At 74.3% G+C, this 111829-nt stretch carries 100 protein-coding genes, 4 pseudogenes and 1 riboswitch (1 of these 105 cut by a window edge); of the genes and pseudogenes, 56 read left to right on the forward strand and 48 right to left on the reverse strand.

The window, feature by feature from the left end; all coding sequences use genetic code 11:
* Positions 1-24 precede the first annotated feature (24 nt).
* Positions 25-1344, reverse strand: coding sequence for an ABC transporter substrate-binding protein (locus ACFWMZ_RS01385; protein WP_383199053.1), 1320 nt, complete (start codon positions 1342-1344; stop codon positions 25-27).
* 165 nt (positions 1345-1509) lie between these two features.
* On the opposite strand from ACFWMZ_RS01385, the gene ACFWMZ_RS01390 reads away from it, so the two are divergent.
* A complete protein-coding gene (locus tag ACFWMZ_RS01390; RefSeq protein ID WP_383183927.1) occupies positions 1510-2778 on the forward strand; it encodes an ROK family protein in 1269 nt (422 codons plus the stop codon).
* 98 nt (positions 2779-2876) lie between these two features.
* Positions 2877-3353 (forward strand): VOC family protein, encoded by a 477-nt coding sequence (locus ACFWMZ_RS01395; protein WP_383199055.1) that lies wholly within the window; start codon positions 2877-2879, stop codon positions 3351-3353.
* Positions 3354-3402: 49 nt separating this feature from the next.
* On the opposite strand, the gene ACFWMZ_RS01400 is transcribed toward ACFWMZ_RS01395, so the two are convergent.
* The 3 genes from ACFWMZ_RS01400 to ACFWMZ_RS01410 form a co-directional block, all read right to left on the reverse strand.
* Entirely contained in the window at positions 3403-5394 is a 1992-nt protein-coding gene (locus tag ACFWMZ_RS01400; protein ID WP_383183931.1) for an NAD-binding protein, read from the reverse strand.
* 199 nt (positions 5395-5593) lie between these two features.
* Positions 5594-6223 (reverse strand): MBL fold metallo-hydrolase, encoded by a 630-nt coding sequence (locus tag ACFWMZ_RS01405; RefSeq protein ID WP_383199057.1) that lies wholly within the window; start codon positions 6221-6223, stop codon positions 5594-5596.
* Entirely contained in the window at positions 6223-7308 is a 1086-nt protein-coding gene (locus ACFWMZ_RS01410; RefSeq protein WP_383199059.1) for an S-(hydroxymethyl)mycothiol dehydrogenase, read from the reverse strand. Before ACFWMZ_RS01410 ends, ACFWMZ_RS01405 begins: the two co-directional genes overlap by 1 nt.
* Before the next feature lie 303 nt (positions 7309-7611).
* Between ACFWMZ_RS01410 and ACFWMZ_RS01415 the strand changes: the two genes are divergently transcribed.
* The gene (locus tag ACFWMZ_RS01415) at positions 7612-9609 is read left to right on the forward strand and encodes a hypothetical protein (RefSeq protein WP_383183937.1); all 1998 of its coding nucleotides are present in this window, start codon (positions 7612-7614) and stop codon (positions 9607-9609) included.
* 38 nt (positions 9610-9647) lie between these two features.
* Here ACFWMZ_RS01415 and ACFWMZ_RS01420 read toward each other — a convergent pair whose 3' ends face one another.
* Positions 9648-9887, reverse strand: a complete 240-nt coding sequence (locus ACFWMZ_RS01420; protein ID WP_383199061.1) for a hypothetical protein — start codon at positions 9885-9887, stop codon at positions 9648-9650.
* Positions 9888-10447: 560 nt separating this feature from the next.
* The gene (locus ACFWMZ_RS01425; protein WP_383199063.1) at positions 10448-11674 is read right to left on the reverse strand and encodes an acyl-CoA dehydrogenase family protein; all 1227 of its coding nucleotides are present in this window, start codon (positions 11672-11674) and stop codon (positions 10448-10450) included.
* A 170-nt stretch (positions 11675-11844) separates the two neighbouring features.
* Here ACFWMZ_RS01425 and ACFWMZ_RS01430 point away from each other — a divergent pair, with 170 nt between their 5' ends.
* A complete protein-coding gene (locus ACFWMZ_RS01430; protein ID WP_383183943.1) occupies positions 11845-12498 on the forward strand; it encodes a TetR family transcriptional regulator in 654 nt (217 codons plus the stop codon).
* A gap of 47 nt (positions 12499-12545) precedes the next feature.
* Here the strand turns inward: ACFWMZ_RS01430 and def are convergent, their stop codons facing one another.
* Positions 12546-13097 carry a peptide deformylase gene (def, locus tag ACFWMZ_RS01435; RefSeq protein ID WP_383199064.1) on the reverse strand — a complete coding sequence of 184 codons (552 nt, stop codon included), beginning with the start codon at positions 13095-13097 and terminating at the stop codon, positions 12546-12548.
* Positions 13098-13299: 202 nt separating this feature from the next.
* Between def and ACFWMZ_RS01440 the strand changes: the two genes are divergently transcribed.
* From ACFWMZ_RS01440 to ACFWMZ_RS01460, 5 genes are all read left to right on the forward strand, one after another.
* Positions 13300-14538 (forward strand): MurT ligase domain-containing protein, encoded by a 1239-nt coding sequence (locus ACFWMZ_RS01440; protein ID WP_383183947.1) that lies wholly within the window; start codon positions 13300-13302, stop codon positions 14536-14538.
* A 28-nt stretch (positions 14539-14566) separates the two neighbouring features.
* Positions 14567-15298 carry a type 1 glutamine amidotransferase gene (locus tag ACFWMZ_RS01445; protein ID WP_383183949.1) on the forward strand — a complete coding sequence of 244 codons (732 nt, stop codon included), beginning with the start codon at positions 14567-14569 and terminating at the stop codon, positions 15296-15298.
* Positions 15299-15594: 296 nt separating this feature from the next.
* Positions 15595-16620, forward strand: a complete 1026-nt coding sequence (locus ACFWMZ_RS01450) for a 6-phosphofructokinase (protein ID WP_383183951.1) — start codon at positions 15595-15597, stop codon at positions 16618-16620.
* 138 nt (positions 16621-16758) lie between these two features.
* Entirely contained in the window at positions 16759-17709 is a 951-nt protein-coding gene (locus ACFWMZ_RS01455; protein ID WP_383171098.1) for a cytochrome c oxidase assembly protein, read from the forward strand.
* 122 nt (positions 17710-17831) lie between these two features.
* The gene (locus ACFWMZ_RS01460; RefSeq protein WP_383171095.1) at positions 17832-17993 is read left to right on the forward strand and encodes a hypothetical protein; all 162 of its coding nucleotides are present in this window, start codon (positions 17832-17834) and stop codon (positions 17991-17993) included.
* A gap of 83 nt (positions 17994-18076) precedes the next feature.
* Here the strand turns inward: ACFWMZ_RS01460 and ACFWMZ_RS01465 are convergent, their stop codons facing one another.
* Both ACFWMZ_RS01465 and ACFWMZ_RS01470 read right to left on the reverse strand, forming a co-directional pair.
* Positions 18077-18478 (reverse strand): SSI family serine proteinase inhibitor, encoded by a 402-nt coding sequence (locus tag ACFWMZ_RS01465; protein WP_383199066.1) that lies wholly within the window; start codon positions 18476-18478, stop codon positions 18077-18079.
* A 154-nt stretch (positions 18479-18632) separates the two neighbouring features.
* Complete coding sequence (locus tag ACFWMZ_RS01470; RefSeq protein WP_383199068.1) at positions 18633-19748, reverse strand: PP2C family protein-serine/threonine phosphatase; 1116 nt, start codon at positions 19746-19748, stop codon at positions 18633-18635.
* Between the two features lie 896 nt (positions 19749-20644).
* Between ACFWMZ_RS01470 and ACFWMZ_RS01475 the strand changes: the two genes are divergently transcribed.
* The 4 genes from ACFWMZ_RS01475 (at position 20645) to ACFWMZ_RS01490 (ending at position 25327) form a co-directional block, all read left to right on the forward strand.
* Positions 20645-20863, forward strand: coding sequence for a hypothetical protein (locus tag ACFWMZ_RS01475; RefSeq protein WP_383199070.1), 219 nt, complete (start codon positions 20645-20647; stop codon positions 20861-20863).
* Between the two features lie 451 nt (positions 20864-21314).
* Complete coding sequence (locus ACFWMZ_RS01480) at positions 21315-22226, forward strand: LysR family transcriptional regulator (RefSeq protein ID WP_383171081.1); 912 nt, start codon at positions 21315-21317, stop codon at positions 22224-22226.
* A gap of 144 nt (positions 22227-22370) precedes the next feature.
* A complete protein-coding gene (hisD, locus tag ACFWMZ_RS01485) occupies positions 22371-23732 on the forward strand; it encodes a histidinol dehydrogenase (protein ID WP_383199072.1) in 1362 nt (453 codons plus the stop codon).
* Positions 23733-23890: 158 nt separating this feature from the next.
* Positions 23891-25327 carry an amino acid permease gene (locus ACFWMZ_RS01490; RefSeq protein WP_383199074.1) on the forward strand — a complete coding sequence of 479 codons (1437 nt, stop codon included), beginning with the start codon at positions 23891-23893 and terminating at the stop codon, positions 25325-25327.
* 3 nt (positions 25328-25330) lie between these two features.
* Here the strand turns inward: ACFWMZ_RS01490 and ACFWMZ_RS01495 are convergent, their stop codons facing one another.
* Complete coding sequence (locus tag ACFWMZ_RS01495; RefSeq protein WP_383171073.1) at positions 25331-26329, reverse strand: LacI family DNA-binding transcriptional regulator; 999 nt, start codon at positions 26327-26329, stop codon at positions 25331-25333.
* 307 nt (positions 26330-26636) lie between these two features.
* Between ACFWMZ_RS01495 and ACFWMZ_RS01500 the strand changes: the two genes are divergently transcribed.
* From ACFWMZ_RS01500 to ACFWMZ_RS01535, 8 genes are all read left to right on the forward strand, one after another.
* Positions 26637-27776, forward strand: a complete 1140-nt coding sequence (locus ACFWMZ_RS01500; protein ID WP_383199076.1) for a cupin domain-containing protein — start codon at positions 26637-26639, stop codon at positions 27774-27776.
* Complete coding sequence (locus tag ACFWMZ_RS01505) at positions 27773-28534, forward strand: alpha/beta fold hydrolase (protein ID WP_383199078.1); 762 nt, start codon at positions 27773-27775, stop codon at positions 28532-28534. Before ACFWMZ_RS01500 ends, ACFWMZ_RS01505 begins: the two co-directional genes overlap by 4 nt.
* 70 nt (positions 28535-28604) lie before the next feature.
* The gene (gene hisD / locus ACFWMZ_RS01510; protein WP_383199080.1) at positions 28605-29915 is read left to right on the forward strand and encodes a histidinol dehydrogenase; all 1311 of its coding nucleotides are present in this window, start codon (positions 28605-28607) and stop codon (positions 29913-29915) included.
* Positions 29912-30685 (forward strand): SDR family NAD(P)-dependent oxidoreductase, encoded by a 774-nt coding sequence (locus tag ACFWMZ_RS01515; protein ID WP_383199082.1) that lies wholly within the window; start codon positions 29912-29914, stop codon positions 30683-30685. The genes hisD (ACFWMZ_RS01510) and ACFWMZ_RS01515 overlap by 4 nt, the downstream gene beginning before the upstream one ends.
* A complete protein-coding gene (locus tag ACFWMZ_RS01520; RefSeq protein WP_383199084.1) occupies positions 30682-31464 on the forward strand; it encodes an HpcH/HpaI aldolase/citrate lyase family protein in 783 nt (260 codons plus the stop codon). The genes ACFWMZ_RS01515 and ACFWMZ_RS01520 overlap by 4 nt, the downstream gene beginning before the upstream one ends.
* A 204-nt stretch (positions 31465-31668) precedes the next feature.
* On the forward strand, positions 31669-33015 hold the full coding sequence (locus tag ACFWMZ_RS01525) for an MFS transporter (RefSeq protein ID WP_383199086.1): 1347 nt from the start codon (positions 31669-31671) through the stop codon (positions 33013-33015).
* 148 nt (positions 33016-33163) lie between these two features.
* Positions 33164-34162, forward strand: a complete 999-nt coding sequence (locus tag ACFWMZ_RS01530) for an ester cyclase (protein WP_383199088.1) — start codon at positions 33164-33166, stop codon at positions 34160-34162.
* Positions 34163-34360: 198 nt separating this feature from the next.
* Positions 34361-34906, forward strand: a complete 546-nt coding sequence (locus tag ACFWMZ_RS01535; protein WP_383171052.1) for an adenylyltransferase/cytidyltransferase family protein — start codon at positions 34361-34363, stop codon at positions 34904-34906.
* Positions 34907-34910: 4 nt separating this feature from the next.
* Here the strand turns inward: ACFWMZ_RS01535 and ACFWMZ_RS01540 are convergent, their stop codons facing one another.
* The 4 genes from ACFWMZ_RS01540 to ACFWMZ_RS01555 form a co-directional block, all read right to left on the reverse strand.
* On the reverse strand, positions 34911-35948 hold the full coding sequence (locus ACFWMZ_RS01540; RefSeq protein WP_383171049.1) for a glutathione S-transferase family protein: 1038 nt from the start codon (positions 35946-35948) through the stop codon (positions 34911-34913).
* A 136-nt stretch (positions 35949-36084) separates the two neighbouring features.
* Complete coding sequence (locus ACFWMZ_RS01545; RefSeq protein ID WP_383171046.1) at positions 36085-37536, reverse strand: MFS transporter; 1452 nt, start codon at positions 37534-37536, stop codon at positions 36085-36087.
* A 166-nt stretch (positions 37537-37702) separates the two neighbouring features.
* Complete coding sequence (locus ACFWMZ_RS01550; RefSeq protein WP_383199090.1) at positions 37703-38650, reverse strand: TauD/TfdA dioxygenase family protein; 948 nt, start codon at positions 38648-38650, stop codon at positions 37703-37705.
* A gap of 329 nt (positions 38651-38979) precedes the next feature.
* Positions 38980-39750: a uracil-DNA glycosylase gene (locus ACFWMZ_RS01555; RefSeq protein WP_383199092.1), complete on the reverse strand. Its 771-nt coding sequence runs from the start codon at positions 39748-39750 to the stop codon at positions 38980-38982.
* Positions 39751-40017: 267 nt separating this feature from the next.
* Between ACFWMZ_RS01555 and pgm the strand changes: the two genes are divergently transcribed.
* On the forward strand, positions 40018-41658 hold the full coding sequence (pgm, locus tag ACFWMZ_RS01560; RefSeq protein ID WP_383171037.1) for a phosphoglucomutase (alpha-D-glucose-1,6-bisphosphate-dependent): 1641 nt from the start codon (positions 40018-40020) through the stop codon (positions 41656-41658).
* 540 nt (positions 41659-42198) lie between these two features.
* Positions 42199-42981: an SAM-dependent methyltransferase gene (locus tag ACFWMZ_RS01565; protein WP_383171034.1), complete on the forward strand. Its 783-nt coding sequence runs from the start codon at positions 42199-42201 to the stop codon at positions 42979-42981.
* Between the two features lie 11 nt (positions 42982-42992).
* On the opposite strand, the gene ACFWMZ_RS01570 is transcribed toward ACFWMZ_RS01565, so the two are convergent.
* The 3 genes from ACFWMZ_RS01570 to ACFWMZ_RS01580 form a co-directional block, all read right to left on the reverse strand.
* Positions 42993-43913: a GlxA family transcriptional regulator gene (locus ACFWMZ_RS01570; protein WP_383199094.1), complete on the reverse strand. Its 921-nt coding sequence runs from the start codon at positions 43911-43913 to the stop codon at positions 42993-42995.
* Complete coding sequence (locus tag ACFWMZ_RS01575) at positions 43910-44494, reverse strand: cysteine hydrolase family protein (protein ID WP_383171028.1); 585 nt, start codon at positions 44492-44494, stop codon at positions 43910-43912. Before ACFWMZ_RS01575 ends, ACFWMZ_RS01570 begins: the two co-directional genes overlap by 4 nt.
* 138 nt (positions 44495-44632) lie before the next feature.
* Positions 44633-44863, reverse strand: coding sequence for a DUF6480 family protein (locus ACFWMZ_RS01580; protein ID WP_383171026.1), 231 nt, complete (start codon positions 44861-44863; stop codon positions 44633-44635).
* A 228-nt stretch (positions 44864-45091) separates the two neighbouring features.
* Between ACFWMZ_RS01580 and ACFWMZ_RS01585 the strand changes: the two genes are divergently transcribed.
* Both ACFWMZ_RS01585 and ACFWMZ_RS01590 read left to right on the forward strand, forming a co-directional pair.
* Complete coding sequence (locus ACFWMZ_RS01585; RefSeq protein WP_383199096.1) at positions 45092-46060, forward strand: Rieske 2Fe-2S domain-containing protein; 969 nt, start codon at positions 45092-45094, stop codon at positions 46058-46060.
* Positions 46061-46182: 122 nt separating this feature from the next.
* Positions 46183-46905: a lysophospholipid acyltransferase family protein gene (locus tag ACFWMZ_RS01590; protein ID WP_383171020.1), complete on the forward strand. Its 723-nt coding sequence runs from the start codon at positions 46183-46185 to the stop codon at positions 46903-46905.
* 20 nt (positions 46906-46925) lie between these two features.
* Here ACFWMZ_RS01590 and ACFWMZ_RS01595 read toward each other — a convergent pair whose 3' ends face one another.
* The 7 genes from ACFWMZ_RS01595 to ACFWMZ_RS01625 all read right to left on the reverse strand — a co-directional run bounded on the left by ACFWMZ_RS01595 (position 46926) and on the right by ACFWMZ_RS01625 (position 52171).
* Complete coding sequence (locus tag ACFWMZ_RS01595; protein WP_383171017.1) at positions 46926-47699, reverse strand: urease accessory protein UreD; 774 nt, start codon at positions 47697-47699, stop codon at positions 46926-46928.
* Positions 47696-48385, reverse strand: a complete 690-nt coding sequence (gene ureG / locus ACFWMZ_RS01600; protein WP_383171014.1) for an urease accessory protein UreG — start codon at positions 48383-48385, stop codon at positions 47696-47698. The genes ACFWMZ_RS01595 and ureG overlap by 4 nt, the downstream gene beginning before the upstream one ends.
* A 42-nt stretch (positions 48386-48427) precedes the next feature.
* Positions 48428-49102, reverse strand: coding sequence for an urease accessory protein UreF (locus ACFWMZ_RS01605; protein WP_383171011.1), 675 nt, complete (start codon positions 49100-49102; stop codon positions 48428-48430).
* A 10-nt stretch (positions 49103-49112) separates the two neighbouring features.
* Positions 49113-50834 carry an urease subunit alpha gene (locus ACFWMZ_RS01610; RefSeq protein ID WP_383171008.1) on the reverse strand — a complete coding sequence of 574 codons (1722 nt, stop codon included), beginning with the start codon at positions 50832-50834 and terminating at the stop codon, positions 49113-49115.
* Entirely contained in the window at positions 50827-51165 is a 339-nt protein-coding gene (locus tag ACFWMZ_RS01615) for an urease subunit beta (RefSeq protein WP_383171005.1), read from the reverse strand. The genes ACFWMZ_RS01610 and ACFWMZ_RS01615 overlap by 8 nt, the downstream gene beginning before the upstream one ends.
* Before the next feature lie 16 nt (positions 51166-51181).
* The gene (locus ACFWMZ_RS01620) at positions 51182-51484 is read right to left on the reverse strand and encodes an urease subunit gamma (RefSeq protein WP_383171141.1); all 303 of its coding nucleotides are present in this window, start codon (positions 51482-51484) and stop codon (positions 51182-51184) included.
* Between the two features lie 378 nt (positions 51485-51862).
* On the reverse strand, positions 51863-52171 hold the full coding sequence (locus ACFWMZ_RS01625; RefSeq protein WP_383171002.1) for a type II toxin-antitoxin system Phd/YefM family antitoxin: 309 nt from the start codon (positions 52169-52171) through the stop codon (positions 51863-51865).
* A 93-nt stretch (positions 52172-52264) separates the two neighbouring features.
* On the opposite strand from ACFWMZ_RS01625, the gene ACFWMZ_RS01630 reads away from it, so the two are divergent.
* Positions 52265-52891: an ATP-dependent Clp protease proteolytic subunit gene (locus ACFWMZ_RS01630; RefSeq protein WP_383170999.1), complete on the forward strand. Its 627-nt coding sequence runs from the start codon at positions 52265-52267 to the stop codon at positions 52889-52891.
* A 472-nt stretch (positions 52892-53363) separates the two neighbouring features.
* Positions 53364-53532, forward strand: a riboswitch (cyclic di-AMP (ydaO/yuaA leader).
* 3 nt (positions 53533-53535) lie between these two features.
* Entirely contained in the window at positions 53536-54009 is a 474-nt protein-coding gene (locus ACFWMZ_RS01635; protein ID WP_383170996.1) for a C40 family peptidase, read from the forward strand.
* A 44-nt stretch (positions 54010-54053) separates the two neighbouring features.
* On the opposite strand, the gene ACFWMZ_RS01640 is transcribed toward ACFWMZ_RS01635, so the two are convergent.
* A complete protein-coding gene (locus ACFWMZ_RS01640; RefSeq protein ID WP_383170993.1) occupies positions 54054-54485 on the reverse strand; it encodes an ATP-binding protein in 432 nt (143 codons plus the stop codon).
* Positions 54486-54735: 250 nt separating this feature from the next.
* Here ACFWMZ_RS01640 and ACFWMZ_RS01645 point away from each other — a divergent pair, with 250 nt between their 5' ends.
* Both ACFWMZ_RS01645 and ACFWMZ_RS01650 read left to right on the forward strand, forming a co-directional pair.
* Positions 54736-55611 carry a helix-turn-helix domain-containing protein gene (locus ACFWMZ_RS01645; protein ID WP_383199098.1) on the forward strand — a complete coding sequence of 292 codons (876 nt, stop codon included), beginning with the start codon at positions 54736-54738 and terminating at the stop codon, positions 55609-55611.
* Entirely contained in the window at positions 55608-55850 is a 243-nt protein-coding gene (locus ACFWMZ_RS01650) for a DUF397 domain-containing protein (protein ID WP_383170987.1), read from the forward strand. Before ACFWMZ_RS01645 ends, ACFWMZ_RS01650 begins: the two co-directional genes overlap by 4 nt.
* Positions 55851-55884: 34 nt before the next feature.
* Here ACFWMZ_RS01650 and ACFWMZ_RS01655 read toward each other — a convergent pair whose 3' ends face one another.
* Positions 55885-57051 carry an 8-amino-7-oxononanoate synthase gene (locus ACFWMZ_RS01655; RefSeq protein WP_383199099.1) on the reverse strand — a complete coding sequence of 389 codons (1167 nt, stop codon included), beginning with the start codon at positions 57049-57051 and terminating at the stop codon, positions 55885-55887.
* A 234-nt stretch (positions 57052-57285) separates the two neighbouring features.
* Here ACFWMZ_RS01655 and bioB point away from each other — a divergent pair, with 234 nt between their 5' ends.
* The 3 genes from bioB (at position 57286) to bioD (ending at position 60649) form a co-directional block, all read left to right on the forward strand.
* Positions 57286-58506, forward strand: coding sequence for a biotin synthase BioB (gene bioB / locus ACFWMZ_RS01660; RefSeq protein WP_383170981.1), 1221 nt, complete (start codon positions 57286-57288; stop codon positions 58504-58506).
* Positions 58499-59839 carry an adenosylmethionine--8-amino-7-oxononanoate transaminase gene (locus ACFWMZ_RS01665; RefSeq protein ID WP_383199101.1) on the forward strand — a complete coding sequence of 447 codons (1341 nt, stop codon included), beginning with the start codon at positions 58499-58501 and terminating at the stop codon, positions 59837-59839. Before bioB ends, ACFWMZ_RS01665 begins: the two co-directional genes overlap by 8 nt.
* 90 nt (positions 59840-59929) lie before the next feature.
* A complete protein-coding gene (bioD, locus tag ACFWMZ_RS01670) occupies positions 59930-60649 on the forward strand; it encodes a dethiobiotin synthase (protein ID WP_383199103.1) in 720 nt (239 codons plus the stop codon).
* Positions 60650-60783: 134 nt separating this feature from the next.
* On the opposite strand, the pseudogene ACFWMZ_RS01675 reads toward bioD, so the two are convergent.
* Together ACFWMZ_RS01675 and abc-f are read right to left on the reverse strand one after the other, a co-directional pair.
* A pseudogene (locus tag ACFWMZ_RS01675) lies at positions 60784-61494 on the reverse strand (ATP-binding cassette domain-containing protein); the annotation flags it as partial.
* A gap of 76 nt (positions 61495-61570) precedes the next feature.
* On the reverse strand, positions 61571-63205 hold the full coding sequence (abc-f, locus tag ACFWMZ_RS01680; RefSeq protein WP_383199105.1) for a ribosomal protection-like ABC-F family protein: 1635 nt from the start codon (positions 63203-63205) through the stop codon (positions 61571-61573).
* Between the two features lie 383 nt (positions 63206-63588).
* On the opposite strand from abc-f, the gene ACFWMZ_RS01685 reads away from it, so the two are divergent.
* The 7 genes from ACFWMZ_RS01685 to ACFWMZ_RS01715 all read left to right on the forward strand — a co-directional run bounded on the left by ACFWMZ_RS01685 (position 63589) and on the right by ACFWMZ_RS01715 (position 71257).
* On the forward strand, positions 63589-64011 hold the full coding sequence (locus tag ACFWMZ_RS01685; protein WP_383199107.1) for a GNAT family N-acetyltransferase: 423 nt from the start codon (positions 63589-63591) through the stop codon (positions 64009-64011).
* 481 nt (positions 64012-64492) lie between these two features.
* Positions 64493-65824: a hemolysin family protein gene (locus ACFWMZ_RS01690; RefSeq protein WP_383170967.1), complete on the forward strand. Its 1332-nt coding sequence runs from the start codon at positions 64493-64495 to the stop codon at positions 65822-65824.
* Positions 65821-66837 (forward strand): hemolysin family protein, encoded by a 1017-nt coding sequence (locus ACFWMZ_RS01695; protein ID WP_383170965.1) that lies wholly within the window; start codon positions 65821-65823, stop codon positions 66835-66837. The genes ACFWMZ_RS01690 and ACFWMZ_RS01695 overlap by 4 nt, the downstream gene beginning before the upstream one ends.
* A gap of 144 nt (positions 66838-66981) precedes the next feature.
* Positions 66982-67878, forward strand: coding sequence for an SGNH/GDSL hydrolase family protein (locus ACFWMZ_RS01700; protein WP_383170962.1), 897 nt, complete (start codon positions 66982-66984; stop codon positions 67876-67878).
* 269 nt (positions 67879-68147) lie between these two features.
* Entirely contained in the window at positions 68148-69590 is a 1443-nt protein-coding gene (gene purB, locus ACFWMZ_RS01705; protein ID WP_383170959.1) for an adenylosuccinate lyase, read from the forward strand.
* The gene (gene mug, locus ACFWMZ_RS01710) at positions 69587-70189 is read left to right on the forward strand and encodes a G/U mismatch-specific DNA glycosylase (protein WP_383199109.1); all 603 of its coding nucleotides are present in this window, start codon (positions 69587-69589) and stop codon (positions 70187-70189) included. Before purB ends, mug begins: the two co-directional genes overlap by 4 nt.
* Before the next feature lie 255 nt (positions 70190-70444).
* Positions 70445-71257, forward strand: a complete 813-nt coding sequence (locus ACFWMZ_RS01715) for an endonuclease/exonuclease/phosphatase family protein (RefSeq protein WP_383170953.1) — start codon at positions 70445-70447, stop codon at positions 71255-71257.
* Between the two features lie 138 nt (positions 71258-71395).
* Here the strand turns inward: ACFWMZ_RS01715 and ACFWMZ_RS01720 are convergent, their stop codons facing one another.
* Both ACFWMZ_RS01720 and ACFWMZ_RS01725 read right to left on the reverse strand, forming a co-directional pair.
* Positions 71396-71677, reverse strand: coding sequence for a hypothetical protein (locus ACFWMZ_RS01720; protein ID WP_383170951.1), 282 nt, complete (start codon positions 71675-71677; stop codon positions 71396-71398).
* Between the two features lie 71 nt (positions 71678-71748).
* The gene (locus ACFWMZ_RS01725) at positions 71749-72198 is read right to left on the reverse strand and encodes a hypothetical protein (RefSeq protein WP_383170948.1); all 450 of its coding nucleotides are present in this window, start codon (positions 72196-72198) and stop codon (positions 71749-71751) included.
* Positions 72199-72419: 221 nt separating this feature from the next.
* Here ACFWMZ_RS01725 and ACFWMZ_RS01730 point away from each other — a divergent pair, with 221 nt between their 5' ends.
* Entirely contained in the window at positions 72420-73577 is a 1158-nt protein-coding gene (locus ACFWMZ_RS01730; protein WP_383170945.1) for an ROK family protein, read from the forward strand.
* Between the two features lie 96 nt (positions 73578-73673).
* Here the strand turns inward: ACFWMZ_RS01730 and ACFWMZ_RS01735 are convergent, their stop codons facing one another.
* Positions 73674-74432, reverse strand: coding sequence for a GntR family transcriptional regulator (locus ACFWMZ_RS01735; RefSeq protein WP_383170943.1), 759 nt, complete (start codon positions 74430-74432; stop codon positions 73674-73676).
* A 449-nt stretch (positions 74433-74881) separates the two neighbouring features.
* Here ACFWMZ_RS01735 and ACFWMZ_RS01740 point away from each other — a divergent pair, with 449 nt between their 5' ends.
* On the forward strand, positions 74882-75712 hold the full coding sequence (locus ACFWMZ_RS01740; protein WP_383199111.1) for an alpha/beta fold hydrolase: 831 nt from the start codon (positions 74882-74884) through the stop codon (positions 75710-75712).
* Between the two features lie 100 nt (positions 75713-75812).
* Here the strand turns inward: ACFWMZ_RS01740 and ACFWMZ_RS01745 are convergent, their stop codons facing one another.
* Positions 75813-77108, reverse strand: a complete 1296-nt coding sequence (locus ACFWMZ_RS01745; protein WP_383171139.1) for a PP2C family protein-serine/threonine phosphatase — start codon at positions 77106-77108, stop codon at positions 75813-75815.
* Positions 77109-77639: 531 nt separating this feature from the next.
* Between ACFWMZ_RS01745 and ACFWMZ_RS01750 the strand changes: the two genes are divergently transcribed.
* Positions 77640-79352 (forward strand): BCCT family transporter, encoded by a 1713-nt coding sequence (locus ACFWMZ_RS01750; RefSeq protein ID WP_383199113.1) that lies wholly within the window; start codon positions 77640-77642, stop codon positions 79350-79352.
* Between the two features lie 187 nt (positions 79353-79539).
* On the opposite strand, the gene ACFWMZ_RS01755 is transcribed toward ACFWMZ_RS01750, so the two are convergent.
* The 5 genes from ACFWMZ_RS01755 to ACFWMZ_RS01775 all read right to left on the reverse strand — a co-directional run bounded on the left by ACFWMZ_RS01755 (position 79540) and on the right by ACFWMZ_RS01775 (position 85857).
* On the reverse strand, positions 79540-80640 hold the full coding sequence (locus ACFWMZ_RS01755) for a peptidase C39 family protein (RefSeq protein WP_383170938.1): 1101 nt from the start codon (positions 80638-80640) through the stop codon (positions 79540-79542).
* A gap of 113 nt (positions 80641-80753) precedes the next feature.
* The gene (locus ACFWMZ_RS01760) at positions 80754-82856 is read right to left on the reverse strand and encodes an iron ABC transporter permease (protein WP_383170935.1); all 2103 of its coding nucleotides are present in this window, start codon (positions 82854-82856) and stop codon (positions 80754-80756) included.
* On the reverse strand, positions 82853-83917 hold the full coding sequence (locus ACFWMZ_RS01765) for an iron-siderophore ABC transporter substrate-binding protein (RefSeq protein WP_383170932.1): 1065 nt from the start codon (positions 83915-83917) through the stop codon (positions 82853-82855). The genes ACFWMZ_RS01760 and ACFWMZ_RS01765 overlap by 4 nt, the downstream gene beginning before the upstream one ends.
* Before the next feature lie 71 nt (positions 83918-83988).
* Complete coding sequence (locus ACFWMZ_RS01770; protein WP_383170930.1) at positions 83989-84852, reverse strand: ABC transporter ATP-binding protein; 864 nt, start codon at positions 84850-84852, stop codon at positions 83989-83991.
* A 165-nt stretch (positions 84853-85017) separates the two neighbouring features.
* The gene (locus tag ACFWMZ_RS01775; RefSeq protein WP_383171136.1) at positions 85018-85857 is read right to left on the reverse strand and encodes a helix-turn-helix domain-containing protein; all 840 of its coding nucleotides are present in this window, start codon (positions 85855-85857) and stop codon (positions 85018-85020) included.
* A 226-nt stretch (positions 85858-86083) separates the two neighbouring features.
* Between ACFWMZ_RS01775 and ACFWMZ_RS01780 the strand changes: the two are divergent.
* Positions 86084-86311 (forward strand): annotated as a pseudogene (locus tag ACFWMZ_RS01780) (AMP-binding protein); the annotation flags it as partial.
* Positions 86312-86757: 446 nt separating this feature from the next.
* Positions 86758-86859, forward strand: a pseudogene (locus ACFWMZ_RS01785) (hypothetical protein); the annotation flags it as partial.
* A 114-nt stretch (positions 86860-86973) separates the two neighbouring features.
* On the opposite strand, the gene ACFWMZ_RS01790 reads toward ACFWMZ_RS01785, so the two are convergent.
* The gene (locus ACFWMZ_RS01790; RefSeq protein WP_383170927.1) at positions 86974-89205 is read right to left on the reverse strand and encodes a serine/threonine-protein kinase; all 2232 of its coding nucleotides are present in this window, start codon (positions 89203-89205) and stop codon (positions 86974-86976) included.
* Between the two features lie 200 nt (positions 89206-89405).
* Here ACFWMZ_RS01790 and ACFWMZ_RS01795 point away from each other — a divergent pair, with 200 nt between their 5' ends.
* The 4 genes and pseudogenes from ACFWMZ_RS01795 to ACFWMZ_RS01810 form a co-directional block, all read left to right on the forward strand.
* Positions 89406-89723 (forward strand): DUF4073 domain-containing protein, encoded by a 318-nt coding sequence (locus tag ACFWMZ_RS01795; RefSeq protein WP_383170925.1) that lies wholly within the window; start codon positions 89406-89408, stop codon positions 89721-89723.
* Positions 89724-89922: 199 nt separating this feature from the next.
* A complete protein-coding gene (locus ACFWMZ_RS01800) occupies positions 89923-90204 on the forward strand; it encodes a hypothetical protein (protein WP_383199115.1) in 282 nt (93 codons plus the stop codon).
* 460 nt (positions 90205-90664) lie between these two features.
* Positions 90665-91084 (forward strand): PaaI family thioesterase, encoded by a 420-nt coding sequence (locus ACFWMZ_RS01805; RefSeq protein WP_383199239.1) that lies wholly within the window; start codon positions 90665-90667, stop codon positions 91082-91084.
* Positions 91039-91322, forward strand: a pseudogene (locus ACFWMZ_RS01810) (transposase); the annotation flags it as partial. The gene ACFWMZ_RS01805 and the pseudogene ACFWMZ_RS01810, both read left to right, overlap by 46 nt.
* On the opposite strand, the gene ACFWMZ_RS01815 reads toward ACFWMZ_RS01810, so the two are convergent.
* On the reverse strand, positions 91313-91759 hold the full coding sequence (locus ACFWMZ_RS01815) for an RNA polymerase sigma factor (RefSeq protein ID WP_383199117.1): 447 nt from the start codon (positions 91757-91759) through the stop codon (positions 91313-91315). The pseudogene ACFWMZ_RS01810 and the gene ACFWMZ_RS01815 overlap by 10 nt on opposite strands.
* Before the next feature lie 74 nt (positions 91760-91833).
* Between ACFWMZ_RS01815 and ACFWMZ_RS01820 the strand changes: the two genes are divergently transcribed.
* Positions 91834-93270 (forward strand): MFS transporter, encoded by a 1437-nt coding sequence (locus tag ACFWMZ_RS01820; protein ID WP_383171133.1) that lies wholly within the window; start codon positions 91834-91836, stop codon positions 93268-93270.
* Between the two features lie 78 nt (positions 93271-93348).
* On the opposite strand, the gene ACFWMZ_RS01825 is transcribed toward ACFWMZ_RS01820, so the two are convergent.
* From ACFWMZ_RS01825 to ACFWMZ_RS01855, 7 genes are all read right to left on the reverse strand, one after another.
* A complete protein-coding gene (locus ACFWMZ_RS01825; protein ID WP_383170919.1) occupies positions 93349-95286 on the reverse strand; it encodes a helix-turn-helix domain-containing protein in 1938 nt (645 codons plus the stop codon).
* Positions 95286-95654 (reverse strand): hypothetical protein, encoded by a 369-nt coding sequence (locus ACFWMZ_RS01830; RefSeq protein ID WP_383170918.1) that lies wholly within the window; start codon positions 95652-95654, stop codon positions 95286-95288. Before ACFWMZ_RS01830 ends, ACFWMZ_RS01825 begins: the two co-directional genes overlap by 1 nt.
* 119 nt (positions 95655-95773) lie before the next feature.
* Complete coding sequence (locus ACFWMZ_RS01835; RefSeq protein WP_383199119.1) at positions 95774-96571, reverse strand: 3-hydroxybutyrate dehydrogenase; 798 nt, start codon at positions 96569-96571, stop codon at positions 95774-95776.
* A gap of 107 nt (positions 96572-96678) precedes the next feature.
* A complete protein-coding gene (locus ACFWMZ_RS01840; RefSeq protein WP_383170913.1) occupies positions 96679-97218 on the reverse strand; it encodes an NUDIX domain-containing protein in 540 nt (179 codons plus the stop codon).
* 77 nt (positions 97219-97295) lie between these two features.
* Complete coding sequence (lnt, locus tag ACFWMZ_RS01845; protein WP_383199121.1) at positions 97296-98918, reverse strand: apolipoprotein N-acyltransferase; 1623 nt, start codon at positions 98916-98918, stop codon at positions 97296-97298.
* Positions 98919-98995: 77 nt separating this feature from the next.
* The gene (locus ACFWMZ_RS01850) at positions 98996-99559 is read right to left on the reverse strand and encodes a hypothetical protein (protein ID WP_383170908.1); all 564 of its coding nucleotides are present in this window, start codon (positions 99557-99559) and stop codon (positions 98996-98998) included.
* An 83-nt stretch (positions 99560-99642) separates the two neighbouring features.
* Positions 99643-100428, reverse strand: a complete 786-nt coding sequence (locus tag ACFWMZ_RS01855) for a glutamate racemase (RefSeq protein WP_383170905.1) — start codon at positions 100426-100428, stop codon at positions 99643-99645.
* A gap of 587 nt (positions 100429-101015) precedes the next feature.
* Between ACFWMZ_RS01855 and ACFWMZ_RS01860 the strand changes: the two genes are divergently transcribed.
* The 4 genes from ACFWMZ_RS01860 (at position 101016) to ACFWMZ_RS01875 (ending at position 105738) form a co-directional block, all read left to right on the forward strand.
* On the forward strand, positions 101016-101534 hold the full coding sequence (locus ACFWMZ_RS01860; RefSeq protein ID WP_383170902.1) for a DUF6643 family protein: 519 nt from the start codon (positions 101016-101018) through the stop codon (positions 101532-101534).
* 76 nt (positions 101535-101610) lie between these two features.
* Positions 101611-102480, forward strand: coding sequence for an MOSC domain-containing protein (locus tag ACFWMZ_RS01865; RefSeq protein WP_383170900.1), 870 nt, complete (start codon positions 101611-101613; stop codon positions 102478-102480).
* Positions 102481-102567: 87 nt separating this feature from the next.
* On the forward strand, positions 102568-103173 hold the full coding sequence (locus ACFWMZ_RS01870; protein WP_383170897.1) for a hypothetical protein: 606 nt from the start codon (positions 102568-102570) through the stop codon (positions 103171-103173).
* Between the two features lie 126 nt (positions 103174-103299).
* Entirely contained in the window at positions 103300-105738 is a 2439-nt protein-coding gene (locus tag ACFWMZ_RS01875) for a right-handed parallel beta-helix repeat-containing protein (protein ID WP_383199123.1), read from the forward strand.
* Here ACFWMZ_RS01875 and ACFWMZ_RS01880 read toward each other — a convergent pair.
* Entirely contained in the window at positions 105708-108134 is a 2427-nt protein-coding gene (locus ACFWMZ_RS01880) for a hypothetical protein (protein ID WP_383199125.1), read from the reverse strand. The two genes, ACFWMZ_RS01875 and ACFWMZ_RS01880, sit on opposite strands and share 31 nt — an antisense overlap.
* A gap of 308 nt (positions 108135-108442) precedes the next feature.
* On the opposite strand from ACFWMZ_RS01880, the gene ACFWMZ_RS01885 reads away from it, so the two are divergent.
* On the forward strand, positions 108443-109249 hold the full coding sequence (locus ACFWMZ_RS01885; protein ID WP_383170889.1) for a DeoR/GlpR family DNA-binding transcription regulator: 807 nt from the start codon (positions 108443-108445) through the stop codon (positions 109247-109249).
* 18 nt (positions 109250-109267) lie between these two features.
* On the opposite strand, the gene ACFWMZ_RS01890 is transcribed toward ACFWMZ_RS01885, so the two are convergent.
* Entirely contained in the window at positions 109268-110404 is a 1137-nt protein-coding gene (locus ACFWMZ_RS01890; protein WP_383170886.1) for a PLP-dependent cysteine synthase family protein, read from the reverse strand.
* A 325-nt stretch (positions 110405-110729) separates the two neighbouring features.
* Here ACFWMZ_RS01890 and ACFWMZ_RS01895 point away from each other — a divergent pair, with 325 nt between their 5' ends.
* The gene (locus ACFWMZ_RS01895; protein WP_383170883.1) at positions 110730-111050 is read left to right on the forward strand and encodes a hypothetical protein; all 321 of its coding nucleotides are present in this window, start codon (positions 110730-110732) and stop codon (positions 111048-111050) included.
* A 254-nt stretch (positions 111051-111304) separates the two neighbouring features.
* Positions 111305-111829, forward strand: partial view of an ATP-binding protein gene (locus ACFWMZ_RS01900; RefSeq protein ID WP_383199127.1) — the 5' portion only. 12 nt of this gene lie beyond the right edge of the window; the window shows 525 of its 537 coding nt (coding positions 1-525); its start codon is at positions 111305-111307; the stop codon falls past the right edge of the window.

Below are 111829 nucleotides of genomic sequence, written 5' to 3' on the forward strand. Positions count from 1 at the left end.
CGGCGGTGGCAGTCACGGAATCGCTCACTTCTTCGGCATCTGCTGCTCGGCCTTGGCCAGGCGCGTCTTGACGGCTTCGGTGGTGATGGCGCGGCCCGCGGCGGCGTCGGCGAAGAGGTCCTTGACGGCGGTGCCCACGGCGGTCTCGAACTGCGACTCGTTGGGGACCTGCGGGAGGGGCGCGGCGCTCTTCAGGAGGGTGTCGCGCAGGACCGCGGTGTCGGCGCGGTCGAACGCCTTGTCCTGCTGGGCGGCCTTGACCGGGGGTATGGAGCCGTAGGTCTTGTTGAGGTGGACCTGCTCGGTGTCGCTGGTCATGAACTCGACGAACTTGGTGGCGCCGTCGAGGTTCTTGGAGTTCTTGAAGACGGCGATGTTGATGCCGGCGACCATGGAGTTGACCTGCTTGCCGGCGCCCGGGGCGCCGGAGGTGACCGGGACCGGGGCGACGCCGAAGTCGTCGTCGGCCATGCCGTGGCTCTTGAAGGTGCTGGCCGCGGCCTGCCAGAGGACCATGGCGGTCTTGCCCTTGGCGAAGTCCTGGAGGGACTGGTTCTGGGCGTACTCGGCGTTGCCAGGGGCGGTGATCTTGTCCTGGGCCATGAAGTCGACGTACTGCTTCACGGCCGCGACGGCGCCGTCGGAGGTGAAGTCGGGCTTGCCCTCGGCGTCGAAGAAGTCGGCGCCGTGCTGCTGGCCCAGCACGAACACCTGGTGGATGTTGTTGGAGAGGTTGGAGCCCTCCGCGCCCAGCGCCCACTTGCCGTCCTTGGACAGCTTCTTGCCGACGCTGACCATCTCGTCCCAGGTGGCCGGCGGCTTGTCGATGCCCGCCTCCTCGAACATGGCCTTGTTGTAGTACAGGGCGTAGGCGAGGGAGTAGAGCGGGACGGCGGCCGGGTCCTGGTCCGCGGCGCCGGTGGAGCCGACGGCGGAGTCGACGAAGCGGTCGCGGCCGCCGATCTTGTCGAAGTTCTTGTCGTCCCAGGGCAGCAGGGCTCCGGTGGCCTGGAGCGAGGAGGACCAGGTGTTGCCGATGTTGAGGACGTCGGGGCCCTGACCGGAAGTGGCGGCGGCGAGGATCCGGTTGAGCAGGTCGGACCAGGGGACCACCTCCAGCTTGACCTTGATCCCGGTCTCCTCCTCGAACTTCTTCAGCCGGGGGGTGAGGATCTTCTTGTCGGCCTCGATGCTGGGGCCCTGGTTGGAGGCCCAGTAGACGAGCTCCTTGGGCTTCTCGTCGCCACCGCCGCCGGCGGCGCTGGTCCCCCCGCCGCAGCCGGCGACCACCGTGGCCAGCGCGGTGACCGTGGCGGTCATACAGGCGGCTCTGAATCTGCGCATGACGCAAACGCCCCTTCCAGGGAAAACACCAACGTGTGGCGGCCAGACCGTCGGCGTTCAGCCCCCGAACACCGTCACGGCTTAATTTAGGACGTGAGTTAAACCCCGAGAGAAGGTCGCGTCAAGGGGTCGCACACGGGTATGTTGCCGCTGGGAAGGAGCCACATGGCTGAGAACCACAGACGGACCGTGCGCGACCTGCGGCGCGGCAACCGCGCCGCCGTTCTGCAACGGTTGTATTTCCAGGGCCCGATGAGCCGCCAGGCGCTGGGGCCCGCGACCGGCCTCAGCTCGGGGTCGATCAGCAACGTCGTCACGGAACTGGCCGCCGAGGGACTGGTCGAGGAGGCCGGGCATGTCGAGTCCGACGGCGGCCGCCCGCGCACCCTGCTGCGGGTGACCCCCACGGCCGGGTACCTGATCGGCATCGACATCGGGGAGACCCGGGTCCGCGCCGAGCTGTTCGACCTCGCCATGACCGAACTCGCCCGCTGCGAGCTGCCGCTGACCGGCGGCGCCCGCGACATCGACACCGTCATCGCGCACACCGCCCGCTCCATCGCCGCCGTGCTCGCCGAGTCGGGCATCGCCGCGGAGGCGCTGACCGGCATCGGTGTCGGCGTGCCCGGCATCGTGGAGCGCACCCCGGGCGGCGCCGTCGTGCACGGCCAGACCGTCGGCTGGGACGCCGTCCCGCTGGAGCAGCTGCTGCGCGGCGCCACCGAGCTGCCGCCGGGCACCGCCTTCCACATCAGCAACGGCACCATGGCCCTCGGCCAGGCCGAGATGTGGTACGGCGGCGGACGCGGCACCACCGACGCGGCCATCGTGCTCTTCGGCTCCGGCGTCGGCGCCTGCGTCGTCACCGACGGCCAGATCCACGGCATCGACCACGGCACACCCGCCGAGTTCGGCCACCTGACCGTCCAGGTCCGCGGCCGCACCTGCCGCTGCGGGTCACGGGGCTGTCTGGAGGCGTACACCGGTGCGCAGGCCATCCTGCGGCGGTGGCACGAGGCCGGCGGGCCCGACCCAGGCGAGGCGACCGAGGAGTACGGCATCACCCGGCTGCTGGCGGCCGCGCGACCCGAGGGGGACGGCACCGAGGCGGACCTGACGGCGCTGGCGATCCTGGACGACACCGCCGAGTACCTGGCGGCGGGCCTCGCCGACCTGGTCAACCTCTTCCAGCCGCAGCGCATCCTCATCGGCGGCTGGGCCGGGCTCCAGCTCGGGCCGCTGCTGCTGGACACCATCCGCGAGCGGACCCGCGGCTACGCCCTGCACCACCCGGGGCGGCACACCGAGATCACGCTCTCCACCCTCGGGCCGGACGCCATCACGCAGGGCGCCGCCACCCTTCCCCTCAACCACCTCCTGCACCACACCACCACCGCCCAGCCACCGGTACCCGCCGAACGGCTGCCCCGATGAATCGGCGGGGCCCGCGCGGTCTACCCCTGTGAGGGGGCCGCCGAGGCCCCGCCTCCCGCGCCACCGGGCCGGGAGGAGCCGAAGGCAGGGAGCACGCCATGCAGAAGATCACCACCAACCTCTGGTTCGACGGGCAGGCGGAGGAGGCGGCGGCCTTCTACACCTCCCTCTTCGAGGACTCCCGCGTCCTGGGCGTGGAGCGGTTCACCGACGCGGGCCCGGGCGAGCCGGGCTCCGTGGTCACCGTCTCCTTCCAGCTCGCGGGCCAGGAGTTCGTCGCCATCAACGGCGGACCGGAGTTCACCTTCACCGAGGCGATCTCGCTCTCGGTGGACTGCGAGACGCAGGAGGAGGTCGACCGCTACTGGGAGGCTCTGACCGCCGACGGCGGCGAGGAGGTCCAGTGCGGCTGGCTCAAGGACAAGTACGGACTGTCCTGGCAGATCGTGCCCAGGGCCCTGGTCGAGCTGCTCGCCTCCTCCGACCGCGAGGCCGCCGCCCGCACCACCCAGGCCATGCTGGGCATGAAGAAGCTCGACGTCCAGGCGCTGCGGGACGCCGCCGCGGGCGCCTGAGCGACCTGCCGCCCGGTCCTGCGGGCAGGCGCGGGCGGCGCGTCGCGGATCAGGAGCGGGTGGCCGGGTCGGTCAGGCCCTGCCGCCCCAGCAGCTCGCCCAGACCCTGCCGGGTGGCGACCAGGACCACCCGGTCCTGGGCGCGCAGGACGTAACCGGGGTGGATGTCCCAGACCAGGGTGGGCGGGCGCCGCTCCCCCGGCACCGCGCCCAGATGATCGCGGCGCTCGTCGGGCCGGGCCGCGTCCAGCGCGACGACCCGCCAGGCGCCGGGCCGGAACGCCTCCTCGACGGTACGGTCCTCGAACTCGGGGTGTCCGGCGACGTCGAGCGCGGCGAAGACCAGGACCCGCCGCTCGACCGGGACGGCGCCGAGGATCTGGCGGCCCATCATGGCGACCGCGAAGGCCGGCGCCGAGAGCGTGGAGACGCTGCGGCTCCGGGTGCGTGCGGTGGGGTGGGCGGCGCGCAGGGTGCGGTAGACGGCGGTGGCGAAGGCATCGTCGAAGAGGCGCATCACCACCCGCAGGTCCTGTTTGACGCCGCGGGCGTAGAGCACCGCCTCCAGGTTGGTCGAGTCGACACTGGTGAGGGCGAGGAGCGCGCGGGCGCGGTGAACCTTGGCCGCCTCCAGGACGCCCTCCTCGGTGACGTCGCCGATGACGGTCGGCACCCGCAGCCGCCGGGCCAGCGCGATCCCCCGAGCGTCGGGGTCCTCCTCCACGCAGACCACCGGCACCTCCATCTCGTGCAGCCTGCTGAGCACCCGGCTGCCGACCTTGCCGAGGCCGAGCAGGACCACGTGACCGCTGAGCCCGCGCGGCGGCCGGCGCAGGTGGGCCGCGGTGCGGAAGGTGCCGAGCGCCTCCAGGACGGCGGCGAGCAGGAACGGCAGCAGCAGCATGCCGACGACGGAGGCGAGCAGTTGCAGGATCTTCCGGGTGAGGACCTCCCCGTCCTCCACCGCGGGTTCGTTGATCGCCAGCAGATCCAGCAGCGTCATGTGTGCGGCGTGCAGCGGGCGTTCGTCCGTGGTGACGATGGCGACCACCGCCAGGCAGCAGACGGCGGCCACCAGCCCCGCCACCGACCAGCGCAACTGCCGGGAGAAGAGCGAGCCGAGCGGGGCGCCGCGGCCGCGCAGGCGGCGGCGCGGCAGTTGCGGCACGGTGGTGCCGACGCGTTCCAGGACGACGGTGCCACGGCCCTGCCCGCCGGCCACGTCGGTGTCGTCGGGCAGCAGGGAGGGCGTGTCGCCGTCGCTGTCGGAGCCCTCCGAGCCGGCCGGGTCGCTGACCGTGGCGGAGAGCAGGGCGAGGGTGACCGGCGGTGGGTCGCCGGGGCGGCGGGGACGCGAAGGGTCGCGTTCGGCGGCGCGCAGCAGGATGCCGTCGGCCTCGACGACCTTGCTGGACCCGGCGACCGCGGCCGCGGCGAGGGCGGGCGCGGCGGTGTCGGCGTCGGACATGACGGTGACCCCGGCGTCGACGTCCTCCAGACCGGCGAGGTGGGCGGCCTGTTCGAGGAGTTCTTCGAGGTGCTGGCCGAGTTTGCGGTTGTAGAGCCGGATCACCAGCCGCAGGCGGGGATTGAGGCGGCGGGCGCGCAGCGCGGCGTGGATGTTGGTCTCGTCGTCGTCGTAGACGAGAGCGAGCGCCTCGGCGGTGTGGACGCGGGCCACGGCGAAGGCCTCGTCGTCGGGGGCCGGGGCGTCCACCACGCGGACCTGGCCCTGCCGCCGCGGGGCCTCCTCGGCGGCCGGGGCGGCACCCGGGCCGTTGCCACCGTTGCGGCTCATCACGGAGGAGACGCGGCCGAGCAGCAGGGAGGCGCGGCCCGGCGGGCGGGCGGCGCCGGGCAGGCCGGGGCTGCGGCTCTCGGATCCGGCCGGGGTCAGCAGGACCACACGGACCCGGTAGACGTCGGCGAGTTCGGCGGCGAGCCGGTGGGCGAGCGCGTCGTCCCCGCAGACCACCATGTGCGGGGCGGCGGGCGGGGATTGGCTCGGCAGGGAGGATGACGAGGTCGAGACGAAGGACACGGGGACAGGGTGCCCTATCGGGGGCGCGCGGGGGTGGTCTCCGGGTGCCCGGGGTGCGTGAGGGGTGTGTGCGGGTTCCGGCGCGCCCGCCTCCGGAACGCCTCCGGAACGAGACGCGCCCGCCCCCGTCGCCGGGAGCGGGCGCGTACCTGGTGCGCCGGCGCCGGGCGCGGTGGCCCGTGCGCCGCCTGACGGGAGGTCAGTGGCCGCGCGCGATCCACTCGTCCAGGTGCGGGGCCTCCTCGCCGACGGTGGTGGTGTCGCCGTGGCCGGTGCGGACCACGGTGCTGTCGGGGAGGGTGAGCAGGCGGTCCCGGATCGAGTCGATGATGGTCGGGAAGTCGCTGAAGGAACGTCCGGTGGCGCCGGGGCCGCCCGCGAAGAGCGTGTCGCCGCTGAAGACGGTGCGCAGCTCGGGGGCGTGGAGGCTGACGGCTCCCGGGCTGTGGCCCGGGGTGTGCAGCACCGTCAGGGTCGTCCCGGCGACCGTGATCCGCTGGCCGTCGGCGAGGTCGCTGTCAGGGCGGCGGGCCGGGTGGGTGGCGTCCCACAGGCCCAGGTCGTCCGGGTGGAGGAGGATCGGCGCGCCGTAGCGGTCGGCGAGGGCGGGGGCGGCGTCGATGTGGTCGTCGTGGGCGTGGGTGGAGACGATCGCGACGAGCCGCCGGTCGCCGACGACGGCCGCGATGGCGTCCGCGTCGTGGGCGGCGTCCACCACGATCACCTCGGTGCCGTCACCGACGATCCAGACGTTGTTGTCGACGTCCCAGGTGCCCCCGTCCAGCGAGAACGTGCCGCTGGTGACGAGGTGCTCGATGCGGGCGGCCATCAGAGGACCACCACCGAGCGCAGCACGTCACCGCTGTGCATCCGGGTGAACGCCTCCTCGACGTCGTCCAGGCCGACCGTCTCGGTGACGAACGCGTCGAGGTCGAGCCGTCCCTGGAGGTACAGGTCGACGAGCATCGGGAAGTCCCGGGAGGGCAGACAGTCGCCGTACCAGGAGGACTTGAGGGCGCCGCCGCGGCCGAAGACGTCGAGGAAGGGGAGTTCGAGCGTCATCTCGGGGGTGGGGACGCCGACCAGGACGACGGTTCCGGCCAGGTCGCGGGCGTAGAACGCCTGGCGGTAGGTCTCGGGGCGGCCGACCGCCTCGATGACCACGTCGGCGCCGAAGCCGTCGGTGAGCTCGCGGATCGCCTCGACCGGGTCGCTCTCGCGGGAGTTGACGGTGTGGGTGGCGCCGATGGAGCGGGCCGTCTCCAGCTTCCGGTCGTCGATGTCGACGGCGATGATCCGGCGGGCCCCGGCGAGCCGGGCGCCCGCGACGGCCGCGTCGCCGACGCCGCCGCAGCCGATGACGGCGACCGAGTCGCCGCGGCCGACGTTGCCGGTGTTGATGGCGGCGCCGATGCCGGCCATCACGCCGCAGCCGAGCAGCCCGGCGGCGGCCGGGGAGGCGGCCGGGTCGACCTTGGTGCACTGCCCGGCCGCGACCAGGGTCTTGTCGGCGAAGGCGCCGATACCGAGGGCCGGGGTCAACTCGGTGCCGTCAAGGAGGGTCATCTTCTGCTTCGCGTTGTGCGTGTCGAAGCAGTACTGCGGGCGGCCGCGCCTGCAGGCCCGGCACTGGCCGCAGACTGCGCGCCAGTTGAGGATGACGAAGTCGCCGGGGGCGACCTCGGTGACGCCCTCGCCGACGGACTCCACGACGCCCGCCGCCTCGTGTCCGAGGAGGAACGGGAACTCGTCGTTGATGCCGCCCTCGCGGTAGTGCAGATCGGTGTGGCAGACGCCGCACGCCTGGATGTCGACGACGGCCTCACCGGGCCCGGGATCGGGCACGACGATCGTCGTCAGTTCCACGGGCTCGCCCTTGGCGCGGGCGATGACGCCCCGCACGTGCTGTGCCATCTCTGGTGCCTCTCCTCTTCCGTCGTGCGGCGCGGTGGCGCCGTCCGGTGGCGCGGCGCGTCGGGGTGTTCGCCCGTCGCGCGCCGGTCGCTGGGACCAGGATCACAGATCCCCGGGCGCGAGGCCGGAGGGGGCCGGAACGGGTCGCGGAACGGTCCTGCCGAGGCGGCGCCCAGGCGGTACGGCGGGCCGCCGCGCAGGTGAGGGCGGGTGCGGGCGGGCCGGGTGACCGTCCCCCCGGTTCACTCGTTTGACGGAGTGTCCCGCAGCAGTGGTCCTGTCCCGCGAAAGGCTCTCCGTCCCATGGCGCCCCTCCCCCACCGTCCTGACTCCGCACCACCCACCCGGATCGGGCTCGACCGCGCCGAGGTGGTGGTGGTCGAGCGCTACGCGCGGCTGGTACGCCTGGCCCACCTGGTGCTGCCGCCCGCGCTGGGCCGCCACCGGCGGGTGCTGCTGGCCCACGGGGTGGTGCAGCGGTCGCTGCCAGGACTGACCACGGGCAGCGGCCAGGTCCCGGTCCCCGAGGACAGCGGGGACCCCGTCGGCTACGCCTGGGTGCGCGGCCAGGTCGTGTCCTCCGCGCTCTCCTACGAGCACCGCCCCCGGCTCTGGCCGCGCCGCCTCCCGCCGCCGCGCGCGCTGCGGCCGGGGCTGCCGGTCGTGTGGGGGCTGCGGTTCTTCCCCCGGGCGGGCGGTACGGAGGAACTGGCCCTGGACCGGGCGCTGGCCGGGGTTTCGGCACCGGCCCGGGCCGCCTTCGCGCTGGCCGGTCTCGAAGAGCTCGGAGAGGCGGACGTGGCCGCGCTGCTGGCGGCGGCCGGGGTCGCGGACCCGTCGGCGGCGCTGACGGAGGCGGCCGGGGTGAAGGCGCGGACCGGCGAGGCGGCGGGCGCGCTGCTCGCCTCCCGGGAGTTCGACCCGTGCCAGGTGCAGATCCGGCCGACCGATCTGCTGTGCCGCCGCCGGAAGACGCGGCTGGTGGGTGTCGGGCTCGTCGCGGTGGCGGCCTCGTGCGCGCTGGCGGTGGCCGGACCCGCGCCGGTGCAGGCGCCTGCCGGGAACGAGGCGGACGGCACGGAGGCGGTGGCGGCGGTCGCGGGGACGCCCGGCCGGACCCCGGCGCTCGACCCGCGGTTGCTGCGGCGTACGGACGCCGCGCTGTGGGCGGACACCTCGCGCGTGGACTTCACCGCGTGGCCGCCCCGGGGCGGCCGGGCCGAGGACACCGAGCTGCTGGGCCGGGCGCTCGGCGCCTGGAGCGCGCCGGAGGCGGCCGGGGTGAAGCTGGTCCGCTCCCGGGCCACGCCCGTCCAGCCCCCGGCCGGTCCGCCCCGGCTGCTCTACGCCGGGGACGTGTCCGGTGCGGCGGTGGTCCTGCTCCACGACGGCACCCGCGCGGCCCGTTACGCCGAACCGCTGGACGGCGCCGCCCCGCCCTCGCTGGAGGTGGCCAGGACCGACGAGGCCGACGTGACGACGGCGGCGGCGCTGGTGCTGAGCCGTACCGAGCGCGGGGTGCGGTTCCTGCTGGCCCCCTGGGTGAGCGAGGCGGGCACCCGGGACCTGCTGCGGCCCGACGCCCCCGGGCAGGAGCTCCGGGTCTCGGACGACGGCGTCTCGGAGGCGGTGGCCAGTCCCCCCGTGGCGGGGGCGCCCTGCGAGCGGTGGCCGGTGGTGCGGCTGCGCTCCTCGGCGCGGATCGTGGAGGACCACGCCTTCCTCGTCACCGACCTGGGCGAACTGACGGCGGCCCACCTCTCGTACACCCCGCTGCCGGGTTCGGGCGCCGGGGCCCGCCAGCCGCGCGAGGCGACCGGCGAGGCCGCGCTGGCCGCGTGGGCCCGGATCGGGTGCCGCCTGGCCGGGCTGGAGCGCGGCGGGGTCCGCTCGGTGAACACCTGGGACTTCGCCGAGCAGAAGCTGCCCGAGAAGGCCGGGCGGGCGGTGTGGGGGTGCACCCGGGTCAGCACCTGGCGCGGCCCCGGGCAGATCCTGGTCCACCTGCGGACCCCGGCCGAGCGGGCGGCGGCACCGGTGCGGCTGGTCGGCGAGTCCGGGCCGACCGCCGCGTGCAGCCGGTTCGGCCAGCACCTGGTGGCGAGCACCGCGTGGCGGGCGCCCTCGGGCCGCTGGTACGCGCTGGCGGCGGGCAGCCGGGAGGTGCGGGCGCTGACGGTGTCCGGGAGCGAGCGGGAGCGGGGCCGGACGGTGGCCGTACGGACGGACGGTGAGCCCGATCCCCGGGTGACCGGCCATCTGTCCACCGGGGACGAGCTGACGGAGCTGGACTACCGCTGAACGGGCGCGGGCGGGGCGCCCGGGTCACGGCCGCCCCGTCAGCGCAGGTCGAAGACGAGGCGGGCGGTCACCTTGCCGCCGAGGACCTCGTCGATCGAGGTGTTGATGTCCTCCAGACGGCGGGTCTCGCGAACGAGACGAGTACGGCCGAGCTGGTGGAGCCGGAAGACGTCCACCAGGTCCTCGCGGGTGCCGACGATGGAGCCGGTGACCGTGGTGCCGTTGAGGACGGTGTCGAAGACCGGGAGGGACAGCTCGCCCTCGGGCGGCAGTGCCACCGGTACGGGGGTGCCGCCCCGGTTGAGCGAGTCGTAGGCGGCTGGTCGGCGCCGAGTTCGCGGGCCGACCCCGGCTTCTCGTCGGTGATGTCGACGGCGACCGTCTCGGCGCCGAAGTGCCCGCGTGCTGGAGCGCGAGGTGGCCGAGGCCGCCGATGCCGGAGACAAGGGCCCGTCTGCCGGGGCGGGCGCCGGAGAGTTCGACCGCCTTGTACGTGGTGACCCCGGCGCAGGTCAGCGGGGCCGCGTCGAGGGGATCGATGCCGTCGGGGACCGGCTCGACGTAGGCGCCGGGGGCCAGGGCGTACTCGGTGTGACTGCCGTCGACGGAGTAGCCGCTGTTCTGCTGCTGGAGGCAGAGGGTCTCCCAGCCGCCGACGCAGTACGCGCAGTGCCCGCACGCCTCGCCCAGCAGCGGAAGAGCGGCCGCGCGGTCGGTCTCCCAGAAGTCTCCCGCATGGCCTTTTCGCCGGAGCCGAGCACACCGAAGGAGCCCTGCCGGCCGGCCGACGGGGCTCCTTCCGGTCGCGGAGGCCACGCGCCTCCTCCAGGTGCGCGGGTCAGCGGATGGGCATCCCGGCCAGGGTGCGGGCGATGACCAGGCGCTGGATCTCGCTGGTGCCCTCGAAGATGGTGTAGATCGCGGCGTCGCGGTGCATCCGCTCGACCGGGTACTCGCGGGTGTAGCCGTTGCCGCCGAGGATCTGGATGGCCTGGGCGGTGACCTTCTTCGCCGTCTCGCTGGCGAAGAGCTTCGACATGGAGCCCTCGGCGGCGGTGAACTGCTTGCCGTTGACCGCCATCCAGGAGGCGCGCCAGACCAGCAGCCGGGCCGCGTCGATCGAGGTCCGCATGTCGGCGAGCTGGAAGGCGACGCCTTGGTTGTCGATGATCGGGCGGCCGAACTGGGTACGCGTCTTGGCGTACTCCAGGGCCTCCTCGTAGGCGGCGCGGGCGGTGCCGACGGCCATCGCGCCGACGGCCGGGCGGGAGGCCTCGAAGGTGGCCATGGCGGCGTTCTTCACGCGCTCGCCACCGCTCTTCGCGCGCTCGCGGGCGCGGGCGAGGCGCTGGTCGAGCTTCTCCTTGCCGCCGAGCAGGCAGCTTCCGGGAATGCGGACGTCCTCCAGGACGACCTCGGCGGTGTGCGAGGCGCGGATGCCGTGCTTCTGGAACTTCTGCCCCTGGGAGAGGCCGGGGGTCTCCGGCGGCACGATGAAGGAGGCGTGGCCCTTGGAGCCCAGCTCGGCGTCGACCACGGCGACGACGACGTGGACGTTGGCGATGCCGCCGTTGGTCGCCCAGGTCTTGGTGCCGTTGAGCACCCACTCGTCCTTCGCCTCGTCGTAGACGGCGCGGGTCCGCATGGAGGCGACGTCCGATCCGGCGTCGGGCTCGGAGGAGCAGAAGGCGGCGACCTTGACGTCGTTCACGTCGCCGTACATCTGGGGTATCCAGGTGCCGATCTGCTCCTCGGTGCCGTTGGCGAGGACGCCGACGGCGGCGAGGCCGGTGCCGACGATCGACAGGGCGATGCCCGCGTCGCCCCAGAAGAGCTCCTCCATCGCCATCGGGATGCCGAGACCGGTGGGGTCGAAGTACTGCTGCGCGTAGAAGTCGAGGGAGTAGATTCCGACCTTGGCGGCTTCCTGGATGATCGGCCAGGGGGTCTCCTCCCGCTCGTCCCACTCGGCGGCGGCCGGGCGGATCACGTCGGCGGCGAAGCCGTGCAGCCAGTCCCGCACCTCTTTCTGCTCGTCGTTGAGCTCCATGGTGAACTCGGCCATGACCCCTCCAGCTGATTGTTACTTGCGGTAACCTGAGTCTGTTACTGGTCGGTAGCATCTGTCAACCTCCGCCGCCGGACCGCTCCGCCCCGCCGCCCGGCCACGGTCGGCGACGGCCAGGGTGTTACGTTGCCGAGGCGTCACGAATGAGCAGTCGGCGGGGAGAATCCATGGAGACCACACAGCGGACCGCCGAGCAGCGGGCCGCCCAGCGGCGCCGCGAGCTGCTGGACGCCGCGGACCGGGTGGTCCTGCGGGACGGCCCCGGTGCCTCGATGAACGCGATCGCCGCCGAGGCCGGCATCACCAAGCCCATCCTCTACCGGCACTTCGGCGACAAGGGCGGCCTGTACAGCGCCCTCGCCAAGCGGCACACCGACGCCCTGATCGCCTCGCTGCGCGCCGCACTGGACGCTCCGGCCGAGCGCCGGGAGCGAGTGGAGGCGACCCTCGACACCTACCTGGCGGCCATCGAGGCGCGACCGCAGGTCTACCGCTTCCTGATGCACCCCTCCGAGGGCGCCGGGAGCGACCCGGTGGCGGGTGACGCCGCCTTCGACGCGGGCCGCCACTCGGCGCCGCTGCTGCGGCTGATGGGCGAGGAACTGGCCGACGTGATCGCCGAGCGCGTGGACCTCGGGCCGCGCGGCGACCAACTGGCCCGGGCCTGGGGCCACGGCATCGTCGGCATGATGCACGCCGCCGGGGACTGGTGGCTCTCGGAACGGCCGTGCGGCCGGGCGGCACTGGTCAGCGCCCTGGCCGACCTGCTGTGGGGGCGGCTCGCCGCGGCCGGGGACAAGGCCGGGGGCCCGGGGTTCTGAGGCCGCGCCGGGCACACCACCGACACCCGCCTTGTAAGGGCAGCGCTCTAGGCCTCCCGCTCCCCCGCCCACGGCGCCCGGGCGGCCGCCCGCAGCACGCGGCGGCGGCGCAGGCCGGTGAGCCGGTCGACGTAGAGGGCGCCCTCCAGGTGGTCGGTCTCGTGCTGGAGGCAGCGGGCGAAGAAGCCGGTGCCGTGCACCGTGCGCGGCTCGCCGAGCAGGTCCACCCCCTCGGCCACCGCGTGGTCGTGCCGCTCGGTGCCCGCCTCCAGGCCGGGCAGCGACAGGCACCCCTCGGGCCCCCGGACCACCACGCCGTCGGTCTCGGTCAGGCGGGGGTTGACGAGGTGGCCGAGGTGGCGGCGGTCCTCGTCGTCGGGGCAGTCGTACACGAAGACGCGCAGGGGTACGCCGATCTGGTTGGCGGCGAGGCCCACCCCCCGGGCGGCGTACATGGTGGCGAAGAGATCTTCGACCAGGCGCTCCAGGTCGGGGCCGAAGTCGGTGGCCTCCTGGCAGGGGGCGGCCAGGACCGGGTCGCCGAGCAGGGCCAAGGGCCGGACACGTCCGGTGCTGCCCGGAATGGAACGCTGTCGCATGGCGATCAGCGTACGCAGGACGGCGTGGCGGGTGAGCGGGCAGGTGCCGCGGTTCGGGGCCGGCCACGTCAGTCGATAGGCTGATCCCTACCGCACGCCCCCCGGCCGGCGTGCGGTGCCCAGGGGCGAGAGCCGTTCGCACGCGGTGCGGCGGCCCGCCAGGTGTGAGGCGCGGGCGCGGACGCAAGGAGGAGCTAGGACGATGTCAGGCAACACGGACCCGCTGTCGCCGCGGGCCAAGCTGGCCGTGACGGCGGGAAAGGCGGCGGCGGCGGTCTCCCGCGCCGCGGGCCGCGGCAGCGGGTCGGTGATCGGCGGCAAGGTGGCCCTCAGGCTCGACCCCGATCTTCTGGCGCGGCTCGCGCAGCACCTGGACGTGGTCCTGGTCTCGGCGACCAACGGCAAGACGACGACGACCCGGCTGATCGCCGAGGCGCTGCGGGCGGCCGGACCGGTCGTCTCCAACGCGCTCGGCGCCAACATGCCCGCCGGCATCACCTCGGCGCTGGCGGGCGGCTCGGACGCCAAGTTCGGCGTGATCGAGGTCGATGAGAAGTACCTGGCGGGGGTGGCCCGCGACGTGACCCCGAAGGCGATCGCGCTGCTCAACCTCTCCCGCGACCAACTGGACCGCGCCGCGGAGACCCGGATGCTGGCGGAGAAGTGGCGGGAGGGCCTGTCCGGCTCGAAGGCCGTCATCATCGCCAACGCCGACGACCCGCTCGTGGTGTGGGCCGCCTCGTCCTCGCAGCAGGTGGTCTGGGTGGCGGCCGGGCAGGCGTGGAAGGACGACGCCTGGTCGTGCCCCTCGTGCGGCGGTGTGATGCAGCGCCCCGGCGACGACTGGTTCTGCGGCCAGTGCGGCTTCCGCCGCCCGACGCCGACCTGGGCGCTCACCGGCGACCACGTCCTCGACCCGCACGGCTCGGCCTGGCCGATCCACCTCCAGCTGCCGGGCCGCGCCAACAAGGCCAACGCCACCTCGTCGGCGGCCGTCGCCGCCGTCTTCGGCGTACCGCCGCAGGTGGCGCTGGAGCGCATGTACCAGGTGCAGGCGGTGGCCGGGCGGTACGACGTGGTGTCGTTCCTCGGCCGCGACCTGCGGCTGCTGCTGGCGAAGAACCCGGCCGGATGGCTGGAGACCTTCTCGCTCATCGACCCGCCGCCCACCCCGGTCGTCCTCTCCGTCAACGCGCGCGGCGCCGACGGCACCGACACCTCGTGGCTGTGGGACGTGGACTACACGCAGCTGGCCGGACACCCGATCTTCGTGATCGGCGACCGGAAGCTGGACATGGCGGTGCGCCTGGAAGTCGCGGGACTGGACTTCCGGGTGTGCGAGACCCTGGACGAGGCGGTGCAGTCGGCGCCCCCCGGCCGGATCGAGGTCATCGCGAACTACACCGCGTTCCAGGATGTGCGCCGCCGCGTCGGCAACTGATCGCCCCAGCCCGTAAGGACATCACAGCATGAGCGACAACAGCCTGCGTCTGGTCTGGGTCTACCCGGACCTCCTCAGCACCTACGGCGACCAGGGGAACGCCCTGGTCGTCGAGCGCCGGGCCCGGCAGCGGGGGCTGGACGTGACGCGGATCGACGTCCGCAGCGACCAGCCGGTGCCGACCTCAGGCGACATCTACCTGATCGGCGGCGGTGAGGACCGCCCGCAGCGGCTCGCGGCCGAGCGGCTGCACCGGGACGGCGGCCTCTCCCGCGCCGTCGGCAACGGCGCCATCGTCTTCTCGGTCTGCGCCGGATACCAGATCCTCGGCCACGAGTTCGTCAACGACCAGGGCCAGCGCCAGGCGGGCCTCGGCCTGCTGGACGTCGTCTCGACCCGGGGCGAGGGCGAGCGGTGCGTCGGCGACGTCCTCGGAGACATCGACCCGCGCCTGGGCCTGCCGCAGCTGACCGGCTTCGAGAACCACCAGGGCATCACCCACCTCGGCCCGTCCGCGAGCGCCTTCGCGCAGGTCCGGATGGGCCGGGGCAACGGCACCGGCGACGGCACCGAGGGCGCCTTCAACGGCACCGTCTTCGGTACGTACATGCACGGTCCGGTCCTCGCCCGGAACCCGCTCATCGGCGACCTGCTGCTGAAGCTCGCACTGGACGTCAACGCGCTCCCCCCGGCCGACGACCGCTGGTACGAGGCGCTGCGCGCCGAGCGGATCGCCGCGGCGACCCAGCAGCCGGCCTGACCGCGCGGTCGGCACGACCGGCCTCCCGAGCACCCCGACGGCGCCTCTCCCCACCCCGGGAGCGGCGCCGTCCGCGTACCCGCGCAGGTCAACCGGCACGACCCCGGCGGGAGTTCCCCGCAAGCCGCTGAACTGCGTCAACTCCGCTCAAACGACGGCCTCTTCGCACAGATGTCAGGCGTCCAGCAGGCGGACTCCGGATTCGGACAGGGACCGCGGGCGCCGGTAGGGTGGCGGGCATCCAGCCGGACGACGTGGTCCGGTCTTCCGCCCACGTTGCAAAGGTTTTGCGGGCCATGCGTATTGGTGTCCTCACCTCCGGCGGCGACTGCCCCGGTCTGAACGCCGTCATCCGTTCGGTCGTGCACCGTGCCGTGGTCGACCACGGCGACGAGGTCATCGGGTTCCACGACGGCTGGAAGGGCCTGCTGGAGTGCGACTACCGCAAGCTGGACCTGGACGCCGTCTCCGGCATCCTGGCCCGCGGCGGCACCATCCTGGGCTCCTCGCGGGTGCAGCCGGCTCATCTGCGCGGCGGCGTCGAGCGGGCCCGCGGTCACCTCGCCGACCTCGGCCTCGACGCGGTCATCCCGATCGGCGGCGAGGGCACCCTCAAGGCGGCCCGGCTCCTCTCCGACGCGGGTCTGCCGATCGTCGGGGTGCCGAAGACGATCGACAACGACATCGCTGTCACCGATGTGACCTTCGGTTTCGACACGGCCGTCGGGGTCGCCACCGAGGCACTGGACCGGCTGAAGACCACCGCCGAGTCCCACCAGCGGGTGCTGATCGTCGAGGTCATGGGCCGCCACACCGGCTGGATCGCGCTGCACTCGGGGATGGCGGCCGGCGCGCACGCCATCGTCGTCCCGGAGCGGCCCTTCGACATCGAGGAGCTGACCCGGCGGGTCGGCGAGCGGTTCTCGATGGGCAAGAAGTTCGCCATAGTAGTGGTCGCCGAGGGCGCGAAGCCCCTTGAGGGCACGATGAAGTTCGACGTCGGCGGCACCGACATCTACGGCCACGAGCGGTTCGCGGGCGTGGCCCAGCAGCTCTCCATCGAGCTGGAGCAGCGGCTCGGCAAGGAGGCCCGCGCGGTGATCCTCGGCCATGTGCAGCGCGGCGGCACACCCACCGCGTACGACCGGGTGCTGGCCACCCGGTTCGGCTGGCACGCGGTGGAGGCGGTGCACCGCGGCGAGTTCGGGAAGATGACGGCGCTGCACGGCACGGACATCGCCATGGTGCCGCTCGCCGAGGCGGTCGAGACGCTGAAGACGGTCCCCGACGCGCGGTACGCCGAGGCGCAGACGGTCCTCTGACTCTTCTTCCCCCACCGCCACGCGCGGAAGGGGCGCCCCCGGCCGCCGACGCGGCCGGGGGCGCCTCTAGTCTGGTGCGGACATCCCCGTACGAAACCTTCCGTACGGCGCCGGATCTTCCCCGTGGGAGCGCGACACATGGATCACAGCGGGCACGGCATGATGACGGATCTGCCGCCGTTCACGCTGAGCCGGGGCCTGGAGCCGTCGTTCAACGGCTTCTTCCTCTTCGCCTGCCTGCTGGGGCTGGCCCTCTACGGCTGGGGCGTGGCCCGGCTGGTGGCGCGCGGCGACCGGTGGCCGGTGGGGCGGGCCCTCTCGTTCGTCCTCGGTGTGCTGAGCCTGCTGCTGGTGATGTGCACCCGGCTCAACGACTACGGCATGGTCATGTTCAGCGTGCACATGGTGCAGCACATGGTGATCAGCATGCTGACGCCCCTGCTGCTCCTGCTCGGCGCGCCGATCACGCTGGCGCTGCGCGCGCTGCCGGTGGCGGCGCGGGGGCGGACCGGTCCCCGCGAGCTGCTGCTGAAGCTCCTGCACAGCTGGTACATGCGGATCATCACCCACCCCGCCTTCACCATCCCGATGTTCATCGCCAGCCTCTACGGCCTGTACTTCACCCCGCTCTTCGACCACCTGATGGGGTCGGCGGTCGGCCACATCGTGATGATGGTCCACTTCCTCGCCGTCGGTCTGGTCTTCTTCTGGCCGATCATGGGCGTGGACCCGGGGCCGCACCGCCCGGGGTACGTGATGCGGATGCTGGAGCTCTTCGCGGGCATGCCGTTCCACGCCTTCTTCGGCATCGCGCTGATGATGGCCTCGGGCCCGATGATCGGGACCTACATGGACCCGCCGGCCTCGCTCGGCATCGACGCGCTGAGCGACCAGAGCGCGGCCGGCGGCATCGCCTGGGCCTTCAGCGAGATCCCGTCGGTGGTGGTGCTGCTGGCGCTGCTGTTCCAGTGGCGGCGCTCGGAGGAGCGGCAGGCGCGGCGCAAGGACCGGGCCGCGGACCGCGACGGCGACCAGGAGCTGCAGGCGTACAACGCCTACCTCGCCTCGCTGCACGCCCGGAAGGGCTGACGGCGGGCCGGGACGCCGAAGGGCCGGTCGCAGGCCTGGCGGTGCGGGCTCCTGCGGGTGACCATGGAGGCCGAGGCGGTCCTGTGCCGGTTCCGGTCCCGGCCGCCGGAAGGAGGCGTCCGATGCACGGTTCCACGAAGACCATGGGAGCACTCACCGTCGGCGCGCTGGTGCTCGCGACGGCGTACTCGGTGACGCTGGGGAGCAACGGCTGGGTCTGGTTCGGCTGGGTGGTCCTCGCCATGGCCACGGTCAGCCTGGTGGCGACCTCGCGCAGCACGTGAGGCCGGCCGCCTGAGCGGCGGCGCACGGGCGGGTTCCCCGAGGGGGCCCGCCCGTCGGCGTGCGGGAGGGGTGGGCCCGGGCGTCAGTAGGCGAAGACGGTTCCGGTGGCGCGGCTCAGGACGCAGGCGTTGGTGAAGGTGCGTTCCCAGGCGACGGGCTCGCCCCGGTGGGTGCCCTCGGCGGTGGCGGTGACCGGGTCGTAGTCGGTGGGGCAGGCACCGGGCGCCTCGGGCAGGGCGTCGAGGTCGCCGTCGACGGCGTCCAGCGCGGCGCACGCCTCGCGCGCCCGGGCGTGGTCGCCCCGCGGGACGGGGTCGCACTCCAGCAGGACGCCCCGGCTCCAGGTGCCGTCCGCCCCGGCGACGGTGAGGAAGACTCCGCGCAGGTCGGGCTCCTCGCTCACGGGGGCCGGCCGGGCGGGTGCGGCGGCGAGGCAGAGGGCGGTGGCGGCCAGGGCGGCGGAGACGGTGAGGCGGCGGCGCATGGTTCTCCCTTGGGCGCGTGGTGCGGTGGGGCGCGCCCGTCGGGCAGTCGCCGGACCGGGCGCGCCTTTCAGACCAGCGGCGGGCGCGGCACCGGACAAGCGGCCACGCCGGCCGGTCCCTCGTACGGGTCGGGGCGGCCCGGGGCGGCGGCGATCAGGCCCGGGGCACGGCGGGGCGCTCCACGGCGACCATGGCGGCGTCGTCGTCCAGGCGGCCGCCGACGTACCGCAGCAGGTCCTGCCGGAAGCGGCCGAGGAAGGCGTCGGGGTCGGTCCCGGTCCAGCCGGTGACACGCTCGGCGAGCGGGTAGAAGGTGCCGGCGGGGTCGCGGGCCTCGGTGACGCCGTCCGTGTACAGCAGCAGGAGGTCTCCCGGCTCGAACGGGAAGCTCTCCACGTGGTAGCGCGAATCCGCCAGTCCGCCCAGGCCCAGCGGAGGCGCGGGGTGCCGCGCGTTCATCGTCGTCGGCCGGCCTTCGCGGAGGACGATCGGGGGCGGGTGCCCACAGGAGACCAGCTGGACCCGGCCTTCCTGGTCGGGGATGTCCAGGACAGTGGCGGTGATGAACGTTTCCTCGTAGCCGCCCGCCCCGTCCGGCTCCGCCAGGTCCCCCCGCACGCCGCGGTCGAGGTAGGTCACCAGGTCGCGCAGGTCCTCCTGGCCGCGGGCCGTGACGCGGAACGCTCCGAGCAGCAGGGCGGCGTCACGGACCGCGGTCATCCCCTTGCCCCGCACGTCACCGACGATCAGCCGGGTGCCCGAGGGGGTGCGCACCGCCGCGTACAGGTCTCCGCCGATCTGGGCCTCGGCCTCCGCGGCGAGGTAGAGGGAGGCGGTGCGCAGGGGGCCCAGCTGCCGGGGCAGCGGGGGCAGGACCACACGCTGGGCGCTCTCGGAGACGTACCGCACCTGCTTCAGCTCTTTCGCGCGGCGCTCCCGCAGGACGCAGAAGATGACGAGGCTCGTGCCGACCAGCACCAGGGCGATGATCTGTGCCTCGTGGTTGGCCGAGAGCAGTTCGGCGGGGTCGCGCACCACTCCGATGACGGTCTGCGCGATCACCGCCAGTGCGGCCACCGCTCCCACCGTCCGGGGCCCGCCGAACGACGGGGTGAGCGCCGGGGCCGCGACGAGCAGCGGACCCAGGTGGATCTGGGGCGGTGCGAGGACGTCGACCACGGTCACCGCGATGATCCACGCGATCGGGATGGCGACCAGCGCCCGGCCCTCCCGCACCGGTCGGCGATGCCCTTCGAGACGCTGCGACATGGCTCCTCTCTACACCGCGCCCGCCGGGCTCGCACGGGCAGGACGGACGGGGCGGCGGCCGGCCGGGGCGTTGCCGCATCGTCCTGGCATCCGGCCGGGCAAGGCGATCCCCCTCAGGGGTGACCCCGCACCGGACGAGTGAATCGAACATGGCCGGGCGGGCTCGCAGCCCCGGCCTCCCTTCACCGAAACGCCGGCATGCGCACAGGTGTACGCCCTCTCGTCCCGAGGATGCCGTGACGCACCCTTGATCAGGCACGTTCTCCGGTCGCTCGTATCCGTCGACCACTGCAGGGAGGACCCGTGCCCCCTTGCCCCACCCTCGGCGCCGTACGCCTGGCGTTCGATCTCCCCAAGTCCGCGCCGCCCGGGCCCGCCGGCCGGGGTTGACGCCGTGCCGCCCGTGTCTCAGCGGCCGTGCGCCTGCCTGGCCCGCGCCGTCCGCGCGTCCGCCGAGAGCGGTCGCCGATGAGCCGGCGCCCGCGGGCCGCCGTGCCCGGACAGCGGAAGAGGCTGGAGCTCCCGGCGCCCGACGGCCCCGAGCTGCGCTGCGACGGTCTCCGGGCCGAGCGGGCGCTGCGGGAGGTGACGCTCGGGCAGATGCTGCGGCGCCATCCCGGCGGCGCTGGGCCGGACCGTGCGGCTGGCCTGGTCGGTCGACCGGCGGTGACGCTCGCCGCTGTCGCCCGGGCCATGGCCGTGCTGTCTGCCGGGGACCCGGCGGACACGGTACGGCCGTTCCTGTACCGCTGGTACCAGGGGACGTGCGACCGGGTCGAGGGCCGGGCGCTGGCCGCCGCGCCCCCGTTGCGGGTGGGCGCCGTCGCGGCGCGCCCAGCGGGCTGTGCGCGGCGGCGCTCTGGGCGGCGCTGGCGGGGCTGGTGCTGACCGGGCGGATGCCGACGGCGACGCCCGGCACGGCGGTGGTGGCGGCGCAGGGCGCGGGCCGGGCGCTGGGCAACCTGGTCCGGTTCGGGGCCGCCCCCGTGGTGGAGGGCGGCACGGTGGTGGAGGGCGGCACGGTGGTGGAGGAGGGCCGCTTCGAGGAGCCGGCCTCGGCGGGCGGCCCGTTCGTCCGGCTCTGCGAGGAGGCGGGCCAGGCGCCTCCGCGCTGAGTGCGGGCGGCCCCGCCCGTCCCTGACGCACGACCGCCGCCTCCCGTACGCGTACCTGAGTACCGGTGCGAGAGACGGCGGTGGGCAGTGGGAAGCCCCGGCCGGGACGGGGGAATCACGGCCGGGGCGGCTCAGGTGTGGGGGCGGACGGCGGTCGCCTCGCGGCGAAAGGCTCCACAGGGCTTCAGCCGAACGATCGTCCCTGTGGGCGGAGGTCAGGCCCGGGGACACTTTCCGTCCGCTCCCACGGTTGGTTCAACTATGAACCATCTCCCGTTGTTCCGGGTCACCGGGGTCCCCCGGGTGAGGTGCGCCACTCCCCCGCGGGGCTGCCGGGGGCGGCGCCCCGGCACCAGGCGGGCGGCAGGGCCTAAGGTGCGGGCATGCTCCCAGCGGTGCCGCTCCTCCCCGCCCCCACCCACCCGCCGCGCAAGCCGGGAGGCGGTGCGGCATGACCCTCAACCAGCTCAAGGCGTTCGTCGAGGCGCAGCGGCTCGGCTCGTTCACCGCCGCCGCACGCTCCCTGGACATCGCCCAGGCCTCCGCCTCCGAACTGGTGCGCCGCCTGGAGGCGGAGCTCGACGCCGAGCTCTTCGTCCGCGGCAGCCGCACCCTCGCCCTGACCGCCGCCGGGCAGGAACTCCTCCCCTACGCCCAGGAGGCGGTGGAGGCCGCCGACAGCGGCGTACGGGCGGTCCACTCGCTGGGATCGCTGGGCGGCGGCACGGCCACCTTCGGGGTGCTGCGCAACGCCGACTACTACCTGCTCGCCGACCTCGTCCAGATGTTCCACGCCCGCTACCCGGCCGTACGGGTCCGCCTGGTGGGCCAGAACTCCGCGGAGACCGCCCTCGCCGTCGCGGCGGGTGACATCGAGGCGGGGCTGGTCGTCCTCCCGATCGACGATGAGGGACTGGCGGTCACCCCGCTGATGCGCGACGAGGTCCGCTACGTCAGCGCCAGCGCGGAACGGGCAAGCACCCCCGTGACCATCGAGGCGTTCGCCGAGGCCCCGCTCGTCCTCTACGACGCCCACTACGGCTGGAAGGACCCGACCCGGCGCCAACTGGCCGAGCGCGCCCAGCTCGCGGGGGTGCGCATCGACCCGCTGATCGAACTGGAGCACGTCGAGGCGGCGCTGAAGCTGACCGCCGCCGGGGTGGGCGACACGATCGCCAGCCGGGCGGTGATAGCCAGTCCGACCTTTCCCGCCGGGCTGCACACCGCTCCCTTCGCCGAGCCGCTGCACGACACCATCGCGCTGGTCAGGCGCCGGGGCCACCCGCTCTCCCGGGCCACCCGCGAACTGGCCCGCCTCGCCGAGGACACCATCCGCGAGATCAACAGCGGCCTGCTGGACTGACCGCCCCGGCCCGGAGCCGACCGCGTAGGGGCGCGCCGGGGCGCGCCCGCGTACCGGCGTGGGGCGGTGCACAGGAAAACCCTGTGGACCGCACAGGAATCGCCCCTCTAGTCCTGTGGCACCACCGCGTCTAACGTCCGGGACATGCAGATCACGCGCGACGAAGCACAGTCCCTCGCTCCCCTCCAGTGGCTCAAGAAGCCGGCCGTGGACGGCCCTCCCGCCCAGCGCGACCCCAAGGTGGTCGAGCGGGTCTCCCAGATGCTGGCGGAGATCGAGCGCAAAGGCATGGACGCGGTCCGCACGTACGCCCAGGAGCTGGACGGCTGGTCCGGCGAGCTGGAGGTGGGCCCCGCCGAGCTGAAGAAGTCCGGCGACGCCCTGCCCGCCGACGTCCGCACCGCCCTGGAGATGGGGTACGAGCGCACCCACAGGTTCGCCTCCGCGCAGCGCGAGCACCTGAGCGACTTCGAGATCGAACTCGCCCCCGGGGTCCGCGGCGGCCAGCGCTACGTCCCCGTCTCCCGCGTCGGCGCCTACCTGCCCGCGGGCCGGTTCCCCCTGCTGGCCAGCGCCTTCATGACGGTCGGCGTCGCCAAGGCGGCCGGGGTGCCGACCGTGGTGGCGTGCACCCCGCCCTCCGGCGAGCACGGCGCCCACCCGGCGGTGCTCTACGGCGCCCACCTCTCCCAGGCCGACCGCGTCTTCGCCGTCGGCGGCGTCCAGGCGCTCGGCGCGATGGCCTTCGGCCTGCTCGGCGAGGCCCCGGTCGACATGCTGGTCGGCGCGGGCAACGCCTTCGTCACCGAGGCCAAGCGCCAGCTCTTCGGCCAGGTCGGTATCGACCTGCTGGCCGGGCCCTCCGAGGTGGCCGTCCTCGCCGACGACACCGCCGACCCGGTCTGGGTCGCCGCCGACCTGCTCGGCCAGGCCGAGCACGGCCCGAACTCCCCCGCCGCCCTGATCACCACCTCCGAGAGGCTGGGCCGCGCGGTCGTCGCCGAGATGGACCGGCAGCTCGCGACGCTGGCCACCCGCGACATCGCCGGGCCCGCCTGGCGCGACTTCGGCTCCGTGATCGTGGTGCGCGACCGCGACGAGGCCGTCGCCGTGGCGGACGTGCTCGGCCCCGAGCACCTGGAGATCCAGACCGAGGACGACGACTTCTACCTGGAGAACCTCTCCAACTACGGGTCGCTCTTCATCGGCCCCTGGTCGACCGTGGCCTACTCGGACAAGGGCATCGCGGGCACCAACCATGTCCTGCCGACCGGCAAGACGGCCCGCTACAACGCGGGGCTCTCCGTCTCCCGCTTCCTCAAGCCGCTCACCTACCAGCGGGCCGCCAAGGAGGGCACGGCGGCGCTGGCACCGGCCGTCGAGCGCATCTCGGCCTTCGAGGGCCTGGCCGCGCACGGCGCCACCGCGACGCTGCGGATCGACGAGATCGGCCGGCGGTCCGGCGCCTTCGACTCGGTGCCCGAGGCGCTGCGCACCCAGCTCTGATCCCCCGCTCCGCCTCCCCGCCCGGGGAGGCGGAGCCCTCGGCGCCCGGGCACCGCACACGGCCGCGGCCGGTGTCCGCGCCTTCGACACCGCTGTCCGCCGGGGCCGCTCACCACGGCCCCGGCAGGCACCGCGCTCTCACCCCCGAGGATCTCCCCATGCACGACCAGCCCACCGCGCCTCCCCCCTCCGGCGGGACCGGCACCGCGCTCGCCAAGGGACTCAAAGGCCGCCAGATCACCATGATCTCCATCGGCGGGGTGATCGGCGCCGGGCTGTTCGTCGGCTCCTCCACCGCCGTCGCCGCCGCGGGCCCCGCCGTTCTCGTCTCCTTCCTGCTCGCCGCGCTCCTGGTGGTGCTCGTCATGCAGATGCTCGGCGAGATGGCGGTGGCCCAGCCCGACACCGGCTCGTTCTCCACCTACGCGGACCGGGCGCTGGGCCGCTGGGCCGGGTTCTCCATCGGGTGGCTCTACTGGTGGTTCTACATCCTGGTGATCCCCATCGAGGCGATCGCGGCGGGCGAGGTGATCGGCGGCCTGACAGCGATCCCCAGCTGGATCCCGGCGCTCGCCATGATCGCCCTGCTGGCCGGGAGCAACCTCCTCGCCGTCCGCAACTACGGCGAGTTCGAGTACTGGTTCGCCCTGCTCAAGGTCGTCGCCATCATCGCCTTCCTGGTGCTCGGCGCCCTCGCCATCCTCGGGCTGCTGCCCGGCTCGGACACCCACGGCATCTCCCGCCTCTGGAGCGAAGGCGGCTTCGCCCCCAAGGGCACCATGGCGATCCTGGCCGGGCTGCTCACCGCGATGTTCAGTTTCCAGGGCAGCGAGATCGTCACCATCGCCGCCGCCGAGTCCGAGGAGCCGAGGAAGAACATCAAGAAGGCGGTGCGCGCCGTGGTCTGGCGGCTCGGCCTCTTCTACATCGGCTCGATCTTCGTCGTCGTCGCCCTCGTGCCGTGGAACGCCGACAACCTCGCCGACGGCTCCTACCAGGCTGCCCTCGACCTCATGGACATCCCCGGCGCCGGCCTCATCATGGACGTCGTCCTGGTGGTCGCGGTCAGCAGCTGTCTCAACTCGGCGATCTACACCGCCTCCCGCATGGCCTTCTCCCTGGCGCGGCGCGGCGATGCCCCCGCCTCCTTCGCCGCCACCTCCCGGGCCGGGGTCCCGCGCAACGCGGTCGTCGCCTCCACTGTGATCGGCGTCGCCGCGGTCGTCGCCAACTACCTGCTGCCGAGCGTCTTCACGTACCTCATCGCCTCCAGCGGCGCCATCGCCCTGATGATGTACCTGGTCATCGCGGTCACCCAGTACGCCACGAGGCGCCAGGGCGGGCAGCCCGCGGAGGTGCGCATGTGGGGCTTCCCCTACCTGACCCTGGCCACCATCGCCTTCATCGCCGGGGTGCTGGCCCTGATGGCGGTCCTGCCGGGCCACCGGCTCGAACTCTGGCTCACCCTGGGCCTCGCCGCCGTCCTGGTGACCGTCGGCGTCCTGCGGCAGCGGCGCCAGGGCGGCCGCCCCCAGCTCCCGGACGAGGGCGGCACCGGGGCCGCCTCGGAACGGGCGGCGGCCCCGGCCGGGTGAGAGTCAGGAGGGGCGGGCGTGGGTGGCCCGGGGGACCAGTTCGGTGGGGAGGACGAGGCGTTCGCCGGCCGGGTCGGCCTCGCCGGTGATCCGCCGGACGAGCAGCCGGGCCGCCTGCCGCGACAGCTCGTCCAGGTCGTGCCGGACGGTGGTCAGCCGGAACACCTCCCAGGCCGCCATCGGCAGGTCGTCGAAGCCGATCACGGTGAGGTCCTCCGGCACCCGCAGCCCGGCGGCGAGGGCGGCGTTGAGCACGCCGATGGCGACCACGTCGTTGCCGCAGAAGACCGCCGTGGGCGCCTCGCCGGCGCCGAGCAGGCGAGGCAGCGCCCCGTACCCGGTGGCGTACTCGAAGGGGCCGCGGACCACGCGGCTCTCCGGCAGCGCGATCCCCGCGTCGGCCAGGGCGAGGCGGAAGCCCTGCTCGCGTTCGCGGCCGGTCGTGGTGTTGGCGGAGCCGAAGACGCCCGCGACGCCGCGGTGGCCGAGGCCGAGCAGCGTCTCGGCGACCAGGCGGCCGCCGCCCTCGTTGTCGACCACCGAGGCGTACTCGCCCGGGGCTCCGGTGTCGCGGTTGAGGAAGACGTACGGCATCCCGCGGCGGTCGAGCTGGGCCGGGAGGCGCGACTCCGTGGTGGCGGTGGCGAGGACCACGCCGTCCAGCGACTGGTCGAGCAGGCTCTCCCCGGCCACGGCCTCGTCGGACCGCTCGGTGAGGAGCATCATCCGGTAGCCCAGGCCGCGGAGTTCGTCATGGAGCGGGGCGACGACGTGCGGGTAGAACGGGTTGGTCAGATCGGTCACGATCACCCCGATCCGGCGGGTGGACCGCGTCGAGAGGGTGCGCCCCGCCTCGCTGGGCACGTACTGGAGCGCCTCCGCCGCACGCCGGACCTTCTCCCGCGTCGCCGCCGAGACCCGCGGGTCCTCGCGCAGGGCCCGGGAGACGGTGGGCTGCGAGACGCCCGCCAGCCGCGCCACGTCGTGACTGGTGATCGCCATCGGCCCTCTTCCCGTCGTCGCCCACGGCGCCGCCGTCCGCGCCGCCCATTGCACTATACGTATGTAGCCCGCACCGGGAGGTGCCACTCCCCCGCACCGGCACCGGCGGCAGCCGCCGCCCCCTCGGCACATCCGACGAGCCGCCCATCAGAGACCCGTCACGCGCAAGCTCGTCGCCAACCCCCTTCACCCTACGACGAGTCCTGTTCGGCATACGTCTGGAACCGGCCACACCACACCCCTTGACATCACCGACCACAGCGCCTGTCATGGAAATGCATACGTATTCCACTCCGAGGGAGCAGTCATGCCCGACGTCGTCGTGTCCACCGAGGAGCTGGGGCGCCGCACCATCCGCCGCAGCGACTTCGTCTCCTGCAACCAGGCGTTCATCGACTGCCGCACGCCGGGCTCCGACCGGAAGGAGAACTACGCGATGATCGGGCCCGGCGTCTCGCAGGCCGCCGGCCAGCACGTCAACCTCCGCCTGCCGCACGGCTACAACATCGGTGCCGCGGCCATGCCGCACGGCATCACCAACAACCTCCACCTGCACTACACGGCGGAGGTCTTCGTCTGCACCGAGGGCGAGTACCTGCTGCGCTGGGGGGCGGACGGCACCGAGGGTGAACTCCTGCTCCGGGCCGGGGACATCGCCTCCGTGCCGACCTGGATCTTCCGCGGCTTCACCAACACCGGGCCGGACGACGGCTGGATGTTCACCGTGCTCGGCATGGACGACACCGGCGGCATCATCTGGGGCCCCTCGGTCCTGCGCGAGGCCGAGGGCCACGGCCTCCGCCTCACCGCCGACAACCAGCTCGTCGACACCGTCGCCGGGGACGAGATCGCGCCCGGCACCGAGCTGACCGAGCCGATGGCGCAGGAGTACATCGACGGGCTGCGGCACTACAGCACCGAGCAGATGGGCCGTCGCGTCGCCGCCTTCGACCAGTTGGACTGGTCCGAGCGTCCCTTCCTGGACAGCACCCTGCCGGGCGGCGGGGTCCGGCTCAGCTCGGTGATCGGCTACGGCATGACGGAGGACCTGCACCAGGAGCCCCGCATCTTCAACCCGCACGGCCACAACGCCGCCTGGCTGCGCGCCGAACCCGGCCAGGGCGTCTCCGCCCACCGGCAGCACGAGACGCAGACGCTGATCGTCAAGGACGGCGAGTGGGAGATCACCCTCAACCGCACCGACCCCGTCACCGTCCGGCTCGGCCCCCGCGACATGATCTCCGTCCCGCAGGACGCCTGGCGCAGCCTGCGCAACACCGGTGACACCGAGGGCCACCTCCTCGTCGTCAACTCCGGGGACGGCCGGGTCCGCCTGGAGTGGGACGAGGAGGTCGTCAAGGCCGCCGCCGACGCGGGCCTCGGCGTGGACCACAACGGCTACGTCGCCCCGTACGCCCTGCTCCCCGGCTCCGCGCGCCGCCGGTGACCGGCGCGTCCGGCGGCACCGGCGGGCCGCTGCCCCTCGTGGTGGTCCCCGGCATGCTGTGCGACGAGAGCCTCTGGTCCGAGGTGGCCCTCCCGGCGGGCCACGAGGTGCGCCATCTGACGCTGGACAGGCCGGAGATCGGGGCGCTCGCCGAGAAGGCGCTCGCCCTGGTGGACGGGCCGTTCGTCCTGGTCGGGCTGAGCCTCGGCGCCATCGTCGGCTTCGAGGCGGTACGCCGGGCGCCGGAGCGGGTCGCGGGTCTGTGCCTCATGGCGACCAACGCGGGCGCGCCCCGGTCCGAGCAGTACGCCGCCTGGCGGGCGATGGACGCGCTGATCGACGACGGGCGCTTCGCGGAGGTCGTCGAGCAGACCCTGCCCGGCATGTTCGACCGGCCCGCGCCGCCCGCCGCGCAGGCCCAGCGCTACCGCCGGATGGCCCGCGCCGTCGGCCCCGAGGCGGCCCGCGCCCAGCTCGCCGCCCAGGCCACCCGTACCGACGCCCTCGACGCGCTGCGCCTGGCCCGCTGCCCCGCCGCCGTCCTGCACGGCACCCGGGACGCGCTCTGCCCGCCGGAGTTCCACGCGGCCCTCGCCGATGCGCTGCCGGACGCCCGGCTGCACACCCTGCCCGGGGCCGGCCACCTCCTCCCGTGGGAGCGGCCGGAGGCCGTCTCGGCGGTGGTGCGGGGCGTGGTCGCGGCGGCGGAGTCCGCCCGGTCGGCGCCCCGGGCCCCCGTACCCGCCTCCTCGCCCTGACCGCCCGCCCACCCGTCACCACCACCCGACGCACGCCCCCCTCACCCACGCCGACCGAAGAGAGCCGTCCATGCCCCGTTCCCTCAAGTCCCCTGCCCCCGCCGGTGAGGTTCGCGCGGCGCGCGCCGACGTCGCCGACCGCGTCCACGCCATCATCGAGGACATCCGCGCCCGCGGCGACGAGGCGGTCCGCCAGTACTCGGAGAAGTTCGACGACTGGAGTCCGGAGTCGTTCCGCCTCGGCCCCGACGAGATCGAGAAGATCGTCTCGGACGTGCCGAAGACCGTCCTGGACGACATCCGCTTCGTCCAGCGGCAGGTGCGTACCTTCGCCCAGGCGCAGCGCGACTCGATGCGGGACGTCGAGATCGAAACGCTGCCGGGCGTCCACCTCGGCCACCGGCACGTCCCGGTGGCCGGTGCGGGCGCCTACGTACCGGGCGGGCGGTACCCGCTGACCGCCTCCGCGCACATGACGATCGTGACGGCGAAGGTGGCGGGCGTGGAGCGGGTCGCCGCCTGCACCCCGCCCATCCGGGGCGAGATCCCCGCCGCGACCGTCGCCGCCATGCACCTGGCGGGGGCCGACGAGATCCACCTGCTCGGCGGGGTCCAGGCGGTGGCGGCGCTCGCGGTGGGCACCGAGACCATCGGCCGGGTCCCGCTCATCGCCGGGCCGGGCAACGCCTACGTCGCCGAGGCCAAGCGCCAGCTGTTCGGCGAGGTCGGCATCGACCTCTTCGCGGGGCCCACCGAGATCCTGGTCGTCGCCGACGAGCACGCCGACCCCTTCGTGGTCGCCGTCGACCTGCTCTCGCAGGCCGAGCACGGCCCGGACTCCCCCGCCGTCCTCGTCACCACCTCCGAGGCGCTGGGCCGCGAGGTGGAACGCCACGTCGAACGGCTGCTGCCCGCCATGCCCACCCGGGACTTCGCCGGTCCCGCCTGGCGCGACCACGGCGAGATCGTGGTCGCCGACTCCCTGGAGGAGGCCTTCGCGACCGCCGACGCGTACGCGAGCGAGCACGTCGAGGTCCTGACCGAGAAACCGCGCCAGGCCCTGGACCGGATGCGCGACTACGGGGCGCTCTTCCTCGGCGAGGGCACCTGCGTCTCCTACGGCGACAAGGTCATCGGCACCAATCACGTGCTGCCGACCAGGGGCGCGGCCCGCTACACCGGCGGCCTGTGGGTCGGGAAGTACCTGAAGACGGTGACGTACCAGGAGGTCACCGACACCTCCTCGTCGGCGCTGCTCGGCGAGGTGTGCGGGCGGGCCGCCCGGGTCGAGCTGTTCGAGGGCCACGCCCGCTCCGGCGACGTCCGGGCCGCCAAGTACGCGGGCGCCGCCCTGCCGTGGAACGAGGAGGGTGCCGCGTGACCGGCGCAGGAGCCCCGCTGGCGGGGCGCACGGCGCTGGTCACCGGGGGCGGCAGCGGGCTGGGCGCGGCGATCACCGCCGCACTGCTGGCCGACGGTGCCCGCGTGGTGATCACCGGCCGCAACGAGCGCGCCCTGAAGGAGACCGCCTCGGCGCTCGGGGCCGGGGTCGAGCACCGGGTCTGCGACGTCTCCCGGCCCGAGGAGGTGGCGGCGCTCGCGGAGAGCCTCGCCGGCGAGGAGGTCTCCGTCCTCGTCAACAACGCCGGGATCGCCGGTCCGGTGGCCGCGCTCACCGAGGTCCCCCCGGACGACTGGGACGAGGTCTTCGCCGTCAACGTGCGCGGCGTCTTCCTGATGTGCCGCGCTTTCCTCCCGGCCATGACGCGCCGGGGCGCCGGCGACGTCGTCAACGTCGCCTCGGTCTCGGGCAAGCGGCCACTGCTGGGGCGTACGCCGTACTGCGCCTCGAAGATGGCGGTCATCGGCCTGACCACGACGCTGGCCGGGGAGGTGGGACCGCACGGTGTCACCGTCAACTCGCTCTCCCCCGGGCCGGTCGCGGGTCCCCGGATGGAGCGGAACTTCCGCCTGGAGGCGGAACGCACCGGCGTCGGCCGCGCGGAGGCGGAGGCGGCCTTCGTGTCGCGCTCGGCGCTGGGGCGGATGGTCACCGAGGAAGAGGTCGGCGCCGCCGTGAGCGCGATGCTCCGGATGCGCGGGCTCTGCGGGGCCGACATCGACCTCTCGGCCGGGATGGTCGCACGGTGACCGGGACCGGGGCGGGGCGCCGCTCCCTCAAGCGGCGGCTGGCGGCGGGTGAGCGGCTGCACGGGGTGCTGCTGCGGCTGCCGTCTCAGACGCTGGTGGAGATGGCGGGGGTGGCGGGCCTCGACTACGTGGTCGTCGACTGCGAGCACGGGCCCGCCGACACGATCGCCCTCCAGCACCATCTGACGGCGGCCGCCGCACACGGCCTGGACGTGCTGGTCCGCGTCGGCACGGACGAGCCCGCGCTCGCCCTGCGCTGCCTGGACCTGGGGGCCGCCGGGATCATCCACCCGCACGTCGACAGCGCCGAGGACGCGCGCCGGGCGGTCGCCGCCGACCACTACCCGCCGCTGGGGCGGCGGGGGTTCGCCACGTACAGCAGAGCCGGCCGGTTCGGCACCGTGACGGCCGCCGAGCACCTGGCGGCGGCCGAGGAAACCCTGGTGGTCGCCATGGTGGAGACGGCGCGGGCCTGCGCCGCCGCCGGGGAGATCGCCGCCACGCCGGGGGTGGACGCCGTCCTGGTCGGCCCGGCGGACCTGGCGGCGGAGTGCGGCTTCCCCGGGCCGGAGGCGGTCGGCGAACTGATCACGCAGGCCCACCGGGCGACCGGAGAGGCGGGCCGCGCGGTCATGGCGATCGTGCCGGACACCGCATCCGCCCGCGCGGCCGGAGAGGCCGGCGCCCAACTGGTCCTCTACAACCTGGCGCAGGTCCTCATGGACACCTTCGCGTCCCTCGCCGCACCGGCCTCCGCGCGGCGGGCGGGGCGCCCCTGACAGGGCTCCGCGGAACCAGCCCCTCCGAGCACGCGGAGGGGCTGGCCGTCCGGTACCCGCGCCCGCCCCGAACCGGCCCCGAACAGCGCCGATTCCCTCTCTCCCCACCTCTTGACGCCCCTTGCCGCGCTCCCTAGTGTTCGCGGCACGTTCATACGTATGCATCGCTTGCATCACTCTCGTCACCGCGCGAACGGAGAAGCCATGTCCGCTGTAGCGCCGCCCAGCACCGAGACAGCCTCACCCGAGGTCGACCGGGACAAGCGGAACGCGATACGCCGCGCCATCGGCGCGGGAAGCATCGGGAACTTCGTGGAGCAGTTCGACTACGGGCTCTACGGCTACATGGCCCCGATCCTCGCCCCCGCGTTCTTCCCCGCCAGCGACCCGGCGGTGGCGGTGCTCAGCACCTACGCGATCATCGCCATCGCCTGCCTGTTCCGTCCGCTGGGCGGCACCCTGGTCGGCCGCTGGGGCGACCGGGTCGGCCGCAAGAAGACCCTGCTGTGGACCATCGTGGCGATGGGCGTCACCACGGCCCTGATCGGCGCCCTGCCGACGTACCACCAGATCGGCGTCCTCGCCCCGCTGCTCCTGCTCTTCCTCCGGGTGATCCAGGGCATGGTCTCGGGCGGCGAGTACGTGGGCGCGGTCGCCTTCATCGTCGAGTGGGCCGAGCCCCGGCGGCGCGCCTACTGGGCCTCGTACGCCTCCAACAGCTGCTTCGTCGGCATCCTCGCCGGGGCCGGTACGGCGGCGCTGACGAGCTGGGTCTTCCAGGGTCCCGCGCTCGACTCCTGGGGCTGGCGGATCCCGTTCCTGCTGGCCCTGCCGCTGAGCGCGGTCGGCATCTGGCTGCGCCGGCGCATCGAGGAGACGCCGGAGTTCGTCCGCGCCACCGAGGACGGCACCAAGGTCGTGGAGGCGCCGATCCGGGAGGCGCTGCGCTCGCAGTGGCGGCCGATCCTCGCCTTCTGCGGCGTGTCGATCATGGGCGCGATCCTCTCCTACACGTGGGTCACCTTCTATCCCGAGTACCTCACCGGCACCCTCGGGCTGCCGCGCTGGATGGCCCTGACCTCCAACGCCATCTCGATCGCCGTCCTCATCCCCATGCTGCCGCTGGCCGGCGTCATCTCGGACCGGATCGGCCGCAAACCCATGCTGATCACCGGCGCCCTCGCGTGCATCGTGGTGGTGCCGCTGGCCTTCCGGGTGGGTGAGACGGGCACCTTCGGGGCCGCCATCGCCAGCCAGCTGATCTACCTGGTCCCGGAGTTCTTCCTGACCGGCATCATCACGGTCTGCACCGCCGAGATGTTCGCGACCCGCACCCGGTTCAGCGCCAGCGCCATCGCGTACAACAGCTCGTTCTCCATCTTCATGGGCATCACGCCGTTCGTCGCCGCGCTCCTGGTGAGCACCTTCGGCACCATCTACGCCGTCTGGGGCTACCTGGCGGTGGCCGCGGGGCTCGCCCTGGTGGTGATCAGCTTCTTCATGACGGAGACGTACCGGAGCGGGCTGGGGGACGACAAGTACGCCCATTGAACCCCGCCGCTCCGAGCCGCCGAGGACCGCCTGCGGACCGGGACCCTTCCCTCACCGGCCTTCACCCCCGCTCTATCAACTACATACGCATGCACGCCGCGTGACAACCCCTCCGCACCACCCTGTGAACCTGAAAGAGGACACCGCCATGCCGCTCGACCCCGTCGCCTACCAGCCCTACGCCGACCCGGACGACTTCATCCGCGAGGTCACCGACCGGATCTGGGTGGGCCGGGACATCTCCTACATCGTCGACAACTACGAGCCGGACTCGATCGTCCACGCCAGCCTCGGCACCGTCGTCGGGCGGGACGGCGTCATCGAGGGCAGCACGATGCGGATGGGCAGCACGCCCGGTCACATCGGCCAGGCCGAGGACGTGGTCTGGGAGGCGCGCGGGGACGACGCCTTCCTCAGCTCGCACCTGGTCTTCTCCGCCGACGAGCACCTGGTGGACGGCCGGAACATCCGCATCCGCAAGCGCACCGTCGCCAACTGCCTCTACCGCAGGGGCCGGATGGTCGAGGAGTGGGTGGTCCGCGACGACCTCGCCGACTGCCTCCAGCGCGGGGTGGACCCGGCCGAGGCCGCCCGCGCTCTGCGGTTCCAGGGCTACACCGGTTCGATGACCGAGGAGCCGCCCGCGGACGTGCTGCGGGCGGGCGTCAGCGGGCCGCGCCCGGACGACTTCCGGCCCGAGTGCGAGATGGTCCTGGAGTTCATCGACGAGGTCTGGACGCAGCGCCGCCTCCAGAAGGTCCACGACTACATGGCGCGCGACCTCTTCCTGCACACCGTCGGCGACCGGACCGTCATCCGCCCCGAGCGCTACCAGGCCGACCTGCTCTCCCTGGTCGGCGCCTTCCCCGACGCCCGCTTCGCCGTCCGCGACGTGCAGACCAACTACGCCGAGCGGTACGCGGGCCTGCGCGTCGCCGTGCTGTGGACCCTGCACGGCAACTACCGGGGCACCCCGGTCTTCGGCCCCCTGACCGACCGGCCCGTCACCCTGCTCGGCGTCTCCCAGTTCCTCGTCCAGAACGGCCGGATCGTCCGCGAGTACCGCGTCTACGACGAGATCTCGCTGCGGGCCCAGATCAACAGCACGCGCGGGGACGGCCCGGATGTGGAGGCCAACATCTACTGACGGGGCAGGGCACCGGCGGCGCCTTGAGGCCACGCCGACGGCGGAGGGGCCCGATGCGCGGGCGCCGGGCCCCTCCGCGGCGCCGCCGCCGGCGGCGCCGCGCACCACGGCCCGGGCCCCGGACGGAGGACCGCCGACCGGGACGGACGGGCCCCGCGCCCGACACGGCGGGTCCCGGCGGGTACTAGCGTGTGACGTATGAGCCGTTCCACGTCGTCCGCGTCCCCCGGTCCCTCCGCGCCCACCGCGCACCGCGGCGGGCTGAGCCTGTCGTGGCCCGGGGGGACGGTGCCCGAGGCCGCCCGGGGCGGGGCGGCGGTGGTGACCGGTGTCTTCGATCTGCTGCACGTGGGGCACGTGCGGTTCCTGGCGGAAGTACGGGAGCGGGGGCTGCCGCTGCTGGTGGGGGTCGAGGACGACCTGCGGACCCGGGGCTGGAAGGGCCCCTCCCGCCCGTTCCAGCCGGAGGCGGAGCGGGCGGAGATCCTGCGGGCGCTCCGCCCCGTCGACGGGACCTTCCTGATCCACGGCGACCCGGCGGTGACCGACTGGTCGGCCTACGCGGCGCTGCTGGCCCCGCTCGCCCCCGGCGCCATGGCCTGGACCGCCCGCGACCCGTACACGGCGCAGAAGCGGCGGGCGGCGGCCGGGCTGGGGGCGCGGGCCTGGGAGATCGGGGCGACCCCGGACCGGTCGACGACGCGGATCGTGAGCGGCCGGATGCCGGAGGGTCCGCTCGGCTGAGCGCTCAGGGGCGTCCGGCCGGGCCGATGGCCTCGGCGGCGGGCGGCGGTGCGGGCGGGGTGCCGTCACCGAACGGGTGGCCGCCCAGCTCCTCGCGGTGGTGGGGCGAGAGCCAGCCGGTGAGGTCGGGGCCGAGGGGGACGATGCCGGTCGGGTTGATTCCGGTGTGCACCTGGTAGTAGTGCCGCTTGATGTGGTCGAAGTCGACGGTGTCGCCGAAGCCGGGGGTCTGGTAGAGGTCGCGGGCGTACGCCCACAGCACCGGGTCCTCGGTGAGCTTCTCCCGGTTGCACTTGAAGTGGCCGTGGTAGACGGCGTCGAAGCGGACCAGGGTGGTGAAGAGGCGGACGTCGGCCTCGGTGATGGTGTCGCCGACCAGGTAGCGGCGGCCCGCGAGGCGTTCGGAGAGCCAGTCCAGGCGCCGGAAGAGGGCGCGGTACGCCTCGGCGTACTCCTCCTGGGTGGGGGCGAATCCGGCGCGGTAGACGCCGTTGTTGACGTCCTGGTAGACGGCCTCCATCACCTCGTCGATCTCCTCGCGCAGCCGCTCCGGGTAGAGGTCCGGGGCGCCCGCGCGGTGCAGGTCGGTCCACTGGGTCTCCAGGTCCAGGGTGATCTGCTGGTAGTCGTTGGTGACCAGTTCGCCGCTGGGGACGTCGACGATCGCGGGCACGCTGATCCCGCCGTCGTACTCCTTCTCGCGGGCGTGGTAGGCCTCGCCCAGGTAGCGGATGCCGAGGACCGGGTCGACCCCGTCGGGGTCGAGGGTGAAGCGCCAGCTCCGGTCGTCCTGGAGCGGGTCGGTGACGGCGAGGGAGAGCGCGTCCTCCAGGCCCAGCAGGCGCCGGACGACGAGGGCGCGGCTGGCCCAGGGGCAGGCACGGCTGGCGACCAGGCGGTAGCGGCCGGCCTCGACGGGCCAGCCGTCGCGGCCGTCGGCGGTGATGCGGTCGGCGAAGTGGCTGCGGGCCCGTTTGAAGGGCTTGTGGCCGTACTCGGCGTTGCCGTTGGCGTCGGCCGCGGGGGCGGCGGGGGTGCTCATCGCCGGGCTCCTTCCGGTGGGGATCGGTGGCGGGGGACGGTCATCATCCGTTCCCCGTCCGCGGTGTTCGTGGCTCCTCCCCACCCGTCCGGGGGAACATACGTCTCCCGTTTCTCCGGTACGGGGTGAGGGGCGTTCAGGAGGCGGCGGGGCGGCGGCCCTCCCGGCGGCCGGCGGCGACGTCGGCGACGGCGACGATCAGGGCGGCGACGACGAAGGCGACGGAGACGATCAGGCCGTGGTCGTAGGCGTCGGCCCAGCCGTCCGGTCCGACCTGGGCGAAGAAGACGGCGCCGACGGCGGCGATGCCGACGGCCGAGCCGACCCGCTGCCCCGTCTGGAGGGTGCCCCCGGCGGACCCGGCGGTGTGCACGGGCACCTCGGAGAGGGTGAGGGTCTGGTTGGGCGCGATGACCAGGCCGCTGCCGAGCCCGGCGAGCAGCAGCGGCAGGGCCATCGCCCAGCCCGCGTTGGTGCCCGGGACCATGTGCACGGCGAGCGCGGTGAGCGCCAGCCCGGCGGCGACCATGGTGAGGCCGACGACCACCAGCGGCCTGCCGAACCGGGAGACCAGGCGGCCGCCGGTCCCGGCGGCGAGGCCCGAGCCGAGCGCGAAGGGCGTGATGGCGACACCGGCCTGGAGAGCGGAGTACCCCAGGCCTGACTGGAGGTAGAGCGTGGTGATGAAGAAGATCGAGGTGAACCCGGCGAAGTACAGCAGGATCAGCAGGCAGCCCAGCCAGTAGGAGCGCACCCGGAAGAGCGAGAGGGTGACGACGGGCTGGAAGCCGTTGCGGGCGCAGCGCCGCTCCCAGAGGAGGAAGACGGCTAGGAGGGCCACGGCGACGGGGAGCAGCAGCCATTTGCCGTTGCCGCTCCACTGCTGCGACTGCACGAACGGCAGCAGCAGCGCGACGATGCCCAGGCCGAGCAGGACGACGCCGACCGGGTCGAGGTCGCGCAGCCGTACGTGGCCCGCGTGCGGGGTGTCGGGGAGCAGCCGCCGGGCGAGCAGCACGCAGACGACGCCGAGCGGCAGGTTGACGTAGAAGACCCAGCGCCAGCCCTCCTCGTGGCCCGCGGCCTGGATGAGGAGGCCGCCGAGGAGGGGGCCGACGGCGGTGGAGATACCGACGACGGTGCCGAACATGCCGAAGGCGCGGCCGCGTTCGCGGCCCTGGAACATCTGCTGGATGAGGGCGGAGATCTGCGGGGAGATCAGTCCGCCGGCGATGCCCTGCACGAGGCGGGCGATGACCAGCCAGGTGCTGTTCTGGGCCGCTCCGCAGGCGGCCGAGGAGAGGGTGAAGAGGACCAGTCCTGCGATGAAGACGGTCCGGCGGCCCCGTGCGTCGCCGAGGCGGCCTGCCGGGATGAGGAAGAGGCCGAAGGCGAGTGCGTAGCCGGAGAGGACCCATTGGAGGTCGGACTCGGGGGTGTTGAGGCCGGTGCGGATGGAGGGCAGCGCGACGTTGACGATGGAGACGTCGAGGAGCGTCATGAAGCCCGCGACGAGGCAGACGCCGAGAGCCCGCCAGCGCCGGGGATCGGGCTCGTTCGCCTCGGGCGGGTGTAGCTGCTGACTCACCGTGCCTGCCCCCTGGTGTCGGGTCGGTGCGGGCGGGGCCCCGCCCCTGGGGGCGGCCGCGCAGGACGCCGCGGCCACCCCCTCGCAGCCTAGTGGTGGTGCGGCGGTTCCTCGCGCCGGGCGGGGCGCACGGGTGGGGCGGCGTGGGGGCGGGCGGACACGGAGGTCAGTGCGGGCGGTCGCCGACGACGGCGACGCGTTCGGCGACGCGGCGGTGGCCCGCGTAGTCGCCGGAGGCGTAGTGCTGGGTGGCCCGGTTGTCCCAGAAGGCGACGTCTCCGGCGCGCCAGTGGAAGCGGACCTGGTACTCGGGGACGTGGGCCTGCTGGAAGAGGAGCCTGAGCAGCCGGTCGCTCTCCTCCTGGGGCAGGCCGGTGATGCGGGTGGTGAAGGAGGTGTTGACGAAGAGGGTGCGGCGGCCGGTCTGCGGGTGGCGGCGCACCACGGGGTGCTCGACGGGCGGGAAGGTGTCCTGGAAGGCGGCGAGGTGGTCGGCGGAGGTGAAGCGGGCGAAGCCGGGGAGGTAGTCGTGGACGGCGCGCAGTCCCTCGACGCGCTCCTGGACGGCCTCGGGCAGGTTGTCGTAGGCGGCGGCCATGTCGGCCCAGAGGGTGTCGCCGCCGTACGGGGGCACCTCGCGGAGCTGGAGAACGGCGCCGAGGGCGGGGTTCTCGCGGAAGGTGGTGTCGGTGTGCCAGACGTTCTCGAAGGTGGGGACCTGGCTGCGGTCGAAGCGGACCACGTCCTTGGCGTCGCCGGTGGCGAGCAGCGGGTTGGTCTCCAGTTCGCCCCAGCCGCGGGCGAAGTCGCGCTGCGCGGCGGAGGTCAGGTGCTGGCCGCGGAAGAACAGCACCTTCCACTCCAGCAGCGCCCGGTCGAGTTCGGCGCGGACGGTGTCGGCGAGCGGGCGGGAGAGGTCCAGGCCCCGGATCTCAGCGCCGATGAGGGGCCCCTGCGGGACGAGGGTGAACCGCTCGTACGGCCGGTCCTCGGCGCCCTCGGCGAGGCGCCGCAGCAGGCGGGGGCCCTCGTGGATGCCGTCGGCGGGGACGCGGTGGTCGCGCAGCCGCGGCGGCGCGGCGGGGGTGGTGGTCGGTTCCGCGGTGATGCTCATCGGTCGGTCTCCCTCTGCTCGGAGCCGCGGCACGGGGGCGCGCGGCGGGGTGGGACGGTACCGGTCCCGCGCGCAGGGAGGAGAGAGTGGCCGGGCTCCCGGACCGAGGCGTCCGGAGCGGGCTTCCTGGCTGCGCCGGGGTTACCGGGGATCAGCGACAGGAAGGGGCCGGGGGCGAACCCACCCGGCCGCGACGGTGCAGCGGGCTGAGCCCGCGCCGTACCCCCTGCGCGCAGGAGGCGCGGAACGGCGCGTCCTGGGAGCGGAGTCGGGGGTGCGGGTGCATGGCCGCACCGTACCGCAGGCCCCCGGGGGCATGGCAGGGGGTCTCAGTCGTCGGGACGGGCGAGGCGGGCGGCGCGGCGGAAGACGTCGGCGGCCATCTCGGGGGTGAGGCGCCTGGTGGAGGTGTTGCGGGGGCTCGGGTGGTAGCAGCCGAGGAGGTCGAGCGGGCCGTCGGGGCCCTCGATCCGGGTGTGCGCGCCGTGGCCGAAGGCCGGGCGGGGCCTGGGGAGGACGTACCCGGCGGCGGTGAGGACGGGCATGAGGGCCTGCCAGCCGAAGCCGCCGAGAACGACCGCGGCCCGCAGGGTGGGTCCGAGCAGGGCGAGTTCGCGGGCCATCCAGGGACGGCAGGTGTCGCGTTCGGCGGGGGTGGGGCGGTTGTCGGGCGGCGCGCAGTGCACCGGGGAGACGAGGCGGGTGCCGTACAGGCGCTGGCCGTCGTCACGGCTGCGGGAGGTGGGCAGCGCGGCGAGGCCCGCGGCGTGCAGGGCGGTGAAGAGGAAGTCGCTGGTGGGGTCGCCGGTGAAGAGGCGCCCGGTGCGGTTGCCGCCGTGCGCGGCCGGGGCGAGCCCGATGACGGCGAGGGAGGCGTCGGCGGGGCCGAAGCCGGGGACGGGCCGCGCCCAGTACGTCTCGTTGCGGTACGCGGCACGACGGACCCGCCCCACCTCCTCACGCCAGTCGACCAGCCGGGGGCAGGCCCGGCAGTCGACCAGCCGGGCGTCCAGGGCGTCCAGGCCGGGGGCGGCGGGGGCACTGAGGGCGGGGTAGCCGGGGTCGTCCGGGTGCGGGCCGGGGGTGACGGGGCGGTGCATGGGGCCACCGTACGGCGGGAGGCGGGGCCGGGAGCGAGCGTGGGTGCGGTGCCGCGGGGTCAGGGGCGGCTCCCGGGGGGGGGGGGCGCCCGACCGGCAGGGGCGGCCACGCCGGCCGGCGTCGATGCCCGAGGTGACGCCCGGCCCGCCGACACGCACCCGGCCCGGACCCACCCGCGTGCCCGGCCGGGGTGTACTCGCGGCGGGTGCGGGCAGCGGCGAAGATGGCGGCGGACCCTGGCCCGGACGAGGAGAAGGAGAACGCGGATGGCCCACGAGCGTGCGGGAGAGGCGGCACGGCCGGACGACCTGGTCGACGTACCACGGCTGGTGACGGCCTACTACGCGCTGCGGCCGGACCCCGAGGACCCGGCGCAGCAGGTCTCGTTCGGGACCTCGGGGCACCGGGGCTCCTCCCTGGCGACGGCGTTCAACGAGGCGCACATCGCCGCCACCAGTCAGGCCATCTGCGAGTACCGGGCCCTCCAGGGCACCGACGGGCCCCTCTACCTGGGTGCCGACACGCACGCCCTGTCCGAGCCCGCCCGGGTGACGGCCGTGGAGGTCTTCGCCGCCAACGAGGTGCAGGTCCTGCTCGACCTCGGCGACGGGTACACGCCGACCCCGGCGGTCTCGCTGGCGATCCTGGAGTACAACCGGGGGCGCACCTCGCACCTGGCCGACGGGGTGGTGGTCACGCCGTCGCACAACCCGCCCACGGACGGCGGATTCAAGTACAACCCGCCGAACGGCGGTCCGGCCGCGGGCGAGGCGACCCGGTGGATCCAGGACCGGGCCAACGAGATCATCGCGGGCGGGCTGAAGGAGGTCCGGCGCGTGCCCTGGGCGCGTGCCCTGGCCGCGCCGACGACGGGCCGTCACGACTTCCTCAGCCAGTACGCCGACGCGCTCGCCTCGGTGGTGGACCTGGCGGCGGTGCGCAAGGCGGGGGTGCGGATCGGCGCCGACCCGCTGGGCGGCGCGTCGGTCGGCTACTGGGGCCGGATCGGCGAGCAGTACGGGCTGGACCTGACCGTGGTCAACCCGCGCACCGATCCCGCCTGGTCGTTCATGACGCTGGACTGGGACGGCAAGATCCGCATGGACTGCTCGTCGCCGTACGCGATGGCCTCGCTCATCGAGCAGCGCGACCGGTACGACATCGCCACGGGCAACGACGCCGACGCCGACCGGCACGGCATCGTCACGCCGGACGGCGGGCTGATGAACCCCAACCACTACCTGGCGGTGGCGATCGGCTACCTCTTCGAGCACCGCGAGCGGTGGTCCGCCGCCACCGGCATCGGCAAGACACTGGTCTCCTCCTCGATGATCGACCGGGTCGCGGCCGACCTGGGCCGGGAGCTGGTGGAGGTGCCGGTCGGCTTCAAGTGGTTCGTGGACGGGCTGATCGACGGCTCGCTCGGCTTCGGCGGTGAGGAGTCGGCGGGCGCCTCCTTCCTGCGCCGGGACGGTTCGGTGTGGACGACCGACAAGGACGGCATCATCCTGGCGCTGCTCGCCTCGGAGATCCTCGCGGTGACCGGCAGCACCCCCTCGCAGCGGTACGCGGAACTGACCGGGCGGTTCGGCGCACCCGCGTACGCCCGGATCGACGCGCCCGCCACCCGCGAGGAGAAGGCGGTCCTCGCCCGGCTCTCGCCGGAGCAGGTCACGGCGGACACCCTGGCCGGGCAGCCGGTCACCGGGGTGCTCACCGAGGCGCCGGGCAACGGCGCGCCGGTCGGCGGCATCAAGGTGACGACCGCCGACGCCTGGTTCGCCGCGCGCCCGTCCGGCACCGAGGACGTCTACAAGGTCTACGCCGAGTCCTTCCTCGGCGAGCAGCACCTGGCCGAGGTGCAGGACGAGGCGAAGGCTGTGGTCCGGGCCGCCCTCGACGCCTGACGTGTGCTCCTTCGAGCGCCCCGCGCCCCGTCCGGGCGGGGCGCTCGGGAGCGCACCGGGACCGTGCCTCACGTGCCTGGGGCGACGATGCCCTCCGACTCGGGCCGATACGTGACAGCCACAGGCGAAGACGGCCCCGGAGGCGGAGACCGCCGCCTTCGACCGGGTCGGCGCGCTCCTCGCGGCGGGCGGCCGGTACGCCGCCATGTACGAGGCCCGGGCCGCGCAGTACGAGGCCGCGCCCCACGGCGCGGAGGGGGTGGTGCCGCTCCCCCGGCGGGCCGAACCGGCGGCGGGTGGGGAGGGGCCGGCCGAGCCCGGCCAGGACACGCCGTGGGCCGAGCCGGAGCCGCCGCCCGCCCCGGCGGAATCGAGCAGGTGAGCGATGGCATAATCCGGCTGACCGGGCCACCTGGACGACCGTGGACCACCTCGCGCCGTGCGCAAGGGAGTTGAGCGGCCCTCAGGGGCGCACCGGTGGCCGGGCCCGCGCCCGGCCGGTTCCGAGTCCCGTACCTCCGAGCCCCACCGGAGCAGCCCATGACGGCAACGCCCAAGCCCGTGATCGACACCAGCAGGCCGCACCCCGCCCGGGTCTACGACTGGCTTCTCGGCGGCAAGGACCACTACCTCGTCGACCAGGAGGTCGGCGAGAAGCTCCCCGCCGAGGCGCGGGCCAACGCCGCGCGCAACCGTGCCTTCATGCACCGGGCGGCGGCCTGGCTCGCCGGGCAGGGCGTCGACCAGTTCCTCGACATCGGCACCGGCATCCCCACCGAGCCCAACCTCCACCAGATCGTCCAGGCCGTGGTCCCCTCGGCCCGGGTGGTCTACGCGGACAACGACCCGATCGTGCTGCGGCACGCCGAAGCCCTGCTGGTCAGCAGCGAGGAGGGCGTCACCGACTACGTCCAGGCCGACGTCCGCGACCCCGAGGCGATCGTCGCCCACGCCCGGACCGTCCTGGACTTCAGCAGGCCGATCGCCCTCTCGCTGATCGCCCTGCTCCACTTCGTCCCGGACAGCGACGACCCGTACGGTGTCACGCGAGCGCTGGTCGACGCGCTGCCGTCGGGGAGCTGGCTGGTCCTCTCGCACGGCACCGCCGACCAGCATCCCGAGCTGGAGAACAGCACCAAGGACACCTACAAGAAGGGCGCCATCCCGCTGCGGATGCGGACCCGCGCCGAGGTCGAGCCGTTCTTCGAAGGGCTGGAGCTGGCGGCGCCGGGCCTGGTGACGGCCACCGACTGGTACCAGGAGGAGCCGGCGCCGGTCAGTGAGCGCAGCGGCTTCTACGTGGGTGTGGCGCGGGTTCCGTAACCACCGGCGGGTCAGGCCGGGGCCGCCGCCCGGTGCCGCAGGCGGCGCAGCATCCGCGCGTCGCTGAAGCCGACGGCGCGGGCGGCGCTCTCGGCAGGGGTGCCCTGGCCGATGAGGTGGCAGGCGTGTTCCAGGCGCACCTGCTGCTGGTAGCGGAGTGGGGTCAGTCCGCCGGTGGCCCGGGCGAAGAGCCGGGTCAGGGTGCGCGGGCTGACCAGGGCGGCGTCGGCGAGGACCGTGAGCGGCAGGGGGTCGGCGAACCGGGCGTCGATGAGGTCCTGGGTGCGGTGGACGGCGTCGTCCAGGTGGGCGCGGTGCCGGAGCATGACGCTGGCCTGGGGTTCGTGGCCGTTGCGGCGGGCGTGGACGACCATGCTGCGGGCGACCCGGGCGGCGAGCGCGGGGCCGTGGCGTTGGGCGAGCAGGTGCAGGGCGAGGTCGATGCCGCTGGCGATGCCCGCCGAGGTGACCACCCGGTCGTCGGTCGTGTACAGGACGTCGCGGACCACGGTGGCCCGGGGGTGGCGGGCGGCCAGCTCGTCCTGGAGTTCGTGGTGGGTGGTGCAGCGGCGCCCGTCGAGCAGCCCCGCCTCGCCCAACGCCCCGGCACCGGAGCAGACGCTGGCGACCGTGCCCCCGGCGGCGTGGTGGGCGCGCAGCCTCTCCCGCGTCCGGGGCCCGAACCAGGGGCCGCCGCCCAGCCGCGGCGAGCGGCGGCCGGGGACGAGCAGCAGGTCGCCCGGGCCCAGGTCGGGCCAGTCGGTGGCGGCCGACAGCGGCAGCCCCTGGGCGCTGACGACCTGCTCCCGCTCGGCGACGTAGCTGAGGTGGTACGGGTGGCCGAGATCGGTGGCGGTGCTGAACGCCTGGGCCGGGCCGGCCAGGTCGAGCAGGTGGACACCGGGCAGCAGCAGGAGGACGACGTGGGTCACCCGGCCGATACTGCCACCCCGGTGGCACCGCCGGTGCGCTCGGCCGCCCGTTCGGCCTCCAGTTCGGCGACGGTGGCGATCCTGGCGAACCGGTCGCGCAGTACGGCCTCGGTGCGCTCCACGATCTGGGCGGCACTCAGGCCGCCGACGCCGTCCGTGGTGGTGGCGTCGGTGACGAAGGTGACCGCGTAACCGAGGTCGCTGCCGACCCGGGCGGTGGTCTCGACGCACTGCTCGGTGCGGATTCCGCAGAGCGTCAGCGCGGTGACGCCGGCCTCGGTCAGCAGGCGCTGGAGCGGGGTGGTGGTGAAGCAGTTGTGGGAGGTCTTGGTGAGCAGGGGTTCGCCGGGCAGTGGTGCGTCGAGTTCCGCGAAGAGGCGGACGTGGCCGTGCTCGGGGTCGAAGACGTCGCCGGTGCCGGGTTCGGTGTGCAGGACGCGGACGACGAGGTCGCCCCGGTCGCGGGCGACGGCCACCAGGCGGTTGACGGAGCGGGCGATGCCGGGATCGGCGATCCGGGCCCACTCGGGCCGGGCGCGGAAGGATTCCTGGACATCGATGACGATCAGGGCGCGGTTCATGGGAACCAGAGTGGCCTGCGAGGACTGCCCGGCGGCAGGCATGATCGGGGCGGGCTCCGGAACGATCCGGTCAGGAACGACCCGGCCCCGGCCACGCTTGGCCGGGGTGGGGCGCGTCCGGCCGGGGCCGGTGCGTGCTCAGAGGATGAGGATCGCGTAGGCCAGGAAGAATCCGGCCACCAGCAGGGTGACGACGATGATCGCCGTGAGCGGTCCGGCCGCCCAGCCCTTGGTGGGGTTGTAGGTCTCCCGGGGACCGGTACCACCGACGCCGTCCTCGGCCGGGGGTGTCTCCTGGGGGTGCGGGCCGCCACCGCCCTTCATACCGGGGGTGACGCGCGACTTCCGAGTGATCGAGTGTGCGCTCATGGACTACTTGTACCCATTCGGCCCTGTTCTCATCGCGCCGCATCACAGAAATCCCACCGGCCCCGTTACTGCGTTCCCCGCACACCACCCACTTCGGGCCGTGGGGTGTGCCCGGGTCCGGGGTGCGCGCCCCCGGGTGCCGTCCCAGGATGGGCGCGACGGCCAGGGTCCGGTCCGGCACCCGCCGGAGCCGCCCAGCGCCGCGAGCCGACCGTGAGGGAGCTTCACATGATCACCGCGGAGACGACGACGGCACAGGTCCGCTCGGCGCTGCGCCGCGCCCTGCCGAAGAACGAACGCCCCGGCCTGGTGCTGCGCGCCATGGACCGGCTGGAGCGTGCCTCGGTCCTGGACGCCGTCGCCGAACCCCTGCGGCGCGGGGTGCGCTCGCTGCCGCTCTCCCGCGCCGCCCGCGACGCCCTGCACGGCAAGTGGCTCGGTCACCCCGTCCACCCGGTCATGGTGCAGGTCCCGATCGGCGCCTGGCTCTCCTCGGCAGTCCTGGACCTGGTGCCGGGGGCGAAGGTGCCCTCGCGCGTCCTGATCGCCGTCGGGCTCGCCGGGGCGGGACCGGCCGCGATCACCGGCTGGACCGACTGGGCGGACCTGCACAAGGAGCAGGTCCGGGTCGGCCTCGTCCACGCGGTCCTGAACTCGGCTGGGATCTTCTGCTACGCCGGGTCGCTCGGGGCGCGGCTCGTCGGCCGGGAGGCGACCGGGCGGATGCTGGCGCTGGCCGGGCTCACCGCGGTCGGGGCGGGCGGGGCGATCGGCGGGCACCTGGCGTACCGCCAGGCGTCCGGCGCCAACCACACCGAGAGCCTGCCGCACCTGGTCCCGCCGGGGTGGCACGCGCTGGGCGCGCTCGCCACCGTCCCGCTGGGACGACCGGTGCGGCGGATGATCGAGGACGTCGCCGTCCTGGTGGTCCGGGACGCCGACGACACGCTCTCCGTCATCGCCGACCACTGCAGCCACCTCGGAGGCCCGCTCTCCGAGGGGACGATCCGCGAGGGCTGCGTCACCTGTCCCTGGCACGGCAGCGTCTTTCGCCTCTCGGACGGCTGGAACGTCGAGGGCCCCGCCACCTCCCCGCAGCCCGCCTTCGACGTGCGGATCACCGACGGCGAGGTCGAGGTGCGGCTGCGCCGCGGTACGCCCCGCCGCAGCCGGCTGGCGCTGGCCCGCCACCGCTGAATCCTCATCCGCCCCTCCCCCGCCGGCGGCTCCCCGGCCTAGACTTCGCTTCTTCGAGACGCGGTGCGACCATCCGACGCCCGCCGTCCAGAGCCGATCCGACGGTGTGGGAGCGTACGTCCGTGTTCTACCAGCTACTCAAATACGTCCTGTTGGGGCCGCTGCTGCGGCTGATGTTCCGGCCCCGCATCGAGGGACTGGAGCACGTCCCCGAGGAGGGCGCGGCGATCGTCGCGGGCAACCACCTCTCCTTCGCCGACCACTTCCTGATGCCGGCGATCCTGCGACGCCGCATCACCTTCCTCGCCAAGGCGGAGTACTTCACCGGCCCCGGCGTCCGCGGCCGGCTGACCGCCGCGTTCTTCCACAGCGCCGGGCAGATCCCCGTCGACCGCTCCGGCCGCGAGGCGGGCCAGGCCGCGGTCCGGGAAGGGCTCGGCGTCCTGGACCGGGGCGAACTCCTCGGCATCTACCCGGAGGGCACCCGCTCGCACGACGGGCGGCTCTACAAGGGGAAGGTCGGGGTGGCCGCGATGGCGCTGAAGGCCGGGGTGCCGGTGATCCCGTGCGCGATGATCGGCACCTTCGAGGCACAGCCGCCCGGGCAGAAGTTCCCGAGCCCGCGCCGCATCCGCATCCGCTTCGGCGAGCCGCTGGACTTCTCGCGGCACGCGGGGCTCGCCGACGAGAAGGCCGTGCTGCGGGCCGTCACCGACGAGATCATGACGGCGGTCCTCGCCCTCTCCGGCCAGGAGTACGTGGACCGCTACGCGGCCGAGGTCAAGGCCGAGGAGGACCGGCGCCGCAAGGAGATCAGGCGGGCCGGGACCCGGCACGAGAGCTGACCCGGACGGCCCGCGGGCCGTCAGCCGCCCAGCGCCGCCCCGGTCTCGTCCAGCAGTCTGCGGAGCAGGCGGGCGTCGGGGGCCAGCGCGGTGACCAGTACGGCGGGCCCGGCCAGCGGGGTCAGCGCCGCGGAACCCGCGTCCGGGGAGCCGAAGAGCGCCGCCTCGGGGGGTTTCTCCGCGAAGGCCGGGTCGACCACCACGAGTTGGCCGAGGGCGCGCCGCCCGCCGAGGACGGCGGGCCCGTCCCAGCCGCCGGGGGCGCCGGGACCGCAGGCGAGTTCCTGGTCGAGCAGGGTCCGCCCGTCGTGGCGGACGGTCAGGCGGCTGGTCAGGGCGCCCGCGGATTCGCCGGTCCGCCCGAGGATCTGCTCCTCGCGCAGGACGAGCCGCCCGTCGCCGTGGACCTCGGCGCCCGTGGTGACCCGCAGGTCGCTCCCGGCCGCCGAGATGAGCTGCTCCGGTGCCCAGACCAGCCGGGCTCCCGGGGCGACGGAGAGCCGCACGCCGTACTCGGCGGGGCCGCCGCGCTGCCCGGGCAGGGCGAGGGTGGCGGCGGCGGAGCCGATCCGCAGCCGGGCTCCGGGCTCGGCGGTGGCGGTGACGGTCAGCCGGTCGCCGCCGAGCGGCCCGCTCATCGCGCCCACCAGCAGCACGCCCGCCTCGTCGGGGGCGCCGCGCACCCGGCGCAGCGCGAGCGGCCCGTCCCCCGCCAGCACGGGCAGGGCGGTGCCGCCGCGTCCGTCGGACCGGGCCCGGACACGGGCGTCGGCGGTGACCCCGGCGCCGCTCACGCCGTGGCCCGCCAGGCGGTGAGCCGGTCGCGGACCCAGGCGGCGACGGGGGCGACGCCGTCGCCGGTGCGCAGCGACTGCATCACGACGGGGAGTTCGCCGCGCTGCTCCTTGGCGTCGGCGGCCATCCGGGCGAGGTCGGAGCCGACGTGCGGGGCCAGGTCGGTCTTGTTGACGACCAGGAGGTCGGCGGTGGTGACGCCGGGGCCGCCCTTGCGCGGGATGTCGTCGCCCCCCGCCACGTCGATGACGAAGATCTGGGCGTCGGCGAGCCCCTTGGAGAAGGTGGCGGTGAGGTTGTCACCGCCGGACTCGACGAGGACGAGGTCGAGCGGGCCGACGGACTCCTCCAGGTCCTCGACGGCCTCCAGGTTGGCGGAGATGTCGTCGCGGATCGCGGTGTGCGGGCAGGCCCCGGTCTCCACGGCGCTGATCCGCTCGGGGGGCAGGACGGCCTCGCGGAGCAGGAACTCGGCGTCCTCGCGGGTGTAGATGTCGTTGGTGACGACGGCCAGCGCGTACGTGTCACGCAGGGCGCGGCAGAGCGCGGCGACGGTCGCGGTCTTGCCGGAGCCGACCGGTCCGCCGAGGCCGACGCGCAGGGCACGCCGGGTGCCGTCGGGGCGGTGCGGGTCGGCGCTGTGGGTGTGGTGGGGCTGGAAGGGCGTGTCGTGGTCGAGGTGCATGGGGTTCTCCGTTTCGGGTGCGGCTGGGCGCGGCGGCGCGGGTCAGGAGGCGAAGAGGCGTACGGGGCGGGCCGCGTGGGCCTCGGCGCCGATCTCCAGCAGCGGCGCCGAGGCGGCGGGCAGGGCGTCGGTGCCTTCGGTGGCGCAGCGGCGGGCCGCCTCGGTGGCGCGGGCGGCGGCCTCGTCCAGCTCGGGGGCGAGACGGGCGAGGACGGCGGTGGCGTCGAAGGGGTCGAGGGAGAGCAGCCGGACGGTGGCGGTGGCGGGGCCGCTGACGCTCTCGTAGGCGGCGGCGTGGGCGGCGTCGAGCGGGGTGAGCCCGGCCGCGCGGGCGGCGAGGCCGAGGACGACGGGCTGGTGGGCGCCGCGCGGCCGGGCGGCGGCCAGCGCGTCGAGCGCCGGGTCGGGCCAGGTCGCCCGGGCCGCGCGGATCAACTGGCGGCCCAGGCGGCGGGCGGCGTTCCGCAGGGCCGGGGACGGCGTGCGGGCGTCGGCCGCCGCGTCCAGGGCGAGCGGGTCGGTGCCGTCGGCAGCGGCGGCGGCCAGGGCGGCGGCGACCAGGCCGGTGGTGTGCAGGCGGCCACGGCAGAACGCGGCGAGTCCCGCCGCGTCCCTGATCCGCCCGTCGGCGACGGCCTGCTCGGCGCCGCCGGAGTGCGCGTGGCCGCCCGCGGGGAAGCGGCCGTCGGCGAGGACCAGCAGGGCCGCGCGGCTCATCCGTTCCTCCTCAGAACAGGAAGTACCGCTGGGCCAGCGGCAGTTCGGTGGCGGGGGCGGGTTCGACCAGTTCCCCGTCGATGGTGACGGCGAAGGAGTCGGCGGCCACCTCGACCCGGGGGGTGGCGTCGTTCTCGCGCATGTCCGCCTTGGTGAGCCCGCGGGTGGAGCGGATCGCGGCGAACCGGCGGCCCAGGCCGAGCCGTTCGGGCAGGCCGTCGGCGAGGGCGGTGGCGGTGGTGAAGTTCAGCGAGTTGGCGGTGGGCGCCTTGCCGAGCGCGCCGTACATGGGCCTGGGCAGTACGGGCTGCGGGGTGGGGATCGAGGCGTTGGAGTCGCCCATCTGGGCCCAGGCGATCTGGCCGCCCTTGACGACGAGGCGAGGCTTGACGCCGAAGAAGGCGGGGTCCCAGAGGACGAGGTCGGCGAGTTTGCCGGGCTCGACGGAGCCGACCTCGTGGTCGATGCCCTGGGCGACGGCCGCGTTGACGGTGTATTTGGCGACATAGCGACGGGCGCGGTGGTTGTCGGCGGCCCCGTCGCCGGGCAGGGCGCCCCGGCGGCCCTTCATCACGTGCGCGGTCTGCCAGGTACGCAGGATCACCTCGCCGGCCCGGCCCATGGCCTGGGAGTCTGAGGACATGATCGAGATGGCGCCCAGGTCGTGCAGGACGTCCTCGGCGGCGATGGTGCTGGGCCGGATGCGGGACTCGGCGAAGGCGAGGTCCTCGGGGACGGCCGGGTTGAGGTGGTGGCAGACCATCAGCATGTCGAGGTGCTCCTCGACGGTGTTGACGGTGTGCGGCCGGGTCGGGTTGGTGGAGCTCGGCAGGATGTGGGGCAGCGAGACGGCGGTGATCATGTCGGGGGCGTGGCCGCCGCCCGCGCCCTCGACGTGGAAGGCGTGGATGGTGCGCCCGTCGATGGCGGCGAAGGTGTCGGCGACGAACCCGGCCTCGTTGAGGGTGTCGGTGTGGATGGCGAGCTGGGCGCCGGACTCCTCGCAGACGTCGAGGCAGGCGCTGATCGCGGCGGGGGTGGCCCCCCAGTCCTCGTGGATCTTGAAGCCGACGACCCCGGCCCTGACCTGGTCGCGCATGGAGGCGGCGGAGACGGTGTTGCCCTTGCCGAGGAAGCCGATGTTGACGGGGCTGTGCTCCATCGCCTCGAACATGCGGGCCAGGTGCCAGGCGCCCGGAGTGATGGTGGTGGCCTTGGTGCCCTCGGCGGGGCCGGTGCCGCCGCCGATGAGGGTGGTGATGCCGCAGGAGAGCGCCTCGTCGGTGATGCCGGGGCTGATGAAGTGGATGTGGGTGTCGATGCCGCCCGCGGTGAGGATCTTGCCGTTGCCCGCGATGATCTCGGTCTCGGGGCCGATGACCAACTCGGGGTGGACGCCGTCCATGGTGTCCGGGTTCCCAGCCTTGCCCAGCGCGGTGATCCGCCCGTCGCGGATGCCGACGTCGGCCTTGACGATCCCCCAGTGGTCGAGGACGACGACGCCGGTGATGACGGTGTCGGGGGCGCCCTCGGCGCGGGTGGTGCGGGACTGGCCCATCGACTCGCGAATGACCTTGCCGCCGCCGAAGACCGCCTCGTCGCCGGAGTGTCCGGGGCCGCCGCTGCGGTCCTCCTCGATCTCGACGAGGAGGGAGGTGTCGGCGAGGCGGATCCGGTCGCCGGTGGTGGGGCCGAACAGGTCGGCGTAGGCGGCGCGGGACAGCTCAGTCACGGGTGGCTCCGTTCTCGTCGGCCGCGTCGAGGCGGCCCGCGACGGCCCCGCGCAGTCCGGGGACGACGCGGGCCCCGGCCAGCGGCACGAGCCGTACGTCGACGGGGATGCCCGGCTCGAAGCGGACGGCGGTGCCCGCGGCGATCTCCAGGCGCTGCCCGTGGGCGGCGGCCCGGTCGAAGTCGAGCCCGGGGTTGGCCTCGGCGAAGTGGTAGTGGGAGCCGACCTGGACGGGCCGGTCGGCGGTGTTGAGCACGGTCAACTCGGTGACGGGGCGCCCTTCGTTGACGAGGACGGGCTCGTCGGCGTACAAGATCTCTCCGGGGATCACGGCGGCTCCTGGCCTCTCAGACGACGGGGTCGTGGACGGTGACGAGCTTGGTCCCGTCGGGGAAGGTCGCCTCGACCTGGACGTCGTGGATCATCTCGGGCACGCCCTCCATGACGTCGTCCCGGGTGAGGACCTTGCGGCCGGAGGCCATCAGGTCGGCGACGCTCCGGCCGTCCCTGGCACCTTCGAGGAGGTGCGCGGTGATCAGGGCGATCGCCTCGGGGTGGTTGAGCTTGAGGCCGCGGGCCCGGCGCTTCTCGGCCACGTCGGCGGCCACGTGGATGAGCAGGCGCTCCTGCTCGTGCGGGGTCAGTTGCAACGCGTGCACACCTCACAGGTCTCGGCCCGGTGCCGGCCCTGCCAGGGGCCGTCGCGGAGCGCGCGGCGGCCGGGGCGGGGAGCTGGGGAGGGGACCGGCCCGTCGGCCGCGCCTGGCCGTTCCCCGCGCAAGCACAGTAATGACGAGGCGTTTCGGCGGCGTTAAGCATCGTTAATTCGCGGGTCAAGGACCGGGAGGTCACGCCCGGACGGAGTAAGCGGGGACGCGGTGGCGGCGCAGCACCGGGGTCGGGCGGGGCGCGCGGCGGCCGGGCGGGCGCGAGGCGGGGCGCCGGAGCTGTATACGGGGAGCGGGGGCCGGCGCTCCAGGGGTGGGCTCTGTACGGGTCCGGGTCCCTGTCGTCGACGAACTCTTGGGTCAGCGAACCCTGGGGTCCCCGTGCTCGGCCGTGAGGCCGAACCGCCGGGGCTCGTTCCACGAGGCGTCGGTGCCGCCGTCCCCGAGGCGGGAGACGGTGCTGATGATCTCCTCCTCGGCACCGGCGGCCTCCGCCTCGGCCGCGGCCTCACCGGCGGCGTCCAGGCGCTCCAGGTCGGCGGCGGAGACCAGCGCCACCAGCGGCTTGCCGTGCCGGGTGACGACGACGCGCTCGCCGCCGTAGACGACACGGTTGATCAGCTCCGCCAGCTCCGCCCGGGCCTGCGTCACCGGAATCTCGTAAGCCATGCCGCCCATCTTAACGCCACGTACGTCCTGTACATTTTTGACGGATGGTGTGGTGGTGTTCACCGCGCCGCCGCCCGAGACATGGGGTCCTTCATGCAGCGCGCCACCGCCCGCCACATCCTTCCCGAGTTCACCGAGCGCACCTCGCAGGGGAGCAGAACGCAGGATCCGTACAGCAAGCTCTTCTCCGAGCGGATCGTCTTCCTCGGCACCCCGGTGGACGACGCGGCCGTCAGCGACGTGATGGCCCAGTTCCTCTACCTCGAACACGCCGACCCCGACCGGGACATCCAGCTCTACATCAACTCCCCCGGCGGCTCCTTCAGCGCCATGACGGCGCTCTACGACACGCTCCAGTACGTCCACTGCGACGTGGCGACCACCTGCCTGGGCCAGGCCTCGTCGGCGGCGGCCGTGCTGCTGGCCGCAGGGGCGCCGGGCAAGCGGCTCATGCTGCCGGGCGCCCGGGCCGTCATCCGCCAGCCTTCGCTCACCGACCCGGTGGAGGGGCAGGTCAGTGACCTGGCCATCGAGGCGGAGGAGCTGCTGCGGATGCGGGCCCTGCTGGAGGAGCTGCTCGCCCGCCACACCGGGCGCAGCCGCGAACAGATCTCCCGGGACATCGAGCGGGACCTGCCGCTCGACGCCCAGCAGGCGGTGGAGTACGGCCTCGCCGACCACCTCATCGGCAGCCGCAAGGAGAGCGCCGGCGGAAGCTGACGGGCGGCCGCCCGGGAAGCGGACCCGCACACCCGGGCCGGAGCACTTCCCGGAGAACGGCGGACGGGCCGTCATGGTTCCCCCGCCGCAGAACAGTGACGGCCGCTCATCCTGGCGTCGGAGCGCGTTCCGCGCCGCGAGCCGGTCGCGCCACGCCCGAAACCGACCAGACGGGCTACCCCTGGACGGCGTATCCCTGGGCCCTTCCTGCGACCCCTCCAAGTTGCGCGGAGGGTCCGCCTTCGTTTCCGTATCCGGCGCTCCGTCGCTGGTCCGGCCCTCCGACCGGCACGGGACACGCCCGGGACGGCCGCCGTGTCCACTCGAACAGGGCATGGGCGACCGAACTCACAAACCGCCTGGTCCTCCCCGAAATCACCGTCGTCGTACGTGAAGATCCGTCAGGACGACAAGCCCCCGCCGCAGCGGCGGGGCGGTCCGGGCGGACGCCGAGTCCTGCCGCCGTCCGGACGACAGGTCGACACCGAGTGGATCGGCAGGAGTGGAGGACCCAGGCACGACGGGCCCGGGAGACCGACCGGTCTTCCACGGCCCTTGGGGTGAAGCCGCCGCGGCGGCCGGGCGACTTCGCAGGTCCGAACCCGACAGGTCATCCTTCACAGGCGGCTGACGAAGGGTTGCGCATGACTGAGCGGAATCGAGTCCCCTCCTTGCTCTCCCGGGCCGGCGCCGTGTCGGCCCTCTCCCTGGCCGCGATGAGCACCTCCCTGGTCGCCCCGGGCGCGGCGCCCGACGCGGCGGCGGCCACCCACGCCGCCAAGGCGCTCCAGATCGCCTCCTCGAAGAAGGGTTCGCCCTACCAGTACGGGGCTACGGGCCCACACCGCTTCGACTGCTCGGGCCTGACGCTCTACGCGTACAAGAAGGCCGGGAAGAAGCTGCCACGGACGGCGGCGCAGCAGCACAACCACACCAAGCGGATCGCCGCCTCCAGTCGGCGCAAGGGCGATCTGGTCTTCTTCCACTCCGGCGGCAGCGTCTACCACGTGGGCCTTTACGCCGGAGCCGGCAAGATCTGGCACTCCCCCAAAAGCGGCGCCGTGGTGCGGCTGGAGAAGATCTGGACCGGCAGCGTGCGGTACGGGCGCGTGGGGTGACGCCGGGGGCGGCCGGCCCGTACGCCTGCGGCGGTGCGTACGGGTCAGCCGCCGACGGTGGCGGGCCAGGGCAGGTCGACGCGGACGGTCTTGCCGCCCTCCGGGGTCGGGACGACCGAGAGCCGGCCGCCCTGCTCGGCGGTGAGCCAGCGGACGATGGCCATGCCCCGGCCGTTGTCCTCCTGGACCGCCGCCGGGAGCCGTCTCGGCCAGCGCGGGTGGCTGTCGGTGACGCCGAGCCGCAGCCGCTCGTCCTGGTCGAGCGCCATGCCGACGGTGAAGGTGGGCGAATGGCCCTGGGTGTGCTGGACCGCGTTGGTGACCAGCTCCGAGATGATCAGGCGGACGGTGTCCGCGGCCTCGGAGTCCGCCGGGAGGCCCCACTCGGTGAGGACGGTCAGGACATGGGTGCGGGCGGCGGAGACCGATGCCGGATCGCTCGGGAGAGTGACGGTTGCTTCGTGGTGGTCTGCCATGGCTGCGTCGCCCTTTCCTCGGAGCCGGTCGCGGACCCGTGGACGGTTGAACTCGGGGTGTGACGGGACCGGTTGCCTCCACGTCAGACTGCCACTGTGTCGTCCGTCACGTGGGCCGATCCCCCAAGATATGCATATATCTGTCGCTCGATGCGGTGAACTCTGCGACGGGCGACCATATCCGGCCCGTCCTTCGGGTGTGCCATGGCGGCGTCGCCCGCACCGAACCGGCCACCGGAAGGAGACGCGCATGCGGAACGGACCCGCCGTGCGCCGACGCAAACTCGGAGCCGAGCTGAAGGCCCTGCGCGGCCGGGCCGGCCTCACCAGCGGCCAGGCGGCCGGACTGCTGGGCTGGCACCAGTCGAAGGTGAGCCGGATCGAGACCGCCCGCAGCGGGGTGAAGCCCGCCGACGTGCGCCGCCTGCTCGACGCGTACGACGTACGGGACCCGCGGCTGCGCGAGCTGCTGGTGGCGCTGGCCGGCACCGAGCAGGACGGGGAGCACCGGCACTGGTGGCACCGCTACCGGGGCGTGCTGCCGCCGGAGTACCGGGACTTCATCAGCCTGGAGTCGCAGGCCGCGCGGATGCGGACGCTGGAGACCTCGGTGGTGCCGGGGCTGCTCCAGACCCCGCAGTACGCGCGGGCGGTGACCCGGGCCTCGCTGGCGGGGGTGCCGCAGGCGCAGGTCGACGCGCTGGTGGAGGTGCGGCTGGCCCGGCAGGATGTGCTGCGCGCCGATCCGCCGCTGCGGCTGAGCGCGGTGATCGACGAGTCGGTGCTGCACCGCCGGATCGGCGGTCCCGAGGTGATGCGCGGTCAGCTCGCGGCACTGCGGGAGGCGGCCGCGCTCCCCCACGTCGTGATCCAGGTACTGCCGTTCGCCTCGGGAGAGCACATCGGCCTCACCGGCCCTTTCGTTATCTTCTCTTTTCCGAACATGAACGATCTGGATTTGGTCGTTCTTGACCACCTCACGAGTAGCCTCTATCTCGAACGGAAAGAAGACCTCTCGGCATACGCCGACGCCTTCGCCTCCCTTCAGGCGCGGGCACTGTCAGCAGAGGACTCGCTGCCTCTCCTCGGCGAGAGGCGCGACGACGCCCGTAAGGAGGCGCCGTGACCGCACAGCCTCGGTACGTCCCGGTCAGCAGCTCACTGCAGGGCGCCCGGTGGCGGCGCAGCAGCCGCAGCACCGGGATGAACAACTGCGTGGAGACCGCCGAGCTCACCTCGGGTCCCCACGCGGGTCTGCTCGCCGTGCGGGACTCCAAGAACGATTCCGGCCCCGCGCTGCTCTTCTCCCCCGCCGCATGGCGGGGCTTCGTCACCACCGGGACCGCCACCGGCCCGGCGGCCTGACACCCGGCTCCGGCGGCCCCGCCCTCCCCCGCGCTCAGCGGGCGGCCGGCGGGGCCGTCCGCGTGAGGACGGTCAGGGCGCGGTCCAGGTCGGCGGGGGCGAGGTCGGCGCGGGCGGTCAGCCGCAGCCGGGAGACCCCGTCGGGTACGGACGGGGGCCGGAAGCAGCCGACCGCCACGCCCTGCTCCCGGCAGCGCGCGGCCCAGTCGGCCGCCTCCTGGGCCGAGGGCGCGCGCACCGAGACCACCGCGGCGTCGGGCCGGGCCGCCTGGAGCCCGGCACCGGTGATCCCCTCGTACAGGGCGCAGGCGGTGCGGCGTACCCGGGCGGCGCGGTCCGGTTCGGCGCGCAGCAGGCGCAGGGCGGCGAGTGCGGCGCCGGCGGCGGCCGGGGCGAGGCCGGTGTCGAAGATGAAGGTGCGGGCGGTGTTGACGAGGTGGTCGACCACCTCGGCGGGGCCCAGGACCGCGCCTCCCTGGCTGCCCAGCGCCTTGGAGAGGGTCAGCGTGACGACGGTGTCGGGCGCCCCGGCCAGACCGGCGGCGTCGGCGCTGCCCCGGCCGCCCTCGCCGAGGACCCCGAGGCCGTGGGCGTCGTCGACGAGGATGCCCGCGCCGTGCTCCCGGCAGGCGGCGGCCAGCGCCGGGAGCGGGGCGGCGTCGCCGTCGACGGAGAAGACCGCGTCGAAGACGCCGAGGGCCGGGCCCCGGTGTCCGGCGAGAGCCTTGCGGACGGCGTCGGGGTCCGAGTGGGCGACCACCTCGGTGGTGCCCCGGGCCAGTCGGCAGCCGTCGATGAGCGAGGCGTGGTTGGAGGTGTCGGAGACCAGCAGGGTCCCGGCGGGGGCCAGCGCGGTCACCGCGGCGAGGTTGGCCGCGTAGCCGCAGGAGAGGACGAGGGCGGCCTCGGCGCCGCAGAACGCGGCGAGTTCCCGCTCCAGTTCGGCGTGGAGCGCGGTGCTGCCGCTGACCAGCCGTGAGCCGGTGGCGCCCGCGCCCCACCGGCGGGCCGCCCCGGCGGCGGCCGCGGTGACCTCCGGGTGGCGGGCGAGGCCGAGGTAGTCGTTGCCCGCGAGGTCGAGCAGGCCGGACGCGGCGGGCCTCGGGCGCAGGGCGCGGGCCAGCCCTGCCTCCGCGCGCCGGGCGGCCGCGGCGGCGGTCCAGGCGAAGGGGCCACGGGGGTCGGGGGTGGGGTGGGGCATGGGCCGTCCTCAGCGTCGCCTGGCGGGGCGGCCGGGCGTGCGGGCGCCGGGCGTCTCCGGCGGGGAGGGCCGAGCCGCCGGACGGGCGCATGCCGGGCCGCCGTTTGTGAGCAGTGCACAGACACTAGCTCGTCGGAAGCGGGGGCAGGGTGTGGTAATACCCACAGCACTTTCAGGGGGACTTGTAGGAAGTCTCCTTGGCCCGGGGCGGTCGGGTGCGTCAGGATCAGCCGCATGGATCTCCTGAAGACGCTGGTGGACAAGGGGCTTCGGCGCGAGCTGCCGACCCGTGACGAGGCCCTCGCCGTGTTGGCCACCTCCGACGACGACCTGCTGGACGTGGTGGCCGCGGCGGGCCGGGTGCGCCGCGAGTGGTTCGGCCGCCGGGTGAAGCTGAACTACCTGGTCAACCTGAAGTCCGGGCTCTGCCCCGAGGACTGCTCGTACTGCTCGCAGCGGCTCGGCTCGCAGGCGGGCATCCTCAAGTACACCTGGCTCGGCGCCGATGAGGCCTCCCGGGCGGCGGCGGCCGGTCTGGCGGGCGGCGCCAAGCGGGTCTGCCTGGTGGCGAGCGGACGCGGCCCGACCGACCGGGACGTGGACCGGGTCTCGAAGACCATCGAGGCGATCAAGTCGGCCCACGAGGAGGTCGAGGTCTGCGCCTGCCTCGGGCTGCTGTCGGAGGGTCAGGCGGAGCGGCTGCGCGCGGCGGGCGCCGACGCGTACAACCACAACCTCAACACCTCCGAGGCGACCTACGGGGAGATCACCACCACCCACACCTACGCGGACCGGGTGGAGACCGTCCAGCGGGCGCAGGGCGCGGGGCTTTCGGCCTGTTCGGGGCTGATCGCGGGGATGGGCGAGCGCGACGAGGACCTGGTCGACGTGGTCTTCTCGCTGCGGGAGCTGGACCCGGACTCGGTGCCGGTGAACTTCCTGATCCCCTTCGAGGGGACGCCGCTGGCCCGCGAGTGGAACCTCACCCCGCAGCGGGCGCTGCGCATCCTCGCCATGGTGCGGTTCGTCTGCCCGGACGTGGAGGTGCGGCTCGCGGGAGGTCGCGAGGTGCACCTGCGGACCCTCCAGCCGCTCGCCCTGCACCTGGTCAACTCCATCTTCCTCGGCGACTACCTGACCAGTGAGGGGCAGGCGGGCCAGGCGGATCTGGAGATGATCGCCGACGCCGGGTTCGAGGTGGAGGGCGCGGGCACCACGACGCTTCCCGCCCACCGCGCCGACATCGCGGGCGGCTGCGGCGGTCACGGTGCCGGTCGGGACGCGGGGCAGGCGGCGCACGCCTGCGGCACCGGGGAGAACGGTGGCTGCGGTCCCTGCGGTGGTCCCGCCGACGCGCCCGAGGTGCCCGCCTCGCGCGAGGCGGGGGAGGCCAGGACCGACCTGGTGGCGGTCCGGCGCCGGGGCGCGGGGACGGACGTCGCTCCCAATGCCTGAGCCGTCGCAAGCGGTCCTGCCGTCCGCCGGGTCCTTTCCTGCGGACGCCGCGGGGCTCCTGGAGCTGGACCGGCGGCACGTGTGGCATCCGTACGGCCCGATGCCCGGAACCGGCGACCCGCTGGTGGTGGAGTCGGCGTCGGGGGTGCGGCTGCGGCTGGCCGAGCCCGTCGAGGGCGTGACGGAGCTGGTGGACGGCATGTCGTCCTGGTGGGCGGCGGTGCACGGCTACCGCCACCCGGTGCTGGACGAGGCGGTCCGCGACCAGCTGGGGCGGATGAGCCACGTCATGTTCGGCGGGCTCACCCACGAGCCGGCGGTCCGGCTGGCCACCCGGCTGGTGGAGGTGGCGCCCGAGGGTCTTGAGCACGTCTTCCTCGCCGACTCGGGGTCGGTGTCGGTCGAGGTGGCCGTCAAGATGTGCCTCCAGTACTGGCGTTCGCTGGGGCGGCCGGAGAAGCACCGGCTGATGACCTGGCGCGGCGGCTACCACGGGGACACCTGGCAGCCGATGTCGGTGTGCGACCCGGAGGGCGGCATGCACGACCTGTGGTCCGGGGTGCTGCCCCGCCAGGTCTTCACCGACGCGCCCCCGGACGGCTTCGACGCCCCGCTCTCCGAGGCGTACACGGCGCATCTGTGGGAGACGGTGGAGCGGCACGCGGACCAGCTGGCGGCGGTGGTCGTGGAGCCGGTGGTGCAGGGGGCCGGGGGCATGCGGTTCCACTCACCCGCGCTGCTGCGGGTGCTGCGGGAGGCGTGCGACGCCCACGAGGTGCTGCTGGTCTTCGACGAGATCGCCACCGGCTTCGGCCGCACCGGCGCCCTCTTCGCGGCCGGGCACGCCGGGGTCTCCCCCGACGTGATGTGCGTGGGCAAGGCCCTGACGGGGGGTTACCTCACTCTGGCGGCGACGCTCTGCACGGGCCGGGTCGCGGCCGGGATCGCCCGGGGCGAGGTGCCGGTGCTCGCGCACGGCCCGACCTTCATGGGCAACCCGCTGGCCTGCGCCGTGGCCAACGCCTCCCTCGACCTGCTCACCGGCCAGGACTGGCGCGGCGAGGTGGCGCGGGTCTCGGCGGGGCTGCGCGCGGGGCTGGCCCCGGCGGCGGCCCTGCCGGGGGTGGCGGACGTACGGGTGCTGGGGGCGATCGGCGTGGTCCAGCTCGACCACGCGGTGGACGTGGCGGCGGCGAGCCGCGCGGCGGTGCGCGAGGGCGTGTGGCTGCGGCCGTTCCGCGACCTTGTGTACACGATGCCGCCGTACGTGACCGGGGACGCGGACGTGGCCCGGATCGGCCGGGCGGTCTGCTCGGCGGCCGGGGCGGGGTGAGCGCGCCAGGGTCCGGCGAGGGTGTGAGGTGTACGCGATGAGGACGAGGTCGGGCGGAGGCGGCGCGCGGTGCCGCCGGGGAGCGGAGCGATGACGGTACAGGTGGTCACGGGGACCGGCACGGAGATCGGCAAGACGGTGGTCACGGCGGCGCTGGCCGCGGCGGCACTGGCGGCCGGGCGGACCGTGGCCGTCCTGAAACCGGCCCAGACGGGTCTGCTTCCCGGCGAGCCGGGCGACGTCGAGGAGGTGGCCCGCCTCGCCGGCCAGGTCACCGCGGCCGAACTGGCCCGTTTCCCCGACCCGTTGGCCCCCGCGACGGCTGCCCGCCGTGCCGGGGCGGTGCCGGTGGGCCCCGAGGAGGTCGCGGAGGCGGCCGCGAAGCTGGCGACCGGGCACGACCTGGTGCTGGTCGAGGGGGCGGGCGGCCTGCTGGTCCGCTTCGACGGGCAGGGCAACACCCTCGCGGAGGCGGCGCGGCTGCTGGCGGCGCCCGTGCTCGTCGTGGTCCCGGCGGCGCTCGGCACGCTCAACTCGACGGCCCTGACCGCCGAGGCCGCCCGCGCGCGGGGCCTGGAGGTGACCGGCACGGTCATCGGCGGCTGGCCGGAGCACCCGGGGCTCGCCGAGCGCTGCAACACCGGGGACCTGACGGAGGCGGCGGGGGCGCCGCTGCTGGGGGCGGTCCCGTGGGGGGCCGGGGGTCTCGACCCGGCTGCGTTCCGGCAGGCGGCACCGGGGTGGCTGGCGCCGGAGCTGCACGGGCGGTGGGACGCGGCGGGGTTCCGGGGGACCTGGGCCGACCGGTGAACGCCCGCGCCCAGGAAGGGCTTTCGCGTCGGCCACCGGGGTGGCCGACGGCCGGCTCTCGTCGGGGCCGCCGCCCGGGTGGACGCGCCGCCCTCCGTCCTTCCCCCGCCGCGGTCTGCACCGACCTGATCGACCGCCGGGTCGAGGTCGATCAGGTCGGTGCAGACCGCGTCGAGGAACGCCCGGTCGTGGCTGGCGGTGACCACGGTCCCGGGCAGGCTCCGCAGCCGCTCCTCCAGGAAGGCGGCCGCCTCGTCGTCCAGGTGGTTGGTGGGTTCGTCCAGCAGCAGGGCGGAGGGGCGCCGCACCAGCAGGACGGCGAGGGCGAGCCGCCCCCGCTGCCCGCCGGAGAGCGAGGCGAGCGGCCGCCCGTGGTCGAGCGTGCCGAGGCCGAGCCCGGCGAGGACGACGGCGGCGCGGCGGTCGGCCTCCCAGACCTCCTGCTCCTGGGCGCTCTCCAGCTGCCGCCCGTAGGCGGCGAGGAGACCGGCGTACCCGGGCGCGTCCTCCGCTGTCGCCGCCAGCAGGCCGGTGAGGCGGTCGAGTTCGGCGAGGAGCGCGCGGGCCTCGCCCAGCGCGTCGTCCACCACGTCGGCGAGGGTCGACGCCGGGTCGTACGGCATCTCCTGGTGGAGGAAGCCGAGGTCGGCGGGGCGGACGACGCGGCCGGAATCGGGACGGTCGGTCCCGGCGAGCAGGCGCAGCAGCGTCGACTTGCCGGCACCGTTCTCGCCGATGAGGCCGATGCGGCGGCCGGGGGCGGCGGTGAGGGAGACGCCGTGAAGGACCCGGCGGCCGGCGAGGACGCGGACGAGGTCGTGGGCGAGGAGTGCGGGTTCGGGCATGGGTTTTCCCTGCGTGAGCGGTTCTCGGCCCGCCGGGCGGCTGCCTCGGGCGCGGGCCAGGACGGCACGCGGCGCGTCACACCCCGGGGGCACCCGTCTCCGTGAGGCGTCCGTCGGCCAGCCGCAGCCACCGGTCCACCCCGATCTCGTCGAGGAAGCGTCCGTCGTGACTGACCACGACGAACGCGCCCCGGTAGGCGGCGAGGGCGTTCTCCAACTGGCCGGTGCTGAGCAGGTCGAGGTTGTTGGTCGGCTCGTCCAGCAGCAGGAGTTGCGGGGCCGGGTCGGTGTGCAGGACGCAGGCGAGGGTGGCGCGCAGCCGTTCGCCGCCGGAGAGCGCACGCACCGGGAGGTGGGCCCGGTCGCCCCGGAAGAGGAAGCGGGCGAGCAGGTTCATCCGTTCGGCCTCGGTGATGCCGGGCGCGTACGCGGCGAAGTTCTCGGCCACCGTGCGGTCGAGGTCCAGGAGGTCGAGCCGCTGCGAGAGGTGGGCGACGCGTCCCTGGGCCCGGCGCGGCTCGCCGCTCTCCGGCTCCAGGGCGCCGTCGAGCAGGCGCAGCAGGGTCGACTTCCCGGCTCCGTTGGGGCCGGTCAGGGCGATGCGTTCGGGGCCGCGGATCGTCAGGTCGAGGCCGTCGCCCGCGAAGAGGGGCCGCTCTGCGTGGCGTACCTGCATCCGCTCGCCCTGGAAGACGGTGCGCCCGGCGGGTACCTGGGTGTCGGGCAGGTCGAGGACGATCCGCTGTTCGTCGCGGACGGCGCGGCCCGCCTCGTCGAGCCGGGCCTTCGCCTCGCCGAGCCGGGTGGCGTGCGTCTGCCCGGCCCGTCCGGCGGACTCCTGGGCGCCGCGCTTCATGTTCCCGGCGAAGATCTTCGGCAGTCCGGCGCTCTTGAGGTTGCGGGCGGCGTTGCTCTGGCGCCGGTCCGCCCGCTCCCGCGCCTGCTGGAGTTCGCGCTTCTCCCGCTTCACCTCCTGCTCGGCGTTGCGGACGTTCTTCTCGGCGACCTCCCGCTCCGCCCGCACGGCCTCCTCGTACGCGGTGAAGTTGCCGCCGTGGAAGCGCAGCCGGCCGCCGTCCAGTTCGGCGATGCGGTCCATCCGGTCGAGGAGCGCGCGGTCGTGGCTGACCAGCAGCAGGCAGCCGTTCCACTCCTCCAGGACGCCGTAGAGGTGGTGGCGGGCGTCGAGGTCGAGGTTGTTGGTGGGCTCGTCCAGCAGCAGCACGTCGGGGCGCTTGAGGAGTTGGGCGGCGAGGCCCAGCGAGACGACCTGGCCGCCGCTGAGCGTGGCGAGGCGCCGGTCGAGGGCGAGGTGGGCGAGGCCGAGCCGGTCGAGCTGGGCGCGGGTGCGCTCCTCGATGTCCCAGTCGTCGCCGATGGTGGTGAAGTGCTCCTCGCTGACGTCGCCCGACTCGACGGCGTCCAGGGCGGCGATCACGGGGGCGACGCCGAGGACCTCGGCCACGGTCAGGTGCTCGGTGAAGGGCAGGCTCTGCGGGAGGTACCCGGCCGGGCCGCTCACCTGGACGCCGCCCGAGCGGGGGCGCAGCTCTCCGGCGATCAGTTTGAGCAGGGTGCTCTTGCCCGCGCCGTTCGGGGCGACCAGGCCGGTGCGGCCAACCCCGACGGTGAAGGACAGGTCGTCGAAGACCGGGGTGTCGTCCGGCCAGGCGAAGGAGAGGTGGGAAGCGGTGACGAAGGCGTCGGGCATGCGGCGGACCTCAGGGGTGTGGCGCGGGTGCGCGAAGACGCTGCCCCGCGGGAGACGGAGAAGAGGGAACGACGGCATGGCCACCTCGGCGGTACGGCGCTGGACGCCCGCCGGTGGCCGTCATGTCCGGGTATCACCCGGAGATGTCGTCGTCACCCGCCATGTCTGGTCTCCCTGAGGTGTGAGGCCCGCCGCCGGTGGCGCACGGAGCCTCTGGAAAAGGCCCGTCCACCGTAACAGGAGAAGGCGCCGGTGATCAGCGTGTGCCCGCCGCGCCCGCGAGCCGTGCCCGCCGGCCGACGCCGGCCGGGCCGCGGGCCCGGGCCGTTCCGCGGGATGAGACCTCCCTGCCGGGGGAACGGGAGTTCTGGTTGGGTGCCCCCATGACCGATCTCGCCCTCCGGTACGCCCGCCCCGACGACATCGACGCCGTGCTCCGGTTCTGGCGCAAGGCGGCGACGGGGACGAGCATCAGCGACGACCACGCCGGGATGGACCGCCTGCTCTCCACCGACCCGGACTCCCTGCTCCTGGCCGAACGCGACGGCGTCCTGGTGGGGACGGTGATCGCCGGTTCCGACGGCTGGCGCTGCTCCCTCTACCGGCTCGCCGTCCACCCGGACCACCGCCGCCAGGGCATCGCCTCCGCTCTGCTGGAGGCGGCCGAGCGCCGGTTCGCGGCGGTGGGCGGGCGCCGGGTGGACGCCATGGTCCTGGAGTGCAACGAGCCGGCCCACCGCACCTGGGCCACGGCGGGGTACGGGCGCGAGGACCGCTGGCGCCGCTGGGTCAAGCCGCTGGGCTGAAGTCGCGCGCAGGCGCCCCTTCCGGGCGCCCGACGGCCTGCGTACGGCGAGTCCGCCCCCCCCCACGCCCTCGGCGGCCGGGGCCCACGCCTGACAGGCAGCGCCTTCGGCGGGCGCGCCCGGACGGCGCCCGGCACGTCGCGGACACGCTCCGTTTCCGCCAGGCCCCCTCCACGCCGCGGCCAACTCCGCTGACCTGCCCGCCGAGCCCGCCGAACCCCCCGTCGACCCCGCTGATCGCGGCGGATCGGCCGCCTCCGCGGCTTTTCGTCGGCTTTTGCGGGGGCTTTACTATGGGTAGCGTTGTTCGATCTCCCCCGGTCCAGCCGCCTGGAGCGCTGCCGCGGGGCATCATGGGATTTTCCTCAAGAAAGGTGTGTGAGCGTCCGCCCATGGGCGAGCCTCCCAGTACCACGTACCTCCGCATTCCCCGTCGCGCGCGCGCCGCCTCCCTGCCTGATCATGGGACGGTGGTGACCCGATGACCGAAGTGCTCCTCCTGCTGCTCGCCATCGCGCTGGCCCTCGCCTGCGGCGCATTCGTCGCCGCCGAGTTCTCCCTGACGACCATCGAGCGCAGCACCCTCGAAGAAGCCGTGGACCGCGGCGAGCGCGGCGCGGCCGGCGCCCTGAAGGCCGTACGGCACCTCACCTTCCAGCTCTCCGGCGCCCAGCTCGGCATCACCGTCACCAACCTGGTCGTCGGCATGCTCGCGGAGCCCTCCATCGCGGCGCTGCTCGCGGAGCCGCTGCGAGGTCTCGGCGTCTCGCCGGGGACCGCCTCCTCGATCGCCCTGGTCGTCGGCACCGGTCTGTCGACCGTGGTCCTGATGGTCGTGGGCGAGCTGGTCCCGAAGAACTGGGCGATCTCCGAGCCGCTGACCGTGGCCAAGAAGGTCGCCACGCCGCAGCGGATCTTCAGCACGGTCTTCCGGCCGTTCATCACCCACCTGAACAACACGGCCAACCGGGCGGTCCGCCGGATGGGCATCGAGCCGGCCGAAGAGCTGGCCTCGGCGCGCGGCCCGCAGGAACTGGTGGCGCTGGCCCGCCACTCGGCCAAGGCCGGGTCGCTGGAGGCGGACACCGCCGAGCTCTTCGTACGGACCCTGAACCTCGCCGACCTGACCGCGGAGAACGTCATGACGCCGCGTGTCCAGGTGATGGCCCTGGATGCCCAGGCCACCTGCGAGGACGTCGCCAACGCCACCCGCGCCACCGGCCTCTCCCGCTTCCCGGTCTACCGGGGCAGCCTGGACACCGTGGTCGGCGTGGCGCACATCAAGGACGTCCTCGCCGTCCCCGCCGAGCTGCGCGCCCGGCGCCCGGTGACGGAGCTGATGCGGGAGCCGATGCTGGTCCCCGAGTCGCTCACCGTCGACCGGCTGCTGGACCGGCTCTCGGGCCGCCGCACGATGGCGGTGGTCATCGACGAGTACGGCGGGACCGCGGGCGTCGCCACGCTGGAGGACATCGTCGAGGAGGTCGTCGGCGAGGTCCGCGACGAGCACGACCCGCACGAGACCCCGGGGCTCGCCCCCGCCGGTGAGGACGAGGACGGGCGCACGCTCTACTCGGCCGACGGCGCCGCACGCACCGACCACCTGGCCCGGATCGGGCTGAAGGTTCCCGAGGGGCCGTACGAGACGTTGGCCGGGCTGGTCGCCGCCGAGCTCGGGCGCATCCCGGCCGTCGGCGACCACCTGACCGTCGAGGGCTGGAACCTGGACGTGGTGGACGCCTCCGGGCGCCGCGCCGCGCGGGTGATGCTGCACATGCCCGCCGCCGGGCCCGTCGAGGAGGACGAGCGATGATCGCCGTACAGCTGCTGATCGGCTTCGCGACGCTCGTCGTGAACGCCTTCTTCGTCGGCGCCGAGTTCGCCCTGATCTCGGTCCGCCGCAGCCAGATCGAACCGCACGCCGAGGCGGGGAACAAGCGGGCCCGCAGCGTGCTGTGGGGCCTGGAGCACGTCTCGCAACTGCTGGCGGCGGCCCAGCTCGGCATCACCCTGTGCACCCTGGTGCTGGGTGTGGTGGCGGAGCCGGCCATCGCCCATCTGCTGGAACCGCTCTTCGACGCCATCGGGGCGCCGGTCGCACTCGGCCACACCCTGTCGTTCGCCATCGCCCTGACGGCGGCGACCTACCTGCACATGCTGCTGGGCGAGATGATCCCGAAGAACGTCTCGCTGGCGGAGCCGGTGCGCAGCGCGCTGCTGCTCGGCCCGCCGCTGGTGGCGCTCTCCCGGGCGCTGCGGCCGGTGATCTTCGCCGTCAACGCCTTCGCCAACCTGCTGCTGAAGCTGCTGCGGGTGGAGACCAAGGACGAGGTGTCGGCGACCTTCTCCGACGACGACCTGGCCCGCATGGTGAAGGACTCCGGGGACGCCGGGCTGCTGGACGACCGGGCCACCGAGCGGCTCCACGACGCACTGGAGCTGGGCCGCCGCCCGGTCGAGGACGTGGTGCTGCCGCTGGAGCGGATCGTGTACGCGCACATCGGGGTCACCCCCGAGGAGCTGGAGCGGCTCTCGGCCGAGTCGGGCTTCTCGCGGTTCCCCGTGGTGGACGCCGGCCGCCGCATCGTCGGCTACCTCCACGTGAAGGACGCGCTGGACGCCATGCCGCGCGACCTGCCGTTCCGGGTGCAGGACATGCGCCCCATCCCCCGGGTGCGCGAGGCCACCCCGATGGACGACGTGCTGACCGCGATGCGCGGCAGCCGCACCCATCTGGCCGCGGTCCTCGGCGCGGACGGGCGGCTGGCCGGGCTGGTCACGATGGAGGACGTCCTCCAGGAGCTGTTCGGCCACTCCGTCGCCTGACCGGTCGGCGTCCGCCGCCCGACCCGCCCGCCGGTGCCGGGGTCCCTCGCGGGGCCCCGGCACCGGCGTTTCGGCGTCCGGCCCATACCGGCGAGTATGCCGGTGGCGCGCCGCCGGCAGGCGCGCAGTACGATCGCTGGCGCCATGCAGACGAATGCCACTTACACCAGCCTGGTCGCGATCGGCGACTCCTTCACCGAGGGCATGTCCGACCGGCTGCCGGACGGCTCCTACCGGGGGTGGGCGGACCTGCTCGCCGCCCGCCTCGCCGAGCGGACCCCCGGTTTCCGCTATGCCAACCTCGCCGTACGCGGGAAGCTCATCGGCCAGATCGTCGAGGACCAGGTGGGCGCGGCCGCCGCCCTCGGCGCCGACATCGTCACCCTGGTCGGCGGGCTCAACGACACCCTGCGGCCCTCCTGCGACATGGGCCAGGTCTGCGGACTGCTGACCGAGGCCGTCGAACGGCTCGCCCCGACCTGCGGCACCCTGGTCCTGATGCGCAGCCCGGCCCGCAACGGCCCCGTCCTGGAGCGGTTCCGCCCCCGTATGGAGGCGCTCTTCGCCCACCTGGACGACCTGGCCGAGAAGCACGGCGCCCGGCTGGTCGACCTGTACGCCGCGCCCTCGCTGAGCGACCCGCGCCTGTGGGACGTGGACCGCCTGCACCTGACCGCGGAGGGCCACCGCCGGGTCGCCGAGGCCGTCTGGCAGCGCCTGGACCTGGAGCCGGGCAGCGACTGGGCGGCGGCCCTGCCCGCCGCCACTCCCCCGGGCTGGCTGCGCCGCCGGGGCGCCGACGTGATGTTCACCCGCCGCCACCTCGCCCCCTGGATCGGCCGCCGCCTCACCGGCCGCTCCTCCGGCGACGGCCGCCACGGCGCCCACATGAACCCCACCACCGGCACCGCCTTCTGGGTCACCCCCGCCGAAGCCACACCCCCCGGCCCGATCCAGACCTGGCACCCCGTCCCCGCCACCCCGACACCGACCCCCACCGAAACCCCCCTCGACCACAACACCAGGACCAACCGCACCTGAGCTTCTGGTCCTGGGGGGGGTGCGGGGGGCTGGGGGCACGCCGGGCAATCCGACCCCGGCCGGCGCTTGAGGCCATCCGTGACCGGCGCAGCCGGCCGAACCGCAACCGAACTCAGCCCGGCCGGCGCTTGAGGCCACCCCAGCCCGGCCGGCGCTTGAGGCCGATCAGTGACCGCCAAGGACACCAAGCCGAGCCCCCGGCCGACCCCCCGGTTAGGGCTTTCCTCCAAACCGAGCCAGGCACGAGCCTCACCCTTTACGCCAGTAGGATGACCCCCGTGACTGCAAAGCCCCGCATCCCGAACGTCCTGGCCAACCGCTACGCCTCCACCGAACTGGCCTCCCTCTGGTCCCCCGAGCAGAAGGTGAAGCTGGAGCGGCAGCTCTGGCTCGCGGTGCTCCGCGCACAGCGGGACCTGGGCGTGGAGGTGCCCGAGGGCGCGATCGAGGACTACGAGCGCGTCCTCGACCAGGTCGACCTCGCCTCGGTCGCCGAGCGCGAGAAGATCACCCGCCACGACGTGAAGGCCCGCATCGAGGAGTTCAACGCCCTCGCCGGCCACGAGCAGGTCCACAAGGGCATGACCTCGCGCGACCTGACGGAGAACGTCGAGCAGCTCCAGGTCCGCCTCTCCCTGGAGCTGGTCCGCGACCGCACGGTCGCCGTCCTGGCGCGGCTCGGCAAGCTGGCGGGCGAGTACGGCGAGCTGGTCATGGCCGGCCGTTCGCACAACGTCGCCGCCCAGGCCACCACCCTCGGCAAGCGGTTCGCCACCGCCGCCGACGAGCTGCTGGTGGCGTACGGCCGCGTCGAGGAGCTGCTGGAGCGGTACCCGCTGCGCGGCATCAAGGGCCCGGTCGGCACCGCCCAGGACATGCTGGACCTGCTCGGCGGGGACGCGGCCAAGCTCGCCGAGCTGGAGGGCCGGATCGCCGGCCACCTCGGTTTCGGCCGGGCGTTCACCTCGGTCGGCCAGGTCTACCCGCGCTCGCTGGACTACGAGGTCGTCACCGCGCTGGTGCAGCTCGCCGCCGCCCCCTCGTCGCTGGCGAAGACCGTCCGGCTGATGGCGGGCCACGAGCTGGTCACGGAGGGCTTCAAGCCCGGCCAGGTCGGCTCCTCGGCGATGCCGCACAAGATGAACACCCGCTCCTGCGAGCGGGTCAACGGCCTCATGGTCATCCTGCGCGGCTACGCGTCGATGACCGGCGAGCTCGCCGGTGACCAGTGGAACGAGGGCGACGTCTCCTGCTCCGTGGTCCGCCGCGTCGCGCTGCCCGACGCGTTCTTCGCGCTGGACGGCCTGCTGGAGACCTTCCTGACGGTGCTGGACGAGTTCGGCGCCTTCCCGGCCGTGGTGGCCCGCGAGCTCGACCGCTACCTGCCGTTCCTCGCCACCACCAAGGTGCTGATGGGCGCCGTCCGCGCGGGCGTCGGCCGGGAGATCGCGCACGAGGCGATCAAGGAGAACGCGGTGGCCTCGGCGCTCGCCATGCGCGAGCAGGGCGCGGAGCGCAACGAGCTGCTGGACAAGCTCGCCGACGACGCGCGGCTGCCGCTCGACCGCGACCAGCTGACGGCCCTGATGGCCGACAAGCTCTCCTTCACGGGTGCCGCCGCCGACCAGGTGAACGCGGTGGTGACCGCCGTCGAGAAGGTCGTCCGGCGCCACCCGGAGGCGGCCGGCTACACGCCCGGCGCGATCCTGTGAGCCCCGCGCCCGCCGGTCCGCCCGGTGCCCGCGCACCGCGCGCACCGGCGGGCGCGCGTCCCACTCCCGCGGAGCTGGCCCACGTCCGCGTCCCGGATGTGACCGGGCCCGGCCTGCGGGTGCTGTTCTGCGGCATCAACCCGGGTCTGCTGACCGCCGAGACCGGCCACCACTTCGCCCGCCCCGGCAACCGCTTCTGGCCCGTCCTGCACCGCTCCGGCTTCACCCCCCGTCTGTTCGCCCCGGCCGAGCAGCACCTCCTCCCGGGCCTGGGCCTCGGCATCACCAATGTGGTGGCGCGCCCCAGCGCCCGGGCCGACGAGCTGACCGCCGAGGAGTTCCGCGAGGGCGGCACGCTGCTCGCCGCCAAGGTGACCCGGCTGGAGCCGCGCTGGCTGGCGGTCGTCGGGATCACCGCGTACCGGGCGGCCTTCGCCGAGCGCCGCGCGACGGTGGGCCCGCAGGAACGGCTCGTCGGCGGAGCCCGGGTATGGGTCCTGCCGAACCCGAGCGGGCTGAACGCCCACTGGCCGGTGGGCGCGATGGCCGAGGAGTACGGCCGGCTCCGGGAGGCCGTGGACGAGGCTGAGCCTCGCTAGGTGTGTTGTTCGTCGGTGACACGCGGGCTGTGTTCTCGGAGTGGGCAAGGGTCCTTCTGGCTCGGTGGAGAGTGCGAGCCACCAGCTCCTCAAGACAGCCGCCGAGGCGGAGGTACATGCCACCCCAGCCAGCCGCCTCACCGACCTGCCGGAACAGCGCACCTGGGGCGCATCTCCTGACCGCGTCAAAACCCGGGCGTTGGCCCGCGGGCGGTTCGCGGACATTGCGGCTGCGCGTCGGGGCACCATGAGGGCATGAGGTTCGTGACGCTCAACACCTGGGGTGTGCGTGGTGAGTGGGAGGAGCGCGAGGGGCGGCTTCGTGACCGCATCGAACGGCTCGCACCCGACATCATCACGCTGCAGGAGACGGTGCGTACGCCCGGTGTCCAGCAGGCGCGACGGCTGCTGGACGACGCCTTCCACCTTGCCGAGGGGCAGGAGCGGGAGCTGGGGCGGCCGGGCGCGCCCCCGGGGCAGGGGATCACCACGGCTTCCCGATGGCCTATGGGGCGAGTGTTCGAGGTCGATCTCCATCTCACGGAGCGCACCGGCGATTTCGCTTGTACGTGCCTCGTCACCGAGATCCTCGCGCCTCGGCCGCTTGGCAGGGTCTGGGTGGCGAACCACTTCCCCGACTACCAGCTCGACCATGAGCGTGAGCGCTGCCTTCAGGCAGCAGCAGTGGCACGCAAGCTGGAGGAGGTCGTGGGGGCCTCGCCCGGCCATGTCATCCTCGCCGGGGACATGGACGCCGACGCCCAGGCGGACAGCATCCGTTTCTTCACCGGCCGGCACGTCATCCAGGGGTTGAGTGTCTGCTACCGCGACGCCTGGGAAGCGGTCCGCCCCCACGAGGAGTTGACGACGTATGCGCCGTCCAACCCCTACCAGAAGGACCCCGACTGGCCGTTTCGCGGCATCGACCACGTCATGGTCCGATGCGCTGCCGCGGGGCCGACGCTGCTGGCGCGTTCGTGCGCGCGGGTCTTCGACCTCGGCCCGGACATCGTCAGCGACCACTACGGTCTCGCCGTCGACTACGAAGTGGCTCCTTCACCGTCCTGACCTGCTGCGTCGAGGCCGTCACGTCAGCGTCCGTCCGCGCCCGGCCCCGACCCCGATCGCAGGCGCAGGCGCAGGCGCAGGCGCAGGCGCACCGACGAGGGCGACGCCCCACGGCGTGCCCTCACCACCTCGTGACGCTCATGTGCCCGCCAGCACCACGACCAGCCCGACCGTGGGCAGCAGGAAGGCGGCCGCGCCGGTCAGCAGGCCCACGAGGCAGCGGCCTCGCGCCTTCCCCTCGTCCTTGGCGAGGCCTACGGCGCCGTACCCCGCCGCGACGGCACCGCCGATCAGGCCGGCGACGAGGACCACGGGTACTCCGGCGAGCCCCAGCGCGACGGCCAGCAGGCTGAGCGGGCCGATCCCCGCGGAGAGGCCGCCGTAGGTGAGGACGGGGCGGGTCGCCGGACTGGTGTTCATGTCTCCCCCAAGGTGTCCGTGTCGCTTCTCCGTGCCGGTCGCGCCAGAACGGCGCCGGTCCGCGCGGGCCGTCAGGGCGGGTCGACGGCGGTGACGAGGGCGAGCAGGCGGACGGGCTGCTCGCCCTCGCGTTCGGCGGTGCCGAGGGCTATCCAGCGGCTCCCGCGACGCCAGAGCAGGATGTCGGGCACGGAGGCGCTCAGGGACCGCCAGGGCTCTTCCACCACCTCCTCGGTCCCGGCCATCCGTGCCTCCTCGGCCCGGACGAAGGCGCTCCAGAGGCTGATGTGCTGGGCGGGCCCCCAGCGGTGCTCCAGCACCACGGCGAGCGCTTCCCGCAGAGCGGCGAACTCCTCCAGCAGCGCGGGCCGTTCGACCGCCGGAGCATCCGAACTCTCCAGCAGGGCCAGATGGAAGCCCGGTCCGGCGGACCCCTCGGGGGTGCTGCGGACGGGGACCTGGTCCGGGAAGGGCCGCGCGCACAACTGCTCCATCGTCGCCAGGTGCCGAGCGGTACTCATACGGTCCAGTAAACCGGTCCCCGCCGACAGCGGCCGCACCGGCTCCCGGAGCCGCCGGGCCCCGAAGGCGGTCCCGGACCGGGAAGGTGGCACAGTGTCAGGCTCCGCTTCCGGGCGCCCGGGCGGCGAGCGCCGTGCGGACGGCACGTACCGGGCCTCGCAGCCGGGAGCCCGGCACAGTACGATCCGGCCAACACGCGCACGAGCAGGGAGGACCAACGTTGGGACGCATGACCGGCGGAGACCCCTCGCTGCTGCGCCGTATCAACTCGGCGGTGGTGCTGCACGCGCTGCGCGGCACGGAGTGCGCCACCCTCACCGAGATCACCCGGGTCACCGGCCTCTCCCGGCCGACGGTCGAGGGGGTCGTCGAGGGGCAGATCGAGGCGGGGCTTGTCGTGGAGGTGGCGGCCGAGGAGGGTGCCGCGCGACGCCAGGGCAGGCCTGCCCGGAGGTTCCGCTTCCGCGCGGAGGCGGGGTACCTGCTGGGGCTGGAGATCGGCTCGCACCGCGTCTCGGCCGTCCTCTCCGACCTCGACGGCCGGATTCTCGGCACCGCGCAGAAGGACGTCCTCGCCACCGCCCCGGCCGACGAGCGGCTGGAGCGGCTCCGGGCCGCCGTCGCCGACCTGCTGCGCCGGGCGGGGGTGTCCCGGCAGGCGGTACGGGCGGTCGGCGTGGGCAGCCCGGGCATCGTGGAGGCCGACGGGACGGTACGGCTGGGCACGGCGCTGCCCGAGTGGACGGGGCTGGAGCTCGGGGAGCGGCTGCGCCGGTCGTTCCGCTGCCCGGTGCTGGTGGAGAACGACGCCAACACGGCGGCCGTGGCGGAGCACTGGAAGGGCGCGGCGGTCGGCTCGGACGACGTGGTCTACGTGATGGCGGGGCTGAGCCCGGGGGCGGGGTCGCTGATCGGCGGCCGGCTGCACCGGGGTTTCGGCGGGGCGGCCGGGGAGATCGGCGCACTGCACCTGCTGGGGCGCGGGGAGACCCCCGAGATCCTCCTGTCGACCAACGGCGAGCCGCTGCACCCGCTGGACGAGCAGGCCGTGGCCGCGGTCTTCGCCGAGGCCCGGGAAGGGAACGCGCAGGCCCAGGCGGCCCTGGACCGGTTCGTCCAGCGGCTGGTGCACGACGTGGCGGCGCTGGTGCTGGCGCTCGACCCGGAGGTGGTGGTGGTCGGGGGCTGGGCTGCCGGGCTGGACGGCGTACTGGAGCCGCTGCGCAAGGAGCTGGCCCGGTACTGCCTGCGGACGCCCCGGGTGGCCCTCTCCGTCCTCGGGGAGGCCGCGGTGGCCACCGGGGCGCTGCGGCTGGCGCTCGACCATGTCGAGGAGCAGCTCTTCGCCGTGGAGACGACGGTCACCGCCCGGCGCTGATCCCCGTGCGGCACTCCCCGCTCCCCCGGGGCCGCAACCGCGGAACGGCCGCCGGGACGGGCCCGGGCGGCCGTGCGGGGAGCGCGAGGAGGCAGGTCAGGACGCCTGGCGCTCCGGTGTGTGGTGGATCTCGACGCCGTCCGCGCCGAAGGTGAGGCGGCAGGTGTCGGCCCGGTAGGTGGCCAGCGAGACGGCCGCCGTGCCGCCCGCGCCGAAGTAACGGGTCGTGACCACGAGGACGGGAGCGCCGGGCAGCCGGTCCAGGGCGCGCGCGTCGTCGGCCCGGGCGGAGCCCAGTTCGACGGAGCGGTCCTGGCCCTCGAACTCCGTCCGCCGCAGTTCACGCAGGACGGCGCGGGCCCGGGCGGGACCGGACGGGGCGTCTATGGCGGTGAGGTCCGGCACCGAGGAGGCGGGGATGTGGACCAGGTCGGCGGCGACCGGCTGGCCCTCCGTCACCCGGGTCCGGCGGACGATGTGGACCGGCTCGTCCTTCGCGATGCCGAGCATCTCGGCGACGGCGGCGGGCGCCGCGGCGCGCTCGCACTCCTCGGCCTGCCAGGTGTCACCGGGCGCGCCCGGCCAGCCGAGCTGGGCCGAGCCGACCGCCACGCCGACACGCGGCGGCGCGACGGTGGTCCCGACGCCCCTGCGGCGCTGGAGGCGGCCTTCGAGCTCCAGCTGCTCCAGCGCCTGGCGGAGCGTGGCCCGCGCGACGCCGAAGCGTGCGGCGAGGTCGCGCTCGTTCGGCAGCACCTGGCCGACGGCGAACTCGGAGTCGAGCGCCTCACTGAGCACGGTCCTGAGGTGCCAGTACTTCGGCTCCGGCACCGGTTCCAGTCGCGTGGTCCCCACCCTGATCCTCCGCAATCGCCTTGTCCCGGCGGTGTTTTCCGTGTCCTTGTTTATTAAAGGTTCCTTCACTAACCCTAGCGACGATAGGGGGCGCCGGGAACTTGGTCAAGACCAATCCTGCGGTGAAGCCGGGGCGCCCCGGCACATTGCCGTACAGCGTTCACGCATCGTTCGTATGCGCCACACAGGGGGACGTACGCCGCACCGTCCCGTTCACGCGGCGTCCCCCATGGAGGTCGGCGCGGCGGTCTCCGGGTGAACGGGAAGGCCCGAGGAGGAGCCCCGCCCTCGCCGGAGGGCGCCAAGGGCTACCGATCGGTAACGCTTACTGACAAGCTGTCCAGCAGCACGCCGGCGGTACGGGCCGGGTCGCCGGGCTCCGTCGGCACGGTCCGCCGCCACACCGTCATGTCCCGCGCGTCGCCCGCGCGTTCACGCCGAGGAGCTGTATGACCACCACCGCCTCCTTCCGCATCGACACCCCCGCCGGTTCCCGCGAGGTGCGTGCCGTCCACGAGCGCACCGGCTCCGGGGAGCCGGTGGTGCTGCTGCACGGGATAGGCCACCACCTCCAGGCGTGGGAGCCGGTGAGCGGCATCCTCGCCGCCGAGCGGGAGGTGATCGCCGTGGACCTGCCGGGCTTCGGCGCCTCCCCGGCCCTTCCCGACGGCGTCCCGTACGACCTGCCGACCGTCGCCCAGGCCCTCGGCAGGCTCTGCGAGACGCTCGGGCTGGACCGTCCGCACGTGGTGGGCAACTCGCTGGGCGGACTGCTCGCCCTCGAACTCGGCCGCCAGGGCCTGGCGCGCTCGGTCACGGCGCTCTCCCCGGCCGGTTTCTGGACCGAGGGCGAGCGCAGGTTCGCCTTCGGCACGCTGCGCGCGATGCGGCAGGCGGCACGGGCCATGCCGCTGCCGATGGTGGAGCGGGCGGCCCGCACCGCCGCCGGCCGCGCCGCCCTCACCAGCACCATCTACGCCCGCCCGACCCGCCGCCCGGCGGCGGCCGTGGTCGCCGAGACGCTCGCCCTGCGCGAGTGCACCGGTTTCGAGCCGACCCTGGCGGCCGGGCGTGACGCGCTCTTCACCCACGACGTGCCGGACATCCCGGTGACGGTGGCCTGGGGCAGCCGCGACCGGCTGCTCCTGCGCCGCCAGGGCGTACGCGCCAAGCACGTCATCCCCAAGGCCCGGCTCGTCCGCCTGCCGGGCTGCGGCCACGTGCCGATGAACGACGACCCGGCCCTGGTCGCCCGCGTCATCCTGGACACCACGCGCTGACCTCGCCGGGACCTGCCCGGGGTGGCGCGCGCCCCCCGGCAGGCCCCCGTCCCCGCGGGAACCCTAGGGAATCGCGGGCACAGGACTTCACGGACACCCCCTAGGAGCGCGCCGGAGTCCGGAGGATGAGGACGGCCATGTCGTCGTGGCCGTCGCCCGGCTGGCGGGCCGCCAGGGCGTCGCGCAGCTCGTCGAGGGGCGCCTCGGCGTGGCGGGCGGCAGTCGCGGCGAGTGCGGCCAGGCCGTGGTCCAGCGGCTTGTCGCGGCGCTCCACCAGCCCGTCGGTGTAGAAGACGACGGTGCTCCGGGCCGGCAGCGCGCGGACGTGCTCGGGGCGGCGGGCCGCCGTGTCGACGCCCAGCGGCAGGCCGGGCTCGGCGTCCAGGTACCGGGTGGTGCCGTCGGGGAGTACGAGGAGCGGCGGCGGATGGCCCGCGCTGGACCAGCGGAGCCTCCACTCCTCGCCGCTGGGTTCGAAACGCGCCACGCACGCCGTCGTGAAGAGGCGCTCGGCCGTCATGTGCATGATCCGGTCCAACTGGGAGAGCGCGGAACCGGGCGCGGTGCTCTCGCCGAACGACAGCGCCCTGAGCATGCCGCGGATCTGCGACATGGCCGCCGCCGCGTTCAGGTCGTGCCCGACGACGTCCCCGATGACGGCGGCGCACGACCCGTCGGGCAGTTTGACCGCGTCGTACCAGTCGCCGCCCAGGTGTCCCGGAGAGGCGGCGGGACGGTAGATCGTGCGTGCCTCGAAGGGGCTCACGTCCAGGAGGCGGGGCAGCAGGAGGCGCTGGAACTGCTCGGCGCTGGTGCGCGCCTGCTGGTAGAGGCGCGCGTTCTCGATGGCGACGCCCGCGGTGCCCGCCAGCGCCAGGATCACTCCCTCGTCGTGGTTGTCGAAGGGCTTGCCGTCCGCCCGGTCGCACAGGTACAGGTTGCCGTAGACCCGGTCGCGGACCGAGATGGCGACCCCGAGCAGCGAACGCATCGGGGGGTGGCCGGGCGGGAACCCGACGAACTCCGGGTGGTCGGCCATGTGCGCCACCCGCAGCGGTTCTGGGTGGTGGATGAGGTGGCCGAGGAGGCCGCGGCCACGCGGCAGCTCCACCCCGGACAGGTTCGCCATCTCCTGGGAGCTGAGCCCCAGCGGGACGAACTCGGCGAGGAACTCGCCCTCCTCGTCGAGCACCCCGAGGGCTCCGTAGCGGGCACCGGAGAGGTCCATGGCGGTGCGGACGATGCGCCGCAGCACCGACGGCAGCTCCAGCGCGCCCGTGATGCTGAGTACGGCTTCCAGCAGACCCTGCAGCCGGAGCTGGGCCTGCGCCAGCGCGTGCATCTGCTCGCCGATCCGGTCCAGATCCGAACTGAGCGGCAGATTGAGCAGAGACATGTACGGCACCTCGGCCGATCCGCCATCGGCCTCGCCGAGCGGTTCCCGCGTCACCGGACTCACTTCCTCCTGTCACCGACACCGCCACGCCGCACTGTGCCGCTCTCTCCGGCCTGCCAGACCCCCCTGTCCGTTTCGTCCGGCGCAGGAGCAGAGACAATCACGTATCGGCAGAGGTGAGGCGTAGCGTGCCCGGTGCGTCGGCGGACTTGGTCCATCAGGCGCCCACGACGGGGCGGGAAGCACCGGACAGGGGGCACCGCTCGCCGCCCGTACGGGCCGCGTGGGGCCGCCGGCACCACCGGCCAGAAGTGACCCTTGTCAACCGCCGCACCCGCCCCGGACCACGAACCCGCACGTCAGAAGGGTGACCGGCGGGTTCGGACGCATGGCGCGAATTTGACCCCGCCACCCTCGGCGTAGCAGCCTTCCCTGCGACCCGCGCACCGAGCGCCCTGCGTCCCGTGAGCGCGTGTGTCCTTGCGATGCGTCGTGCCACGTGTGCGAATGCCCCCTTCAGCAAGGAATCCCATGCCCACCCCCCAAGCCCGAACCGCCACCGGTACGCCCGGCGCCACCGGGGCCGAGCCGGTCACGGACAGCGACCGAGGGAGCGGTACGACCGGCCCGCCGTCCTCCGGCGCCCGCAGCCGCACCGACCTGCCGGTGCTCGCCACCAGCGGCGGACTCCTTGTCGCCTTCGTCGCGGCCGCGCTGATCGCCCCCACGACCACGGGCAACGCCGTCGACGCCGCCTTCACCTTCGCGGCGCGCTGGTTCGGCCCCTTCTGGCAGGTGCTGCTGCTCGCGACCTTCGGCGTCGCGATCTGGCTGGGCTTCTCCCGGTACGGGAAGGTGCGGCTGGGCGGCGCCGGGACCCGCCCGGAGTACAGCAGGTTCCAGTGGATCGCCATGATCATGTCGACCCTGCTGGCCGGTGGCGGCGTCTTCTTCGCCGCGGGCGAGCCCGTACAGCACTACATCGACACGCCGCCCTTCTACGACGGTGTCGAGGGCGGCACCCAGCAGGCCGCCGACGCGGCGCTGGCCCAGAGCTTCGCGCACTGGGGCTTCCTCGCGTGGGCCGTCCTCGGGACGCTGGCCTCGATCGTGATGATCAGGGCCCAGGAGCGCGGTATGCCGCTGCGCCCGCGCACCCTGCTCTACCCGTTCCTCGGTGAGCGCGTCCGCCACTCCCGGCTGGGCGCCGCCGTCGACATCGTCTGTGTCATCGCCGTCGTGGCCGGCACGGTCGGGCCGATCGGCTTCCTCGGCCTCCAGGTCTCCTACGGGCTCTCCGAGGTGTTCGGCATCTCCGGGGGCTATCCCGTGCAGCTCGCCGTCATCGTGCTGCTGACCGTCGTCGCCGTCGCATCCGTGGCGAGCGGGCTCGACCGGGGCATCCAGTTCTTCAGCAGGGCCAACATCTGGCTCGCCGCCGCCCTGATGGCCGTCATCCTGGTCCTCGGCTCGCTCGGCTTCGTCATCGACTCCTTCCTCGGCGGGCTCGGCCAGTACGCGCGGGACTTCGTCCCGCTGGCGCTCAACCGCGGCGACCACGCCTGGCTCGGTTCCTGGACCGTCTTCTTCTTCGGCTGGTTCCTCGGCTACGGCCCTCTGATGTCGATCTTCGTGGCCCGCATCTCCAAGGGCCGCACCCTGCGTGACCTGGTCGTCTCCACCGCGATCGTCCCGCCGCTGGCCACCATGTTCTGGTTCACCGTCTTCGGCGGCACCGGCATCTTCCTCGAGCAGCAGAACCCCGGGGCCCTCTCGGAGCCGCTCAAGGCCGTCGGCATGGACGCCGCCGTCATCTCCATGGCCCAGCAACTGCCCATGGGCGCCGTGGTCGCGGTGGCGCTGCTCCTGCTGACCATCACGTTCGTGGTGACCACCACCGACTCGATGTCGTACGCCATCTCCGCGGCGGGGACCCGGTTCGGCGAGCCCGCCCCGGCCGTCCGCGCCTTCTGGGGCCTGCTCATGGGCGCCGCCGCCGCCGTGCTCATCCTCGTCGGTGACGGCGGCATCACCGCCCTGCAGTCGTTCATCGTCGTCACGGCCGTCCCCGTCGGCTTCATCATGCTCCCGACCCTGTGGACCGCTCCGCGCATGGCCAAGGAGATGGCCCGGGAACAGGGCATCATTCCGGCCGAGCCCACCGCGCCGACGCCGGCACCAAAGCCCGAGGCGACAGCCGACCTCAAGCCGGAGCCGTCGGCGCCGGGACCGCGCGAGCGCTGAGCGAGCGGCGCCGAGGGGGTGCGGCCGGGGGCCGCCGGTGGGCAGTAGGGAGAGCTTCTCCTGGGCCTGTGCTGCGCGCCCCACTCCTCGGCAGGAGTTGCAGATGCATCGCCGCCGCCCCCTCTCCGGGGCGGCGGCGATGACGTCGAGGCCGGGGCCCCGCCCGGGGGGGGCAGGGCGGCGGGGGTCACGCTGATCCGTTCCCGCCCCCGCTCGGCTGCGGGCGGCTGAGGGTCACGGCGCCGTGGAAGGGCTCTGCCGAGACGGCCGACATCGCCTCCAGCGAGGCGTCGGGGACGGGCAGCAGATGGGCGTCGACCCAGGTGTCCCCCGCTGCCGCCTGGGCCCACGGGTCCTCGACCACGACGGCGCCGGGTACGGCGCCGTGGCAGAGCACCCAGTGGGGCACGTCGAACCCCTGCATCCTGGCGAGCGAGACCAGGAGCAGTACGTGCTCGCTTCGCCCGACGGCGCTGCGGATCGCGGTGGTGGAGAGGGGGTGCGGGTCGACCGGGACGCCGGTCCGGTCGGCGTCCGTACGCGACATCCGCTGAAGGTGGGCGCGCCACTCCTGCTCGGTCTCCGGAAGGTGGTCGAGCATGACGGGCCGGTCGGTGTCGAGGTGGACCTGGACGGGGGTGGAGGGCCACGCCCGTCGCACGGCGACACCCAGTCCGACGGGCTCGCAGGCGGGGAAGTTGGTCGCGTCGCGCCACAGCGTCAGCTCCGCGCGGCGGTCGAGCCCCTCCGGCGGCAGGGCGCCCGCATGCGCCTGCGCGACCAGGGCCGTGACGGCGCCGCAGGTGAAATGGGTGCTCTGCCCGTAGTACGGGGGCTCGGTCACCGTGACCCCGTGCAGCCAGCGGACGTGACCGGCGGCGGGCCCGGCCGGGTCACGCGCCGCCGCGAGCGCAGGACGCAGCGGGGTGAAGCCCGCGGCAGCGGCCTCCTCGGGGCGGGCCGTCCATCCCTCCCACTTGACCTGCGCGAGGTCGAGGTCGCGCGCGCGGGCGACGACGGCCGCGACGGCTGCCGGTACGTCGCCGACGGCGTCGACGATCTTCAGGTAGGCCGTGCCGGGGCGGGCCGTCACGAGCGCGGCGGCGGACCAGTCTCCGCCGTCGTCCCCCACGACGGCCACGAGGTGCGGGGCGTGAGCCGAACGGTCGACCGTGTACCAGCGCTCCGGCACGTCCTGCCCGAGCCGGCTCAGCGGGGCCGGCGGGGCGTCTCGGTCGAACGGGACGACGACGCAGCTCTTCGCGGTCGTTTCCTGCGGGGACGGCATTCGGTGCTCCAAGCGGGTCGGAGGGAGGGGAGGGGCAAGGGTCGGGGGCAGGGCGGACGGGGCCGGATGTCCCGGACCGGGCCGATGGGCGTGGGACGCGCCGCCGCCCGGCGTCAGCCGCGGGAGCGCCGGAGCACCCAGACGAAGTACGGGGCGCCGACCAGCGCGATCATCAGGCCCGCCGGCATCTGGGCGGGTGCGACGAGCGTGCGGCCGAGGGCGTCGGCCACGCACACCAGCAGCGCTCCGAGCACCATCGCGACCGGGATCGCGCGGCCGTGCCGGGCGCCGACCAGGGACCGGGCGAGGTGCGGGGCGACGAGTCCCACGAAGCCGACGACACCGACGGCGACCACGCTGACCGCCGCGAGCACCGCCGCGATCGCCAGTGCGGCGACGCGGGTGCGTTCCACCTTGACGCCGACGATGCGCGGGGTGTCCTCATCGACGGCGAGGAGGTCGAGCCTGCTCCGCATGGCGAGCAGCGCGGGGAGGGCGAGGGCCAGGGCGATCGCGACCGGTACGACGTCGGGCAGCGTGCGCCCGTAGGTGGTGCCGGAGAGCCAGGTGAAGATGCGGGGCGTGTTGTAGGGGTCGGCGCGCAGCAGCAGGAAGGTGGTGACCGAGCTGAGGCCGTAGCCGCAGCCGATGCCGATCAGGACGAACCGGTCGGGTAGGAAGCCGCCGCGCCAGGCCAGCAGGGCGATGACCGCGAAGGTGGCGAGCCCCGCCCCGACCGCGACCGCGACGAGCACCGGGCGTCCGCCGGGCAGGCCTGAGGTGACGACGCTCGCCGCGCCGAGCCCGGCGCCCGCAGTGATACCGAGGACGCCCGGTTCCGCAAGCGGGTTGCGTACCGCGCCCTGCACCACGCATCCGGCCAGTCCGAGCGCCGCGCCGGCGAGGACCGCGGCGACCACGCGCGGAACCCGGTCGTCGAGGGCCTGGCCGATCAGGTCCGGGGCGGCTCCGCGGAGCCAGAGCCCGATGTCCCCCGTCCGCAGCCAGAGGCTCCCCGCCAGTACGGCCACGAGGACCGCCCCGGCCAGGAGCACCAGCGCGCCCGCCACGACGAGGAGGAACGCGCGGCGAGACCGTGCGGCGACCCGGGCGGGCGGCGGTTGCCGGACCTGCCCCGTGTCGCGCAGGCGCAGCGCGAGCACCACGATCACCACGGCGCCGAGCAGCGCGGTGGGGACGCCCGTGGGAATGGAGGCGGCCCCGTCCGCGCCCTGGATCGCGCGCAGAGAGGCGTCCGCGAGCAGGATGAGCAGCGCACCGAGCAGCCCGGCGGCGGGCACCAGGAGGAGGTGCCGGCGCAGCGCGCCGACCCGCGCAGCGATCAGGCGGGCCAGGACGGGGGCGCCGAGGCCGACGAACGAGATCGGACCCGCGAGGGTCACCGCCGTGCTGGTCAGGAGCACCGCGCAGATCACCGCGGTCACCCGGGTGGTCCGGATCGGCACGCCGAGGGTGGACGCGGCGTCGTCGCCGAGGTTCAGCACGTCCAGTCGCCGCGAGAGGGCCAGGGCGACGCACAGCACGACGGCCACGAGGGGGAACGCGCGTACCGAGGCGTCGATGTTCAGCTGCGCGAGGGAACCGCTCCCCCAGGCGAAGAGGCCGGTGGTGTTCTGGCCGAACAGGATGAGAAGCATCCCGGTCGCCGCGTCCAGGGCCATCGCGGTCGCCGACCCGGCGAGGATGAGGCGCGTCCCGGCGGTGCCCGCGGCCCGGCCCGCGAGGAGCAGCACGAGCGCCGCCGCGACCAGGCCGCCGGTGAAGGCGGCGGCGCCCGAGGCCCACAGCGGGACGGCGAGGCCCAAGGCCGCGACCAGCGTGAGCGTGAGGTAGGCCCCGGCCGTGACCGCGAGGGTGTCGGGGGAGGCGAGCGCGTTGTGCGTGACGGACTGGAGCAGCGCCCCGGCGCAGCCGAGGGCGAAGCCCACCGCGACGCCCGCGAGCAGGCGCGGTAGGCGCGAGCCGGTGAGGATCTCACCGACCGGCGCCCCACCGGTGTCCTCCCGTCCCCCGGCGAGGTGGCGCACCAGGTCGCCGATGCCGACGCCGGAGGTGCCCTGCGTCAGGTGCCACATGGCCACCAGGGCGGTCGCGACGAGGAGGAGGGCCAGGACGGCCACCCCGGCGGGGCCGCCGCCGCGCTCGGTGCGCGGCAGCGGTCCCGCCGCGGGTGCCGTGGTCCGTGTCGCCCTCACTTCTGGTCGAGGACGTCGACGTACGCGTCGATCGCCTGCGCGCAGGAGCGCGGGCCACCGGCGCCCCACACCCGCGCCGGGAACGCGTGGGCACGGCCTTCCTTCACGGCCGGGATGCTCTTCCAGATCGGGTTCTTGCCGAGCGCCGCGACGTAGCCGCCGGCTCCTTCGTCGTTGGCGTAGAAGAGGTTGGCGTCGCCGACCGCGGCGAGTCCCTCGACGTCGGTCTGCGCGAGGCCGTAGGCGGGGTCGACCCCGCCGTCCCCGTGGTCCTTGTCGACCTTGTCGTTCCACGCGGGGTTCATGCCGAGCTCTTCGCCTATCTCGGTGAACAGGGCGCCGTCGCTGTAGGGGCGGATGGTGAGGTTGCCGCCCTGCAGCCATCCGTCGAAGAACAGGAAGTCCCTGGTCGGCAGATCGGCGTCGGCGACCTTCTTCTTCGCCGTCGCGAGGTGCTGGTCGAACTCCTTGAGCACCTGGTCGGCCCGCTCGGTGCGGCCCGTCGCCTCGCCGATCATGCTGAAGACCTCGCGCATGTTCCCGATCGGGTCGTCCGGGTCGGCGCCGCGGGTGGCCATCACGGGGACGCCCCGCTTCTCCAGCTTCGCGAGGGTCTCGTCGTCGGTGTCGACCGCCTCCACCACGATGAGGTCGGGCTTGGCCGCGTAGAGGGTGTCGAGGTCGGGCTCCTCACGGGTACCGATGTCCGTCACGCCGCTGGGCAGCTTCTCCGCGCTGACCCAGGTGCGGTACCCCTTCGCGTCGGAGACGGCGGTGGGGGTGACGCACAGGGTCAGCGCGTCCTCGACCTGCTGCCATTCCAGGACCGCGATCCGCTGGGCGGGCTTGTCGAGCTTCACCTGACGACCGACGCTGTCCTCGAAGGAGACCGGCTGCGTCGACGTGGTCGTGGTGTCCTCGGCGCAGCTCTTCGACGCGGGGGACGCACTGGCCCTGCCGCCTGCCTCGGTCTGGTCGACGTCGGTCGTGCCGCAGGCCGTGACGACGAGGACGGCGAGCCCGGTGGTGGCTGACGCCACCAGGCGGTGGGCACGGTTCATGAAGGATCCTCTTTCTTGCTGATTTTTCGCGAAGAGCCGGCGGTGTACGCCGGAGCGGCGGAGGTGCCGCTTCAGGAGGGGTGGCGGCCGATGGGGTCGATGCGGAGGCGGCCGGTGCGCGGATCGGCGCCGACCTCGACGCGGATGTCGTAGACCTCGGCGATGTTCTCGGCGGTGAGGACATCGGCGGGTGCGCCCGCCGCGTGGACGCGGCCGGAGCGCATCAGGACGAGCGTGTCCGCGACCCGGGACGCGTGGTCGAGGTCGTGCAGCACGATCCCGACCGCGATGCCGTGCTCCTCGACCAGGTCGCGCACCAGGTCGAGCGTCTCGATCTGGTAGCGCAGGTCCAGGTGGTTGGTCGGTTCGTCCAGCAGGACGACGCCGGTGTCCTGGGCCAGGCAGGCCGCGAGCCAGACCCGCTGCATCTCTCCGCCGGAGAGTTCCCCGACCGGGCGGCCGGCCATGTCCCGGACGCCGGTGACCTCCATGGCGTGGTCGACGGCAGCCCGGTCCTCGGCGGTCGTACCGGCCAGGCCGCGCCGGTGGGGATGGCGGCCGAACGCCACCACCTCGGCGACCGTCAGCCCTTGGGGCGCGGGCCTCGACTGGGAGAAGAGCGTGACCTCGCGGGCGAACTGGCGGGAGTTGAGCAGGGCCGCGTCACGCTCGGGCTGTCCGTCGGGTGCGCCGAGCGTCACCCGGCCGCCGTCCAGCCGGTGCAGCCGGGCGAGCGCGCGCAGCAGCGTGGACTTCCCGCTGCCGTTCGGTCCCACCAGGGCTGTCGCGCGGCCGGGTTCCAGGGTGAGGCAGACGTCGTGGACGACCGGGGTTCCGCCGTACCGCAGTCGCAGGTCGTACCCGTGGAGGGCGGCCGTCGGCGCGGCGGGGCCGGCCGCGGGGCGGGCGGCCTGCCGGAAGGGGATGGTGAACATCGAGGTGTCCGGACGGTCGGAGGGGCAGGAGTGCGGCACCCTCCGTCCGGCCGTCACCGGCCGGGCCGCGGGCCCTCCCGCGCATGGGAAGCACCGTTCGCGGCGAGCAACAACTAAGGGTCACCTAACTCCGAGAAGGTTATATTCCGCCTGCCATGTCGACAATCAGGAGTCCGGGACACCCGATACGGGATTCCGGACACCCTCGTGAGCACCGTCGGCCGCGCCGAAGAAGGCGCCCGGCGTGGTCCCCATGACCCGCCGGAAAGCGGCGATGAAGGAGCTGGGCTGGGCGTAGCCGAGCGCCTCGGAGACCGTCGTCACGTCCCAGCCCCCGGAGAGGAGCGTCAGCGCCCGGTGCGCGCGCAGCATCTGCCGCCACTGCGCGAAGGAGAGACCGGTCGCGTGGCGGAACGCGCGGGTGATCGTACGGTCGCTGATGCCCAGCTCCCGCGCCCACTCCTTCAGCGAGCGGCAGTCGCCGGGGTCGTCCAGCAGGGCTTCGGCGATGGCGTCGATCCGGGGGTCGCCGGGCAGGTGCAGCGCGAACTGGCGTTCCGACTGCTGGAGCACGTCGAAGACGACGGACTCCGCCCGGGCCCTGGCCGCCGCGTCGAGATCCGTGCGGGACAGATGGACCAGCAGCGATTCGAGCAACGGCGTCATCGTGATCGCTGTCGGTTCCCCGAACACGAACGGCGTGCGGTCGGGGGCGAAGAAGGCGTCGTAGAACTCCGCCCCCGCCGTCGCCTGGCCTCCGTGCACCATGCCTGCGGGCATCCACAGCCCGTGCCCCTCGGAGACGGTGAAGATCCGGTCCTCCACCCGGGAGGTGAGCGTTCCCCCGCGCACCCAGACGAGTTCGTGCAGGGGATGCGAGTGCGGCGCCCACTCCGTGGGAACGCGGGGCACCTGGAACTCGGAGAGGATGACGAAAGGCGCCGGCGCCTGCTCCGGGAGCGCCACGGCCCGGCGCACCTCGGTGCCCTCCTCACGCCGCCACATCCCAGGGCTCGCCTCACCAGGGGATGAACGGACCATGCGGACGAGTCTATCCGCGCCCGCACCGACGTCGCGGCCCTGACCTGCGACGAACGACCGGACGAGCGGTTCGGCGAGGCCCGTCCGGCCCGTCGCGGGTCGCGCCGGGCGCCGCCTCCCCCGGCTCCGCGGGCCGGTCCTCTCCCGTGGCCACCGGCAACTCCCGTGCCCGGGGGCAGCGTTCACCCTTGTGACAACGCACCTGGCCGCTCTCCGTCCTCTGCCGGACCCGCTCCGGGCGGAGGCCCGGCGTCTCGGCACCAAGACCGCCTTCCAGGACGACCGTTCCCGGGTGACCTACGGGGAGCTGGAGGCGCGCACCGGTCGGCCGGCGGGGCATCTCGTCAACCTCGGCCTGCGGCACGGGGAGCGGGCGGCGATCCTGCTGGGCAGCCGGGTGGAGGCCGTCGAGGCCGTCCTCGCCGCGCCGGGCCGACGACCCGTGCACGCTGCCGGCCGGTGTGCCGACGACGTACGGCAAGCTCCTCGACGCCGTGGGCGACGAGGGGCTGGGGGAACCGGCGCTGCGGGGCTGCGTCAGCGGGGGCGCGGCCGCCCCGCCCGCCTTCCAGCGGGCCTGCGAAGAGATGCGGGGCCGACGGCAGCGGCGCCGAGGCCACGGGCGAGGGCGAGTTGTGGGTCTCCGGGCCCGGTGTCACGGCCGGGTAGCACCGGCGGCCCGACGACACCGCCGCGGTGCTGCGCGACGGGTGGTACCGCACCGGTCACCTGGCCCGGATCGGCTCCGACGGTGGACTCCCCTCACCGGCCGGGTCAGCGAACTGATCATAGGCCGGGAAGAACGTCCCTCCCTATGAGGTGGAGGCGGTGCTGCTCGCGCTGCCCGGGGTCCGCGACGCCGCCGTGGCCGACCTCCCGGACGACCGGCTCGGTGAGGTCCCGGCCGCCTACCTGGTCCCGGCTGACGGCGCTGTCCTCGACCGGAGCGAGATCCTCGCCGCCTGCCGGGAACACCTCTCCCCGTTCAAGGTGCCCGCCGCCCTCCATGAGGTGGACGAGACCCCCGCACCGCCTCCGGCGGTCGACTGCCGAGAACCCGCCCCCCGGGCGCCTTCGCGATCAGCCCGACTTCGGCGGCTTCCGCGCGTCGAAGGCGAAGAGCGTGTTCTCGGCCGCGGCCACGACCAGCGCACGCCCCGCGACGGTCACGCGCGGGCTCGCGCCCTGATCGCCCGTCAAACCGTCGGCCCGCGGATCGGTCGTCCACAGGAGTTCGCCCTCGCGCGGCGAGAGCGCGACCACCCGGCCGGAGGCCGAGCTGAAGTACAGCGCGCCGGCCCCCGCGACGGGCCCCGACGCGCCCTCCACGCTCGTCTGCCGCGACCACTTCTGCCGGCCGGTCGCGGGGTCGAGCGCGGTGACGCGGCCGGTCTGCCCGCTCACGTAGACGGTGCCGTCCGCCATGCCGGGCGTCCCGGCGTACGTCTTGGCCAGTGGGGAGTACGTGACCTTCCGCGAGGCCGGGTCGACCCGCGCCACGCCGTCGTAGCCGGCCAGCGCCGCGCCCTCCCTGTGCTCCTGGAGGAGTACGAGGCTGCCGTCGGCGACGCCCATCGGCACGGCGGGGCCGTCGACCGCGATGGGCCTGCCCAGCCTCCCCGAGCCACGGTCGACCGCGTACAGGGCGGGGTGGCGCACCTCCGAGGCGTCCAGCTCCGCGTCCGCCGCGCACATCGCGAGGAGCCGCTGGCCCACCGGGACGGGAGCGCACCGCGTACCGGCGGGGAACGGCGTCGTCCACGCGGTCTCGCCGCTGCGCGCGTTGCGGGCCTCGAAGCGGGAGTTGGCGGCGTCGACCGTCACGACGGCGGAGCCGACCACCAGGGCGTCCTGGGACCGGCCCGTGACGGCGGTCGACTGGGCGCCGGACGGCACGGACCACAGCTCCCGGCCGTCCTCCGCGTCGAGGGCCACCACCTCGTCGCCAGGGCCCTGCGACGCGTCCTCGGCGGCGAGGCGGTAACCGAGCACCGTGTCGTCGGTGGCACCCACCAGGTGCATGCCCTGGGCGGGGACGCCCGGGCTCTTCACCGTCCAGACCCGCGAGCCGTCCCGGGCGCTCACGCGGGTCGCGACGACCCCGCCGCCCCCGCAGAACAACGCGTCGCCGCGCGCGACGCACCGCAACTCGTCGGGGATGTCCGCGCGGCCGCCCGGCACGGTCTCGCGCCACGGCTGGAAGCCGTCCGGAAGCGTGGCACCCGGCGCCGCGACGCTGTGGCCCTTGCCGTCGCCGCTGCTCCCTCCGGAGTCGCCCGCCTCCAGTGCGGCGACTCCCCCGCCGATCGCCACCACCGCGACCGCGGCGGCGAGCACGGGACGCCATCGGCTGCGCAGCCGGCGGCCGAGCGGGGTGCCGGTGCTCCCGGTGTCGGGAGCGGCCGGGGCGGTCGGTGCCGGGACGGCGCCCGTCGTGAGGTGGTGCTGGGTGGCCATGTCACGGGTGCGGCCCGCGCCGGCCCCGTTCGCGCCGGCCCGGCCGAGGTCGGCCGGCAGGTCCCGCAGCAGCACGAGGAGTTCGTCCGCCGAGGGGCGCCGCCCGGGCTCCTTGTCCAGGCACGACTCGACGACGGGGCGCAACGCCCCCGGCACGGCGTCCAGCGACGGCTCCTCGTGCACTACCTGGTACGCCGTCATGTACGGGCTGTCCGCGTCGAAGGGGCCGCGGCCCGTCGCCGCGTACACCAGCAGCGTCCCCAGCGAGAAGACGTCGGAACGCGGCCCCACGCCGCGCGGCGCCTGCAGCTGCTCCGGCGACATGAAGGGCGGGGTACCGATGACCCGCCCTGTCATGGTCAGCGTCTGCTGGTCCGCGGCGCGCGAGATGCCGAAGTCGATGACGCGTGGGCCCTCGGGGGAGAGCACGACGTTCGAGGGCTTCAGGTCACGGTGGACGACCCCCACCCGGTGGATGTCGCGCAGCGCCTCCGCCAGCCCGATGGCGAGCCTCCTCAGCTCCGCTCCGTTCAGGGGGCCCTGGGCGGCGATGCACTGGGCGAGCGTGTGCCCCTCGATGTAGGTCGTCGCCATCCACGGCTGTTCGGCCTCCGGGGCGGCGTCGACCACGGCGGCGGTGAACGCGCCGCTCACCCGCCTGGCCGCCGCCACCTCCTGCCGGAAGCGGATGCGGAACTCGTCGTCCCCCGCGAACTGCTGGTGGATGAGTTTGATCGCGACGGCCCGCCCCGAACTCGTACGGGCCAGAAAGACCGTGCCCATCCCACCCGAGCCGAGCCGCGCCTCCACTGGGTAGCCGCCGATCTCGGCCGGATCACCTCCGCGCAGCGACACTGTTCCGGATCTCCCGTCCCCCGTGCACCTCTGCCACCACGGGCCCGCGTACTTGTTCGTGCACACAAACTAGCGGCAGGGCAGTAGGACAGAGCAAAGCGGGTGACGAACCGGGGCGGCAGGTGGTGGCGGCCACCGGCTGGACCGGGCGGCGGGCGGCCCGCCGCCCGTGACCCGGCGAACCTCTTGCCGCCGGTCGTGTGGACGAGGACGAGCCGCTGGCGATCCTGGGCCGCCACGCCAACGTGGTCTTCTTCTCCGGCCACACCCACTGGGACCTCCGCCGCCAGGACTGGGCGGCCCGCAAGGTCGTCGACGGCGGCGACCCGCGCGGCTTCCACGTCTTCGACACCGGGGTGATCGAGACGCTGTACGGCCCCGACGGCAGGGGCGGTGAGAAGGCGCTGGACCCGGCGGCCTCCCAGGGGCTGCGGGTGGTGCCGGGGGGCGACGGCAAGCTCACCGTCGAGTCCCGCGACTTCACCGGGCGTACGGTCATCCGCAGCCTGGAGATCTGACCGCCGGGCCCGCTCGGCCCCCGGGAGGGCGGGCCCGCGCGCGGATCTCACCGGAACGGCGCACGATGGGAGGAGCGACACGCCGGCCGAACACGCGCGGGGCGGCCCTCGGCCCGGCCGGGAGTCACCGGCCGGGCGGTCCGGCGCCAGGGGCGCCCGGACACGGGCCGTCCGGCGCGTACCGGAGGAGGACGGACGCATGGCACACCACCACAAGCCCAACCGGGCAGTCGAAGGCGCCTCGGACCGCGACCACGGCAGGGGAATGCCCCGGCGCCCCGACGGGGAGCAGCTGGAGCAGCGGACGGTACGCGACCGGGAGGCCGCGGGCCTGCCCGCCAAGGCTCCGACGGGCTCCGACGCCGCCTACCGCGCGGGGCAGGAAGAGGTCGACCGGGAGGTGGACGCGGGCGAGATCCCCACGGGCGCCCGCACCCGCAAGTCCCGCGACGCCTACCCGCCCACCCGCTACGAGGAGTGACCCCGGGCGGGGCCGCGGCCTCGGGTCACTCCAAGGGAGACCACGACCGCCGCCGCGGCCCCGTCGGGCGTCTCGTAACGCACCGAGTCGCCGGCGCGTTACGCCCATGAGCGCGCGACCCAGCGGGCTGTCGGCCGTGCCCAGTGACGGATCCAGCCCCTGTGTGACCTGGCCGATCTGCACGGTCTGCTCGGAGCCGTCGTCGAACCGCACGGTCACGGTGCGGCCGGGGCGGCCGGCTGCATTCCCGGATGTCACGTGCGCGCCCCGGCCCCTCGCCCAGATCTCGCGTCCCGTGTTTGAGTAGGGCGTCGAAGACCGCCGCGCCCCCGGCACGAGGACAGGAGCTCCCCGCCACGTCGACCGACCTGACCACCTTCGCGCAGGGCATCTTCGAGGCCCAGCCGTTCAGCCGCCTCCTGGGGGCCGAGCTGACCGCCGTCGGCCCCGGCACGGCGAGATCCGCCTCCGCGACCGCCGCGAACTCCGGCACCAGCACGGCTTCCTCCACGGCGGGGTCCTCAGCCACCTCGCCGACAACGCCCTCACCTTCGCGGGCGGTCTGGCGCTCGGCGGTGACGCCCTCACCGCCGAATACAAGATCAACTACGCCAGGCCCGCCGTCGGCGACACCGTCATCGCCAGGGCGGAGGCCGTAGTGATCCCCACCCGCCAGGCGATCTGCCGATGCTCCCTGTACGTACTCCAGGACGAGGTGGAGCGCGTCGCCCTGGCAGACTTCCTCCACACCTACAGCCACCGCCCTCACACCGGCATCGATGGCCACCCACCAGCCCGCCACGTCACCAACCCGCCGGGGGAGGATCACGTCGCCCCTCACCAGTCGTCCGCGCCCGCCCCGGCTCCAAGCACCACCTGATCGTCGACCGCCACGGAACGCCGCGCGTCGTCACGCTCACCGGCGGGAACCGACACGACGTCACCCAGCTCCTGCCGCTGCTCGACGCCGCCCCGCCGGTCCGGGGCCGGCGGGATGCCCCCGCAAGCCCCGACGCCTGTACGCCGACCGAGGCCACGACTTCGACAAGTACCGCCGCCTGCCGTGGAAGCACGGCATCAAGCCGTTGATCGCCCGACGCGGCATCGCTTACGGCTCCAGGTCCTCGGTGTCCTCCACGCGTACCGCCGGGACGGGACGCCGCACGCTGCGGCGGACATGGTTGCGCCAGACGTCGGCCGCGACCGTCATCAGCCAGGCGCACGGGCGCAACTCCCGCAGCCGCTCCGGCGAGTACGTCCGCTGCGCGGTGCAGGCGCGCAGGAAGGTGTCCTGCCCCAGGTCGTCCGCCTCCGCGGCGGAGCCGGACACCCGCAGCAGGAACGCGTGCACACCTCTGGCGTGGACGCGGACGAGTGCGGCGAAACCGTCGTCCAGGTCCGCCGCCGGCAGGTCGGTCAACTGCTCAGCCACCTTTTCCATCATCGCGGGAAACACCGCCCCGGCGAAAAGGGTTGCCGGATGCCCCGGCCGCGCCACCCCGGGGGTGGCGCCCGCGCGCACTCCGCCGCCCCCAACTGTGGTGTCCCACCACATACGCCCGTGACCAGCGCCTTCCTACGGTGTGGCGACACGGAAACGTCCCCGCCAACTGTCCGGAAGTGGTGCTCATGTCCGCCCCCGCTGCCTCTCCCCCATCCCCGTCCAGCCTCAAGCGCATCGTCGGCGCGAGCCTGGTCGGGACCACCATCGAGTGGTACGACTTCTTCCTGTACGGGTCGGCCGCCGCACTGGTCTTCAACAAGGTCTTCTTCCCGGACTCCGACCCGCTCGTCGGCACGCTGCTCTCCTTCCTCACCTACGCCGTCGGCTTCGCGGCGCGGCCGCTGGGCGCGCTGGTCTTCGGCCACTACGGGGACCGACTGGGCCGGAAGAAGCTGCTGGTCATCAGCTTGCTGCTGATGGGCGGCGCCACCTTCGCGATCGGGCTGCTGCCCACCCACGCCACCATCGGTACGGCCGCGCCGCTGCTGTTGACGGTGCTGCGGCTCGTCCAGGGCTTCGCGCTCGGCGGCGAGTGGGGCGGGGCGGTGCTGCTGGTCTCCGAGCACGGGGACGCCAAGCGGCGCGGGTTCTGGGCGTCGTGGCCGCAGACGGGCGCGCCGGCCGGGCAGTTGCTGGCGACGGCGGTGCTCGCGGTGCTGACCGCGGTCCTCTCCGATCAGGCCTTCATCACCTGGGGCTGGCGCATCCCGTTCCTCCTCTCCGGCGTGCTGGTCCTGGTCGGCCTGTGGATCCGCCTCTCGGTGGACGAGTCGCCGGTGTTCAAGGCGGCGCTGGCCCGCTCCGAGGCGCGGCGCGCGGAGGGCGCGACCGAGAAGATGCCGCTCGTCTCGGTGCTGCGGCACCACTGGCGCGACGTGCTGGTGGCGATGGGCGCGCGGATGGCGGAGAACATCAGCTACTACGTGCTGACCGCGTTCATCCTCGTCTACGCGACGACCGCGGTGGACCTGCCCCAGCAGACCGCGCTCAACGCCGTCCTCATCGGTTCCGCGGTGCACTTCGTGACCATCCCGATGTGGGGCGCGCTCTCCGACCGGCTCGGGCGGCGCCCGGTGTACATGGTCGGCGCGGCCGGGGTCGGCCTGTGGATGTTCCCGTTCTTCCAGCTCATCGACACCGGGAGCTTCCCGGCGCTGCTGCTGGCGGTGACGGTCGGGCTGGTGCTGCACGGGGCGATGTACGCGCCGCAGGCGGCGTTCTTCTCCGAGATGTTCGCGACCCGCATGCGGTACTCGGGGGCGTCGATCGGCGCGCAGTTCTCCTCGGTGGCCGCCGGCGCGCCCGCGCCGCTGATCGCCACGGCGCTGCTCGCCGAGTACGACAGCTCGGTGCCGATCTCGCTGTACGTCATCGCGGCCGCGGTGATCACGCTGATCGCGGTGGGCGTGGCGCAGGAGACCCGCCACCGCGACCTGGCCGACGTGCCGACCGGCTCGGAGCGGGCCGCGCTGAAGGCGGGCGTGCCGTCCCAGGGCGACGCGGCGGCCGCCGAGCGGGCCGGGGAGGGTTCCTCGGCCGGGCCGGTAGGCCCGCCCGTCTGATGCGGGCCTGTTCCCGGGCGGTCCGGCCGCCGCGCCCCGTCCCCCGTGCTCGCCGCGGGGAGGCGGGGCGCGGCGCTGTCAGCCGGTGAGTGCGGAGGCGAGCCGGTGCAGGCGCAGGGCGAGCTGGATCTCCAGGGTGCGGGCGGGGCTCTGCCAGTCGTCGCCGAGGAGCCGGGCGACCCGGTCCAGGCGCTGGGCGACGGTGTTGACGTGGACGTGGAGGGTGTCCTTGGTGCGGGCCGGGCTGGAGCCCGCGGCGTAGTAGGCGTCGAGGGTGCGGACGAGTTCGGTGCCGCGCCTGCGGTCGTAGTCGAGGACCGGGCCGATGGTGCGCTCGACGAAGCCGGAGATGTCGCGGGGCCCGGCGAGGAGGAGGCCGAGGAAGCCGAAGTCCTCGGCGGCGGCGCCCTGTCCGGAGCGGCCGAGCAGGCGCAACGCGTCCAGGCAGCGGCGCGCCTCGGTGTAGGCGGCCGGGGCGGCGTCGGCGGCGGGCAGGGGGCGCAGCGGGGCGGAGGCGCCGACGGTGACCGGTTCGTGGACGGCGGCGCCGAGGTGGAGGGCGGTGCGGCGGGCCAGTTCGGTGGCGGTGTCTCCGTCGGCGAGCGGCAGCAGCAGGACGGTGCCGCCGTCGCGGGTGGCGGCGAGGCCGTGGCCGGTGGCGGCGAGGTGGGCGGCGGCGGCCCACAGGCGGCGGCGGACGGCGGCCTCCTCGTCGGCGGTGGCGTCCTGGGCGGCGTCGGGCTGGGCGGCGAGGACGACGTGCGGGGCGTCGAGGCGGGCGCCGAGCCGTGCGGCGCGTTCGCGCAGCAGGGCGGGGTCGCGGTGGCGGGCGTCGAGGAGGTCGTCGAGGAGTTCCACGCGGACGCGCTGCTCGGCGTCGCCGGCGAAGCGGCGGGCGAGCAGCAGCAGGGAGGTGACCATGGCGGCGCGTTCGAAGGTGCGCTGGTCGACCGGGTCGAGGGCGGGGTGGCCGCGCAGGACGAGGGCGCCGAGCTGCTGGTCGCCGGCGGCGACGGCGGCCATCCAGTCGTCGCCGTGGCGGACCGCGTGGCCGCCGGAGCGCAGGGCGGAGGCGGCCGCCTCGGGCACGGTGTCGGTGAACTCGACGCTTCCGTCGAGGACTTCGGAGACGGCGGCGGCCACGTCGTGGACGCCGCCGCCGCGCAGGACCAGTTCGGCGAGGCGGTCGTGGACGTCCGAGGCGCGTTCGATGACGGCGCTGCGGTCCTGGATGATCTCGTGGGCGCGTTCGAGTTCGCTGAGGGCGGCGCGGGTCTCGTCGAGGAGGTTGGCGGAGTCGATGGCGGCGGCGGCCAGCGCGGCGAACGAGCCGAGCAGCGCGATCTGGGCCCGTTCGAAGACCCGGGCACGCCGGTCGGCGGCGAAGAGGACCCCGATGACGTGCGGCCCGAGCATCAGCGGCACGCCGAGGATCGCGACGAGCCCTTCGTCCTGGACACCGGTGTCGATGACGGAGGTGTGCCGGAAGCGGCTGTCGTGGAAGTAGTCCTCGGTGACGTACGGGCGGGCGGTCTGGGCGACGAGGCCGCCGAGGCCCTCGCCCATGCCGAGGCGCAGCTGCTGGAAGCGGGCGGCGACGGAGCCCTCGGTGACCCGCATGCAGGTGTCGCCGCGCGCGGGGTCGTTGAGGGTGAGGTAGGCGACGTCGGTGCCGAGCAGGGAGCGGGCCCGCTGCACGATGGCCTGGAGGACGGAGTCCAGGTCGCGTGGTCCGGCCAGGTCGTGGGCGGTCTCGAAGAGGGCGGAGAGCTCGGCCTCGCGGCGCCGGCGGTCGGCCAGTTCGGAGCGGACCCGCAGCGCGAGGCGCTTGGCGTGTTCGAGTGCGGCGAGGTGCGCCTCGGGAGCGCCCGCCTCCCGGGCGGCGGGGACGGGTTCCTCGTACGCCTCGACGGCGGCGCCCCGGGCGAGCAGGTCGAGGAACGGCGCCTCCGCGCCGGTGGAGGGGAGGGTGCCGGTGCCGGTGGTGGGGTGCGGCCCATCGTGCGTCATGTCCATCAGGAATACCCGTCGTGACGGAGCCCCGCCAGCCCCTGGAGCCCCTGAGGCCACGGGGTTTCGCGGAGCTGAGGTCGGAGGCCAGCCGCCAGGCGGCGGGCCTCGGCGGTGACCTCCGCGTCGGTCTGCGCCGCCGTTCGGCCGCCGTACTCCAGGGTGTTGTACGCGTGGTCCAGTTCGGCGAGCCGTACGGTCAGGGCCGGCCCGCGGCTGTGGCTCCGGTGGATCCAGCGGGCCAGTTCCCCTACATCGTGGGCGGCCTCGGCCCGGGTGAGGGCGGCCACGGCACGCGGACCGGGGCTGTCGAGCCCGGCGACGAGCGCGGAGCTGGCGGCGCCGACGAGGTCGTGGGCGGGGAGCTCGCCCACGCTCCAGAGGGCGGCCCGGTCCTGGGGCAGGCGGGCCGCGGTCTCCGGTGTCGTCCGCTGATGGTTTCTCCCGAGGCACCGTGGCCGAGTGGGATGCGCCGGACCCTCGTGCGGGCCGGTCAGTGGGCGGTCCAGCCTCCGTCGAGGGTCAGGGAGGACCCGGTGACGAAGCCGCTGTGCGGGCCGCAGAGGTAGAGGACGGCGGCGGCGACCTCGTTTGGTTCGGCGAGGCGCTTGACGGCGCTGTCGCGCAGCAGGATCTCGTCCAGCACCTCGTCGCGGCTGATGCCGTGCGCCTCCGCCTGGTCGGCGATCTGCTGTTCGACCAGGGGCGTGCGGACGTAGCCGGGGTTGACGCAGTTGGAGGTGACGCCGTGCGGTGCCCCTTCCAGGGCGGCCGTCTTCGACAGGCCCTCCAACCCGTGCTTGGCGGCGACGTAGGCGGACTTGAAGGGCGAGGCGCGCAGGCCGTGGACGGAGGAGAGGTTGACGATGCGGCCCCAGCCCTGGTCGTACATGTGGGGCAGGGCGCCGCGGATGAGCCGGAAAGGCGCCTCCAGCATCACGGTCAGGACGGTGTGGAAGGCGTCGGGCGGGAACTCGTGGAGCGGGCGGACCAGTTGCATGCCCGCGTTGTTGACGAGGATGTCCGTTCCGGTGGCCGCCTCCTCGGCGGTGTCGAGGGCGCGCAGGTCGAGCGGGCGGGCCAGGACGGTGCCGGGCAGCCCCTTCGCCTGCTCGGTGAGGGCGTCGAGCCCGGCGGTGTCGCGGTCGACGGCGCGGACCGCCGCCCCGGCCCCGGCGAGGGCGAGGGCGCAGGCGCTGCCGATACCGCCCGCAGCGCCCGTGACCAGGGCGGTCCGCCCGGTCAGGAAGGGCTCGGCGGGGCGGGGCTCAGGGGTGCGGGGCGCTGTCATGATCCGACCCTAGGCAGCGGCCCGGGCGCTCCCCATAGGGCCGGCGCCCACACTTGGCGATCCGGTGGTGGGGCGGCACCATGTGCGCCGGGTCACACCCGGGCCGCTCAGCCGCCGAGCGGTCCGGGCGCCTCGGGGGTGTCGGTCCGCAGCAGCTCGCGGGGGTCGGTGAAGGAGGGGTCGAACCAGGTGGCGGCGTCGGCCGGAGCTTGCGCCTGCTTGATCCGGTAGGCCGAGAAATCAGCCAGCTCCGGCAGGTCGTCCACCGCGAACCAGGCGACGTCCAGGGACTCGTCGTCGTTGACCCGGGCCTCCCCGCCGACGGCGCGGCAGCTCAGGGTGATGTCCATGTACTGGCAGACGTCCTGGTTGGGATAGGTCACCGGCTGCAGGGCCTGGACCAGGACGACGCGTTCGGGGACGCAGAGCACGGCGGTCTCCTCGTACACCTCGCGGACCGCGCACTGGGCGGGCTGCTCCCCCGGGTCCGGGATGCCGCCGATGATCGACCAGCGGCCGTTGTCCGCACGGCGGCCGAGCAGGACGCGGCCCTCGTCGTCGAAGACGACGGCGCTGACCCCGGGCAGCCACAGGAGCTGGTGTCCGGCGGAGGCGCGGAGGGTGCGGAGGAAGTCGGGAGTAGCCATGTGTCCGACCCTAACCCCGGGCCAGGGACCCGACGCAGGCGCGTCGGAGCCCTGGCGGCAGGGGACGTATGCCCCGCTCAGGCGTCCGGGGCGGCCGCGCGGCGGCGGCGTGCCGCCCCGGTCGCGGCCCAGCCGAGACCGGCGGCGGCGAGAGCGACGAGCGCGGCCTCGGGGAGCGCTCCGAGCCGGGTCGCCCAGGTCTGCGAGGAGCGCAACGGCACCTCGGCGACGAGGGAGGCGGGCTCGAACATGCCGGTGCGCTGCACCAGCTCCCCGTCGGGCCGGATGACGGCGCTGACCCCGCTGGTGACCGGGACGGCGACGGCGCGGCTGTGCTCGACGGCGCGGACCCGGGACATCGCGAGCTGCTGGTAGGTCATCTCGCTGAAGCCGAAGGTGGCGTTGTTGCTGGGCACGGAGAGCATCTGCGCCCCGGCGGTGACGGTCTCCCGTACGGCTCCGTCGAAGGCGGCCTCGTAGCAGGTGGCGAGGCCCACCTGGCTCCCGGCGAGGTCGAAGACGCCGGGGTCGGTGCCGCGGCTGAAGTCGGTGCGGACCATGTCGACGTAGCCCTGGCTGAAGACGCTGATCAGGGAGCGCAGCGGGATGTACTCGCCGAAGGGCTGGATGATCCGCTTGTCGTAGGTGTCGACCGGGCCCTTCTCGGGGTCCCAGAGGATCTGCTGGTTGTAGAGCTTGCCGTCCTCGGTCTCGACCACGCCGCCGACGGAGATGGGGGCCTTGACGGTGGTGGCGGCGGTCTCGATGACGGAGCGGGCGTCGTCGTTGGTGAAGGGGTCGATGTCGGAGGAGTTCTCCGGCCAGAGCACGAAATCGGGCTGGGCGACCTCGCCCCGGGCGACGCGTTCGGCGAGGCGGGCGGTCTCGCGGGCGTGGTGGTCGAGGACGGCGCGGCGCTGGGCGTTGAAGTCGAGGCCCATCCTCGGGACGTTGCCCTGGACGACGGCGACGGTGGCGGTGCCGTTCTCGGCGCGGTCCGAGACGAGGGGGCGCGCGGCGAGGGCCGCGGCGAGCGGGACGAGGAGCGCGGCCACGGCGACGGCGGCGGCCGGGCGGCGCAGGGCGCCGGTGCGGCGGCGCAGGTACAGCAGGCGGCCGAGTTCGCCGAGGCCGAAGCCGCTCAGGGCGACGGCGAAGCCGAGCAGCGGGGTGCCGCCGACGGCGGCGAGCGGCAGGAAGACCCCGTCGGCCTGGCCGAAGGCGACCTTGCCCCAGGGGAACCCGCCGAACGGCACGCGGGCCCGCGCGGCCTCCCCGGCGGTCCACAGCGCGGCGGCCCACAGGGGCCAGCCGGGCAGCCGGGCGACGAGGGTGGTGAGGCCGCCGACCACGGCGACGAAGAAGGCCTCGGCGACGGCCAGCGCCAGCCACGGGCCGGGCCCGACCTCGACGCCGGTCCACACCAGCAGCGGCAGCAGGAAGCCGAGGCCGAAGAGCGCTCCGAGCCCGAGCCCGGCCTTCACGCCCCGCCCGCGCAGCAGGAGCCCGAGGACGGCGAAGGCCGGCAGGGCCAGCCACCACAGCACCCGGGGCGGGAAGCTGACGTAGAGGAGTACGCCCGCGAGGGCCGCTCCGGCGGCGAGGTACAGGGCGCGCAGGAGGCGGCCGAGGCGGCGGGGCGGTGCGGCGGGCGGCGGGGGGCCGGGGGCCCCGCCGGCCGAGGTGAGGGTGGCGGTCACGCGTCGGAGTCTACGGCGCGTGACCTGGGGACCGTCGGCGCGTCCGGAGGGCCGCCCGTGGCCGGGCGCCGGGGCCCTCAGTGCTGCGAGCCGGCTTCCGGCAGGCGGCTGCGGATGGCCCGGACGGCGGACCGGGCGTCGTCCACGGTGACGGTGAGGCTGTGCCCGTCGGCCAGGCGCACGACGACGCCCTCGCCGCGCCGCACGACGACGGCCATGCCGCGCTCCGGGCGCCAGCGGTACCCCCAGCCGCCCCAGTGGCGCGGGCAGACGCTGGGGACGTAGTCGACGCCGGTGACGGTGGCGAGCAGGATGCGGCGCCGGGGGAAGCCGAGGTGGCCGCAGCGCACCTCCAGGGCGGAGTCGTCGACCTCGACGGCGACGTGCACGAAGGCGAGGGTGCCGTAGAGGATGAGCAGCCCGGCGGCGATGCAGCCGACCACGGCCATGACGAGCGGGGTGATCCCGGAGGCCCAGGAGGAGTCCACGGCCAGTTCCACGCCGAGGGCGAGACAGGCGGCCCCCACGACGGCCAGGAACCACTGGAGGCGGCCGGAGGCGCGCCCCGTCCAGGTCTCGACGGCAGCGTGCCCGTGCGGTGAGTGGTCGGCGGGCCGGGACGCGGGCTCGGGTTCCCTCATACGGCCGACCTTACGGAGGCCCGCCTTCCGGGGCAGGTCGCGCGGTGCGTACGAGGGATCCGGCCGGGGGGCCGGGCGTCGCGTCAGCGGTCGGCGGTGACCGGGCCGAGCAGGCGGCCCTGCTCGTAGCTGAGGGCGGCGGCCGGGAGGGGTTCGGCGCGGCCGCTGAGCAGCACGGTGAGGGTGCCGGTGGCGGGGGCGGCGGGGTCGGGGGCGAGGCCGAGGCGGCGCAGGGCCTGGGCTGCGACCGCCGGGGCGGAGCCGTGCAGGGTGAGCGGGCCGCTGCCGGAGTGCTCCAGGGCGGTGCGGATGGCGTCGCCGACGAGCTCGTAGTGGGTGCAGCCGAGGACGACGGAGGTGACCGTGGACGGGGTCAGGGCGGCGGCCGCCGCGATGGCGTCGGTGACGGCGGCCGGGTCGTCCCACTGGACGGCGTCGGCGAGGCCCGGGCAGGGCACCTCGGTGACCGGGGTGGTCCCGGCGAAGTCGGCGATGAGGCGGCGCTGGTAGGCGCTGCCGGTGGTGGCGGGGGTGGCCCAGATGGCGACGTGGCCGCCGGCGGCCGCCGCGGGCTTGATCGCGGGGACGGTGCCGATGACGGGGAGCGCCGGTTCGAAACGGGCGCGCAGCGCGGGCAGCGCGTGCACCGACGCGGTGTTGCAGGCGACGACCAGGGCGTCGGGGCGATGCGCTGCGGCGGCCTCGGCGGCGGCCACGGCGTGGGCGCTGACGTCCTCGGGCGTGCGGGGGCCCCAGGGCATGGAGTCGGGGTCGGAGGAGAGGACGAGATCGGCGTCGGGGCGCAGCCGGCGCACGGCGGCGGCGGCCGGCAGCAGGCCGATCCCGGAGTCCACGAGGGCGATCTTCACCCGGTCACCATAGTCGATGACCTGCTGCGGGCCGCGGACGCGGGGGCGGCCCCGGGGTGCGTGGAGCGGGTGCGGCGGACCGGCCCGGGGGCTGCTTGCGGACGGGGATCCGGCGCAGGCCCCAGCCGTATGCCTCGTCGAGGGGGCGCTGGGGGCGGGTTCCGCGGCCGGGCACCAGGTAGCGGCCTCGCGGACGACGAGGCCGTCCGGGCCCTGGGTGAACACAGGTCGTTGGCCCCTTGGACATCGCCGCCGTCCTGCCGCACCCCTGGCTCCGTCCGGCCTCGGATGTGCGTACGGGCTTCCACCGGTGGCCCGGCGGCGGGGAGTTGTCCCGGCGTCGGCCGGGGGCCGACGGCGCGTGGTGGCCACGGAGCCGGCCGGAACGCGTCCTTCCGGGGAAAGACCACTGGCCGAAGGCGCGCCGCCTCGTCCCGAAGGCGGATTTTCTTACCTCATCGAAACCCGAGAGTTGGCACGATTTCGGTATGTTCACCCGCATCGGTGCCCCCGCGTCGCCCCCGGCCCGGAAAACAACCCTCTTATCGGTCTCCCCAATGACCGCATCGTGGGCTTAACTTATGGCCATGACCTCCCCCCGCGCCAGCTACGGCAGCGGCTACTACTCCGCGCCATCCTTCCCGGACACCCCGATCTACGACTCGCTCGTGGCGGAGCGGGGCACGCCGCAGATCGCCCCCATCCGGGTCCCCTCGATGTACGACTCGGGCTCCGCGCTCCCCGCGCTGCCCTCGGCGCTGCCCGCGCTCCCGGCCGCCCCTTCGCCACAGCCCCCGGCGTACGGGTATCCGCAGCATGCGCAGGCTCCGGCGCCCGCCTTCCAGCAGGCCCCGGCGCCCTACATCCCGCAGCAGCAGGCGGGCCCGCGCGGCTACCAGCCCGCGCAGCCGTACGCCCAGCCGCAGCCGCCCCACCAGCCCCAGCAGCCGCGCCCCGCGCCGGCGGGGTACGAGGCGATGCGGCCGGCGGCCCAGCCCTCCGGGTACGAGGCGATGCGGCCCGCCGCGTCCCGGCCGCACCAGGCGCCGCCGCAGCAGCAACCGCCGTACGAGGATCCGTACAACCGGCCCTACCGGGGGTACTGACCGGGCGGCTCGCCGGGAGGCGGGGAGCGACGGGAGAGGGGAGTCGGGCTCGGCGGGCGGGTGGCAGGATGGCCCCATGCCGAACGCCGAGCTGACCTCGATCCACGTCTACCCCGTGAAGGGGGCGCGCGGCCTCGCCGCGGCCGAGGCGGCCGTCGAGCCCTGGGGGCTGGCGGGCGACCGGCGCTGGATGCTGGTCGACGCGGAGGACCGGTGCATCACCCAGCGCGCGTTCCCCTCCCTGGCGCTCGTCAGCGCCGAGGCGCTGCCCGGCGGTGGGTTGCGGCTGGCCGCCCCCGGCCAGGAGCCGTGGGAGGTGGCGGAGCCCGGCCCCGGCGCGCCGACCGCCACGGTGGAGATCTGGAAGGACAAGGTCCGCGCGGTCCTCGGTGACGCCGCCGCGGGCGCGCGGCTCAGCTCCTTCCTCGGCGCGGAGGTCCGGCTCGTCCACCTCGCGGCCCCCGCGCGGGACCGCCTCGTCGACCAGAAGTTCGGGGCTCCCGGCGAGACCGTCAGCTTCGCCGACGGTTACCCCCTGCTGGTGACCACCACCGCCTCGCTCGCCGCGCTCAACGCGCTGATCGCCGAGGGCGACCACGCCGCCGAGGGCCCGCTGCCCATGGAGCGCTTCCGCCCCAACCTCGTCGTCTCCGGCACCGCCGCCTGGGCCGAGGACACCTGGGCGCGCGTCGCCGTCGGCGAGGTCACCTTCAAGGTCTCCAAGATGTGCGGGCGCTGCGTCGTGACCACCACCGACCAGCGCACCGCGGAGCGCGGCAAGGAGCCGCTGCGTACCCTCTCGCGCCACCGCCGTTTCGGTTCCCAGCTCGTCTTCGGGCAGAATCTGATCCCCGAATCGGCCGGTACGGTACGCGCGGGGGACCCGTTCACCGTCCTCGCGCGACGGCCCGCGGGAGAGAACACCGCTTCCGCCGGGAGCCGTTGAGCTGACCGTGGAGTGATCCCGCTCTCCCCGGGCAGCCGTTCCCGCGTGGCGGGACCGCACGGCCGGACGTGACCGAGAGGGGGCGCGATGCGGACGATCACGGGGCTGTGGCGCTGGCGCCGCAACCCGCTGTACCGGCGGACCGACCGCGTCGAGGCGTGGACGGCCCTGCTCTGCGGCGCGCTCCTGGTGGCCGGCGCCCCCTGGGTGGCGCTGAGCGCCGGTTCGGCCACCGAACGCTCCCTGCTGGAGACGGCCGCCGCCGAGCGGAGCGAGCGCCGGCAGACGGTGGCGACGGTCCGCAGGCCGCTCGGGCAGCCGGTCCACGACGCCGACCCGGAGACCGCGCAGGCCCCGCACACCCGCACCCGGGTCCTGGCCCGCTGGACCGCGCCCGACGGCACGGTCCGCACCGGCGGGATCGTCGCGCCGCCGGGCTCCGACGGCCCCGGCGACCGGTTCCGGATCTGGACGGACCTGCGGGGCGCGCCCGCCCGCCCCCCGATGCCGCCGGTGATGGCGCAGACCCACTCCTGGCTGGCCGGAATCGGCGCGGCCACGGCCTGGGCGGTACTGATCGAGGGCGTGCACCGAGGCGTGCGGTGGCGCATCGTCCGCTTCCGGTACGGGTGTTGGGACCGCGAGTGGGAGCGGGTGGGTCCCGACTGGGGCAGAACCGGCACCGGAAGCTGACCGTCCCGCTCCGGCATCGCGGACCGGTCAACTCCCCCATCCGGCGCGCGCTACGGTGGACCGGCCGGGCTCCTCCGGCGACAGTCCGCAGGACCCGCGTACACGAGGTGGGGGCACAACAACACCATGGCACAGGGCACGGTCCAGGTGACGCACACCGGTACTTCGCGGTGGCGGCGCCGCACGGACGAGTACGCCTCCCTCACCGCCGCCCTCCAGGCCGCGGCCGACGGTGACATCCTGACCGTCGCCCCGGGCACGTACCGGGAGAACCTCGTGGTGGACCGGGCGGTGACGCTGCTCGGGCAGGAAGGGTCGGCCGGTTCGGTGCGGATCGCGCCGCCGGAGGGCGTCCCGCTGGCGGTGCGGGCCTCCGCGCAGGTCCAGGGGCTGCACGTAGAAGGGCAGGACGCCGCGGTGCCGGCCGTCCTGGTCGAGGACGGCACACCGGAACTGACGGGACTGCGGATCGTGACGCGGTCCGCCGCCGGGATAGAGGTGCGCACGGGCGGGCGGCCCACCGTGCGCGCGTGCACCGTCGACAACCCGGCCGGGGTGGGGATCGCCGTGGTGGACGGCGGGGGCGGGATGTTCGAGGAGTGCGAGGTGATCGCCGCGGGCCAGTCCGGCGTGGCGGTGCGCGGCGGCGGGCGGCCCCGACTGGACCGCTGCCGGGTACACCACGCGGCGGGCGCCGGCCTCTCGGTCACCGGCGACCACTCCAGCCTGGAGGCACTGGGCTGCGAGATCTACGAGATCAACGGCTCCGGCGTGCAGATCGCCTCGCGGGCGGCGGCCGTCCTCACCGACTGCGCCGTCCACCGGGTCACGGGCAACGGCGTCACCCTGGACACCGACGCCGTGCTGACCCTGGCGGACTGCCGGGTCCACGACGTGCCGGAGAACGCGGTGGACCTGCGGTCGCGTTCGGTGCTGACGCTGACCCGCTCGGAGATCGCCCGGTTCGGACGGAACGGGCTATCGGTGTGGGACCCGGGCACGCGGGTCGACGCCCACCGGTGCGAGATCCACGACGGCACCGGCGACTACCCGGCGGTCTGGGTCAGCGACGGCGCCACCGCCGTGCTGGACGCCTGCCGGGTGCACGACGTGCCGGACGCGCTCTGCGTCCTGGACCGGGGCTCGCGCGCCGACGTGGTCGACAGCGACCTCTCCCAGGTGCGGAACATCGCCGTGTCGGTGAGCGGCGGCGCCACCGCCGAGCTGGACGACTGCCGCATCAGCAGCGCGGGCCGCGGCGCCTGGTTCCGCGACCACGGCAGCGGCGGCACCCTCGCCAACTGCGCCGTCGACGCCACCCAGACCGGCGTGATCGTCACCAAGGGCGCCGACCCGCTGATCGAGGGGACCACCGTCACCTCCCCCACCGAGGCGGGCTTCTACGTCTCGGCGGGCGGCCGCGGCACCTTCCGGAACTGCCGCGTGACGGGCAGTGAGGGATACGGCTTCCACATCATCGACGGCTGCCGCAGCACCCTGCGCCGGTGCCGCACCGAGCGGTGCGCCCGGGGCGGCTTCGAGTTCGCGCAGGGCGGCGCCGACGGCGAGGGGGCCGTGGTGGAGGAGTGCTCCAGCGACGAGTCCGCCCCCCTGGGTCCCCCCGCGCCGGCCGCCACTCCCCCGGCGCCGGCCGCGACCCGGACGGTCGGCCTGCTCAGCGGTGTCCCCGCGCCCCGTGCCACCCCGCAGACCCCGGCCGCCGCCGACGCCGTGCCGGAGCCCGCCGCCGAGGCCCGCCCGGCCGACACCGTCCTCGCCGACCTCGACACGCTGGTGGGCCTCGCCAGCGTGAAGCGGGAGGTGCGGGCCCTCACCGACATGATCGAGGTGGGCAGGCGGCGTCAGGAGGCGGGGCTGAAGGCCGCCTCGGTCCGCCGCCACCTGGTCTTCACCGGCTCCCCGGGCACCGGCAAGACCACCGTGGCCCGGCTCTACGGGGAGATCCTCGCCGCCCTCGGCGTGCTGGACCGCGGCCACCTGGTCGAGGTCTCCCGGGTCGATCTGGTCGGCGAGCACATCGGCTCGACCGCCATCCGCACCCAGGAGGCGTTCGACCGGGCGCGCGGCGGGGTCCTCTTCATCGACGAGGCGTACGCCCTCTCGCCGGAGGATTCCGGCCGCGACTTCGGCCGGGAGGCGATCGACACCCTGGTGAAGCTGATGGAGGACCACCGGGAGGCGGTCGTGGTGATCGTCGCCGGGTACACCGCCGAGATGGAGCGGTTCCTCTCGGTCAACCCGGGTGTCGCCTCGCGGTTCTCCCGGACCATCACCTTCTCCGACTACGACCCCGAGGAGCTGCTGCGCATCGTGGAGCAGCAGGCCGACGAGCACGAGTACCGGCTCGGCCCCGGCACCGGCGAGGCGCTGCTGAAGTACTTCACGGCGCTGCCGAAGGGCGCGGCCTTCGGCAACGGCCGGACCGCGCGGCAGAGCTTCGAGGCGATGGTCGAGCGGCACGCCGGGCGGGTCGCCCAGCTCACCGCGCCGAGCACCGACGAGCTGACCCTGCTCTACCCGGAGGACCTGCCCGAACTGCCCTGAGCGGGCCGGCCGTCGGCGGACGGGAGCTGCTTGGGCAGGACGGCGGCGGGCTCCTCCAGGCGGTCGAGCAGCCGGGCCCGCTCCTTCTCGAAGGCCGGGTCGGCCTGGTAGTCGGAGTGGCCGAGGATGGGCGCGGGCAGGGGGTGGGCGGCGGTCCGGCCGTGCGCGAGCGGGTCGGCCAGCGGCTCCCGGTCGATCTCCGGGCGCCCCTCGCCGCTCACCCGGACGGGACCGCCGATGGGGTCGGTGCGCCGCCAGAGGTTCCGCCAGCAGTCGACCTCGCCGTGCAGGGTGGTCAGCGCGACCGGGCCGAAGTGGGCGGGGAACCAGCGGCCGTAGAGGCGTTCCAGCGGTGAGCCGTAGGTGAGCAGGGCGACCCGGCGGCGCGCGGAGGGGCGCAGCTGCCAGGCGGCCGCCGCGGCCAGCACGCTGCCCTGGGAGTGGCCGGAGAGGACGACCCGGCCGCCGGTCTCCCGGGTCCAGGAGGCGATCCGCCAGGTGAGGTCGGGGACGGAGCGCTCCGCGTAGCAGGGCGGGGCGAAGGGGTGGGCGGCGCGCGGCCAGAAGGTGCCGACGTCCCAGAGGATGCCTATGGTGCGGCGCGCGGCCGGATCGCGGTAGGCGCGGCGGCCCCAGGTGACGAAGAGCAGGAAGCCGAAACCGATCAGCCAGGAGCCGAGGGCCTGCGCGGTGGCGGCGGCGCCGCTGAGCACGCCGGGCAGGGCGCGGGCGGCCTCGCCGGGGACGCGCCCGGTGGCCCAGGCGCCCACCAGGGCACCGGCGCCGAGCAGCAGGGTGACAGAGGAGACGACGCCGACGACGACGGGGGCCCGGTCGGTGAGGGCGGCGCGGGCCCGGACCGAGGCGATCCGGGCGGTACGGGTGGCGTCCAGGGGCTCGCCCGGGTAGTCGGCGGCGACCCGGGCCTCCTCGCGGCGGGCCAGGCGGTGGGTGCGGACCGCGTACCAGACGAGGACGGCGAGGAGGATGACGAGGAGCGGTGGCAGGACCGAGGCCTGCCAGGAGAGCAGGACGGGCGGTCCGGGCAGGGGGCCGCCGGGCGCGCCGGGGGTGGAGCCCTTGTCGAGCCAGTCGGCGACGCGCTGGGCGACGCCGCCGGACATCACCCCGCCGAGGGCGCAGGCGAGCATGGCGACGGCCGGGCCGCCGAGTCCCTTGAGGACGGTGCGACGCTCCGGGGTGGTGGCGTGCAGGCGGCGGGCGGTGGCGGCGAGGGCGACGACGAGGACGCCCTGGGCGAGGACGAGGCCGCCGAACGTCGCGTCGCCCGGGAGCCTGCCCGCCGACTGCCAGCCGGGCCGGGACCAGGCGGCGTAGGCGAGGCTGAGCAGGCTGAGGGCGAGGGCGGTGAGCGGCAGGACGCGCACGAGGCGGTCGAGGTGCTCGTCGAGGCGGCTCTCGGCGCGGCCGCGCCGGGAGACCACCCAGACGACGGCCACGGCGGAGGCCAGCAGCGCCGCTTGGAGGGCGGAGCCCGTGGGGCCGAGGGACGGCGGGCCGCCGGGCAGCCGGTCGTGGTCGGCGGCGGGTCCGGCGACGGCGGCGCCGATGGTGAGCAGTCCGGCGGAGGTGTGGGCGGCGCGCAGCCGGGCGCCGAGACGGCGGCCGTACCAGAAGCCGGGGCGGCCGAGCGCGGCGTGCGGGGCGCTCTCCTCGGCCTCCTGTTCGGCCCGGTCGACGGCGGGGAGCGGCTGCTGCGACTCGTAACTGCGCCAGGTGCGGTGGGAGAGGTACCAGAGCAGGGCGGTGAGGGCGCCGGGGACGAGGGCGGCCAGCGCGAGGCGGCGGCCGGGCTGGGACCACCAGCCGCCGTGGCCCTGGGCGTCGGCGGCGAGGAAGCCGAGCCAGTCCCGCTCCCCGGCGCAGCTCTCGGTACCGGCGCACTGCCAGGCGACCAGATCGAGGGCGACCTCGCAGGCGGCGGCGGTGAGCAGCACGGTGAGGCTGAGGGCGACGAGGCGGACCAGCAGGCCGTAGAGGCGGACCGCGGTGCGGCGGCCCGTGGTGGAGGGGCGCATCCAGTGGGCGAGGTTGACCACCATGAAGGGCAGCAGGAGCAGCCAGAGCGCGCGGGAGCCGTTGCCGCTGGTGAGGTTGGACCAGACGTACGCCTCGGGGATGGGCTTGCCCCGGTACTCCTCGGGGCGCTGCTCGGCGTCGGCGTCCTGGGCGCGGCGGTGGACGGCGGCGGTCTGGTCGCCGCTGACGCGGACGGTGCAAGGGTCGGCGAGCATCTCGGCGGGGGTGCTGCCGCCGACGCCGTGGACGAGGAGTTCCAGCGCCGTCTCCTCGACCGCCCGGTCGCCGGACGGCGCTTCGGGCGGCGCGTCGGGCGCGGGCGCGCTCTGCTGCGGTTCCTGGCGGTCGTCGTGCACTGTGCCCCCGTGAGTCCGGGCGCCGGCCGCCGCGCGGACGGCCCAGGTCGAGGTCAGGGCGGTCGGCTCCAGGGGGTGTCTTCACAGACCCCGGGAGTGCGGCAGGTGGTCGCACCGGCGCGGAAGAAGGATCTCCCCCTCGGGGCCGCCTTACACCTGCCGTCACCGAATCTCCTTGTCATGTCCTGCCGATGGCGGGGGCGCGCCGGGGGCCAGGGGGGTGTCCGGGGGGCGCGTGGGAAGATGGGCGGGCTCATGGCGGCGCCAGAAAGGGACGGCGGGCGCCTGGCCGGGAGGACGGAGCGTACGTGGGCGAGCAGCAGAGTCTCCTCGCGGAGCAGCGCCGGGCGCTGATCGCCGACGAGGTGCGCAGGCGCGGCGGCGTCCGGGTCAACGAGCTGACGCGCAGGCTGGGCGTCTCCGACATGACGGTCCGTCGGGACCTGGACGTGCTGGCCCGGCAGGGCGTGTTGGAGAAGGTGCACGGCGGGGCCGTGCCGCCGGCGGACGCCAGTGCCCACGAGCCGGGTTTCGAGGCGAAGTCGGGGCTGGAGCCGGACGCCAAGGAGTCCATCGCCCGCGAGGCGGCCGCGCTGGTGTCGCCGGGCACCGCCATCGCCCTGTCGGGCGGTACGACCACGTACGCGCTGGCCAAGCGGCTGGTCGGGGTGGCGGACCTGACCGTGGTGACCAACTCGGTACGCGTCGCCGACGTCTTCCACGCGGCGCAGCCGGGGGCGGAGCGGCAGGCGGCCGTGGTGCTGACGGGTGGCGTGCGGACGCCGTCGGACTCCCTGGTGGGGCCGGTCGCGGACCAGGCGATCCGCTCGCTCCACGTCGACGTGCTCTTCATCGGCGTGCACGGCATAGCGCCGGAGGCCGGGCTGTCCACGCCGAACCTGGCGGAGGCCGAGACCAACCGCTGCCTGGTCCGGTCGGCGCGCCGCGTGGTGGTCGTCGCCGACCACACCAAGTGGGGCACCGTGGGCCTGAGTTCCTTCGCGACGCTGGACCAGGTGGACACCCTGGTGACGGACGAGGGGCTGGAGGAGCCGGCCCGCGCCGAGGTGGCCGAACGGCTGCGGCTGCTGGTGGTCGCCGGGCGCCAGGGCTGACGCCCGGCGGCCCCGGCGTCAGCCGGGCCAGCGCCCGGTGGCGAGGAAGGCGTCCAGGGTGCGGGCGTACGGCGCGATGTCCAGGCCCTGCGCGGCGAGCCAGGTGTCGGAGTAGTACTTGTCGAGGTAGCGGTCACCGGGGTCGCAGAGGAGCGTGACGACGCTGCCCGTGCGCCCCTCGGCGCGCATCTCGGCGACGATGCGCAGCGCGCTCCACAGTCCGGTCCCGGTGGAGCCCCCGGCGCGGCGGCCGATGGCCCGTTCCAGCATCCGTACGGTGGCGACACTGGCGGCGTCGGGGACCTTCATCATCCGGTCGATCGCGCCGGGCAGGAAGCTCGGCTCCATGCGGGGGCGGCCGATGCCCTCGATCCGTGAGCCGCGGTCGCAGCGCACCGAGGGGTCGGCGAGCCGCCAGCCGTCGAAGAAGCAGGAGTTCTCCGGGTCGGCGACGCAGATCCGCGTGTCGTACTGCATGTAGTGGACGTACCGGGCGATGGTCGCGGAGGTGCCGCCGGTCCCCGCGGTGGCCACCACCCAGGCGGGTTCGGGGTGCCGCTCCAGGCGCAGCTGCTGGTAGACGCTCTCGGCGATGTTGTTGTTGCCGCGCCAGTCGGTGGCCCGCTCGGCGTAGGTGAACTGGTCCATGTAGTGGCCGCCGGTCTCGGCCGCGAGGCGCGCCGACTCCTCGTACATGGTTCGCGGGTCGTCGACGAAGTGGCAGCGGCCGCCGTGGAATTCGATCAGCCGGCACTTCTCCGGGCTGGTGGTGCGGGGCATGACGGCGATGAACGGCACGCCGACGAGCTGGGCGAAGTACGCCTCGGAGACGGCGGTGGAGCCGCTGGACGCCTCGATGACGGGCCGTGAGGGGCGGATCCAGCCGTTGCACAGGCCGTAGAGGAAGAGGGAGCGGGCCAGTCGGTGCTTGAGCGAGCCGGTGGGGTGGGTCGACTCGTCCTTGAGGTACAGGTCGACGCCCCACTCCTCGGGCAGCGGGAAGCGCAGCAGGTGGGTGTCGGCCGAGCGGTTGTTGTCGGCCTGGACCTTGCGGACCGCCTCCTTCAGCCACTCCCGGTAGCCGGGGTCGCTGCGGTCGACGTCGGTGGTGGGCAGGGACTGGGCAGCGGCCGGGTCGTGCTGGGGGGTGGTCACCGCGGACTCCTCACGCTCGGGGCCCGGCCGTCCGATCGGGCGGGACGCCTCGATCATAGACACGCGCCCCACCCTTCTCACCTGCATAAACATCCCTTTGGGGCGCTCAAAGGGACTCCTGGAGCGGGTGTTTCACCCAGCGGCGGGGGCGCATGCCGGGCAGGGGAGCGCGCCCCCGTGCTGCCCCCGTGAGAGGTGGTACGCCACCCTCTGGTTGGGCAGACTGCACTCGGCGGGACATGGCGTTCCGCCCGGTGCGGACCCGATGTCCGTGCCGCCGGGGGGCGCTGTCGAGGGGCTCCAGGGGTTGGAGGGGTGAGACGTCATGGGCAAGTCGGAGTTCTCGGCCACGGGGGTGGGCATCATGCGGCGGCTGCGTTCGCTGACCCGGGCCGGCCAGGTCCGGATCGCGGACGGCAGGTTCGCCCTGCTCACCAGTTGCGGGCGGGTCATCGACAGCGCCCCGGCCCGTGAAGTCCGCGTGGAGCGGAGCTGGTTCGGCTCCGACGACCAGGCGGTGATCGCCTTCAACGACACCCGGTACCGGCTGCGCCTCGGCGGTCCCGCCGCGGCCGCCGCGGCGCCGCACGTGTCGCCGGTGCGCAGACTTCGCGAGGCCGTCGGCCAGGCCCGCGGTGCGGGCTGAGCGGCCCGGCGCACGGCGGGGGAGGCGCGGAGCGCGGCCGCCTGCCGCGGCGGCGGGCACCGGGTGCCACGCCCGTCCCGGGGATGGCGAGTTGCAGGCCCGGACCCCCTGCGTCACTCTGGTCACACGTCACCCTCGGTTTACCGGCGATCACGCTGAGAACCAGCCCGTCGGTGAGCAGGCAGCGGCCTGGCGTGGTCGCCGCCGACATCCGAACGCCGTCTTTTCCGGACTCAATTCGGGGAGTCGCAACCGTGATCAGCCAGCCAAGCAGGCATTGCGCGGTGGAGCTCCAGGCCCTGCCGCCGCGCATCGGCCAGGTGCGCAGAATCGTCTCGGCACAGCTGCGCCACTGGCGTCTCGATCCGCTCGTAGACCGAGCCGCACTCGGCGTGACCGAGCTGCTCACCAACGTCCACCGGCACGCCGAGCCGGACAAGCACTGCACGGTCGAGATCGAGCTGCTGCTCGACCGCCTCACCGTCTCCGTCCGCGACCGCGATCCGCGCCTCCCGGTGGTCCGGGACGCCGAGTCCCACGCCACCTGCGGGCGCGGCCTCGCCCTGGTGGCCGCGGTCAGCGAGTGCTGGGGGGTACGCCCCTGGGAGACCACCGGGAAGGTCGTGTGGTTCACGCTGCCCGCGCCCTGCCCCGTCCCCGCCGAGCCCAGCGGCGCGGCCCTGTACGGCGCGACGACCCCGGGCCCGTTCGCCGCGACCGCCGCCGAGGGCGCGCTCCCCGGCCTGCCCGCAGGCCCTTCCGCTCCCGCCCGGTCGGCC

It is taken from the genome of Streptomyces sp. NPDC058373 (assembly GCF_042723275.1).
Classification (GTDB): Bacteria; Actinomycetota; Actinomycetes; order Streptomycetales; family Streptomycetaceae; genus Streptomyces.

Bases quoted from the DNA above. Each gene is read 5' to 3' on its own strand.
- ACFWMZ_RS01895 (WP_383170883.1), top strand. From the start codon at position 110,730: ATGGGCAAGTCGGAGTTCTCGGCCACGGGGGTGGGCATCATGCGGCGG.
- ACFWMZ_RS01875 (WP_383199123.1), top strand. From the start codon at position 103,300: ATGGCACAGGGCACGGTCCAGGTGACGCACACCGGTACTTCGCGGTGG.
- ACFWMZ_RS01750 (WP_383199113.1), top strand. From the start codon at position 77,640: ATGCCCACCCCCCAAGCCCGAACCGCCACCGGTACGCCCGGCGCCACC.
- ACFWMZ_RS01440 (WP_383183947.1), top strand. From the start codon at position 13,300: ATGTCAGGCAACACGGACCCGCTGTCGCCGCGGGCCAAGCTGGCCGTG.
- ACFWMZ_RS01550 (WP_383199090.1), bottom strand. From the start codon at position 38,650: ATGAGCATCACCGCGGAACCGACCACCACCCCCGCCGCGCCGCCGCGG.
- ACFWMZ_RS01455 (WP_383171098.1), top strand. From the start codon at position 16,759: ATGGATCACAGCGGGCACGGCATGATGACGGATCTGCCGCCGTTCACG.
- ACFWMZ_RS01755 (WP_383170938.1), bottom strand. From the start codon at position 80,640: ATGCCGTCCCCGCAGGAAACGACCGCGAAGAGCTGCGTCGTCGTCCCG.
- ACFWMZ_RS01740 (WP_383199111.1), top strand. From the start codon at position 74,882: ATGACCACCACCGCCTCCTTCCGCATCGACACCCCCGCCGGTTCCCGC.
- ACFWMZ_RS01445 (WP_383183949.1), top strand. From the start codon at position 14,567: ATGAGCGACAACAGCCTGCGTCTGGTCTGGGTCTACCCGGACCTCCTC.
- ACFWMZ_RS01385 (WP_383199053.1), bottom strand. From the start codon at position 1,344: ATGCGCAGATTCAGAGCCGCCTGTATGACCGCCACGGTCACCGCGCTG.
- ACFWMZ_RS01825 (WP_383170919.1), bottom strand. From the start codon at position 95,286: ATGGACATGACGCACGATGGGCCGCACCCCACCACCGGCACCGGCACC.
- ACFWMZ_RS01695 (WP_383170965.1), top strand. From the start codon at position 65,821: ATGATCGCCGTACAGCTGCTGATCGGCTTCGCGACGCTCGTCGTGAAC.
- ACFWMZ_RS01700 (WP_383170962.1), top strand. From the start codon at position 66,982: ATGCAGACGAATGCCACTTACACCAGCCTGGTCGCGATCGGCGACTCC.
- ACFWMZ_RS01625 (WP_383171002.1), bottom strand. From the start codon at position 52,171: ATGGCTTACGAGATTCCGGTGACGCAGGCCCGGGCGGAGCTGGCGGAG.
- pgm (WP_383171037.1), top strand. From the start codon at position 40,018: ATGGCCCACGAGCGTGCGGGAGAGGCGGCACGGCCGGACGACCTGGTC.
- ACFWMZ_RS01475 (WP_383199070.1), top strand. From the start codon at position 20,645: ATGCCGACGGCGACGCCCGGCACGGCGGTGGTGGCGGCGCAGGGCGCG.
- ACFWMZ_RS01580 (WP_383171026.1), bottom strand. From the start codon at position 44,863: ATGAGCGCACACTCGATCACTCGGAAGTCGCGCGTCACCCCCGGTATG.
- ACFWMZ_RS01500 (WP_383199076.1), top strand. From the start codon at position 26,637: ATGCCCGACGTCGTCGTGTCCACCGAGGAGCTGGGGCGCCGCACCATC.
- ACFWMZ_RS01490 (WP_383199074.1), top strand. From the start codon at position 23,891: ATGCACGACCAGCCCACCGCGCCTCCCCCCTCCGGCGGGACCGGCACC.
- ureG (WP_383171014.1), bottom strand. From the start codon at position 48,385: ATGCACCTCGACCACGACACGCCCTTCCAGCCCCACCACACCCACAGC.
- ACFWMZ_RS01720 (WP_383170951.1), bottom strand. From the start codon at position 71,677: ATGAACACCAGTCCGGCGACCCGCCCCGTCCTCACCTACGGCGGCCTC.
- ACFWMZ_RS01800 (WP_383199115.1), top strand. From the start codon at position 89,923: ATGGCACACCACCACAAGCCCAACCGGGCAGTCGAAGGCGCCTCGGAC.
- ACFWMZ_RS01850 (WP_383170908.1), bottom strand. From the start codon at position 99,559: ATGAGGGAACCCGAGCCCGCGTCCCGGCCCGCCGACCACTCACCGCAC.
- ACFWMZ_RS01835 (WP_383199119.1), bottom strand. From the start codon at position 96,571: ATGACAGCGCCCCGCACCCCTGAGCCCCGCCCCGCCGAGCCCTTCCTG.
- ACFWMZ_RS01535 (WP_383171052.1), top strand. From the start codon at position 34,361: ATGAGCCGTTCCACGTCGTCCGCGTCCCCCGGTCCCTCCGCGCCCACC.
- ACFWMZ_RS01565 (WP_383171034.1), top strand. From the start codon at position 42,199: ATGACGGCAACGCCCAAGCCCGTGATCGACACCAGCAGGCCGCACCCC.
- ACFWMZ_RS01870 (WP_383170897.1), top strand. From the start codon at position 102,568: ATGCGGACGATCACGGGGCTGTGGCGCTGGCGCCGCAACCCGCTGTAC.
- ACFWMZ_RS01640 (WP_383170993.1), bottom strand. From the start codon at position 54,485: ATGGCAGACCACCACGAAGCAACCGTCACTCTCCCGAGCGATCCGGCA.
- def (WP_383199064.1), bottom strand. From the start codon at position 13,097: ATGCGACAGCGTTCCATTCCGGGCAGCACCGGACGTGTCCGGCCCTTG.
- ACFWMZ_RS01820 (WP_383171133.1), top strand. From the start codon at position 91,834: ATGTCCGCCCCCGCTGCCTCTCCCCCATCCCCGTCCAGCCTCAAGCGC.
- ACFWMZ_RS01685 (WP_383199107.1), top strand. From the start codon at position 63,589: ATGACCGATCTCGCCCTCCGGTACGCCCGCCCCGACGACATCGACGCC.
- ACFWMZ_RS01770 (WP_383170930.1), bottom strand. From the start codon at position 84,852: ATGTTCACCATCCCCTTCCGGCAGGCCGCCCGCCCCGCGGCCGGCCCC.
- ACFWMZ_RS01460 (WP_383171095.1), top strand. From the start codon at position 17,832: ATGCACGGTTCCACGAAGACCATGGGAGCACTCACCGTCGGCGCGCTG.
- ACFWMZ_RS01465 (WP_383199066.1), bottom strand. From the start codon at position 18,478: ATGCGCCGCCGCCTCACCGTCTCCGCCGCCCTGGCCGCCACCGCCCTC.
- ACFWMZ_RS01655 (WP_383199099.1), bottom strand. From the start codon at position 57,051: ATGCCCCACCCCACCCCCGACCCCCGTGGCCCCTTCGCCTGGACCGCC.
- ACFWMZ_RS01415 (WP_383183937.1), top strand. From the start codon at position 7,612: ATGGCGCCCCTCCCCCACCGTCCTGACTCCGCACCACCCACCCGGATC.
- ACFWMZ_RS01525 (WP_383199086.1), top strand. From the start codon at position 31,669: ATGTCCGCTGTAGCGCCGCCCAGCACCGAGACAGCCTCACCCGAGGTC.
- ACFWMZ_RS01390 (WP_383183927.1), top strand. From the start codon at position 1,510: ATGGCTGAGAACCACAGACGGACCGTGCGCGACCTGCGGCGCGGCAAC.
- ACFWMZ_RS01425 (WP_383199063.1), bottom strand. From the start codon at position 11,674: ATGGCCGAGTTCACCATGGAGCTCAACGACGAGCAGAAAGAGGTGCGG.
- ACFWMZ_RS01575 (WP_383171028.1), bottom strand. From the start codon at position 44,494: ATGAACCGCGCCCTGATCGTCATCGATGTCCAGGAATCCTTCCGCGCC.
- ACFWMZ_RS01865 (WP_383170900.1), top strand. From the start codon at position 101,611: ATGCCGAACGCCGAGCTGACCTCGATCCACGTCTACCCCGTGAAGGGG.
- ACFWMZ_RS01715 (WP_383170953.1), top strand. From the start codon at position 70,445: ATGAGGTTCGTGACGCTCAACACCTGGGGTGTGCGTGGTGAGTGGGAG.
- ACFWMZ_RS01450 (WP_383183951.1), top strand. From the start codon at position 15,595: ATGCGTATTGGTGTCCTCACCTCCGGCGGCGACTGCCCCGGTCTGAAC.
- ACFWMZ_RS01630 (WP_383170999.1), top strand. From the start codon at position 52,265: ATGCAGCGCGCCACCGCCCGCCACATCCTTCCCGAGTTCACCGAGCGC.
- ACFWMZ_RS01645 (WP_383199098.1), top strand. From the start codon at position 54,736: ATGCGGAACGGACCCGCCGTGCGCCGACGCAAACTCGGAGCCGAGCTG.
- ACFWMZ_RS01480 (WP_383171081.1), top strand. From the start codon at position 21,315: ATGACCCTCAACCAGCTCAAGGCGTTCGTCGAGGCGCAGCGGCTCGGC.
- ACFWMZ_RS01555 (WP_383199092.1), bottom strand. From the start codon at position 39,750: ATGCACCGCCCCGTCACCCCCGGCCCGCACCCGGACGACCCCGGCTAC.
- ACFWMZ_RS01495 (WP_383171073.1), bottom strand. From the start codon at position 26,329: ATGGCGATCACCAGTCACGACGTGGCGCGGCTGGCGGGCGTCTCGCAG.
- ACFWMZ_RS01405 (WP_383199057.1), bottom strand. From the start codon at position 6,223: ATGGCCGCCCGCATCGAGCACCTCGTCACCAGCGGCACGTTCTCGCTG.
- ACFWMZ_RS01745 (WP_383171139.1), bottom strand. From the start codon at position 77,108: ATGTCTCTGCTCAATCTGCCGCTCAGTTCGGATCTGGACCGGATCGGC.
- purB (WP_383170959.1), top strand. From the start codon at position 68,148: ATGACCCCCGTGACTGCAAAGCCCCGCATCCCGAACGTCCTGGCCAAC.
- ACFWMZ_RS01585 (WP_383199096.1), top strand. From the start codon at position 45,092: ATGATCACCGCGGAGACGACGACGGCACAGGTCCGCTCGGCGCTGCGC.
- ACFWMZ_RS01410 (WP_383199059.1), bottom strand. From the start codon at position 7,308: ATGGCACAGCACGTGCGGGGCGTCATCGCCCGCGCCAAGGGCGAGCCC.
- ACFWMZ_RS01815 (WP_383199117.1), bottom strand. From the start codon at position 91,759: ATGTGGTGGGACACCACAGTTGGGGGCGGCGGAGTGCGCGCGGGCGCC.
- ACFWMZ_RS01775 (WP_383171136.1), bottom strand. From the start codon at position 85,857: ATGTGGCGGCGTGAGGAGGGCACCGAGGTGCGCCGGGCCGTGGCGCTC.
- ACFWMZ_RS01430 (WP_383183943.1), top strand. From the start codon at position 11,845: ATGGAGACCACACAGCGGACCGCCGAGCAGCGGGCCGCCCAGCGGCGC.
- ACFWMZ_RS01530 (WP_383199088.1), top strand. From the start codon at position 33,164: ATGCCGCTCGACCCCGTCGCCTACCAGCCCTACGCCGACCCGGACGAC.
- abc-f (WP_383199105.1), bottom strand. From the start codon at position 63,205: ATGCCCGACGCCTTCGTCACCGCTTCCCACCTCTCCTTCGCCTGGCCG.
- hisD (WP_383199080.1), top strand. From the start codon at position 28,605: ATGCCCCGTTCCCTCAAGTCCCCTGCCCCCGCCGGTGAGGTTCGCGCG.
- ACFWMZ_RS01470 (WP_383199068.1), bottom strand. From the start codon at position 19,748: ATGTCGCAGCGTCTCGAAGGGCATCGCCGACCGGTGCGGGAGGGCCGG.
- ACFWMZ_RS01840 (WP_383170913.1), bottom strand. From the start codon at position 97,218: ATGGCTACTCCCGACTTCCTCCGCACCCTCCGCGCCTCCGCCGGACAC.
- ACFWMZ_RS01540 (WP_383171049.1), bottom strand. From the start codon at position 35,948: ATGAGCACCCCCGCCGCCCCCGCGGCCGACGCCAACGGCAACGCCGAG.
- ACFWMZ_RS01395 (WP_383199055.1), top strand. From the start codon at position 2,877: ATGCAGAAGATCACCACCAACCTCTGGTTCGACGGGCAGGCGGAGGAG.
- bioD (WP_383199103.1), top strand. From the start codon at position 59,930: ATGACGGTACAGGTGGTCACGGGGACCGGCACGGAGATCGGCAAGACG.
- ACFWMZ_RS01860 (WP_383170902.1), top strand. From the start codon at position 101,016: ATGACCTCCCCCCGCGCCAGCTACGGCAGCGGCTACTACTCCGCGCCA.
- ACFWMZ_RS01765 (WP_383170932.1), bottom strand. From the start codon at position 83,917: ATGAACCGTGCCCACCGCCTGGTGGCGTCAGCCACCACCGGGCTCGCC.
- ACFWMZ_RS01725 (WP_383170948.1), bottom strand. From the start codon at position 72,198: ATGAGTACCGCTCGGCACCTGGCGACGATGGAGCAGTTGTGCGCGCGG.
- ACFWMZ_RS01690 (WP_383170967.1), top strand. From the start codon at position 64,493: ATGACCGAAGTGCTCCTCCTGCTGCTCGCCATCGCGCTGGCCCTCGCC.
- hisD (WP_383199072.1), top strand. From the start codon at position 22,371: ATGCAGATCACGCGCGACGAAGCACAGTCCCTCGCTCCCCTCCAGTGG.
- bioB (WP_383170981.1), top strand. From the start codon at position 57,286: ATGGATCTCCTGAAGACGCTGGTGGACAAGGGGCTTCGGCGCGAGCTG.
- ACFWMZ_RS01665 (WP_383199101.1), top strand. From the start codon at position 58,499: ATGCCTGAGCCGTCGCAAGCGGTCCTGCCGTCCGCCGGGTCCTTTCCT.
- ACFWMZ_RS01605 (WP_383171011.1), bottom strand. From the start codon at position 49,102: ATGAGCCGCGCGGCCCTGCTGGTCCTCGCCGACGGCCGCTTCCCCGCG.
- ACFWMZ_RS01635 (WP_383170996.1), top strand. From the start codon at position 53,536: ATGACTGAGCGGAATCGAGTCCCCTCCTTGCTCTCCCGGGCCGGCGCC.